Source organism: Arthrobacter sp. ov407, assembly GCF_900102895.1.
Lineage (GTDB): Bacteria > Actinomycetota > Actinomycetes > Actinomycetales > Micrococcaceae > Arthrobacter.
Genome location: NZ_FNGD01000015.1, coordinates 1 through 99,564 on the forward strand (window position 1 = coordinate 1; position 99,564 = coordinate 99,564).

Annotated in this window: 89 protein-coding genes and 1 pseudogene; 49 read left to right on the plus strand and 41 right to left on the minus strand. The window is 66.8% G+C overall.

Going from position 1 to position 99,564, the window contains the following annotated elements; genetic code table 11:
• The coding region (locus BLS42_RS17145; RefSeq protein WP_143019231.1) for an IS30 family transposase at positions 1-305 on the plus strand (305 nt) is incomplete at its 5' end.
• Positions 306-374: 69 nt separating this feature from the next.
• Here BLS42_RS17145 and BLS42_RS17150 read toward each other — a convergent pair.
• The 11 genes from BLS42_RS17150 to BLS42_RS17200 all read right to left on the minus strand — a co-directional run bounded on the left by BLS42_RS17150 (position 375) and on the right by BLS42_RS17200 (position 12,879).
• On the minus strand, positions 375-1,706 hold the full coding sequence (locus tag BLS42_RS17150) for a thymidine phosphorylase (protein WP_090583345.1): 1,332 nt from the start codon (positions 1,704-1,706) through the stop codon (positions 375-377).
• Positions 1,703-2,107, minus strand: coding sequence for a cytidine deaminase (locus tag BLS42_RS17155; RefSeq protein ID WP_090583346.1), 405 nt, complete (start codon positions 2,105-2,107; stop codon positions 1,703-1,705). Before BLS42_RS17155 ends, BLS42_RS17150 begins: the two co-directional genes overlap by 4 nt.
• A gap of 2 nt (positions 2,108-2,109) precedes the next feature.
• Complete coding sequence (locus BLS42_RS17160; protein WP_090583348.1) at positions 2,110-3,426, minus strand: ABC transporter permease; 1,317 nt, start codon at positions 3,424-3,426, stop codon at positions 2,110-2,112.
• On the minus strand, positions 3,423-4,823 hold the full coding sequence (locus BLS42_RS17165; protein ID WP_090583350.1) for an ABC transporter permease: 1,401 nt from the start codon (positions 4,821-4,823) through the stop codon (positions 3,423-3,425). The genes BLS42_RS17160 and BLS42_RS17165 overlap by 4 nt, the downstream gene beginning before the upstream one ends.
• Positions 4,816-6,507: an ABC transporter ATP-binding protein gene (locus BLS42_RS17170; protein WP_090583352.1), complete on the minus strand. Its 1,692-nt coding sequence runs from the start codon at positions 6,505-6,507 to the stop codon at positions 4,816-4,818. The genes BLS42_RS17165 and BLS42_RS17170 overlap by 8 nt, the downstream gene beginning before the upstream one ends.
• A 163-nt stretch (positions 6,508-6,670) precedes the next feature.
• Positions 6,671-7,738: a BMP family lipoprotein gene (locus BLS42_RS17175; RefSeq protein ID WP_090583493.1), complete on the minus strand. Its 1,068-nt coding sequence runs from the start codon at positions 7,736-7,738 to the stop codon at positions 6,671-6,673.
• Positions 7,739-8,123: 385 nt separating this feature from the next.
• The gene (locus BLS42_RS17180) at positions 8,124-9,155 is read right to left on the minus strand and encodes an NADP-dependent oxidoreductase (RefSeq protein WP_090583354.1); all 1,032 of its coding nucleotides are present in this window, start codon (positions 9,153-9,155) and stop codon (positions 8,124-8,126) included.
• Positions 9,152-9,583: an organic hydroperoxide resistance protein gene (locus BLS42_RS17185; RefSeq protein WP_090583356.1), complete on the minus strand. Its 432-nt coding sequence runs from the start codon at positions 9,581-9,583 to the stop codon at positions 9,152-9,154. The genes BLS42_RS17180 and BLS42_RS17185 overlap by 4 nt, the downstream gene beginning before the upstream one ends.
• 148 nt (positions 9,584-9,731) lie before the next feature.
• The gene (locus tag BLS42_RS17190; protein WP_090583358.1) at positions 9,732-10,196 is read right to left on the minus strand and encodes a MarR family winged helix-turn-helix transcriptional regulator; all 465 of its coding nucleotides are present in this window, start codon (positions 10,194-10,196) and stop codon (positions 9,732-9,734) included.
• Positions 10,197-10,448: 252 nt separating this feature from the next.
• Positions 10,449-11,648 carry an amidohydrolase gene (locus tag BLS42_RS17195; protein ID WP_090583360.1) on the minus strand — a complete coding sequence of 400 codons (1,200 nt, stop codon included), beginning with the start codon at positions 11,646-11,648 and terminating at the stop codon, positions 10,449-10,451.
• 97 nt (positions 11,649-11,745) lie between these two features.
• A complete protein-coding gene (locus tag BLS42_RS17200) occupies positions 11,746-12,879 on the minus strand; it encodes a mannose-1-phosphate guanylyltransferase (RefSeq protein ID WP_090583361.1) in 1,134 nt (377 codons plus the stop codon).
• Positions 12,880-13,146: 267 nt separating this feature from the next.
• Here BLS42_RS17200 and sdhC point away from each other — a divergent pair, with 267 nt between their 5' ends.
• The 5 genes from sdhC (at position 13,147) to BLS42_RS17225 (ending at position 17,583) form a co-directional block, all read left to right on the plus strand.
• Entirely contained in the window at positions 13,147-13,527 is a 381-nt protein-coding gene (gene sdhC / locus BLS42_RS17205; protein WP_090583363.1) for a succinate dehydrogenase, cytochrome b556 subunit, read from the plus strand.
• A gap of 3 nt (positions 13,528-13,530) precedes the next feature.
• Positions 13,531-13,995 (plus strand): succinate dehydrogenase hydrophobic membrane anchor subunit, encoded by a 465-nt coding sequence (locus BLS42_RS17210; RefSeq protein ID WP_090583365.1) that lies wholly within the window; start codon positions 13,531-13,533, stop codon positions 13,993-13,995.
• A 118-nt stretch (positions 13,996-14,113) separates the two neighbouring features.
• Entirely contained in the window at positions 14,114-15,913 is a 1,800-nt protein-coding gene (sdhA, locus tag BLS42_RS17215) for a succinate dehydrogenase flavoprotein subunit (protein ID WP_090583367.1), read from the plus strand.
• Position 15,914: 1 nt separating this feature from the next.
• Entirely contained in the window at positions 15,915-16,697 is a 783-nt protein-coding gene (locus BLS42_RS17220) for a succinate dehydrogenase iron-sulfur subunit (protein ID WP_018774751.1), read from the plus strand.
• 121 nt (positions 16,698-16,818) lie between these two features.
• Positions 16,819-17,583 carry an alpha/beta hydrolase family protein gene (locus BLS42_RS17225; protein ID WP_090583368.1) on the plus strand — a complete coding sequence of 255 codons (765 nt, stop codon included), beginning with the start codon at positions 16,819-16,821 and terminating at the stop codon, positions 17,581-17,583.
• On the opposite strand, the gene BLS42_RS17230 is transcribed toward BLS42_RS17225, so the two are convergent.
• The 11 genes from BLS42_RS17230 to glyA all read right to left on the minus strand — a co-directional run bounded on the left by BLS42_RS17230 (position 17,546) and on the right by glyA (position 27,354).
• Positions 17,546-18,712 (minus strand): YihY/virulence factor BrkB family protein, encoded by a 1,167-nt coding sequence (locus BLS42_RS17230; RefSeq protein WP_090583370.1) that lies wholly within the window; start codon positions 18,710-18,712, stop codon positions 17,546-17,548. The two genes, BLS42_RS17225 and BLS42_RS17230, sit on opposite strands and share 38 nt — an antisense overlap.
• On the minus strand, positions 18,657-19,268 hold the full coding sequence (locus tag BLS42_RS17235) for a 2'-5' RNA ligase family protein (RefSeq protein WP_090583372.1): 612 nt from the start codon (positions 19,266-19,268) through the stop codon (positions 18,657-18,659). Before BLS42_RS17235 ends, BLS42_RS17230 begins: the two co-directional genes overlap by 56 nt.
• 4 nt (positions 19,269-19,272) lie before the next feature.
• Positions 19,273-20,316: a tryptophan--tRNA ligase gene (trpS, locus tag BLS42_RS17240; protein WP_090583374.1), complete on the minus strand. Its 1,044-nt coding sequence runs from the start codon at positions 20,314-20,316 to the stop codon at positions 19,273-19,275.
• Between the two features lie 21 nt (positions 20,317-20,337).
• Positions 20,338-21,171 (minus strand): exodeoxyribonuclease III, encoded by an 834-nt coding sequence (locus BLS42_RS17245; RefSeq protein WP_090583495.1) that lies wholly within the window; start codon positions 21,169-21,171, stop codon positions 20,338-20,340.
• A 10-nt stretch (positions 21,172-21,181) separates the two neighbouring features.
• A complete protein-coding gene (locus tag BLS42_RS17250) occupies positions 21,182-21,751 on the minus strand; it encodes a hypothetical protein (RefSeq protein ID WP_090583376.1) in 570 nt (189 codons plus the stop codon).
• 108 nt (positions 21,752-21,859) lie between these two features.
• A complete protein-coding gene (locus BLS42_RS17255) occupies positions 21,860-22,216 on the minus strand; it encodes a VOC family protein (protein ID WP_090583378.1) in 357 nt (118 codons plus the stop codon).
• 26 nt (positions 22,217-22,242) lie between these two features.
• Complete coding sequence (locus tag BLS42_RS17260; protein ID WP_090583380.1) at positions 22,243-23,091, minus strand: ABC transporter permease; 849 nt, start codon at positions 23,089-23,091, stop codon at positions 22,243-22,245.
• Entirely contained in the window at positions 23,088-23,954 is an 867-nt protein-coding gene (locus BLS42_RS17265) for an ABC transporter permease (protein ID WP_090583382.1), read from the minus strand. The genes BLS42_RS17260 and BLS42_RS17265 overlap by 4 nt, the downstream gene beginning before the upstream one ends.
• Positions 23,955-23,982: 28 nt before the next feature.
• Positions 23,983-24,894 carry an ABC transporter ATP-binding protein gene (locus tag BLS42_RS17270; protein WP_090583498.1) on the minus strand — a complete coding sequence of 304 codons (912 nt, stop codon included), beginning with the start codon at positions 24,892-24,894 and terminating at the stop codon, positions 23,983-23,985.
• A 234-nt stretch (positions 24,895-25,128) separates the two neighbouring features.
• Positions 25,129-26,052, minus strand: coding sequence for a bifunctional methylenetetrahydrofolate dehydrogenase/methenyltetrahydrofolate cyclohydrolase (locus BLS42_RS17275; protein ID WP_090583384.1), 924 nt, complete (start codon positions 26,050-26,052; stop codon positions 25,129-25,131).
• A gap of 3 nt (positions 26,053-26,055) precedes the next feature.
• Positions 26,056-27,354 (minus strand): serine hydroxymethyltransferase, encoded by a 1,299-nt coding sequence (glyA, locus tag BLS42_RS17280; protein ID WP_090583385.1) that lies wholly within the window; start codon positions 27,352-27,354, stop codon positions 26,056-26,058.
• A gap of 313 nt (positions 27,355-27,667) precedes the next feature.
• Here glyA and purU point away from each other — a divergent pair, with 313 nt between their 5' ends.
• The 13 genes from purU to BLS42_RS17350 all read left to right on the plus strand — a co-directional run bounded on the left by purU (position 27,668) and on the right by BLS42_RS17350 (position 43,009).
• Positions 27,668-28,528 carry a formyltetrahydrofolate deformylase gene (gene purU, locus BLS42_RS17285; RefSeq protein ID WP_090583387.1) on the plus strand — a complete coding sequence of 287 codons (861 nt, stop codon included), beginning with the start codon at positions 27,668-27,670 and terminating at the stop codon, positions 28,526-28,528.
• Positions 28,529-28,549: 21 nt separating this feature from the next.
• A complete protein-coding gene (locus tag BLS42_RS17290; RefSeq protein WP_090583388.1) occupies positions 28,550-28,975 on the plus strand; it encodes a class I SAM-dependent methyltransferase in 426 nt (141 codons plus the stop codon).
• A gap of 68 nt (positions 28,976-29,043) precedes the next feature.
• A complete protein-coding gene (locus BLS42_RS17295) occupies positions 29,044-29,565 on the plus strand; it encodes a gamma carbonic anhydrase family protein (RefSeq protein WP_090583390.1) in 522 nt (173 codons plus the stop codon).
• 71 nt (positions 29,566-29,636) lie between these two features.
• Positions 29,637-30,827 carry an ROK family transcriptional regulator gene (locus tag BLS42_RS17300; RefSeq protein WP_090583392.1) on the plus strand — a complete coding sequence of 397 codons (1,191 nt, stop codon included), beginning with the start codon at positions 29,637-29,639 and terminating at the stop codon, positions 30,825-30,827.
• Between the two features lie 130 nt (positions 30,828-30,957).
• On the plus strand, positions 30,958-32,514 hold the full coding sequence (gene mmsA, locus BLS42_RS17305) for a multiple monosaccharide ABC transporter ATP-binding protein (RefSeq protein ID WP_090583394.1): 1,557 nt from the start codon (positions 30,958-30,960) through the stop codon (positions 32,512-32,514).
• A gap of 54 nt (positions 32,515-32,568) precedes the next feature.
• Positions 32,569-33,837, plus strand: a complete 1,269-nt coding sequence (mmsB, locus tag BLS42_RS17310) for a multiple monosaccharide ABC transporter permease (RefSeq protein WP_090583396.1) — start codon at positions 32,569-32,571, stop codon at positions 33,835-33,837.
• Between the two features lie 65 nt (positions 33,838-33,902).
• Positions 33,903-35,006: a substrate-binding domain-containing protein gene (locus tag BLS42_RS17315; protein ID WP_090583398.1), complete on the plus strand. Its 1,104-nt coding sequence runs from the start codon at positions 33,903-33,905 to the stop codon at positions 35,004-35,006.
• A gap of 251 nt (positions 35,007-35,257) precedes the next feature.
• Positions 35,258-36,691: an ABC transporter permease gene (locus BLS42_RS17320; RefSeq protein WP_090583399.1), complete on the plus strand. Its 1,434-nt coding sequence runs from the start codon at positions 35,258-35,260 to the stop codon at positions 36,689-36,691.
• Between the two features lie 2 nt (positions 36,692-36,693).
• The gene (locus tag BLS42_RS17325) at positions 36,694-37,401 is read left to right on the plus strand and encodes an ABC transporter ATP-binding protein (protein ID WP_090583401.1); all 708 of its coding nucleotides are present in this window, start codon (positions 36,694-36,696) and stop codon (positions 37,399-37,401) included.
• Between the two features lie 187 nt (positions 37,402-37,588).
• Positions 37,589-38,659: a Gfo/Idh/MocA family protein gene (locus tag BLS42_RS17330; protein ID WP_090583404.1), complete on the plus strand. Its 1,071-nt coding sequence runs from the start codon at positions 37,589-37,591 to the stop codon at positions 38,657-38,659.
• 1,867 nt (positions 38,660-40,526) lie between these two features.
• The gene (locus BLS42_RS17340; RefSeq protein ID WP_176803510.1) at positions 40,527-41,756 is read left to right on the plus strand and encodes a serine/threonine-protein kinase; all 1,230 of its coding nucleotides are present in this window, start codon (positions 40,527-40,529) and stop codon (positions 41,754-41,756) included.
• Entirely contained in the window at positions 41,753-42,289 is a 537-nt protein-coding gene (locus tag BLS42_RS20335; RefSeq protein ID WP_256336537.1) for a mucin-associated surface protein, read from the plus strand. The genes BLS42_RS17340 and BLS42_RS20335 overlap by 4 nt, the downstream gene beginning before the upstream one ends.
• 135 nt (positions 42,290-42,424) lie before the next feature.
• Positions 42,425-43,009, plus strand: a complete 585-nt coding sequence (locus tag BLS42_RS17350) for an SRPBCC family protein (RefSeq protein ID WP_090583502.1) — start codon at positions 42,425-42,427, stop codon at positions 43,007-43,009.
• 129 nt (positions 43,010-43,138) lie between these two features.
• On the opposite strand, the gene BLS42_RS17355 is transcribed toward BLS42_RS17350, so the two are convergent.
• Positions 43,139-45,361 (minus strand): NADP-dependent isocitrate dehydrogenase, encoded by a 2,223-nt coding sequence (locus BLS42_RS17355; protein WP_090583410.1) that lies wholly within the window; start codon positions 45,359-45,361, stop codon positions 43,139-43,141.
• Between the two features lie 243 nt (positions 45,362-45,604).
• Between BLS42_RS17355 and BLS42_RS17360 the strand changes: the two genes are divergently transcribed.
• On the plus strand, positions 45,605-46,603 hold the full coding sequence (locus BLS42_RS17360) for a trypsin-like serine peptidase (RefSeq protein WP_090583412.1): 999 nt from the start codon (positions 45,605-45,607) through the stop codon (positions 46,601-46,603).
• A 754-nt stretch (positions 46,604-47,357) separates the two neighbouring features.
• Here the strand turns inward: BLS42_RS17360 and purH are convergent.
• A complete protein-coding gene (gene purH, locus BLS42_RS17365; protein ID WP_090583414.1) occupies positions 47,358-49,055 on the minus strand; it encodes a bifunctional phosphoribosylaminoimidazolecarboxamide formyltransferase/IMP cyclohydrolase in 1,698 nt (565 codons plus the stop codon).
• A 150-nt stretch (positions 49,056-49,205) separates the two neighbouring features.
• Here purH and BLS42_RS17370 point away from each other — a divergent pair, with 150 nt between their 5' ends.
• The gene (locus BLS42_RS17370) at positions 49,206-50,558 is read left to right on the plus strand and encodes an MFS transporter (protein ID WP_090583416.1); all 1,353 of its coding nucleotides are present in this window, start codon (positions 49,206-49,208) and stop codon (positions 50,556-50,558) included.
• Positions 50,559-50,702: 144 nt separating this feature from the next.
• Here BLS42_RS17370 and BLS42_RS17375 read toward each other — a convergent pair whose 3' ends face one another.
• Entirely contained in the window at positions 50,703-51,692 is a 990-nt protein-coding gene (locus BLS42_RS17375; RefSeq protein WP_218122131.1) for a collagen-like domain-containing protein, read from the minus strand.
• A gap of 167 nt (positions 51,693-51,859) precedes the next feature.
• Positions 51,860-52,441: a phosphoribosylglycinamide formyltransferase gene (gene purN / locus BLS42_RS17380; protein ID WP_090583418.1), complete on the minus strand. Its 582-nt coding sequence runs from the start codon at positions 52,439-52,441 to the stop codon at positions 51,860-51,862.
• Positions 52,442-52,480: 39 nt separating this feature from the next.
• On the opposite strand from purN, the gene BLS42_RS17385 reads away from it, so the two are divergent.
• Positions 52,481-52,912 carry a hypothetical protein gene (locus BLS42_RS17385; protein ID WP_090583421.1) on the plus strand — a complete coding sequence of 144 codons (432 nt, stop codon included), beginning with the start codon at positions 52,481-52,483 and terminating at the stop codon, positions 52,910-52,912.
• Positions 52,913-52,933: 21 nt separating this feature from the next.
• On the opposite strand, the gene BLS42_RS17390 is transcribed toward BLS42_RS17385, so the two are convergent.
• Positions 52,934-54,253: a cell division protein PerM gene (locus BLS42_RS17390; protein ID WP_090583423.1), complete on the minus strand. Its 1,320-nt coding sequence runs from the start codon at positions 54,251-54,253 to the stop codon at positions 52,934-52,936.
• A gap of 218 nt (positions 54,254-54,471) precedes the next feature.
• On the opposite strand from BLS42_RS17390, the gene BLS42_RS17395 reads away from it, so the two are divergent.
• Positions 54,472-54,891 (plus strand): DUF4383 domain-containing protein, encoded by a 420-nt coding sequence (locus BLS42_RS17395; RefSeq protein WP_371129607.1) that lies wholly within the window; start codon positions 54,472-54,474, stop codon positions 54,889-54,891.
• A 273-nt stretch (positions 54,892-55,164) separates the two neighbouring features.
• Here the strand turns inward: BLS42_RS17395 and BLS42_RS17400 are convergent, their stop codons facing one another.
• Positions 55,165-55,620 carry a cytidine/deoxycytidylate deaminase family protein gene (locus BLS42_RS17400; protein ID WP_218122132.1) on the minus strand — a complete coding sequence of 152 codons (456 nt, stop codon included), beginning with the start codon at positions 55,618-55,620 and terminating at the stop codon, positions 55,165-55,167.
• 117 nt (positions 55,621-55,737) lie between these two features.
• Entirely contained in the window at positions 55,738-57,042 is a 1,305-nt protein-coding gene (locus tag BLS42_RS17405; protein ID WP_090583430.1) for an MFS transporter, read from the minus strand.
• Positions 57,043-57,619: 577 nt separating this feature from the next.
• Here BLS42_RS17405 and BLS42_RS17410 point away from each other — a divergent pair.
• From BLS42_RS17410 to BLS42_RS17490, 17 genes are all read left to right on the plus strand, one after another.
• Positions 57,620-58,228 (plus strand): helix-turn-helix domain-containing protein, encoded by a 609-nt coding sequence (locus BLS42_RS17410; protein ID WP_090583432.1) that lies wholly within the window; start codon positions 57,620-57,622, stop codon positions 58,226-58,228.
• A 225-nt stretch (positions 58,229-58,453) separates the two neighbouring features.
• Positions 58,454-59,836, plus strand: a complete 1,383-nt coding sequence (locus tag BLS42_RS17415; protein ID WP_218122133.1) for an FAD-dependent oxidoreductase — start codon at positions 58,454-58,456, stop codon at positions 59,834-59,836.
• Positions 59,833-61,101 carry a CaiB/BaiF CoA transferase family protein gene (locus tag BLS42_RS17420; protein WP_090583434.1) on the plus strand — a complete coding sequence of 423 codons (1,269 nt, stop codon included), beginning with the start codon at positions 59,833-59,835 and terminating at the stop codon, positions 61,099-61,101. Before BLS42_RS17415 ends, BLS42_RS17420 begins: the two co-directional genes overlap by 4 nt.
• Positions 61,098-61,928 (plus strand): enoyl-CoA hydratase-related protein, encoded by an 831-nt coding sequence (locus BLS42_RS17425; RefSeq protein ID WP_090583436.1) that lies wholly within the window; start codon positions 61,098-61,100, stop codon positions 61,926-61,928. The genes BLS42_RS17420 and BLS42_RS17425 overlap by 4 nt, the downstream gene beginning before the upstream one ends.
• Positions 61,929-62,069: 141 nt before the next feature.
• On the plus strand, positions 62,070-63,002 hold the full coding sequence (locus BLS42_RS17430; protein ID WP_090583438.1) for a dihydrodipicolinate synthase family protein: 933 nt from the start codon (positions 62,070-62,072) through the stop codon (positions 63,000-63,002).
• A complete protein-coding gene (locus tag BLS42_RS17435; protein WP_090583440.1) occupies positions 63,002-63,790 on the plus strand; it encodes an SDR family oxidoreductase in 789 nt (262 codons plus the stop codon). Before BLS42_RS17430 ends, BLS42_RS17435 begins: the two co-directional genes overlap by 1 nt.
• 56 nt (positions 63,791-63,846) lie before the next feature.
• The gene (locus BLS42_RS17440; RefSeq protein ID WP_256336538.1) at positions 63,847-65,346 is read left to right on the plus strand and encodes an aldehyde dehydrogenase family protein; all 1,500 of its coding nucleotides are present in this window, start codon (positions 63,847-63,849) and stop codon (positions 65,344-65,346) included.
• A 6-nt stretch (positions 65,347-65,352) separates the two neighbouring features.
• Complete coding sequence (gene fdxA / locus BLS42_RS17445; protein WP_090583443.1) at positions 65,353-65,682, plus strand: ferredoxin; 330 nt, start codon at positions 65,353-65,355, stop codon at positions 65,680-65,682.
• Positions 65,683-65,806: 124 nt separating this feature from the next.
• Entirely contained in the window at positions 65,807-67,018 is a 1,212-nt protein-coding gene (locus BLS42_RS17450; RefSeq protein ID WP_090583445.1) for a serine hydrolase domain-containing protein, read from the plus strand.
• Positions 67,019-67,110: 92 nt separating this feature from the next.
• A complete protein-coding gene (locus BLS42_RS17455) occupies positions 67,111-68,049 on the plus strand; it encodes an HNH endonuclease (protein ID WP_090583447.1) in 939 nt (312 codons plus the stop codon).
• Positions 68,050-68,307: 258 nt separating this feature from the next.
• On the plus strand, positions 68,308-69,744 hold the full coding sequence (locus BLS42_RS17460) for a flotillin family protein (RefSeq protein ID WP_090583449.1): 1,437 nt from the start codon (positions 68,308-68,310) through the stop codon (positions 69,742-69,744).
• A 66-nt stretch (positions 69,745-69,810) separates the two neighbouring features.
• Positions 69,811-70,050, plus strand: a complete 240-nt coding sequence (locus tag BLS42_RS17465; protein ID WP_090583451.1) for a hypothetical protein — start codon at positions 69,811-69,813, stop codon at positions 70,048-70,050.
• Between the two features lie 251 nt (positions 70,051-70,301).
• Positions 70,302-71,105, plus strand: coding sequence for a hypothetical protein (locus tag BLS42_RS17470; protein WP_090583452.1), 804 nt, complete (start codon positions 70,302-70,304; stop codon positions 71,103-71,105).
• Positions 71,106-71,122: 17 nt separating this feature from the next.
• A complete protein-coding gene (locus tag BLS42_RS17475; RefSeq protein WP_090583453.1) occupies positions 71,123-71,533 on the plus strand; it encodes a phage holin family protein in 411 nt (136 codons plus the stop codon).
• Positions 71,530-72,105, plus strand: coding sequence for a DUF3618 domain-containing protein (locus tag BLS42_RS17480; RefSeq protein ID WP_090583455.1), 576 nt, complete (start codon positions 71,530-71,532; stop codon positions 72,103-72,105). The genes BLS42_RS17475 and BLS42_RS17480 overlap by 4 nt, the downstream gene beginning before the upstream one ends.
• Positions 72,106-72,203: 98 nt before the next feature.
• A complete protein-coding gene (locus tag BLS42_RS17485) occupies positions 72,204-72,581 on the plus strand; it encodes a MarR family winged helix-turn-helix transcriptional regulator (RefSeq protein WP_090583457.1) in 378 nt (125 codons plus the stop codon).
• Entirely contained in the window at positions 72,578-72,814 is a 237-nt protein-coding gene (locus BLS42_RS17490; protein WP_371129608.1) for a zinc-ribbon domain-containing protein, read from the plus strand. The genes BLS42_RS17485 and BLS42_RS17490 overlap by 4 nt, the downstream gene beginning before the upstream one ends.
• Before the next feature lie 252 nt (positions 72,815-73,066).
• Here BLS42_RS17490 and rfaE2 read toward each other — a convergent pair whose 3' ends face one another.
• Entirely contained in the window at positions 73,067-74,614 is a 1,548-nt protein-coding gene (gene rfaE2 / locus BLS42_RS17495; RefSeq protein ID WP_256336540.1) for a PfkB family carbohydrate kinase, read from the minus strand.
• Between the two features lie 448 nt (positions 74,615-75,062).
• On the opposite strand from rfaE2, the gene BLS42_RS17500 reads away from it, so the two are divergent.
• Positions 75,063-76,208 (plus strand): glycosyltransferase family 9 protein, encoded by a 1,146-nt coding sequence (locus tag BLS42_RS17500; protein WP_090583459.1) that lies wholly within the window; start codon positions 75,063-75,065, stop codon positions 76,206-76,208.
• Here the strand turns inward: BLS42_RS17500 and BLS42_RS17505 are convergent.
• The 7 genes from BLS42_RS17505 to BLS42_RS17535 form a co-directional block, all read right to left on the minus strand.
• Positions 76,174-76,872: an SDR family oxidoreductase gene (locus BLS42_RS17505; protein WP_090583461.1), complete on the minus strand. Its 699-nt coding sequence runs from the start codon at positions 76,870-76,872 to the stop codon at positions 76,174-76,176. The two genes, BLS42_RS17500 and BLS42_RS17505, sit on opposite strands and share 35 nt — an antisense overlap.
• Before the next feature lie 66 nt (positions 76,873-76,938).
• Positions 76,939-78,339, minus strand: a complete 1,401-nt coding sequence (locus tag BLS42_RS17510) for a PfkB family carbohydrate kinase (protein WP_090583462.1) — start codon at positions 78,337-78,339, stop codon at positions 76,939-76,941.
• Positions 78,336-78,932: a D-sedoheptulose-7-phosphate isomerase gene (locus BLS42_RS17515; RefSeq protein ID WP_371129611.1), complete on the minus strand. Its 597-nt coding sequence runs from the start codon at positions 78,930-78,932 to the stop codon at positions 78,336-78,338. The genes BLS42_RS17510 and BLS42_RS17515 overlap by 4 nt, the downstream gene beginning before the upstream one ends.
• Before the next feature lie 113 nt (positions 78,933-79,045).
• The gene (locus BLS42_RS17520) at positions 79,046-80,302 is read right to left on the minus strand and encodes a glycosyltransferase (RefSeq protein ID WP_090583466.1); all 1,257 of its coding nucleotides are present in this window, start codon (positions 80,300-80,302) and stop codon (positions 79,046-79,048) included.
• Entirely contained in the window at positions 80,299-81,315 is a 1,017-nt protein-coding gene (locus BLS42_RS17525) for a glycosyltransferase (protein ID WP_090583468.1), read from the minus strand. The genes BLS42_RS17520 and BLS42_RS17525 overlap by 4 nt, the downstream gene beginning before the upstream one ends.
• Complete coding sequence (locus BLS42_RS17530) at positions 81,312-82,388, minus strand: glycosyltransferase family 9 protein (RefSeq protein ID WP_090583470.1); 1,077 nt, start codon at positions 82,386-82,388, stop codon at positions 81,312-81,314. The genes BLS42_RS17525 and BLS42_RS17530 overlap by 4 nt, the downstream gene beginning before the upstream one ends.
• On the minus strand, positions 82,385-82,939 hold the full coding sequence (locus tag BLS42_RS17535) for a D-glycero-alpha-D-manno-heptose-1,7-bisphosphate 7-phosphatase (RefSeq protein ID WP_090583472.1): 555 nt from the start codon (positions 82,937-82,939) through the stop codon (positions 82,385-82,387). The genes BLS42_RS17530 and BLS42_RS17535 overlap by 4 nt, the downstream gene beginning before the upstream one ends.
• Positions 82,940-83,022: 83 nt before the next feature.
• On the opposite strand from BLS42_RS17535, the gene BLS42_RS17540 reads away from it, so the two are divergent.
• On the plus strand, positions 83,023-83,988 hold the full coding sequence (locus tag BLS42_RS17540) for a glycosyltransferase family 9 protein (protein ID WP_090583475.1): 966 nt from the start codon (positions 83,023-83,025) through the stop codon (positions 83,986-83,988).
• Here BLS42_RS17540 and BLS42_RS17545 read toward each other — a convergent pair.
• Positions 83,946-84,770: a sigma-70 family RNA polymerase sigma factor gene (locus BLS42_RS17545; RefSeq protein WP_090583477.1), complete on the minus strand. Its 825-nt coding sequence runs from the start codon at positions 84,768-84,770 to the stop codon at positions 83,946-83,948. The two genes, BLS42_RS17540 and BLS42_RS17545, sit on opposite strands and share 43 nt — an antisense overlap.
• 339 nt (positions 84,771-85,109) lie before the next feature.
• Between BLS42_RS17545 and BLS42_RS17550 the strand changes: the two genes are divergently transcribed.
• From BLS42_RS17550 to BLS42_RS17575, 7 genes and pseudogenes are all read left to right on the plus strand, one after another.
• Positions 85,110-86,018 (plus strand): SRPBCC family protein, encoded by a 909-nt coding sequence (locus BLS42_RS17550; protein WP_090583479.1) that lies wholly within the window; start codon positions 85,110-85,112, stop codon positions 86,016-86,018.
• Between the two features lie 765 nt (positions 86,019-86,783).
• Positions 86,784-87,956: a glycosyltransferase family 4 protein gene (locus BLS42_RS17555; protein WP_090583481.1), complete on the plus strand. Its 1,173-nt coding sequence runs from the start codon at positions 86,784-86,786 to the stop codon at positions 87,954-87,956.
• 100 nt (positions 87,957-88,056) lie between these two features.
• A pseudogene (locus BLS42_RS20865) lies at positions 88,057-89,370 on the plus strand (diguanylate cyclase domain-containing protein); the annotation flags it as partial.
• Between the two features lie 67 nt (positions 89,371-89,437).
• Positions 89,438-90,358 (plus strand): putative bifunctional diguanylate cyclase/phosphodiesterase, encoded by a 921-nt coding sequence (locus tag BLS42_RS20870; RefSeq protein WP_371129609.1) that lies wholly within the window; start codon positions 89,438-89,440, stop codon positions 90,356-90,358.
• 138 nt (positions 90,359-90,496) lie between these two features.
• A complete protein-coding gene (locus BLS42_RS17565; RefSeq protein ID WP_371129610.1) occupies positions 90,497-92,599 on the plus strand; it encodes a putative bifunctional diguanylate cyclase/phosphodiesterase in 2,103 nt (700 codons plus the stop codon).
• 145 nt (positions 92,600-92,744) lie between these two features.
• The gene (locus BLS42_RS17570; protein ID WP_090583485.1) at positions 92,745-93,071 is read left to right on the plus strand and encodes a GYD domain-containing protein; all 327 of its coding nucleotides are present in this window, start codon (positions 92,745-92,747) and stop codon (positions 93,069-93,071) included.
• 206 nt (positions 93,072-93,277) lie between these two features.
• Complete coding sequence (locus BLS42_RS17575) at positions 93,278-95,107, plus strand: putative bifunctional diguanylate cyclase/phosphodiesterase (RefSeq protein WP_090583487.1); 1,830 nt, start codon at positions 93,278-93,280, stop codon at positions 95,105-95,107.
• 160 nt (positions 95,108-95,267) lie between these two features.
• Here BLS42_RS17575 and BLS42_RS17580 read toward each other — a convergent pair whose 3' ends face one another.
• The 3 genes from BLS42_RS17580 to BLS42_RS17590 form a co-directional block, all read right to left on the minus strand.
• The gene (locus BLS42_RS17580) at positions 95,268-96,116 is read right to left on the minus strand and encodes an SDR family NAD(P)-dependent oxidoreductase (protein WP_090583489.1); all 849 of its coding nucleotides are present in this window, start codon (positions 96,114-96,116) and stop codon (positions 95,268-95,270) included.
• 156 nt (positions 96,117-96,272) lie between these two features.
• On the minus strand, positions 96,273-97,778 hold the full coding sequence (locus BLS42_RS17585) for a CBM96 family carbohydrate-binding protein (RefSeq protein WP_090583491.1): 1,506 nt from the start codon (positions 97,776-97,778) through the stop codon (positions 96,273-96,275).
• A gap of 489 nt (positions 97,779-98,267) precedes the next feature.
• Positions 98,268-99,236, minus strand: a complete 969-nt coding sequence (locus BLS42_RS17590; RefSeq protein WP_176803507.1) for a GNAT family N-acetyltransferase — start codon at positions 99,234-99,236, stop codon at positions 98,268-98,270.
• Between the last annotated feature and the right edge of the window lie 328 nt (positions 99,237-99,564).

Consider the following 99,564-nt stretch of genomic DNA (forward strand, 5'->3'; position numbering starts at 1 on the left):
CGGATCACCTGCGCCGCTCGATCACCTGGGACCGCGGAACCGAACTCGCCGAGTATGACCGGATCCAGACCGCGCTCGACACCACGCTCTACTTCTGCGACCCGCACTCGCCCTGGCAGCGCGGGTCCAACGAGAACACCAACCGGCTCCTGAGGTTCTGGTTCGAGAAAGGCTCCGACCTCTCCGTCCACACCACGGAGGACCTCCGCCAGATCGCCGCGAAACTCAACCGCCGGCCCCGGCCCACCCTCAACCTGGAAACCCCGGCCAACCGGCTGAACCAGCTGCTGCAAGCGGCGGCTTAAACCCCGGCGTTGCTCCGACTCCTTGACTTTGCCGGGGGCTTGGGGACCAAAGGTGATAGGGCAACGGGCTTAGGCGATGCGGTCGATGATGAGCTTCTGGGCGGGTCGGGAGCCCTCGGGTGCGATCACGGCGGCGTCTTCGAGCGCTTCCTTGGCACGCTCGAACTTCTCCGGGGTGTCCGTCAGGAGGGTCATGAGCGGTTCGCCCGCCCTGACCGTGGCGCCCGGCTTGGCGTGCATCCGCACCCCAGCCCCGGCCTGGACCTGGTCCTCCTTGCGGGCGCGTCCAGCGCCGAGCCGCCAGGCTGCGACGCCGACGGCCATCGCGTCGAGCTCCACCAAAACGCCGTCGGCCGGGGCGTAGATGACCTCGGATTCCTTGGCGACCGGGAGCTTGGCGCGCGGGTCCCCACCCTGAGCCTGGATCATCCGGTTCCAGACATCCATGGCCCGGCCGTCCCGCAGCGCGGCGCGGGGATCGGCGTCGCGCACCCCGGCGCACGCCAGCATTTCCTCCGCGAGCCGGACGGTGAGTTCGACGACGTCGTCCGGGCCTCCCCCGGCGAGGACCTCCACGGATTCCTCGACCTCGATCGCGTTGCCCGCGGTGAGGCCCAGGGGCGTGTTCATGTTGGTGAGCAGGGCCACCGTGTTGACGCCGGCGTCCTTGCCCAGGGCCACCATGGTCTCGGCGAGTTCGCGGGCGCGGGCCTCGTCCTTCATGAACGCGCCGCTGCCCACCTTGACGTCGAGCACCAGCGAGCCGGTCCCTTCGGCGATCTTCTTGCTCATGATCGAGGACGCGATCAGCGGGATGGCCTCCACGGTCCCGGTGACGTCGCGGAGCGAGTAGAGCTTCTTGTCCGCCGGGGCCAGCCCCGCGCCGGCCGCGCAAATGACCGCACCGACGTCCTGGAGCTGGGCCATCATTTCGTCGTTGCTGAGGTCCGCACGCCAGCCCGGGATGGCCTCGAGCTTGTCCAGCGTGCCGCCGGTGTGGCCGAGGCCGCGGCCCGAGAGCTGCGGCACGGCCACGCCGAAGACCGCCACGAGGGGCGCCAGCGGCAGGGTGATCTTGTCCCCGACGCCGCCGGTGGAGTGCTTGTCCGACGTCGCCTTCACGCCGCCGTCGGGCCTGCGCAGGCTGGAGAAGTCCATCCGCTCGCCGGAGGCGATCATGGCCGCCGTCCAGCGGGAGATCTCGGCCCGGTCCATGCCGTTGAGCAGGATGGCCATGTTCAGGGCGGCCATCTGTTCGTCGGCGATGGCGCCGCGGGTGTAGGCGTCGATCGTCCAGTCGATCTGGGCCGGGCTGAGCACGCCCTTGTCCCGCTTGATGCGGATGATGTCGACGGCGTCGAACGCTTCGCTGTTGCTGGTGGTCTGGGTCGCGTGTGTCACCGGGGTTCCTCCAGGTGTTGGGGGCCAAAGGCATCGGGAAGGACCTGGTCCATGGTCTTGATTCCCTGCGTGGTCATGAGCTCCATATCCGGAGCCCGGAATTCGTAGAGCAGCTGGCGGCAGCGCCCGCACGGCATGAGGACGTTCCCGCCGGCGTCGACGCAGTAGAAGGCGCGGAGCCGTCCCCCGCCGGTCATCTGCAGGTTGCCCACCAGGGCGCACTCGGCGCACAGGGTCAGCCCGTAGCTGGCGTTCTCAACGTTGCAGCCGCTGACGATCCGCCCGTCCCCGGTGAGGGCCGCGGCCCCCACCGGAAACTTCGAATACGGCGCGTAGGCGTTCTTCATGGCGGTCACGGCCGCGGCTTCGAGCGCTGCCCAGTCGACGTTGATGCTGTCCATGCTCAGCCCTTGATGTACGGTATGCCGTCGGCGGCCGGCGGCCGGGAGCGGCCGACGAGCCCCGCCACGGCAAACACGGTCACGACGTACGGCAGCATGGCCATGAACTGGCTCGGCACGGGCGTGCCGATGATCGTCACGATGCTTTGCAGGTTGTCGGCGAAGCCGAACAACAGCGCGGCGAAGAACGCCCCGATCGGATTCCAGCGGCCCAGGATCATGGCGGCGAGGGCAATGAAGCCGCGGCCGCCGGAGATTTCCTTGGTGAAGCTGTCGATCGCCACAAGGGTGAAGAACGATCCGCCGATCCCGGCGACGGCGCCGCCGAGTGTGACGTTCCAGAACCGGGTCGCGTTGACCTTGATGCCCAGCGTGTCGGCCGCCTGCGGGTGCTCGCCCACGGCACGGACGCGCAGCCCCCACTTCGTCTTGAACAGCCCGATCCAGATCACAATCACGGCCACATACATCAGGTAGCCCACCACGGACTGCTTGAACAGGATGGGCCCGATCACCGGGATGCCGGACAGAACCGGGATATCGATGATGGGCAGCTCGCCGGGCGAGTTGTACTTCTCCGGGTCCGACTGCATCACGGTGCTGAACAGGAAGCCGGTGAGCCCGGACACCAGGACGTTGAGCACGACGCCGACGATGATCTGGTTGACCACGTACTTGATGGCGAACAGCGCCAGCACCATCGAGACAAGGGCGCCCGCCACGGCCGCCGCAAGCAGGCCTAGGTAGGGGTTGTGCGTCAGGCTGGCGACGAGCGCGGCCGTGAAGGCACCGCCCAGGAGTTGGCCTTCGATGGCGATGTTAACGACGCCGGCGCGTTCGCACAGCACACCTGAGAGGGAGCCGAAGACGATCGGCACGGCGAGCGTCACGGACCCGGCAATGAGGCCGGCCAGCGAAATGCTGGGGGTCCGGGCACCGCCCACCACCCAGATCAGGAAGGCGACCACGAACACAACTGTGAACACGGCCGGCAGCCAGCGCGGGGGCCTCTGGTTCTTTTTTGCCTTCAGGACCAAGGCGTAGCCGGCCAAGCCCAGCAGGATCAGAGAGAGCACGATCCCGGACAGGAAAGCGGGGACGTCGATCGCGGGGAGTTGGAAGAAATCTCCGCCGGACGAAACGCCGAACTTGGCGTTCACCTGCGGGCCCAGCAGGCCGAAGAAGATGAAGGCGACGGTGGCCAGCACCGCCAGCGTTACCGGCAGCTTCCAGGTTACGGGCTTCGCGGACTCCGCGGGCCTGCGGCTCTTGTCCGGCTGGGATTCCCCCTGGACGGGCGAGGTTGCTGTTGTGCTCATGCGGCACCTCCGGTGGTTGCGGCCTGCTTGGTTTTGCCGGCGGTCGCGGCCTTCTTCTTGCGCGGGTTGAGTCCGAAGATCGCCCGGACCAGGGGCGGCGCCGCGATGAAGAGCACAATGAGCGACTGGACCACGAGCACGATATCGATCGGAGTTCCGGTCTGGATCTGCATCTGGACAGCGCCTGCGCGGAAGGCTCCGAACAGCACGCCGGCGGCAAAGGTGCCCCACGGCGACGAACGTCCCAGCAGCGCCACGGTGATCGCGTCAAAGCCGTAGGTTGCCGCGACACCATCGGTCAGGACCTTTTCCGTGCCTGCCACCTGCGCCACGCCGGCCAGGCCGGCCAGGCCACCGGCAATGGTCATCACCAGGATCGTGGCCCGGGAGACGTTAATGCCGGCAGTCAGGGCTGCCTTGGGGTTGGCCCCGATGGCACGGAATTCGAAACCGAGCGTGGAGCGGTTAAGCAGCCACGAAACAAACACGGTGGCCGCGATGGCCAGCAGGAAGCCCAGGTGCAGCCGGTACTGGCTGCCGAAGAGCAGCGGGTACGCGGCGCTGGGGTCCAGGATCGGCGATATCGGCGTGTCCGCCCCCGGCCGCTGGAACAAGTCCGTGTCGAGCAGGTAGCGCAGGAAATAGAGGGCGATGTAGTTGAACATGATGGTCACGATGACCTCGTGGGCGCCCGTCCTGGCCTTGAGCACGCCGACGATGCCGCCCCAAACGGCGCCGCCGATGACGCCGGCCACGAGGACCAGCAGCAGGTGCAGCCCCATCGGCAGGTGCAGCGCGAAGCCGACCCACGAGGCGAGGATGCCGGCCATGATGATCTGGCCCTGTGCACCGATGTTGAAAAGCCCCGCGCGGAAGGCCAGTGCGACGCCGAGGCCCGCGGTGATCAGCGGGGTGGCGATGGTCAGCGTCTCCATGAGGGGGGCGAACTGTCCGGCCACTCCGGCCCCGCGGGGGTTGAAGACCGCGCCCTGGAAGAGGGCGACGTACGAGCTTGTGGCAGCGGACCAGACGGCGGTCAGGAAATCACTGGGCCGGGCAAAGAGGTAGCCCGCCGTGGTGCCGACAACTTTGTCCGTCATGGCGATGAGCAAGCCGCCCAGGATCAGTGCAAGCACCACCGCCAGGATGGTCACGATGCCATTGCCGGTGAAGATCATGCGCAGCACCGACTCCTCTTCCGGGGCGCCGGGAAGGGATCCGCTCTGGGTCGAGACCGGAACGGCCGATGGCTGGTGGGCACCGCCCGCGGTGTCCAGCGAGGTGACAAAGGCTTCATCGTCCTCGAGCGGCTCAGGCTCCACTGCGGTGGCTTGTGCTGCCGGAAGCCGGTCCGGGTCCGGTGCGGCCGCGGGCCGCGGCTCGGTGTTCTCACTCATGGTGGTCTCCTACGGCGCTGGAGCCGGGCTCCTGCGCGGACGGGGCGGCGGGCGTCTGGTTCGTTGCCGGCCTCGTTGCGGGGTCATTGGCCGGGGTGCCGGCCGGGTTTTCTGCCGGGGTGCCGGCCGGGTTTTCCGAGAGGGACGGTGCTGAGTGCTTGTCCGCCGCTTCGGCCTGGGCTTCGTCCGGGGACACCCCGGCCATCATCAGGCCCAGGACGTCGCGCCCGGTGCCGGCCGGGACGATTCCCACCAGCCGGCCCTTGTACAGCACGGCGATCCGGTCGGCGAGTTCAATCACCTCGTCCAGTTCGGTGGAGACGATCATGACGGGCGTGCCATGGTCCCGCTCCGCGACGATCCGCTTGTGCAGGAACTCGATGGAGCCCACGTCCACGCCGCGGGTGGGCTGGGAGGCGATGAAGAGCCTCAGCGGGCGGGAGAGTTCCCGCGCCATGACGACTTTCTGCTGGTTGCCGCCGGACAGTGTGCCGGCGGCGAGCATGCCGGACGGCGTGCGGACGTCGAATTCATCGATCCGGGTCTTGGCGTTCTCCAGGACCTTGGCCGGGCTCATGCTGATGCCCTTGGCGAACGGCGCCTGGTCGTAGCGGTCCAGGATCAGGTTCTCGGCAATCGAGAACGTGCCGATCAGCCCGTCGAGTGAACGGTCTTCCGGCACGAATCCGACGCCGGCGTTGAGGACGTCCTTGACGCTGCGGCCCAGCAGTTCTTCGCCGTCGAGGGCGATCGAGCCGTGGACCCTCTCCTGCAGACCGAGGATGGCCTCGGTCAGTTCGGTCTGGCCGTTGCCCTGGACGCCGGCGACGGCGAGGATCTCGCCGCGGGCGATCCCGAAGCTGATGCCGTCCACCACATGCTGGCCGCTGGGTGCGATGACGGTGAGGTCCTTGACCTCGAAGGTGGTCTCCTGCGGATTGGCGGGAGCCTTGTCCAGGGTCAGGCTCACGGCCCGGCCCACCATCATGGACGCCAGCTCGGTGGTGGAGGCGCCGGGATCGGCCGAGCCCACTACCTTGCCGCGCCGGATGACGGTGATGGTGTCCGAGACGGCTTTTACCTCGCGCAGCTTGTGGGAGATGAAGACGATGGAGGTGCCGTGACTCTTGAGCTGGCGCATGATGTCCAGCAGTTCGTCGGTGTCCTGCGGGGTCAGCACGGCTGTGGGCTCGTCGAGGATGAGCACCTTGGCGTCGCGGACCAGTGCCTTGATGATCTCGACGCGCTGCTGCACGCCCACGGGGAGGTCTTCGATCAGCGCGTCGGGGTCGACGTCGAAGCCGTACCGGTCCGAGATCTCCCGGATCTTCCGGCGCGTGTCCTCGAGGTCCAGGAATCCGCCGGTCTTGGTGGTCTCCGCTCCCAGTGCGACGTTTTCCGCGACGGTAAAGACGGGGACCAGCATGAAGTGCTGGTGCACCATACCGATTCCGGCGGCCATGGCGTCGCCGGGCCCGCGGAAGGTGACCGGTTTGTCATCGATCAGGATTTCGCCCTCGGTGGGCTCGTACAGTCCGTAGAGGACATTCATCAGCGTGGACTTGCCAGCGCCGTTCTCACCGAGCAGACAGTGAATCTGCCCGGGCTCAACAACCACATCGATGTGATCGTTGGCTACCAGGGAGCCGAAGCGTTTAGTAATGCCCTTGAGTTCAAGTTTCAAAACTCTGACCAATCTCGAGGTGTCCGGAAGACTTGGTCCGGACGGGTAGTGGGGGCTGCAGCACCAGCTTAGTGCCTGCGCTCTGACACGGGCGGGCCGCAACGAAAAGCGCCACAGCCCGTGCGGTGGTGACCGGACGGGCCGTGGCGCTTAGCGGAGGAAGTTAGGCCTTCGGGCTGGCTGCAGATTCAACCTTCAGCTTGCCGTCGGCGATGTCCTTCTTGATCTGGTCCAGCTCGGACTTCAGTTCGGCCGGAACCTGGGAATCCAAGTCGTGGAACGGAGCCAGCTGGACGCCGTCGTTCGCGAGCGTGCCAACGTACGGCTTGTTGGTGAACTGGCCGTCCTTGTCCTGCTTGACGACCGTCTCGACGGCCTCGCCCATCTGCTTCATGACGGAGGAGAGCATGATGTCCTTGTAATCCGGTGCCGTGAGGAAGCCGTCGGAGTCAACCCAGATGAGCTTGACGTCCTTGCCTGCTGCCTTGGCTTCCTGCAGGGCCGCGCCCGCACCCTTGCCGACCGGACCGGCGACGGGCATGACGATGTCGGCGCCCTGGTCCAGGAAGTTCTGGGTGAACTGCTTGCCCTTGTCCTGCTTTTCGAAGTCGCCGGTGAAGGAGCCGTCCTGCTTGGCCTTGTCCCAGCCAAGAACCTTGACGTTCTTGCCCTTCTTCTCGTTGTAGTACTTCACGCCGTCGGCGTAGCCGTCCATGAAGATGGTGACCGTGGGGATCTTGATGCCGCCGAAGGTGGCGACCGTTCCGGTCTTGGTGGTGCCCGCGGCCAGGTAGCCGGCCAGGAACGCGGCCTGGGCCGTGTCGTAGATGATCGGCTTGACGTTCGCGACCGGGGTTTCGTAACCGAAGTCGATGATGGCGAAGTGCTTGTCCGGGTTCGCGGTGGCCTGGGCCTTCGTGGCGTCGCCGAGCAGGAAGCCGACCGTGACGGTCAGGTTGCAGCCGGCGGCGACCATGGCGCGCAGGTTGGGCTCGAAGTCGTTGTTCGTCTTGGACTCGGCCTCGTTCATCTTAAGGCCCAGCTCCGACGTGACCTTCTTCAGGCCCTCGTAGGAAGACTGGTTGAACGACTGGTCGTCGAATCCACCCGAGTCGGACACGATGCAGCCCGTGTAGTTGCTGGCGGTGTTGGTGGCGGTGCTGGCCTCCGGGGCAGCCCCGCAGCCGGTCAGCAGGAGTGCAGCCGCGCCCGCGGTGGCGACGCCGGCCATTGATCCGCGCTTGAAGGTGGCACGCAGAGAGTTCTTCAATTTTCCTCCAGGAAGAAAGAGTAGGCGCTACGACGGGAGTTCAATGAGTGTCTGTCTGCGGAGTTCCGCTGATCTCTGTTGTCACTGATGGATTCGCAGCACTGCGCCGAGGCGCACTGATGGAAGCTACTTTAGTGGCCTGCGCCACGTACACGTAGCAGACTTCACAGCAATTGCACAGATTGTTGAGAACTTGTTACCTAGTGGTAGCCGGGCCCTCCTGCCAGGGAAGGCGCGCAGACGCCTCCGGCGCCGGTCCCCGCAGGAACTGGCGCCGGAGGCGTCTGCGTGTCTGATGGTGCCGGAGGCGCCTGTGTGTCTGGTGGTGCGCCGGCGCCGGCGCCGGTTAGAGACGGACCAGCATCTTGCCGGTGTTGGCGCCGTCGAGCAGGTCCATGAAGGCCTGCGGGGCGTTGTCCAGGCCGTCCACCACAGTCTCGTCGTAGCGGACCGTTCCGTCGGCGAGCCAGGCGGACATCGTTTCGACAAACTCGGCCATGTGCTGCCAGTAGCCGCCCACCAGGAAGCCCTTGAGCGTGAGCTGTTTGCCGATCGCCTGCATGAGGTTCCGCGGCGCGGGCGTGGGTTCGGTCGCGTTGTACTGGGCGATGGCCCCGCACATGGCCACCCTGCCGCCGACGGTGAGCGTGGACAACGCCGCTTCCAGGTGCTCGCCGCCGACGTTGTCGAAGTAAACGTCGATCCCGCGCTCACCCGCCGCCGCGGCGAGCTGTTCCGCAACCGGGCCGTCGTGATAGTTGAACGCGGCATCGAAGCCGAGTTCGAGCAGCCGTGCCACCTTTTCCGGCGAGCCGGCGCTGCCGATGACCAGGGACGCACCCATGGCCTTGGCGATCTGTCCCACGAGCGAGCCGACCGCGCCGGCGGCGCCAGAGACGAATACGGCGTCGCCGGGCTTGAATTCCGCGACCTTCAGCAGGCCCGCGTAGGCGGTCAGGCCGGTCATGCCGAGGGCACCGAGGAATGCTGATGCGGGGGCCAGATCGGTGCGCGCCAGGGTGGTGGCCGCCCCGTCGACGACGGCGTATTCACGCCAGCCGAGGCCGTGGACGACGGTATCGCCGACAGCGCGCCCTTCGGCGCGGGACGCGATGACTTCGCCGACGGCGCCGCCGTCGAGCGCCTTATCCAGCGCAAAGGGCGCGGAGTAGGACTTGACGTCGTTCATGCGGCCGCGCATGTACGGGTCCACCGAGATGTAGATGTTGCGGACCAGGACCTGGCCATCCTGCAGTTCGGGAAGCGGCGACTCGGCGACGCGGAAGTTCGCCGGGACGGGGCGGCCGTGGGGCCGGGACGCCAGCTGGATCTCGCGGGTGGTGGCGGGCAGGGTGAGGGTTTCGGTGTTGGCGCTCATGCGGCGACCTCCAGGATGGTGATGTCGACAGTGATGTTGCCGCGGGTGGCGTTGGAGTAGGGGCAGATCTGGTGGGCTTTGGCCACAAGCGCCTCGGCGGTCTGCCGGTCCACGGCGGGGAGGGCGATCTCGAGCTCTGCTGCCAGGCCGTATCCGGCACCGTCCTCGAGTGCGCCGAAGTGGATCTTGGCAGCGACAGCGGAGTCCGTCAGGTCGGCGCGCTCCTTGCGTCCGACCAGGCGCAGGGCGGAGTGGAAGCACGCGGCATAGCCGGCGGCAAAGAGCTGTTCGGGGTTGGTTCCCGCGCCGTCGCCGCCGAGTTCCACCGGGCTGGCGAGGGTGACGCTGAGCTTGCCGTCCTTGGTGATGGCGGTGCCGTCGCGGCCTTCGCCGGAGGCCAGGGCCTCGGCTGTGTAAAGGGTCTTCATGGGTTTCCGTTCTGTGGGCGGGAAGAAGGGGTTCAGTTGGAACTCGCCGGAAGCCTGCGGAGTCGCCGTAAACTTCCGGCGAGTTGGCACGCCTGCCGCGATTTCGACGTCGGCCTCGTGGGCCTGGGAAGGGGTGTAAGGGAAGGGCTTAGTGCGAGGCGTGGAGCGCGTTGGCCAGCCGGCCCAGGGTTTCGCGGAGCTGGTCCAGTTCAGCGGCGGTGAGCCCGGCGGCGTCCGCCAGGCGCTGCGGGATGCCGCTGGCCCTGACACTCAGGGCGGCGCCGGCGTCGGTGAGGAAGATCTCCACGCGGCGCTCGTCCTCGGCGGACCGGCGGCGCTGGACGAGGCCGAGCGCCTCGAGCCGCTTGAGCAGCGGCGACAGCGTGCCGGAGTCGAGTCCCAGCTCCTCCCCCAGTTCACGGACGCTGCGGGGCTCCGCTTCCCAGAGCACCAGCATGGCGAGGTACTGCGGGTAGGTCAGGCCGAGCTCCTCCAGCATGGGCCGGTAGACGGCCGTGGCGGCGCGCGAGGCCGAGTACATCGCGAAGCACACCTGCCGGTTCAGGCGGAGCGCTTCGGGACTGGCGGGTCGGGCCTCTTCTGGCGTGGTCATGCCTCCACGGTACCGCACATTTGGGTTGTGCACAATTCAATTGTGCGCAACTCAATTGTCCGTGCTGCAACCATGGCTCTGACCTGCAATGGGCCCACGCCGCAGGCACCCGCCGGATTTCCCCATGTTCGCCGGGTGCCGACGGCGTGTCGGCTCGCACCGCCGGTGCGTCCCGGCGTCGTGCCGGCAAAGGTGGGGAAACCCCGCGGGGCGACGGGCCGCGAAGGCCAGAGTCGCGGGTAGCTGCGGGAGCTACAGGTCTCGGATGGTGCGCAGGGCCGCCGCCGTGAGCACCTGGATGCCGAGGCCCAGCGCCCGCTCGTCAACGATGTAGTCGCCGCGATGAAGGTCGTACTCTTCCCCGCCGGGAGTCATGGTGCCGAGGCGCATCATGGCGCCGGGAGTGTCGGCCAGGAACCACGCGAAGTCTTCCCCGCCCATGGACTGCGGGGTCAGGACCACGGCGCCCTCGCCGATTTCGGCGCGGGCCGCGGCCTCAATCAGCGCGGTCTCGTGTTCAGAGTTGACCACCGGCGGGACGCCGCGGGTGTGTTCCAGATGGACGTCGACGCCGTAAGGCTCGGCGACTTGCCGGATGATGTCATCGAGCAGCTCACCGGCGTCGTGCCAGGCCTCGCGGTCCAGGCACCGCATGGTGCCGGCCAGGTAGCCGCTGCCGGGGATGGCGTTCGGGGCCGAGCCCGCGGAGATCTGGCCCCAGACCACCGACACGCCGCTGCGGACATCGACCCGGCGCGAGAGCACGGCGGGAACATTGACCGCGATCTGCGCCAGGGCGAAGACCAGTTCCTCGGTCAGGTGGGGGCGGGAGGTGTGGCCGCCACGGCCGGAGAGCTCAATCTTGATGGTGTCCGAGGCGGAGGTGATGGCCCCGATCCGGGTGCCGATCTTGCCGATCTCGATCCGGGGATCGCAGTGCAGCGCCAGGATCCGCGGCACGCCTTCCAGGACGCCCTGCTCGATGCAGGAGGTGGCGCCGCCGGGCATGGTTTCCTCGGCCGGCTGGAAGATGATCCGCACCGTCCCCCGCAGCGGGGACTGTTCATGCATCCGCTGCAGGACCAGCGCGATGCCGAGCATGGTGGTGGTGTGGACATCGTGGCCGCAGGCGTGGGTCACGCCGTGGTTCTTCGAGGCGAACTCAAGGCCCGTTTCCTCGATGATCGGCAGGGCGTCGATGTCCCCGCGCAGGGCGGTGGCGATGGGTCCGTGCCCGACGTCGACCGTCAGGCCCGTGCTCTCGAGGCGGCGGGGTTTGAGCCCGGCTTCCTCGAGCCGTTTCGCCAGCTTGTCGGTGGTGCGGAACTCCTTGAACGAAAGTTCCGGGTGCGCATGGAGGTCGCGGCGGAAAGCGATCAGCTCCGGCAGGAGGGGCTCCAGCCACGGCCCCACGAGAGTCGTGGGCTCAGCTTCAGTCGAGTAATTGCGCACGGAATAACTCTAGCGAGCGGACAATAAATAGCGGCATCGGGTACTCCGCGTTACGGATTGCTGGATATTGAACAACCCCTGGTCCGCTCCAATCCGCCTACAGGACGTCGGTGTCGCCCTTGGCCTTGATGGCATCCACGGCCTGCTTGACCCGCTGCGAGTGTTCCTTGGTGGTGACCAGCAGGGCGTCCGGAGTGTCAACGATCACCACGTCCTTGATGCCGATCAAAGCGATCACGCGCTTGGTATCGGAGACCACCACGCCGCTGGCGTTCTCGGTGAAAACGCGTGCGCCCTCGCCCAGTACCGTGACCTCGTCGACTTCCTTGGCGCTGTTGAGCCGGCCCACGGAGGCGAAGTCCCCGACGTCGTCCCAGAGGAACGTTCCGGGCACAACGGCGACGTCGCCGGCTGCGGCGGCGGGTTCGGCAACGGCGTAGTCAATGGCGATCTTGGGCAGTGTGGGCCACACCCGGGCCGTGACGGCGTCGCGCTCCGGGGTATCCCAGGCCTTGGCGATTTCCTGGAGTCCGGCGAAGAGCTCGGGCTGGTTGGCCTCGAGGTGCTTGAGCATCAGCGAGACCGGAGCCACGAACATGCCCGCGTTCCAGACATATTCCCCGCTGTCGACGTACTGCTGGGCCACTTCCTCGCTGGGCTTCTCTACAAACTCCACCACGGACTGCGCGCTGGGCGCGTCGGGGATGTTGAGGTTCGCACCGGAGCGGATGTAGCCGAATCCGGTGGAGGGATGGGTCGGCTTGATGCCGATGGTGACGATCTTCCCCGCGGCCGCGGTGTAGACGGCCTCACGGACTGCGTCCTGGAAGAGGTCGTCCGGGCTGATGACCTGGTCCGCGGCGAACGAGCCCATGATGGTGTCCGGGTCCCGCTCATGCAGGATGGCCGCGGCGAGGCCGATCGCCGCACCGGAATCTTTGGGTTCGCTTTCCAGGACAAGGTTGGAGTCCAGGACCTCAGGCAGCTGGCGGCAGACGGCTGCCTTGTGGGCGGCGCCGGTCACCACCAGCACGTGCCTGCCGGCGACAGGCTGGAGGCGGTCATAGGTCGCGCGCAGCAGGGTGCTGCCCGAACCGGTGAGGTCGTGAAGGAATTTCGGGGCTGCTGCCCGTGACAGAGGCCAGAGACGGGTCCCCACCCCGCCCGCCGGAATTACCGCAATAAAACGGTCCAGCGGTGAATCCTGGCTTGTCACTTTGTCTGTAGTCATCACCGCTACTTTAGCCGACGGCGGCCGAATCGGCCCCGATTGGGCCGGGATCGAGGGCTTCCGGCCCCCTTAACAACGGCCAAATGTGGCGTTCGTCTCAAAATCAACGCAAAACCGCGCCGGGGCCTGTCAACAAGGGGTTCCTAAATTGAATAAGCTGTGAGCGAAGCCTAGATTTAGGCTTGAGCTTACGAGTGCTCTCGCAGCAGGCGTTCCCCCCGCGTGGATCCCATGCCAGCGCCGCTGTGTTGCAGGGAGGTTTATTCAGTGCCGACAAAACCAGCTGGCACCTTGTACCGCGGCCGTGAAGGCATGTGGTCTTGGGTTGGACACCGCATTACCGGTGTAGTGATTTTCTTCTTCTTGTTGGTCCACGTGCTGGACACCTCATTGGTGCGTGTGTCCCCCGAGGCCTACACCGCAGTGATTGGTACCTACAAGAACCCCCTCATGGCCCTGGGTGAAACGGGCCTTGTCGCGGCGATCGTGTTCCACGCCTTCAACGGCCTGCGGATCATCGCCGTCGACTTCTGGAAGAAGGGTGCCAAGTACCAGCGTCAGATGCTCTGGACGGTTCTGGGCCTCTGGGTCGTCGTCATGGTCGGCTTCTCCATCCGCCACCTGTCCCTCGCCTTTGGAGGTCACTAAGCCATGACTGCAACGATTCAGAGTCCACGTAGTGGAAAGATCCAGCCCAAGTACCGCCGCAACGGCGGTTCCAAGGGCAACTTCGAGATGCTCGCCTGGCTCTTCATGCGCCTCTCCGGCGTCGTGCTGGTGGTGCTGATCTTCGGCCACCTGACCGTCAACCTGCTGGTCGGCGAGGGCATCCACGCGATCAACTTCGGCTTTGTGGCCGGCAAGTGGGCCGACCCGTTCTGGCAGTTCTGGGACCTGGCCATGCTGTGGCTCGCCATGCTGCACGGCACCAACGGCGTCCGCACGATCATCAATGACTACGCCGAGAAAAACGCCACGCGTCTCTGGCTGAAGATTGTGCTCTACGCGGCCACCACGGTCATCATCGTCCTGGGCACCCTGGTCATCTTCACGTTCAATCCCTGCCCCGTGGCCAACGGCGTCCAGCTTCCCGGCGGCTTCTGCCCCGCGCCTTAGGGGCGACACGGCAACTGATCTTCGCCTGCCGAGCGCAGGCGCAGATTGCACGAGACTTCACCGGGCAGGCACGGCCGCCGGTGGGTTATAGCGAATTTTGAGAGAAAGAGCGTCTGGTATGCAGGTCCATAAGTACGACGTCGTGATCGTCGGTGCCGGTGGCGCCGGGATGCGCGCGGCGATCGAATCAGGTCAGCGCGCCCGAACAGCAGTATTGACCAAGCTCTACCCCACCCGGTCCCACACCGGCGCGGCGCAGGGCGGCATGTGTGCAGCCCTGGCCAACGTCGAGGAAGACAACTGGGAGTGGCACACCTTCGACACCATCAAGGGCGGCGACTACCTGGTTGACCAGGACGCTGCCGAGGTCATGGCCAAGGAAGCGATCGACGCCGTCCTGGACCTGGAAAAGATGGGCCTGCCGTTCAACCGCACGCCCGAGGGCCGCATTGACCAGCGCCGTTTCGGTGGCCACACCCGCGACCACGGCAAGGCACCGGTCCGCCGCGCCTGCTACGCCGCCGACCGCACCGGCCACATGATCCTGCAGACCCTGTACCAGAACTGCGTCAAGCACAACGTCGAGTTCTACAACGAGTACTACGTCCTGGACCTGCTGACCGTCGAAGAGGACGCTGTCCGCGAGGACGGCACGCCGTACAAGCAGAAGCGCGTCGCCGGCGTCGTGTCCTATGACCTCGCCTCCGGCGAGCTGCACGTGTTCCAGGCCAAGTCCGTGGTGTTCGCCTCCGGTGGCGCCGGCAAGGTCTTCAAGACCACCTCCAACGCCCACACCCTGACCGGTGACGGCATGGGCATCGCGTTCCGCCGGGGCATCCCGCTGGAGGACATGGAGTTCTTCCAGTTCCACCCGACAGGCCTGGCCGGCCTGGGCATCCTGCTCTCCGAGGCCGCCCGCGGCGAAGGCGCCATTTTGCGCAACTCCGAGGGTGAACGCTTCATGGAGCGCTACGCGCCCACCATCAAGGACCTCGCCCCGCGTGACATTGTGGCCCGCTCCATGGCCAACGAAGTCCGTGAAGGACGCGGCTGCGGCCCGAACAAGGACTACGTCCTCCTGGACCTGACGCACCTTGAGCCCGCGCACATCGATGCCAAGCTGCCGGACATCACCGAGTTCGCCCGCACCTACCTGGGTGTGGAGCCGTACACGGAGCCGGTTCCGGTGTTCCCGACGGCGCACTACGCCATGGGCGGCATCCCCACGAACATCACCGCCGAGGTCCTCCAGGACAACGACACGGTGGTCCCGGGCCTCTACGCCGCCGGCGAGGTCGCCTGCGTCTCCGTCCACGGCTCCAACCGCCTGGGCACCAACTCGCTGCTGGACATCAACGTGTTCGGCAAGCGCGCCGGCATCGCCGCAGCCGAATACGCCAAGACCGCAGACTTCGTGGAGCTCCCCGTTGACCCTGAGGCCTACACGCTGAACCTGCTGGACCACGTCCGCACTTCTGACGGCACCGAGAAGGTCGCTGCGATCCGCAAGGAACTGCAGGACACCATGGACGCCAACATGCAGGTGTTCCGCACCGCCGACACGCTGAACCAGGTCCTGAAGGACATCGCGTCCTTCGAGGAGCGGTACCAGCGCATCAGCGTCCAGGACAAGGGCAAGCGCTTCAACCTGGACCTGCTCGAGGCCGTGGAACTGGGCTTCCTGCTGGAACTCGCCAAGGTCATGACCGTGGCGGCCCTGCACCGCGAGGAATCCCGCGGCGGCCACTTCCGCGAGGACTTCCCCGAGCGCGACGACGAAAAATTCATGAAGCACTCCATGGCGTACAAGGATGAGCACGCCCCGGCGGATGGTTCCGCCGAGTCGATTGCCGGCATCCGGCTTGCCACCAAACCGGTGGTCTTTACGCGCTACGAGCCGATGGTGAGGAAGTACTAAGATGAGCGCTGAACTCGCTGAGCCAGCATCCAAGATCGAACTGCCCGCCGGCGTCGGCGGCGGCGGGGAGATCCCGTCCTTCGACGTCACGCTGCGCGTGCGCCGCTACAACCCCGAGGTCTCCGAGGACGCCACGTGGGATGACTTCAAGGTCACCATGTACGGCACCGACCGTGTCCTGGACGCCCTGCACAAGATCAAGTGGGAGATGGACGGCAGCGTCTCCTTCCGCCGCTCCTGCGCCCACGGCGTCTGCGGCTCCGATGCCATGCGCATCAACGGCCGCAACCGTCTCGCCTGCAAGACCCTGCTGAAGGACCTGGACACGTCCAAGCCCATCACGGTCGAGCCGATCAAGGGCCTGCCGGTGGAGAAGGACCTGATCGTGGACATGGAGCCGTTCTTCCAGTCCTTCCGCGAAGTCATGCCCTTCCTGATCAACCGCGGCCACGAGCCCACCAAGGAACGCCTGCAGTCCGCCGAGGACCGCGAGCGGTTCGACGACACCACCAAGTGCATCCTGTGCGCCGCGTGCACCTCGTCTTGCCCGGTGTTCTGGACCGACGGCCAGTACTTCGGCCCGGCCGCGATCGTCAACGCGCACCGCTTCATCTTCGATTCCCGCGATGACGCCGGCGACATGCGCCTGGAGATCCTCAACGACAAGGAAGGCGTGTGGCGCTGCCGCACCACCTTCAACTGCACCGAAGCATGCCCCCGCGGCATTCAAGTCACGCAGGCAATCGCCGAGGTCAAGCAGGCCATCCTCTCCCGCAAGATCTAACGACCGGTTCCACCGGCCGCATTAGCTCCCTTTTTCATCATCAGGAGCTGCCGACGACGGCGCCTCTCACCTCACGGGTGGGGGCGCCGTCGTCGTTCCCCCTCAAACGAAAGGGGACACCGTGTCCCGCTCCGAAAAAGTATCGTTCCAAGGCTCCACCGGCGAACTGCTCTCCGGCATCGTCGACCTCCCCGAGGGTCCCGTAAAGGGCTGGGGGGTGTTCTCCCATGGCTTCACGCTGGGGAAGGACAGCCCTTCGGCGTCGCGCATGTGCAAGGCCCTGGCGGACAACGGGGTGGGCATGCTCCGCTTCGATAACCTGGGCCTGGGCGAGTCCGCCGGAATGTGGTCCGAGGGGTCCTTCAGCCACAAGGTGGCCGACACCGTGAAGGCCGCCGAATTCATGCGTGAGTCCGGCCGGCCGGTCTCGCTGCTCGTGGGCCACTCCTTCGGTGGGGCCGCCGTCCTGGCGGCCGCGCGGGAGATCCCGGAGCTCGACGCCGTGGCCACGGTGGGGGCACCCTTCTCCCCCAAGCATGTGGCCCACGTGTTCGATGCGGCCCTTGACCGGATCCTCAGCGAGGGGAGCGCGGAGGTGGATCTCGGCGGCAAACGGGTGGAAATCCGGCGGCACTTCGTCGAGGACCTCGAACACGCGGACCTCACGGACTGCATTAAGGGCCTGCACAAGCCGCTCATGGTGCTGCACTCCCCCACCGACAACACGGTGGGGATCGAAAACGCCAGCACCATCTTCCAGACCGCACGCCACCCCCGCAGCTTCGTCTCGTTGGAGGGCAGCGACCACCTCCTGACGGGCAAGGGCCAGGCGGCCCGTGCCGCGAAGATTATTTCGGCGTGGGCCGACCAGTACCTCGACGCCTGAACGCGGCGGACAGCGACCTCCGGCGGCCCCGGGGCTCCACCGGCGTTTTGCCTGGCTGGACGCGCCGGGCGCCCCAACCGGTGGTCGCGGTGGCGGGCCCGGTCCCGAGGTCTTCCTCCCGGATCGCCACCCACGCGGCGCAGATCACGTAAACCTGGCTGACCAGGTTGAACCAGATCAGCAGGCCGATGATAATGGCGAAGGGCGCCAGAATGGGGTTTTTGCCCGCGCTGGCCAGCAGCTGGGTGCTGAAGATCTGCAGAATCGTGGTGCCCACCGCGGCGAGGATGGTCCCCTCCAGCAGAGAGCGCCGGGCCGGCTTCAGCCCCGCAGCCACCCGGTACATGATCATGGCGGTGCCCCAGCCGAGCAGCAGCGGCACGAGGATAGTGACGGAGGTCGTCAGCGGCCCGGCCACTATCGGATCGAGGCCCAGCTGCTCGGTCACCCATCCGGCGGCCGTGCCGAAGATCAGCGAGGCTGCGGAGCTGACCACCAGGGCCACCCCCATCAATAGCAGCGTGCCGACGTCCTTGAGGATCTGCAGGATCGGATTCATCACTAGCGGCCCGAGCTGCATCATGCTCCGCGTGCCGTCGCGGATGCCGCTGATCCAGCCCAGGGACGTGAACACCGTCACCAGGGCGGCGATCCCGGCAGCCCAGCCGAGGCTGATGGGGTTCAGCAGTTCATAGGGATCAACCAGCCCCTCGCTGCCGTCGACCTGCAGCAGGCCCGGCGCGGCGGCGGCCACACTATTGATGACCTGGTCCAGCAGGGCCGGACGGTCGCTGAGGACCAGGCCGGCCAGGGACAAGCCGGTGGCCAACAGGCCTGTGATGGAGAAAAACATCCGGAACCCGATGCCCGCACTCAACAGCGGGCCGCGCTGGCGGAGGTAGTGCGAGTATGCGCGCACGGGCAGCAGCATGTTGAACCGAGCCAGGAACCACAGCATCATCGCCGTCAGCGACGCAACCGTCCCGCCGCCGGAGCGTCGGACCCTGCCCCACTCGACCCTCTTGCGGATGACTTCCAGTTTCAGCCCGGCCAGATCGGTGGGAAGCGGCGGCTCATCGGGCGTCTGCGGTGCCGTCCGGGCCTCTGTCGTGGTCAGGTTTGGTCCCAAAGTCAAGCTCTTCCCGTAGCTGCCAGATGCCGTTGTCGTCGTGCTCGTAGAGTCCCATGCTAGCCACAGGGAACGTGGCCCTGTAGTCCTTGAGGACCGTTTCGGCTTCGTCGAGGCTTTCCGGGGCGACATCGTGGGCCACGGTGACGTGCGGATGGTAGCCGAACGGCAGTTCCCGCTCCAGCGGGCCGGACTGCAGCTGGCGGTGCAGGTTTACGCAGTGTCCGAAGCCGTCCTCGACGTTCAGGAAGACCACCGGGGACACGGGCCGGAAAGACCCGGTCCCGGCGATGGTTACCGTGAAAGGCTCCTGCCTGCGTGCGACGTCCCGTACATGGCGTTGGGTCGCGTCCCAGTCCTGCGTCATGGTGGTGGTGACCAGCGTGATGTGGGCCGGGACGACGGCGGCCATGGGATCCCCGAACGATGCCCGCCAGCGCTGGAGCTCCTCGGCGATGTCCGCCGGGAACCTCAGGATCACACCGACGCTGATGCCTTCGCTGCGCTGTCCGTTCGACGTGGCGGCTTTCGCGGTGACTTTGCTGACGGAGGACATTGACCTAGCGGACTCCGGCCAAGCTGAGGGACGGCAAGAAGCCCATCCGCTCGTAGACCCGGGCAAGCGTGACTGAGGCAATCTCGCGGGCACGCTCCGCCCCTTGGGCCAGGAGCCGGTCCAGCTCTGCCGGATCGGCCATCAGCTCGTTGGTGCGGTTCCGCAGCGGCGTGAGGAATTCGACCATCACCTCGGCCAGATCCGTCTTCAGGTGCCCGTACATTTTGCCCTGGTACTCGGCTTCCAGCTCTGCCACGGGCTTGCCGGTCAGCGTCGAATAGATGGTCAGCAGGTTGGAGACGCCGGGCTTGGCTTCAGAGTCGAAGCGGATCTCCGTTCCGGCATCGGTCACGGCGGATTTGATGCGCTTGGCCGCGAGCTTGGGGTCTTCGAGCAACTGGATGGAGCCGTTGGGCGACTCGCCCGTCTTGGACATCTTGACCGCAGGATTCTGGAGGTCGTAAATTTTGGCGCTGGCTTTGAGGATGGTCGCCTCGGGCACCGTGAAGGTCTCCCCGTAGCGCGTGTTGAAGCGCTGCGCCAGGTTGCGCGTCAGCTCCAGGTGCTGGCGCTGGTCCTCGCCCACTGGCACCAGGTCGGTCTGGTACAGCAGGATGTCGGCGGCCATGAGCGTCGGATACGCGAAGAGGCCCAGCGTCGCGGCCTCCGCGCCGGACTTCTGGGACTTGTCCTTGAATTGCGTCATGCGGGATGCCTCGCCGAATCCCGTGATGCAGTTCAGGGCCCAGGCCAGCTGTGCGTGTTCGGGAACATGAGACTGCACGAAGAAGATGGACTTGTCGGGATCGATCCCGGCCGCGATGTACTGAGCCGCTACGACACGGGTCCGGTTGGCCAACTCGGACGGCTCAAAGTCGACGGTAATGGCGTGGAGGTCCGGGATGAAGAACACTGCGTCGTATTCGGACTGCATGTCCACCCAGTTGCGCACGGCACCGATGTAGTTGCCCAGGTGCAGGGAATCCGCGGTGGGCTTGGCGCCGGAGAGAATGCGCTTCTTGGCGGTAGCAACGGTTGAGCTAGTCATGTTGATAAAAACCTTCGGACTTTAGAGCTGGTAGTCCACTACCAGCGGGGCATGGTCGGAGAAGCGTGTGTCCCAGGACGCTGCCCGGTCAACAACGGCTGACACTGCGGCAGCAGCGAGAGCGGGCGTGGCCATGTGGTAATCGATGCGCCAGCCGGTGTCGTTGTCGAAGGCCTGGCCCCGTTGCGACCACCAAGTGTAGGGGCCGTCGACGCTACCCGCCAGGCCCCTGTGAACATCCTTCCAACCGATTTCTTCGCCGAAGAAGCGGTCAAAATAAGCCCTCTCCTCCGGCAGGAAGCCGGCACGTTTGACGTTGCCCTTCCAGTTCCTGATGTCCAGCTCCGTGTGGCCGACGTTGAGGTCGCCCACCACCAGCGCGTGGTCACTGTGTTTGGCGAGTTCGGGCAGCCTGGTGCTCATGACGTCGAGGAAGCGGAACTTGTCGTCCTGCTTGGGCGTGCCGACCTCGCCCGAGTGCACGTAGGCGCTCACGACGGTCAGCTGGGAGGCCTGCCCTTCCGCATCCCGCACGATGTAGTCCGCCTCGACCCAGCGTCCGGCTGTGGCAAAGAAGTCATCGCCGATGCCCACCCGGGTGGCGAGGGGCTCTTCGCGGGAGGCGATGGCAACGCCGGCCCGGCCCTTGGCCTCGGCTTCGGCGTGGAGGATGTACCAGCCCTCGCCGAGCAGTTGCTGGACGATCGCGTCGGGAGCGCGGACCTCCTGGAGGCACAGGATGTCCACCTCGCGCGGCTCAAGCCACTCCGCCATGCCGTTCTTGTAGGCGGCACGTAGGCCGTTGACGTTGACTGACGCGATGCGAAGGTGGTCCTTCTTCAATGCCGAGCTCACCCGATCCACTCTAGTCGATGATGGTTCCGCTTACGGGTGCGTCGTCGCCGCCCGAGGATTTCATCATGTCCCGCGCGTTGGTGGCGGTGATTTCGATGGTCTCCAGGGCACGGCTGATCGTGTCGCGGTCCGCCGCCTCGCCCTTGGCGCGCTCCTGCTCGATGACGCGGACCTGGACCTGGACGATCTTGAAGGAGTGGTCGAGTTTCATGTCGCGGACGCCGTCCGATCCGCGGCTTTCGCTGACCACGCGGGTGCCGCCGTGGTCAGCGCTGCCCGCCGCAGGGGGCCGCCCGGCCGCGGCGTTGAAGGCGTTCTGGGCCTCGTTCAGCCTGGCCCCGGCCTTCTTGGCGGCCTTCTGGATGCTGAACACCACGAAGGAGGCCAGCGCCAGCCAGAAGCCGGCGATGATCGCCACGATCCAGCCCACGACGTCGTTCTGGTTGGCCGCGAAGATCACGGCCACCACGAACGCGATGATGAAGACCAGCAGCCCCGGCCCGCTGATGCGGAACATAGAGAACCGGCCCCTGGCCGTGGGGTCGTTGGACGTGGACGCGGAGCTACCCAGAGATTGCATGAGCCCATTATCGCAAACGGGGCCGGCCGCCCGCTGCGCTTCCACCCCGGGCGAACGCTGCCCCCAGCCCTGGCTCAGGCCAGAACCATGCAGCCTAGGTCAGGCACTCTATGTGAGAACAAGGCAGAACGGGTGGCCGCTGGGGTCCGTGTAGACCCGGAAGGACTTGCCGCCGCCCGTCTGGCGCGTGGCGCCCAGCCGGAGGACTTCCGCCTCTCCGGCGTCGAGGTCACCGACTTTCACGTCCACGTGCATCTGCTGGGGATGCTCGGGCTCCGGCCACTGAGGCCGGACCAGGCTGTCCACGCGCTGGAAGGCTACGGCGGGACGGTCGGCGGCGTCGCCGATCGAAATCCAGTCCGCGTCTTCCTGCACCCGGATCATGCCCAGCAGCTCCTGGTAGAAGGCGGCCAGGGTGTCCGGATCCTCGCAGTCGATCACGAGTGCCTGCCATTTTCCGATCATGGGGGTCTCCTTTTTTCGAAGGACTGCTATTTGAGGAACAGCTTGCGCAGGCGGCTCGTGGTGAGCAGGACGCCGAGGGCAATCATGATCAGGTAGTAGCCGACATGCACGGCGGTGGCCGGGGTGAACACGCCCACGCTGATCTGGCGCAGCAGTTCCACGCCGTGCCACAGCGGCATGGCCTGGATGAACCACTGGATGGACTGCGGATAGACGCTGAGCGGGTAGAACGTGGCGCTGAAGAGGAACATCGGCAGCATCACGAAGTTGATCCAGTCCATCTGCTGGAAGGTCTTCATGAAGCTCGTGATCCCCATGCCGAAGCTCGCGAAGCCGAAGGCAATGAGCACCGAGGCCGGGATCATCAGGATGGCCCATGGCGTGGTGATGAGGCCCATCACGCCCATCACGGCGGTGAAGCCTGTGGCGTACATAGCCCCGCGCAGCAGGGCCAGGAAGATTTCGCCCATGGCGACATCCAGCGGCCCCAGCGAGGTGTAGAGCATGCCCTGGTACAGCTTGGCGAAATTCATCTTGAAGAAGACATTCCAGGTGGAGTCATAGACGGCGCCGTTCATGGCGGACACCGCCAGCAGTGCCGGCGCGATGTACGCGGCATAGCTGATCTCCTGCCCGCCCGGGCCCTGGACGGAACCGACAATTGCGCCCAGGCCCACGCCCATGGAGATCAGGTACAGGACGGGTTCGAAGAACCCGGAGACCATGACCATCCAGTTGCTGCTCTTGGTGGCCATGAGCCCGCGGGCGACGACGGCGCGGACATTGCGGGAGTAGATGGGTCCGAAGCGCCTGCGGCGTGCGGCATCCGTGACACTGTGGTCCCCTGCGTTGAAACTTCCGGTCAGCACGCTCATGAGGCCATCCTTTTGGCGAACTGGCGTTTGGTCAGGACCCAGCCGGCCGCCGCCAGGCCCAGTAGGAAGAAGACGTGGACGATGGTGAGCCACGGTTCTTCCTCGTACCCGTAGGCGACCACACGGCCAAGTTCCGTTCCGTGCCAGATCGGTGAGATCCAGCCGATCCAGCGGACGCTGAGCGGGAGCGTGTCCAGCGGGAAAAACGTGCCGGAGAACAGGAACAGCGGCATGACGATGAACCGCATGACCATGGCGAACTGGCCCCGGTCTTCCTTGATGGTGGCCGCGTAGGCCATGAGCGGCAGGCCGAAGGACAGGCCGGCGAGCGTGGCGATGAGGATCGATACCCAGCCCCAGGCGCCGGGCGAGGCCCCGAACAGCGCAACCACGGCAAAGTAGATGGCCGACTGCAGCAGGAAGCGGACGGTGACGGCTATGATCTGGCCGCCGGCGATCTGTTCCGGGGTCAGCGGCGAGGCGTGCGGGCCGTAGTAGACGCGCCGCCATTTGAAGCCGTCCATCACGGGAAATGTGAACTCGTTGGCGGCCGTCATGACGGCCGACGAGATCAGCAGGGCCGGCGCGATGAACGTCAGGTAGCTGACCCCGCCGAACTCGCCGGCGCCGTTGGCCTCGACCAGCGTGGCCAGGCCAACGCCCATCGCGAACAGGTAGGCCACCGGCTGGCCCACGCCGTACATGACGATGGTCCAGCCGTAGCCCTTCATGACACGGAGGACCTGCTCGGCGTAGAAGAAGGCGCCCCAGCGGCGGGCGCGGGCGGCCGAGACTTCCGGCGAGTGCGCGCGCAGGGCCGGCGCCGCCGTCGTCGTACCCGCCGCCTGAATTGGTTTAGTCAACTCTGCTTTCTTAGTCAGCTCTGCTTTCCTAGTCAACGAGGCTCCTGCCGGTCAGGCGCAGGAAGACGTCTTCCAGCGAGGAGCGGCGGACCAGCGATGTGACGGGCCGCAGGCCCCGGGCGGTGACCTGCTCCAGGGCGGCCTCGCCGTCGTGGGCGTAGATGAGCACCCGGTCCGGCAGCGTCTCAAGGCGTTCGCCGATGCCTTCGAGCTCCGCGCCGATGCTCGCATTGCGCTCCGAGCCGAAGCGCAGTTCAAGGACCTCGCGAGTGGAGTATTCGCGGATCAGGCTGGCCGGGGATCCTTCGGCCATGATCTTGCCCTTGTCCACCACGATCAGGCGGTCGCACAGCTGCTCGGCCTCGTCCATGTAGTGCGTCGTGAGGATCAGGGTGACGCCCTGTTCCTTGAGCCGGAACAGCCGGTCCCAGAGGATGTGCCGCGCCTGCGGGTCCAGTCCCGTCGTCGGCTCGTCCAGCAGCAGTATCCGGGGCTCGTTAATGAGCGAGCGGGCGATCGTCAGGCGGCGCTTCATGCCGCCGGACAGGGCGTCCACTTTGGACTTGGCCTTGTCGGTGAGCTGGGCGAATTCGAGCAGCTCGTCGGCCTTCGGTTTGAGGTAGCTCATGGGCAGGCCGAAGTAGCGGCCGTAGACCAGCAGGTTGTCCCGGACTTTCAGTTCCTCGTCCAGGTTGTCCTGCTGCGGGACAACGCCCAAGTGCGCGCGGACTTCCGGCCCGTGCTGTTCGGGGTCCAGGCCCATGATGTGCAGGCTGCCGGAGGTGCGCTGCGAGACCCCGCCGATCATCTTCATCGTGGTGGACTTGCCGGCGCCGTTGGGGCCCAGCAGTCCGAAGGCTTCCCCGGCGGGGACGCGGAAGGAGATGCTGTCGACGGCGGTGACATCGCCGTAGCGTTTGGTGAGGTTCTCGGCGGTGATGACGTACTGCGGAGTGGCGTCGGAGTGGTTGGTTACGCGTGATTCTTTGGAGGCAAGTTCGGACACCCGCACTACGGTAGTGGATCCCCGCAAACTATGAAAGAGTCTTTTCGTAAAAACTCCTGACGTATCCGTTCCGTTATGCCCGCAGGCGGTGCAACGTGCGGGATCCCGCGGTGGTTGGGCCTGCAGATACTAGGCTCAACCACCGCGCGGGACACTTTATTCGGCTCCTTAGGCGCGTCCGGAGTCGCTTTCCTCCGCCGCGTGGCGTTCCGCGGTTTCCACCACGTTGGCGAGCAACATGGCGCGGGTCATGGGGCCCACTCCCCCGGGGTTCGGCGAGAGCCACGCGGCGACGTCGGCCGCAGCGGGCTCAACGTCTCCGGTGACGACGGCCCTGCCGTTGCCGTCGTCGACCCGGCTGACGCCGACGTCAAGCACGATCGCGCCGGGTTTGAGGTCCGCGGCTTTGATCATGTGCGGTTGCCCGGCGGCGGCGATCACGACGTCGGCCTGCCGCAGTTCCGCCGGCAGGTCCACCGTTCCGGTGTGGGCCAGGATGACCGTGGCATTGACGTCCTTGCGGGTCAGCAGCAGTCCCACCGGGCGGCCGATGGTGACGCCGCGGCCCACCACGAGGACGCGTTTGCCGTTGAGGTCGATTCCGTGCCGGGTCAGCAGCTCCACGCAGCCCTTGGGCGTGCACGGCAGCGGGGACTTCATGGGTCCGCTGACGTTGGCCACGAGGCGGCCCAGGTTCATCGGGTGCAGGCCGTCGGCGTCCTTCTCGGGATCCATGGCCTCCAGGATGACGTCCTGGTCGATGTGCTTGGGCAGGGGCAGTTGGACGATGTAGCCGGTGCACTCCGGGTTCTCGTTGAGCTCGCGGACCACGGCCAGGAGTTCGTCCTGGCTGGTCTCTGCCGGCAGGTCGCGGCGGATGGACGTGATGCCCACCTCGGCGCAGTCCTTGTGCTTGCCGCCGACGTACCAGGTGCTGCCGGGATCGGAGCCCACCAGGATGGTGCCCAGTCCGGGGATGACGCCCTTGGCCTTGAGTGCGGCCACGCGCCCGGTCAGCTCGGCCTTGATGGCGGCGGCGGTAGCAGTCCCGTCAAGGATCTGTGCTGTTCTTGCAGTCTTAGTGGAAGTCATGGCCTACCACTGCTCGTGCTGCGGGTACAGCGGGAAGTCGGCGGCGAGCTTGTCCACGCGGGCTTGCAGGGCATCGATCTCGGTGGCAGCGCCGGACTTCAGCGCCGTGGCGATGATGTCCGCGACCTCGGTGAACTCCTCGGCGCCGAAGCCGCGGGTAGCCAGGGCCGGGGTGCCGATGCGCAAACCGGAGGTGACCATCGGCGGGCGGGGGTCGAACGGCACGGCGTTGCGGTTGACGGTGATGCCCACCGAGTGCAGGAGGTCTTCCGCCTGCTGGCCGTCCAGCTGGGAGTTGCGCAGGTCCACCAGGACCAGGTGCACGTCGGTGCCGCCGGTCAGGACCGAGACGCCTGCGCCCGCGACGTCGGCCTGGCCGAGGCGCTCGGCGATGATCTTGGCACCTTCGAGCACGCGTTCCTGGCGCTCCTTGAATTCCTCGGTGCCGGCGATCTTGAAGGCCACGGCCTTCGCAGCGATCACATGCATGAGCGGGCCGCCCTGCTGGCCGGGGAACACCGCGGAATTGAGCTTCTTGGCCCATTCCTGCTTGGCCAGGATCACGCCGGAGCGCGGGCCGGACAGCGTCTTGTGCACCGTGGAGGTGACGACGTCGGAGTACGGGACCGGGCTCGGGTGCAGTCCGGCGGCGACGAGCCCGGCGAAGTGCGCCATATCGGTCCAGAGCAGGGCGCCGACCTCGTCGGCAATCGAGCGGAAGGCGGCGAAATCGAGGTGCCGCGGGTAGGCGGACCAGCCGGCGATGATCACCCGGGGCTTTTCGGCGATGGCCTGCTCGCGCAGCTTGTCCATGTCGATCCGGAAATTGTCTTCCTCGACCTGGTAGGCGGCCACGTTGTAGAGCTTGCCGGAGAAGTTCAGCTTCATGCCGTGGGTGAGGTGTCCGCCGTGGGCCAGGGAGAGGCCCAGGATCTTCTCGCCGGGGGTGATCATGGCCGCGAGCGCGGCGGCGTTGGCCTGCGCGCCGGAGTGCGGCTGCACGTTGGCGTATTCGGCGCCGAAGAGTTCCTTGACACGGTCGATGGCGAGCTGCTCGGCGACGTCGACGTACTCACAGCCTCCGTAGTAGCGGCGTCCCGGGTAGCCCTCGGCATACTTGTTGGTCAGGACGGAACCCTGCGCTTCCATCACGGCGCGCGGGGCGAAGTTCTCCGAAGCGATCATTTCCAGGGTGCCGCGCTGGCGGCCGAGTTCCTGGGCAAGTACGGCGGCGATTTCCGGATCGAGTTCGGCCAGCGGCTGGTTGCTCACGGCGGCTGAGGTGGCGGTAGTAGTAGTCACGAGGAACTCCTGGTAGGCAACGGGTACGGCTATTGGTCAGGCTACCGGCTGGCCCGTTGCACCGCCCTTTGATTACGGGCCCCTTGACAGCGGGCCGCGACAGCGGCGGTTGACACCCCGCGCGGGCGCCAGCAACGGTACGGCAGCGATGATGCTGCCGACCGGTAAGACATGACCCTCGGCCCAGGCGTACGATCCGTGGTCTTCGTGAGTGCCGCTCCCTGATGGTTAGCCATCCAACGCCAGTTGCGACGGGTTAACACTACCAAAACCCTTTCAAAACTGCCCTTGAAGCGCAGGTAGGCTGGTCTTCGTGACTGACCAGAACCTGACTGCCTCCTACATCCTGACCCTGTCCTGCCCTGACCGGCCCGGCATCGTGCACGCCGTCGCCGGTGCCCTGCTGGTGGCGGGCTGCAATATTACGGACTCCCAGCAGTACGGCAGCCAGGGAACGGGCACGTTCTTCATGCGGGTGGAGGCGACGACGGCGGCATCCCAGGCGGAGCTGCAGGCGGCGCTGGAGCCAGTGGCGCAGGCCTTCGGGATGCAGTGGAGCCTCAACCCGGCCGGCCGGAAGGTCCGCACCCTGCTGATGGCCAGTACCTCGGCCCACTGCCTGAACGACCTATTGTTCCTGCAGCGTTCCGGCACCCTGCCGATCGAGATTCCAGCCATCGTGTCCAACCACCGCGACCTTGAGGGTTTGGCGGAGTTCTACGGCATCCCGTTCCACCACATCCCCGTCACCCCGGACACCAAGGTCCAGGCCGAGGACAGCCTCCGGGTTCTGATGAAGGAGCACGACATCGAGCTCACCGTCCTGGCCCGGTATATGCAGATCATCTCTGACGAGCTTTGCACCGAGCTCACGGGCAAGGCCATCAACATCCACCACTCGTTCCTGCCCTCCTTCAAGGGTGCCAAGCCCTATCACCAGGCGCATGCCCGCGGCGTGAAGCTCATCGGCGCCACGGCGCACTACGTCACGGCCGCCCTGGATGAGGGGCCCATCATCGAGCAGGAAGTCATCCGGGTGGACCACCGGCGCACCGCGGAACAGTTCGTCCAGATGGGCCGTGACGTGGAGGGCCGCACCCTCGCCCAGGCCGTGCAGTGGCATGCCGAGCACCGTGTCCTGCTCGACGGCAACCGGACGGTTGTCTTTAACTGAAACCAGTTCTTGACTAGAGCTATGGAATTCGACCGGATGGACCGGCTCGAATCGTTCGTGGCGCTGCTGAAGAACGAGGGCCGGCACGCAGTGCTGGGGCTGGATTGCGGCCCCGGCGCCGACGGGCTGCATTTTGTCCAGTCCGGCATCCATTTCACCGGCGTCGACCGGTCCGAGGAGAACATCCACATCGCCCGGGCGCACGGGCTGGAGGCCTCCGTGGCGGGCCCGGTATCGCTGCCGTTCGCCGACGCCGCGTTTTCCTCGGTGTGGGCGGTGGACGCCTTGGCGGGCCTTCCCCCGGAGGAATGGGACGACGTCGTCCGCGAACTTGGGCGGGTGGCGGAACCCGGCGCGCCGATCGCCGTCGTACTCCCTGTCCCCGACCCGCGTAGCGAGGGTTACAGCCGCGGTGCGGGCTTCACGGTCCTCCGCTCCCCCGCCTGACCCAGACCCCCGTGCTTGGGTTCAGGGAAGGGGCGGCCCGCAGGAGGCTGGTGTCCTAGGCTGGTGGCATGGCTCCCCTCTACGCATTCGCCGGCACGACTCCGGCCGTCCATGACTCCGCCTTCATCGCGCCCACGGCGTCGGTGATCGGCAACGCCACCCTGGCCGAGAACTCCAGCGCCTTCTACGGCGTCAGCGTCCGCGCCGACACCGCCGCCATCACCGTCGGCGCCGGCAGCAACCTGCAGGACAACGTGGTGCTGCACGCCGACCCCGGCTTCCCCTGCACCGTCGGCGCGCGGGTCAGCGTCGGCCACAGCGCCGTGGTCCACGGCTGCACCGTCGAGGACGACTGCCTGATCGGCATGAGCGCCACCATCCTCAACGGGGCCGTGATCGGCGCCGGATCCCTCATCGCCGCCGGTGCCGTGGTGCTGGAGGGCACCGTCATCCCGCCCCGCTCGCTCGTCGCCGGAGTTCCGGCCAAAGTCCGGCGCGAGCTCAGCGACGAGGAGTTCGCGGGCGTCCAGCACAACGCCGCCCACTACCAGGAACTGGCACGCGCGCACCGCGAACTTCACAGCGCCTGAGGAACCGACACGGCCGTTACCGTTGCGTTAACTTCTTGACTACAAGCCGCGAATGCGTCACGCTTCATAGCATGCCCTCACCAACGCGCTCAACGAGGAGCCGAACCAAGAACCCCGGATCGCAGTCCGCCCTCCGGCATCTGAACCAGCAGCGGATCATCGAATGCCTCCTCGCGGGCCCTTCCACGCAGGCGGAACTGGCCCGCCAGACAGGCCTCTCCACGGCCACCGTCTCCAACATCGTCAAGATCATGCAGGACGCCGGACTGGCCTCCACTGAACCCATCACCAGCTCCGGGCGGCGCGCCCTGAACGTCCGGCTCAACAGCAACGGAGCCGTCGCCGTCGGGATCGACTTCGGCCGGCGCCACCTGCGCGTCGTGCTGGCCTCGCTCAGCTACCACGTGATCGCCGAAGAGTCAGTCCTGCTGCCCCTGGGCCACCACGCCGAGGAGGGCATCCAGGCCGCCGTCGGCGTGCTGGACCGGCTGCTCGCGGACAGCGGCGTGGAGCGCAGCGCCCTGGTCGGTGCCGGCGTCGGAATTCCCGGCCCCATCGACCGCCGCACCGGCACCGTGGCGCAGGGCGCGATCCTGCCCGAATGGGTGGGCATCAATATCCTGAGACGCCTCGAAGAAGCGCTGGAACTGCCTGTATTCGTGGACAATGACGCCAACCTGGGCGCCCTCTCCGAGGTCACGTGGGGGCCGCACAGCGGCATCAGCAACCTGATGTTCCTCAAGATCGGCTCGGGCATCGGTGCGGGACTGATCCTCAACGGCGTTCCCTACTACGGCAACGTCGGCATCACCGGCGAAATCGGCCATGCCACAATCCACGAGCACGGGCTGATCTGCCGCTGCGGGAACCGCGGCTGCCTGGAAACCATCGCCTCCACCACCACCATGATCGAGCTCCTGAGCCGCGGCGAGGACCGGCCGCTCACACCCGGGGACATCGTGCGCAAGGCCCTCGAACGGGACCCCGCCACGCTCCGCGTGGTGGACGACGCCGGCCTCGCCGTCGGACGCGCCCTGGGCAACGTGGCGAACCTGATCAACCCCGAAGTGATCGTGGTCGGCGGCCCGCTGGCAGGGCTCGGCGACCTCCTGTTGGACCCGATTCGGCGCGGCCTGATCCGCCACGCGGTGCCGGTCATCGGCGAGACAACCACCCTCACGATGTCGTCCCTGGGCGACCGGGCAGAGGCCCTCGGGGCCACCGCTCTGGTCTTCCAGCACGCCGGAATCCGGCGTAACTAACCATTTTGTTATCCGCCCGTTGCGTTAAAGACTTGACGACAAGGGCGTGATCCAGTTTACTTTTGCATCAGACGGCCCTGCGGTTTGCAGGGGCGGACAACGAAGTCATGCATTGGAGGCGTAAGGGCAGATGACGTCCCTCAACACGCACAGTGATCCGCTAATCCTCGAGATGCGCTCCATCACCAAGGAATTCCCAGGCGTTAAAGCTTTGGCCGATGTGAGCCTGCGGGTGAAGGCCGGCGAGATCCACGCCATCTGCGGTGAGAACGGCGCCGGGAAATCGACCCTGATGAAGGTGCTCTCGGGTGTGTACCCCTTCGGCACCTACACCGGCGACATCGTGTATCAGAACGAGGTCCAGGAGTTCAAGGACATCCGGGCCAGCGAGCACGCCGGGATCGTGATCATCCACCAGGAACTCGCGCTCATCCCCGAACTGTCGATCATGGAGAACATCTTCCTCGGCAACGAGCCCACCAAGCGCGGCGTGATCGACTGGGCCGAGGCCCGGCTGCGGTCCACCGAACTGCTGGCCCGGGTGGGGCTGCGCGAGGACCCGGACACCCCGATCAAGGAGATTGGCGTCGGCAAGCAACAGCTCGTCGAGATCGCCAAGGCCCTGAACAAGTCGGTGAAGCTCCTGATCCTGGACGAGCCCACGGCGGCGCTGAACGAGTCCGATTCCCAGCACCTACTGGACCTCATGCTGGGCCTGAAGGGCCGCGGCATCACCTCGATCATCATTTCCCACAAGCTCAACGAGATCGAGCAGATCGCGGATGAGATCACGATCATCCGCGACGGCAAGTCGATCGAGACCCTGAACATCAAGGCCGACGGCGTCGACGAGGACCGCATCATCAAGGGCATGGTGGGCCGGACGCTGGAATCCCGGTTCCCGGACCACGAGCCGAAGATCGGCGAGGTCCTCTTCGAGGTGAAGAACTGGAACGTCGGGCACCCGCAGATCCAGGACCGCCTGGTCTGCAAGAACTCCAGCTTCTTCGTCCGCCGGGGCGAGATCGTCGGGTTCGCGGGCCTGATGGGGGCCGGACGCACCGAGCTGGCCCGGTCCGTGTTCGGGCGCTCCTACGGCCGCTTCATCTCGGGCCATGTCTACAAAGACGGCAAGGAGCTGCAGCTCAAAAGCGTCCGTCAGGCGATCGACGCCGGGCTGGGCTACGTCACGGAGGACCGCAAGTCCCTGGGGCTGAACCTTCTCGACGACATCAAGGCCACCACGGTCTCGGCCAACCTGCGCAAGATCAGCAAGAACTTCGTGGTGGACGAGAACAAGGAATACGCCGTCGCGGAGGAATATCGGAAGGTGCTGCGGACCAAGACGCCCTCCGTGGAGGAAGGCGTCGCGAAGCTCTCCGGCGGCAACCAGCAGAAGGTCGTGCTGGCGAAGTGGATGTTCACCGACCCGGACGTGCTGATCCTGGACGAACCCACCCGCGGGATCGACGTTGGGGCCAAGTACGAGATCTACGGCATCATCCAGAAGCTGGCCAACGAGGGCAAGGCCGTGATCGTCATTTCCTCGGAGCTGCCCGAGCTGCTGGGCCTCTCGGACCGCATCTACACGATCTTCGAGGGCGCCATCACCGGCGTCCTGGACAAAGACCAAGCCAGCCAGGAAAGCCTCATGAAACTCATGACGTCCGCCCGCAAATCCGCCTGACCCTTTGGGACCAACCAGAACAATCCGAACACCCCGGACACAAGGACTGAAACAATGAACGCGCTCAAGAAGCTCTTTGGCGGCAATACCCGCCAATTCGGCATGATCTTCGCCCTGGTTGCGTTGATCTTGTTCTTCGAGATTTTTACGGAGGGCCGCACGCTCACGTCGGGCAACGTCATCAACCTCTTCAACGGCAACTCCTACATCCTGATCCTCGCCATCGGCATGGTTCTGGTCATCATCGCCGGGCACATCGACCTCTCCGTCGGTTCCGTCGCCGCCTTCGTGGGCGTCTGCGTGTCCCTCTTCATCCGCGACTGGGGACTGCCCTGGTACATCGGCGTCCTGATGGGGCTGGGGCTGGGCGTCCTAATCGGAGCCTGGCAGGGATTCTGGGTGGCCTACGTCGGCATTCCAGCGTTCATCGTGACGCTGGCCGGCATGCTGATCTTCCGCGGCGCCAACCAGTTGGTCGGCAAGTCGAACACCATCCCGGTCCCCACGGATTTCCAGTACATCGGCTCCGGCTACCTGCCCGAGTTTGGACCGAATACCGGCTACAACAACCCCACCATGCTGATTGGCCTGCTCGGCGTCGCGTTCGTGATCTTCAGCGAGATCCGCTCCCGCCGCAACGCCAAGAAGCTCGGCGCTGAGGTCCCCGAAGCGTGGGTCATGGTCCTCAAACTGGTGCTGATCTCCGGCGCCATCCTCTATGCGACCTACCTCTTCGCCACCGGCCGGCCGGGCACCTCCTTCCCCGTGCCGGGCCTGATCCTGGCCGTCCTGGTCCTTGTGTACGGCTTCATCTCCTCCAAGACCGTCATCGGCCGCCACATCTACGCCGTCGGCGGCAACCGGCACGCCGCCGAGCTCTCCGGTGTCCAGTCCAAGAAGATCAACTTCCTGGTCATGATGAACATGTCCTTCATGGCCGGCCTCGCCGGCATGATCTTCGTCGGCCGCTCCACCGCCTCGGGCCCGTTCGACGGCGTCGGCTGGGAACTGGACGCCATCGCCGCCGTGTTCATTGGCGGCGCCGCGGTCACCGGCGGCGTGGGCACCGTGATCGGCTCGATCATCGGTGGCCTGGTCATGGCCGTCCTGAACAACGGCCTGCAGTTGCTCGGCGTCGGCGCCGACCTCACCCAGATCATCAAGGGCCTGGTGCTCCTGATCGCCGTCGCGTTCGACGTCTACAACAAGACCCAGGGCAAGAGGTCCGTCGTCGGGATGCTGATGAAGAACTTCAGCCGCAGTAACGAGATCAAGGCCGACGAGACCACCCAAACCACAGACGTCATCTCCAAGGGTGCCTGAGCGGCTCCCCTGGTCCACGATTCCCCGATTTCTCCGCACACCATCAAAAGAAAGTGAACCAAGCAATGCGAATGATTGGTAAAGCAGGAAAGGCAGCAGCGATCGCTGCTATTGCGGCACTGGCGCTGACGGCCTGCGGCCGTTCCGACACCGGGACTACCGGCGGTTCGAGCTCCGGAGGCGAAGCATTCCCGAAGGGCTCCTCGATCGGCGTCGCGCTGCCCCAGAAGACCTCGGAAAACTGGGTCCTCGCGGAGCAGCTGTTCAACGACGGCCTCACCAAGGCCGGCTACAAGCCGGATGTGCAGTTCGCCAATGGCGGCGTTTCGGATCAGCAGAACCAGATTAGTGCCATGATCACCAAGGGGGACAAGCTCATCATCGTCGGTGCCATCGACGGTGCGCAGCTGGGCACTCAGCTGAAGCAGGCCAAGGACGCCGGCGCCACGATCATCGCCTACGACCGTCTGCTCCTGAACACCCCGGACGTGGACTACTACGTGGCCTACGACAACTTCAAGGTCGGTGAACTCCAGGGCCAGGCGCTGCTGGACGGCATGAAGGGCAAGAAGCCGGCAGGCCCATACAACATCGAGCTCTTCGCAGGTTCCCCTGACGACGCCAACGCGAAGGTCTTCTTCGACGGCGCCATGAGCGTGCTGAAGCCGAAGATCGACGACGGCACCCTGAAGGTCCTCTCGGGCCAGAAGAGCTTCGAACAGGCCGTTACCCAGGGCTGGAAGGCAGAGAACGCCCAGAAGCGCATGGACACCCTGCTCGCCGGAACCTACGGCAGCGCCCCGCTTGACGGCGTGCTGTCCCCGAACGACACCCTGGCCCGCGCGATCCTCACCTCTGTCAAGGCCGCCGGCAAGCCGATCCCGATTGTCACGGGCCAGGACTCCGAGGTTGAGTCGGTCAAGTCCATCATGGCGGGCGAGCAGTACTCCACCATCAACAAGGACACCAATGCGCTCGTTGACCACTCGATCACCATGGTCAACGACGTCCAGGCAGGCAAGAAGCCGGAGATCAACGACGACAAGTCCTACAACAACGGAAACAAGGTTGTTCCCGCGTACCTGCTGAAGCCGGTCATCGTGACCAAGGACAACGTCCACACGGCCTACGTCAACGATCCGGTACTCGGACCGATCACCAAGCAGTAGTACCCGTCTAGGCACGCGACAGTCGCGCGCCACGCAAGAGCCCCGGCTCCCCCGCAAGGGAGGGCCGGGGCTTTTGCGTGGGCTGTGACGGCTTGGCTCTCACTTTGGCGGTGGCGCTGGCGGTGACCCTACTTGTGGCGAGCCGCCTCACAGCGGAGACATAGCTTCACAGCGAGGTTCGCACAGCGGCCCGTACCACTGTGGGGACCAGCGCCGGACATCGGGTCCGGCAAAAGATACCTAGGAGTACCGTGAGCGTTCTTGCCCGGAGTGTAGGCAACGCCTTTCGAAACAAGGTCAGGACCGCCGCTGTGGTGGCCGTGCTGGCCGTAGCCATCGGGCTTGCCCTGGCCATGCTCGTGGCCAACCAGGCCGTCACCGGCAAGGTTGCGGAACTTAACGCCTCGGTGGGCACCGTACTGACTGTGAACCCGGCCGGCGGCCAGGGTTTCGAAGGCGGCGGCGAGCCGCTAACCTCGGCACAGGCGGCCACAGCGGCGGCCGTCCCCAACGTCAGCAGCGTGGTCGGCACCAAGGCACTGCGCCTGCGCAACGCCGCTGAAATTGCGGCCGGGGCTGCGTCCGGACGGACAGGCCAGGGCGGCCCCGGCGGGCAGTCGGCCACCTCCGTCACCACGAGCCTTAAGGCCGCCGTCGACGCCGGCACGCTCGGCAACCGTAACCAGGCCGCCTCTGGCACCTCCGGGACCGGCACCACCGGCAGCACAACTGCAGCCGCGCCGGCGTTCTCGCTGCCCATCACCGCAACGGGCATCGGCGCCGAGGTGGACTCCACCGGCAAGGGCCTGCAGTTGACGCAGGGCACCGGCCTGGGCAACTACACCGCCGCGTCCACCGGTGCCCTGCTGGGCACCACGCTGGCCGAGAAGAACGGCCTCAACGTCGGCTCGAAGTTCACCATCCAGGACCAGACCTTCACAGTCAAGGGTCTGTTCGACGCCGGCACCGCCTTCGGCAACAACGCCCTCTACGTGACGCTGCCGACCGCCCAGACCCTCGCCGCGCTGCCGGGCGAACTCTCCACCATGATCGTCACGGTCAACAGCATGGAAAACGTCGACGCCGCCAAGGCTGCCCTGCAGGCGGCGCTCGGCTCCGGCAAGGCCGACGTCACCCAGGGCCAGCGGAACCTTCAGACCGCCGTCAGCTCGCTGGACAGCGTCAAGAATATTTCCTTCATCGCCTTTGTCGCGGCGCTTGGCACCGCCGGCCTGATCATCCTCCTGATCATGGTCATGCTGGTCCGCGAACGCCGCCGCGAGATCGGCGTACTGAAGGCCATCGGCGCCCCAAACCGCACCATCGGCCTGCAGTTTGTGCTGGAGGCCCTGGTACTGGTGGCCCTGGGCAGCGTGGTGGGCGCCGCCGTCGCCTCCTTTGCCAGCGGCGGCATCGCGAGCGCCCTCATCAGCTCAAGCAGCTCGACGACGGCGACCGGCCAGCGCGGCGGCACTGGCGGCTTTCCGGGCGGCGGCTTCCCCGGCGGTCAGGGCGGCCCGCTCGGCGGGGCCAGCCAGCTTCTGACCTCCGTGACGGCGAGCGCCTCCCCCGGCGTCATTGCCGCGGGCATCGCCGCGGTCTTCGGCGTGGCCATCATCGGTGCCCTCGTCCCGGCCCTGCTCACCGCACGCATCCGTCCCATCGAAGTCCTCCGAGGAGAATAGCCATGATCGAAGTCAAGAACCTGGTCCGCACGTTCAAGTCCGGCGACCGGAACATCAAGCCGGTCAACGACGTCAGCTTCGAGCTCGAACAGGGCACGCTGGCTTCGATCGTTGGCAAGAGCGGCAGCGGCAAGAGCACCCTGCTCTCCTTGCTCGGTGCGCTGGACAAGCCCACCAGCGGCGATGTGGTGGTCAACGGCGTGAGCCTGGCCAGTATGCCGGACGGGAAGCTGACCAAGTACCGGCGCCGGGACATCGGATTCGTGTTCCAGCAGTTCGCCCTGATCCCGAATCTCTCGGCCGTGGACAACGTGATGCTGCCGATGGAGTTCGCCGGCGTGCGCAAGGCCGCCCGGGCAGAGCGGGCCCGGCAACTGCTCGAGCAGGTCCAGCTCGATCCGGACAAGCACGTGCGGCGCATCAACCGGCTCTCCGGCGGCGAGCAGCAGCGGGTGGCGATTGCGCGGGCGTTGGCGAACGAACCCAAGCTGATCCTGGCCGATGAACCCACCGGCAACCTGGACGAGCAGACGGGGGAACACATCATCGAGCTGCTCAGCACGCTCAGCCGGGACCACAACACCACCATCCTCGTGGTCACCCACGACCGCGCCCTGGCCAACAAGACGGACCGGCGCTTCCGGCTCCAGCAGGGCCGGCTCACGGAGGAGCCGGCCCGGAACCGGGCGACGGCGGCCGTAACCGGCTGAGGTCCGGCCGGCGCCGCGGCGCCGTGCTCCGGCGTCGGGGCGGCGGCGTGGGGGCTGCGGCGTTGGGGCGGCGGGCGGGCCTTGGGGGCCCGCCCGCAGCTCCGGCGTCGAACCCCGCGCCTGCCAAACCTCCCGCGTGCCGGGGCCGTCAACACCGCGGCCCGCCCGCGGGTGAGAGGATGGCACCATGTCTGACCTCATCGCGAAGCCGTGGCTGTTCAGCCAGCCGGACCAGGATCCCCGCACAGCCACCGGCGCCAGGCTGCGCTGGGGAATCATCGCCACCGGCGGGATCGCCGCTGCAGTCACTCGCGACCTTGAACTCCTGGCGGATGCGGAACTGTACGCCGTCAGCTCCCGCACCCAGGCGGCGGCCGACGCGTTCGCGGCCGACTACGGCTTTGCCCGCGCCTACGGTGACCGGGACGGCATGAGCGGTTATGCCCGTCTGCTCGCCGACGACGGCGTCGACGTCGTCTACGTCGCCACGCCACACGCGCACCACCACGAGATCGCCCTTGCCGCCCTCAATGCCGGCAAGCATGTGCTGTGCGAGAAGGCCCTCACCGTCAATGCCCGGGAAGCCGCCGAGCTGATTGCAGCGGCCCGGGCAAACGGCCTGTTTCTGATGGAGGCGTTGTGGAGCCGGTTCCTGCCCAGCATGCAGCGGGCGTTTGAGATCGCTGCCTCGGGCGAAATCGGCGCGGTCAAATGGGTGGGCGCCGATCTCGGTTTCCCGGCGCCGTATTCACCTGCCTCCCGGCTCTGGGCGCCCAAGGACGGCGGCGGCGCCCTGCTGGACCTGACGGTCTACCCGCTGCTCTGGGCGCTTGGCACCCTGGGGTTCCCGCAGACTGTCAGCGCCACCGGCTGGCTCAATGACGACGGCGTGGACGCCCAGAACGCCTTGACGCTCGGCTACCACCACGGCGCGCAGGCCCAGCTGACCTCCTCGCTGCTGGCGCACGGGCCCCGCACAGCCACCGTCGCCGGCAGCAAGGGCTTCCTCCAGACGTCGGGCTCCATCAACAATCCCAAGGAACTGCTGGTCAGGATCGGCTTCGACGATCCCCGGACCGAGCAGTTCGCGGTGGTCGGGCGGGGCTACACCTACGAACTGCGCGAGGTCACGCGGTGCATCCAGCACGGACTCACCGAGAGCCCGGTCATGCCGCTGGAGGACTCCCTGAACACCATGCGGCTCTTCGACGGTGTGCGCGCGCAACTCGGGGTGACCTACCCGAACGACGCCCACTGACCACGTCCCGCGGGCACCGGACCCGGCGCATTCCGAGGGTCTCGGTATGCCTACAGTTTCGGCTTCGCTCTGGACTCCCCCGCTAGGGCCGACTTACCCTGTAGGCAATCGTCCAGTCTTCCGGGAGCGGGGGTGCGCGCATGGATCCAGCAGCAGCGTCCTCCCGCGCGGGCCGCACCCTGCGCCGCGTACGCCCCATGCGCCCCTTGCGCCACGTGCTTTTGGCCGCCGTCGCCGGTGCCGCATGGCTGACCCTCTCCGCCACCGCCGCACAGGCGGATGACGCGTGCACATTCTCCGGGACGGCCGACGACGCCGGCGAGAGAGCGGCGGCCGCCGACTGCACGGACGCCGACGACCTCCCTTCTCCCTCCCACGACGGCCTGGTCTCCGTGGACATCGCTCCGGCCCCGGCGGGCACCTGGTCCGCCGGGGCCGTTCCCGGCCCGAGACCAGATGTCGCTGACGTTGCTCCCGCCGACGCTGACGAGCCCGCGCAGGCGGACACGGACCTCGCGGCTACGGGGCCCGAGGCACCCGACCCGACTCCGGCGGCAGTAGACCCGGCGATCCCTGGCCCGGCTGTCACCCCTCCCGTGGTGGACCCCGGCCCGCCCGGTGTGGATCCTGTCGTCCCGGACCCCGGCGTTGTCCCACCGGTTGTGGTTCCACCGGTCGTGGACCCACCGGTTGTTGTCCCACCGGTCGTTGACCCACCGGTCGTTGTCCCACCGGTTGTTGACCCACCGGTCGTTGTTCCTCCGGTTGTTGACCCACCGGTTGTTGTTCCTCCGGTCGTCGTTCCTCCGGTTGTTGACCCCGCGGCTCCGGATCCCGTCATTGTTCCGCCGGTTGTAGACGCCACGCCTCCGGTTCCCGATCCGGCCGGCACTCCCACCGCGGGTACCGCAAAAGCAGGCACCGCCAAAGCAACTGCACAGCAACAGCCGGCGCCCACTTCCACTGGTCCCGATGCGGCCCGTCCCCTCGAGACCTGCCGTTTCCCGGTTGCCCTGGTTTCCTATGCCCCCTTGCTGATGGGTGAACCTCGTGCGGCGGCGGCATCTGTCGTATCTGGCGCCGCCCCTCGGGCCGAAGCCCCTGCCGGGGCTGGTGAGCTGCCGGTTCCGCGCGGCAACCCAAGTCCGAACCCGTGGCACGGCGGCACGGGCTTGCCCGTGCCAGAGGCACTCCCGCCTGCGCCCGGCTCGGGGTCCGGCAACGGGAACTCCGCCAACGGGCCTGCCGGAACGGCTGCGTGGATGCCCGGCCTGTTCTCCTACCCACCCACAATCGGGGCCGACCCCATCGGCGGTCCGCTCCAGCACGAGTACGCAGCCGTTTGCGCTGATCCCGGTTCTTCTCCTGACTAGTCGGGCCGTCTCTGCCTCCACAGAGCACGGCCCGTCGGGCTGCTTTGGCCGCCCGTTAACAGTCACCCAGGAGAATCCCCATGGACCCGACCGTCCACCGCCGAGTTTCCGGCACCCCAATTACCGCCGGCCCGACCCCGTCAGCGCCGCCACCGTCCATGCTGCCGGAGCGCTCCGGTCAGCAGCCGCGCCCCGGGTGCAGACCCCGCCCGCCGTAACGCATGCCAACGCTCCCGTCGACGTCCTGTAACCGCCGGAGCGAGGTCGTTGGGTCCGCTGGGGGACCCAACGGCATACTCTGGCTCCGGCGGAAGGGCGCCTGCGGATGAGCGACCGGCCAGGCAACGCGTTTCAAATGCCGGGACCGGCGCGTCTGCCGCACTGAACTGATCTCGCACTGAACAGATCTGCCGCACCGAACAGAAGAAAAATACTAATTACCCTTATCATTCTTTAGGAGCGCCGCCGGTGCGCACACGGAAAGGTATGGGGAGATTGTGGACAGTTCGCCCAACAGCGTCGCGGCGGAGCCCTTGGGCGGCCGCTATCAGCTGGGGGAAGTGATTGGCCGGGGCGGCATGGCGTCGGTCTACACTGCCAAGGACCTGAACCTTGGCCGGGACGTTGCCCTGAAACTCTTCGCACCTCAATCGGCCGATCCTGACGAGCTTCGCCGCCAGGAAGCGGAGATCCAGCTGCTGGCGACCCTGAACCACCCAAGCCTGGTGACGCTTTTCGATGCCGGGACGGACACCCGGATTCCCGACGAGCCCCGGCCCTTCCTGACCATGGAGCTCGTGGACGGCCAGGATCTGCGGACCCGGATCCGCCACAGCCCCATGCCGCTGGACGAGTTGGCCGTGGTCGGCGCCGGGATCGCCGACGCCCTCGCCTATGTTCATGGACTCGGCATCGTCCATCGGGACATCAAGCCCGCCAATATCCTCTTGGTGCCGGTCCGGCCGGGTGAGCCGCTTCGGCCCAAGCTCACAGACTTCGGCATCGCCCGAATCATCGACGGGACCCGGCTTACAGCCACGGGAACCATGGTGGGAACCGCCGCCTATCTCAGTCCGGAACAGGCCCGCGGCGCCGATCTCGGACCGGCGAGTGACATTTACTCTTTGGGCCTGGTCCTGCTCGAATGCCTCAAGGGCGAAGTGGAATACCCGGGCAGCGCCGTCGAATCCGCCGTGGCACGCCTGCACCGGGCGCCCGTCATTCCAGACGCCGTGCCCGACGAGTGGGCCCGTCTTATCCAGGCCATGACAGTCCTCGACCCGTTGGACCGCCCCTCGGCCGCCGAACTCGAGGCAGCCTTCCGGACTGCCCTCGTTTCCCCCGGGTCCCTGCCGGGGCCCGTCAAAGCGGACCCCACCCGGGTACTCCCAGCCCCGCCGGCAAGGCGGCCCCGCCGGCCCCGGCCCGAAGCCGCTGGGGCAGCGGCAGCGGGGACACGCCCCCTGAACTGGCTGGACCCGGATGCTCTGCCGCCCCGGCCGCGCCGCCGTCCCTCGCATTCGCGCGGAGTCGACTGGTTCCTCCGGGCCCGGCTCCGCACCCGCGTGGCCCTGCTGCTCGCCGCGCTGGCAGTCCTTGCAGGCGGGGCAACGATCGCGGTCACCCTGTCTGCCCCCACGGCACCCGACGTCGTCCCCTACCCCACCGTCACGGGGCAACTCGGCGATCATCTGAAGGATCTGCAGAAGGGCGTGGAACCATGAGCCGTTCGCGAACAGGCGGGCAGGACCGCAGCGGTTCGGGGTACCGGATGCCCGCAGCTCTCCTCGCGGGAGTGCTGGTGGCCGGGGCACTGGCCGGCTGCGGCTCCCCTGCCCCCGAGCTGGGCCATAGCGCGGCTAGGCAACTGCAAACCCAAGTCCTGGCTGTCAGCCAGGCTGTAGCCGCCAACGACCCCGCCGGTTCCCTGAAGCACCTAGACGAGCTGCTGATCCGCCTGGATGCCGCCGCCGCGAGCGGCGAGGTGTCTTTCAGACGCCACCAGAGCATCAAGGCATCGATTGACGCCGTCCGGGCGGATCTTGTCGCGCAGCAGGCGGCGGAGGCAGCCCGAAAGGCGGCGGAAACAGCATCGACTAAACAAGCTGCCACGGCTCAGGCGGCCGCCCAGGCAGCGGCTGCCGCCCGGGCCGCCCCGGCCGCCCCGGCCGCCGTCGCCCCGGCGCCGGCTCCTGCTCCAGCTCCTGCTCCTGCTCCGGCTGGCAAGGGCAAGTCGAAGGGGAAGGGCAAGGGCTGAGGCGCCGCGTGCCGTCGCCATCGTCAGGCTGCTTACCATTTCGGCAGAAGCCCGCTAGCGTGGAGGAACGGCTTTATGCCGGTCAACGACAAGAACCGCGGACTGCTGTCCGCCAATCGAAGGAGTGACGCCTGCATGGCAACTGTTCAGGAATCCATCGAAGTCAACGTTCCGCTAAGCCAGGCCTACAACCAGTGGACGCAATTCGAGGAATTTCCGCTCTTCATGAGCGGCGTGGAATCGGTTAGTCAGCTGGACGACACCACTGTCCATTTCAAGACCAGCATCGGTGGCGTCCGGCGTGAGTACGACGCGCGGATCACCACGCAGGAACCGGACCAGCGGGTGTCGTGGGAAAGCCTTGATGAACCACGGAACACCGGCACCGTCTGGTTCGAGGACCTCGGCGAGGCCAAAACGAAGGTTAACGTCGAGCTGACCTGGGAGCCGGACTCGGCTGCGGAAAAGATCGGCGCGGCCATCGGCCTTGATTCCCGTCAGGTTGCTGCCGACCTGAAGAAATTCAAGCAGTTTATCGAAGAGCGCGGCGCCGAGACGGGCGGATGGCGCGGACGCGTGGACGGAATCGCGCCGGGCGCCACCACCGCCGTGCCGCTCCAGGAGGAAGTGGGCTACGGCGCGGAGCCTGCCTTCCAGCGCGTGGACGCCGATCCGGACCTTGCCCCCGAACCGCCCTTCGGCCAAGACCAGCAGCGCTGACAGGGCGATCACACTGACCCGGCCGGTTTGCGCCTTTGGACTGGCAGCACAACGCCCCGCCTCCCTTACGGGAGACGGGGCGTTTTGCGTGGCGACCTGCTGAGCGCTGCCGGAGCGCTGCAGCGGGGACTACTTGGTCAGCGTCGCCAGCACTTCGCTGAACTTCGCCGAGGGGCGCATGACCGCTGAGGCCTTGGCCTCGTCCGGCCGGTAGTACCCGCCGATGTCCACCGGGGAGCCCTGCACGGCCAGGAGTTCGCCGGTGATGGTGTCCTCGTTGGAGTTCAGTGCGTCGGAAACGGCGGCGAAGGCTGCGGCGAGCTCGGCGTCGTCGTTTTGGCGGGCCAGTTCCTGGGCCCAGAACTTGGCCAGGTAGAAGTGGCTGCCACGGTTGTCCAGCTCGCCGGCCTTACGCTTCGGGGACTTGTCCTCCAGCAGGAACGTGCCGGTGGCGCGGTCCAGGGTGTCGGCCAGAACCTGGGCGCGGGCGTTGCCGGTGCTGGTGGCGAGGTGTTCGAAGCTGACGGCCAGCGCGAGGAATTCGCCCAGGCTGTCCCAGCGCAAGTGGTTTTCCTTGAGCAGCTGCTGGACGTGCTTCGGGGCGGATCCGCCGGCGCCGGTCTCGAAGAGGCCGCCACCGTTGATCAGCGGCACCACGGAGAGCATCTTGGCGCTGGTGCCCAGTTCCAGGATCGGGAAGAGGTCGGTGAGGTAGTCGCGGAGCACGTTGCCGGTCACCGAGATCGTGTCCTCGCCCTTGCGGAGGCGTTCGACCGTGAAGGCGGTGGCCTCGTCCGGGGACATGATGGCGATCTCCAGGCCCTCGGTGTCGTGGTCCTTGAGGTATTCCTCCACCTTGGCGATCATCCGGGCGTCGTGTGCGCGGCCCTTGTCCAGCCAGAAGACGGCGGGCGTGGCGGAGGCGCGGGCACGGGTGACGGCAAGCTTGACCCAGTCACGGATCGGCACGTCCTTGGTCTGGCAGGCGCGCCAGATGTCGCCCGGGGCGACCTGGTGCTCGATCAGCACGGTGCCGGCGTCGTCGACGATCTGGACGGTGCCCGCTGACTGGATCTCGAACGTCTTGTCGTGGCTGCCGTATTCCTCCGCTGCCTGGGCCATGAGGCCGACGTTCGGGACGGTGCCCATGGTGGTGGGATCGAAGGCGCCGTGGGCGCGGCAGTCGTCAATGACAACCTGGTAGATGCCGGCGTAGCTGCTGTCCGGGAGGACGGCGAGAGTGTCGGCTTCCTGGCCGTCGCGGCCCCACATGTGGCCCGAGCTGCGGATCATGGCCGGCATCGAGGCGTCGACGATCACGTCGGAGGGCACGTGCAGGTTGGTGATGCCCTTGTCGGAGTCGACCATGGCGAGTTCGGGGCCGTCGTTGAGGCCCTTTTCGATGGCTGCCTGAACGTCGCCGCGGATCTCCTCCGGGAGGTCCTCAAGGCCGTTGAGGATGGAGGCCAGGCCGTTGTTGGGGCTCAGGCCGGCGGCGGCGATCTGCTCGCCGTAGGTGGCAAAGAGGTCAGCGAAGTAGGCCTTGACGACGTGGCCGAAGATGATGGGGTCAGAAACCTTCATCATGGTGGCCTTCAGGTGGGCGGAGAACAGCACGCCCTCCTCCTTGGCCCGGGCAACCTGGGCTGCGAGGAACGCATCCAGGGCCGCGGCGCGCATCACGGTGCCGTCGATGACCTCGCCGGCCAGGACCGGGAAGGCACGCTTGAGGACCTTGACCGTGCCGTCTTCCTTGACGAGCTGGATCTTGATGTTGGTGTCCGCGTCGATCACCACTGACTTCTCGTTCGACCGGAAGTCGTCGGCCTCCATGTGGGCCACGTTGGTCTTGGACTCCGGAGTCCACGCGCCCATGCTGTGCGGGTTCTGGCGGGCGTAGTTCTTGACCGAGAGCGGGGCACGGCGGTCCGAGTTGCCTTCGCGCAGGACCGGGTTCACGGCGGAGCCCTTGATCTTGTCGTAGCGGGACCGGATGTCCGTTTCCTCATCCGAGGAGGGGTTGTCCGGGTAGTCCGGCAGCGCGTAGCCGTGGCCCTGGAGTTCGGCGACTGCGGCCTTCAGCTGGGGCACGGAGGCGCTGATGTTGGGCAGCTTGATGATGTTGGCTTCGGGCGTCTTGGCAAGGGCACCAAGCTCGGCCAGGGCGTCGCTGACGCGCTGCTCTTCGGTGAGGTAGTCGCCGAACGCGGCGATGATGCGGCCGGCCAGCGAGATGTCGCGGGTCTCCACTTCCACACCGGCCGTCGAGGCGAACGCCTCAATGATCGGCAAGAACGAATAGGTAGCCAGCATCGGCGCTTCGTCGGTGTGGGTATAGATAATCTTTGCCATTGCTCGGGCGTCTCCCTGAAGGTCTGGGTATTTCCGGAATCTTGTGTTATCTCAACACCCCTAACTTACCCGAGGTGCCCCCGTTGGCGCCTACCGGCGTCGTGCGCGGACAGATGAGTGACACCCAATACGACATAACAAGAATTGACAAGATGCTTTACAGGTTAGTCAACTTGCCGTAGTTTCGTTCCATCCAGCGGCCGCCCCCAGCGGCCGACCCGCATTTCCACCGGTTAGGACACCATGAGAACACCCAAGACTCTGGCCACCAGCCTGCTGACCCTGTCGGCCGCCGCTCTGCTGGCCCTGAGTGCCGCGGGGGCGGCCACCGCCACCCCCGCACCGGCCAAGGCACCGGATTTCGCCTCCGATGTCGCAAGCCACACCGTCACCGAAACCGGGACGGCCGCTTACTGGACCCCGGAACGCATGCGCAACGCGGTCCCCGGCGACGTCCTGGCCGACAAGGCCATGAAGCGCAATAAGTCCTCGAAGCCCGCGGCGGCACTGCTGGAGGGTGCCGCCCCGAGCACGATCGAGGCGGCGGCTCCGAAGCTGCAATCCCAGTCGCTCCAGACCAAGGCCAATGCGAGCGAGACCCCCGTCCCGCACATCGGCAAGGTCTTCTTCACCCTCGGCGGGACCAACTACGTCTGCTCCGGCAACTCGGTCTCCTCCACCAACAAGAGCACCGTCACCACGGCGGGGCACTGCGTGAATGAGGGCCCGGGCGCCTTCGCCACCAAGTTCACGTTCGTCCCGGCGTACCTCAACGGCGCGGCCCCCTACGGCATGTGGACGGCCAAGGCCCTCTACGCCCCCACCCAGTGGAGCTCCTCGGGCGACATGACCTACGACACCGGCTTCGCCGTCATGTCCACGCTCAACGGCCAGTACCTGACCGACGTCGTCGGCGGCTCCGGGCTGCAGTTCAACGCCGCCCGCGGCCTGAGCTACAAGTCATTCGGCTACCCCGCCGCGTCACCGTTCAACGGCGAATCCCTCAAGAGCTGCTCCGGCACCGCCGCCAACGATCCCTACAACCCGCAGTTCAACACCCAGGGGATCTCCTGCAACATGACCGGCGGTTCCTCGGGCGGTCCCTGGTTCATCGGCACCAGCGCTTCCGGCTACCAGAACTCCATCAACAGCTATGGCTACGGCACCAAGTCCACCAAGATGTACGGCCCGTACTGGGGAACAGTCATCCAGCAGGCCTACACCACCGCGGCCGCTTCCTAGCCTGAGGGCACGGGCCCCGTTCACGCGGGGCCCGTGCCCGGGGCTTGTGCACCCGGGTGCGTGGATGCCCCGGGGCGTGGATGCCCTGCCTTGTTACCCCAAGCGCGGGCACTACAGCTTTGAAACCCGGCACTGTTTGTCCAGATCTTCATTACCCAAGCTTTGTTTCTCACAGCCTTGTTTACCCCCAGCCTTGTTTTCCCAGCCTTGTTACCCCAACCTTGTTTACCCCCAGCCTTGTTTCCCCAGCCTTGTTACCCCAGCGCGGGGTCACTTGCGGCCCCTCTTCAGCAGCGGGGAGGACGCGGTGGCCCCGCGCTGGCATGAGCATCTCCCCCGGCCTGGACCTGCCAGGATTTGAGCTCACGGGACATGCCCTCCCCGCACCTCAAGGCCTGGACATATCCCCCATATGCCCACTCCTTGCCCCGAACAATGAGCATGTGCCGAGGCAAGAATGAGCATGGCCCCGGTCTGGTCCCCGACGTTGCGCAAAGCATGAGCATGTCCCACGGGCCGGCCCTGCCAACGTCCGAGCTCACGGGACATGCCCACCCCATACCCCGAGGCCTGGACATATCCCCCATATGCCCACTCCTTGCCGCCAACAATGAGCATGTCCCGCGGAAAGAATGAGCATGTCCCGCGGACCCGGCGCCAGCCCACTCTTTGGCACAAAAAATGGACATGTCCTCCGGATAAAGGAGGGCATGTCCATTCTTTGTGCGCTCTTTGCGCGGCTTGGTGGAGCAGCCTAGTGGAAGAAGTGGCGGGCTCCCGTGAAGTACATGGTGATGCCGGCGGCGTTGGCCGCGGCGATGACTTCCTCGTCCCGGACGGAGCCGCCGGGCTGGACCACGGCGCGGACGCCGGCATCAACCAGGATCTGCAGTCCGTCGGCGAACGGGAAGAACGCGTCCGAGGCTGCCACCGCGCCGCGGGCACGCTCGGGTGCTTCGCTGGCGTCGGTGCCGGCCGCGCCGCCAGGGGCATCGGCCCCAACAGCACTGTCGGACTCCACGGTGACGCCGAGGGTGTTGGCGCGCTCGACCGCGAGCTTGCAGGAATCGAGCCGGTTGACCTGGCCCATGCCGATGCCGACGGCGGCACCGTTGTCCGCGAGCAGGATGGCGTTGGACTTGGCTGCACGGCAGGCGGTCCAGGCGAATGCGAGGTCGGCCAGGGTGGCGGCGTCGGCGGCGTCGCCCGCGGCAAGGGTCCAGTTCGCGGGGGTGTCGCCGTCGGCGTCGACCTTGTCCGTGGCCTGGACCAGCATGCCGCCGGAGACCTGGCGGAATTCGGTCGGGTAGCGGCCGTATCCGTCGGGGAGGGCCAGGAGGCGGATGTTCTTCTTCTTGGACAGGATCTCCACGGCCTCCTCGTCAAAGCCCGGCGCGATGACGACCTCCGTGAAGATGCCGGCGACAGTGCGTGCCATGCCGGCAGTGACCGTGCGGTTCGCGGCGATGACGCCGCCGAACGCGGACACGGGATCGCAGGCGTGGGCCTTGGCGTGGGCGTCGGCGATGGGGTCGGCCGCGGACGCGGACCCCACGGCCACGCCGCAGGGGTTGGCGTGCTTGATGATGGCGACGGCGGGCTCGGCGAAGTCGAACGCGGCGCGCAGGGCGGCGTCGGCGTCGACGAAGTTGTTGTAGCTCATGGCCTTGCCGTGCAGCTGGTCGGCCTGCGCGATGCCGGCCGGGGCGGCGTGGTCCACGTACAGTGCGGCCTGCTGGTGCGGGTTTTCTCCGTACCGGAGCACCTCGGAGCGTTCCAGGGCCAGGCCGGCGTAGGCGGGCCAGTCGATCACGCCGTCGCCGTCCTCGTCGCGGAACTGGCTGGCGGTCCAGGTGGCCACGGCGGTGTCGTAGGCCGCGGTGTGGGCGAACGCCTTGGCGGCGAGCCGGCGCCGGGTCTGCAGGTCAAAGCCGCCCGAGGCGGCCGCCTCCACCACGGCGCCGTACGACGACGGGTCCACCACGATGGCGACGGCGGCGTGGTTCTTCGCGGCGGAGCGCACCATCGCGGGGCCGCCGATGTCGATCTGTTCGACGACGTCGTCCGGCGCGGCACCGGACTTCACGGTCTCCACGAAGGGGTAGAGGTTGACGACGACGAGGTCGAACGGCTCGATCTCCATGTCCGCAAGCGTCTGCATGTGGGCCGGGACGCGGCGGTCCGCGAGGATGCCGCCGTGCACGCGCGGGTGCAGGGTCTTGACCCGGCCGTCCAGCATTTCCGGGGAGCCGGTGACTTCCTCGACTTCCTGCACGGGGATGCCCGCGGCGGCGATCTTCTTGGCCGTGGAGCCCGTGGAGACGATCTTGACGCCGGCGGCGTGCAGGCCTCGAGCGAGCTCCTCCAGACCGGTCTTGTCGTAGACCGAAATCAGTGCCCGGCGGATGGGAACTCGGTCGATGGATACACGGTCAAGCTGCGTGAAGCTCACAAAAGTCTCCGTCTTATATCGCGGCGGGGCCGCGGGTGGTGGGGATGCGGCCAGTTTATCGCGTCCCGTCGCCGGGCCGTCTCGCGCGCCGGAGTGTGAAGCAGACACCGGCCGCGCCCGGGCCACGTAGAGTTTTCACAGGAGGCCAAGATGAACACGTACACCACTGTGCCCAGCGGCGAACAGGTGGTCCAGGATCTGCCATGGCGGTGGAAGGTCCAAGGTCGGATCTTCCTGATCGGCGGACTGGGCTTCATGTTCGATGCCTGGGACGTTACCCTCAACGGCATCCTCATTCCGTTGCTGTCCAAGCAGTGGTCACTGAGCCCGGGCGATGCCGCCTGGATCGGCACGGCCAACCTGATTGGCATGGCCCTGGGCGCCTTTGTCTGGGGCACCATTGCGGACACCATCGGCCGCAAGAAGGCCTTCACCGCGACTCTGCTGATCTTTTCCATCTTCACGGTGCTCGGCGCCTTCTCCCCCGATTTCATGTGGTTCGTCCTGTTCCGGTTCCTGGCCGGGTTCGGCCTGGGCGGCTGCATCCCGGTGGACTATGCGCTGGTGGGCGAGTTCACTCCCCGCAGACAGCGCGGCCGGGTGCTTACCGCGATGGATGGCTGGTGGCCGATCGGCGCGGCCCTCTGCGGATTTGTCTCCGCCGGGCTCGTCGCGGCCTTCGCGGACTGGCGGCTGACCATGCTGATCATGGTGCTCCCGGCGCTGCTGGTGTTCTGGATCCGCCGCAGCGTGCCGGAATCCCCGCTGTTCCTGATCCGCAAGGGCCGCCGCGAGGAAGCCGCGAAGGTGATCGACAGCCTGGTCCAGGCCACCGGCGCCGAGGCCCGGGTCTACAGCCTGCCCGAACCGCAGGATGCCCCCCGCCTCTCGGCAGGCAGCGCGTGGACGCAATTGCGCGCACTGTGGCAGTTCAACTGGAAGATCACGACGGCGGCGTGGGCCCTCTTCTTCAGCATCTTGCTGGTCTACTACCTGTCGCTGACGTGGATGCCGCGGATCCTGATCGGCGCCGGCTTCGAGGAATACAAGGCCTTCCTGACCACGGCGTCGATGGCCGCCGTCGGGCTCCTCGGCGTGGTCGTGGCCGCGCTGCTGGTGGAGCGGGTGGGCCGGAAGTGGATCCTCGCGATCACCGGTCCGCTGTCCGCGCTGACGCTGGTGATTGTGGCGATCGTGGTGGACATCCCCACCGCCGCCGTGTTCTGGCTGCTGGTGTTCGGCTTTGTGGTGCAGGTGGCCATCCCGGTGCTCTACGCCTACGTTTCCGAGTTGTACCCCACAGAGCTGCGCGGCTCCGGCTTTGGCTGGGCCTCGACATTCTCCCGGCTGGGTGCCGGGTTCGGTCCGCTGATCTTCGCGGCCTTCCTGTGGCCGGAGCTAGGGCTGGCGACATCGTTCGCGCTGGCCGGCGGCCTGGTACTGATCTCGGTGCTGTGGATGGCGTTCTTCGCCCCCGAAACCAAGCAGCGCCGGCTCGAATAACGCACCCACTACCGATGCGCTATCACCTCGGGTGGTTCTGAGCGCTGAGAGCCACCCCAAGTGATAGCGCATCGGGGAAATGACGACGGCGCCCCTCACCTTCGAGTCGTGAGGGGCGCCGTCGTCTGTGGTTCGATCACCCTGCTACTGGATGCAGGTCACCGAAACCGAAAGAACGTTCGCCTTCAGCTGGGTGACGGACCAGCCGGTGGGCTGACCCGATCCGCCCACGACCGGCTGGCTGGCCACGACCTGGTTGCCGTTGCTGCTGTTGATCGAGAAGCCGCCGCCGGTGGCGACGTTGCCGGCCGGGCAGCTGGCGACGACAGTGAGCGTTGAGCCGCTGGCAGACGCGACACTCACACTGGTAGACGCCGCGGCACCGGTTGCGCCTGTTGCACCCTTCGCGCCTGCCGGGCCGACCGGTCCGATGGCACCCATGGGGCCGACAGCGCCGGTTGCACCGGTTGCACCCGTCTCGCCCTGAAGGCCTGCCTGCCCGGCAACACCGGTGGCACCGGTGTCGCCCTTGCCACCGGTATCGCCCTTCTCGCCCTGGACGCCTTGGGCGCCCGTCTCGCCTGTAGCACCTACGGCACCCGTTTCACCTGTGGCCCCCGTGGCACCGGTATCGCCCTTCTCGCCCTGGGCACCCGTTTCACCTGTGGCTCCGGTCGCACCGGTTTCGCCCGTGGCACCGGTCTCACCGGTGGCGCCAGTTTCACCGGTGTCGCCGGTTTCACCCTGAACGCCCTGCGCGCCGGTATCGCCGGTGTCCCCCTTGTCACCTTTCTCGCCCTGGAGGCCCTGGATGCCGATGGCGCCGGTCTCGCCCACGAGGCCCTGGATTCCGCGCGGACCGGCGATACCCTGGATCCCCTGCGAGCCGGTCACGCCCTGAACCCCCTGCATGTTCCAGGAGACAGCGGTTTCCTTCTTCAAGTCGCACGACTGGCCGGCGGCAAGGACGCGAAGCTGTCCGCCGTTGTTGATGTTGTAGCAACCGTTGATTTCGCCAGTGCCGGACGCCGTCGAAGCGGCGTAAGCAGCGGAAACGGCGCCCGTTCCGAGAACGAGCGCCGCAGTCAGACACAGGACTTTTGGACTTGTTTTGGCAATGCTGAATCGAGACACGTAGAACCCCCGGAGATGCAATGAATGAATGAGACTGCGTCAGACTATTGCCCATTCCGCTACCTGCACCGGCCCGGAAATACCTGTCTTTGGCCCGGCAGTACCTGACTTTCGGGCCGAGTACTCGCTTTTGCGGGCCCGACTACGTGGTTTGGCCGGAAAAGCGGCTACGCGCCGGCGGGGGTGCGGGCTGCGGCCAGGGATGCCAGGGTGGAGACCAGGAGCCGGCGTTCCACGACCTTGATGCGCTCGTGCAGGGATTCCTCGGTCTCGCCGTCCCCGATGGCCACGGCTTCCTGCGCGATGATGGGGCCAGTGTCCACCCCGGCGTCGGCCCAGTGCACCGTGCAGCCGGTGACCTTCACACCGTAGGCCAGCGCGTCGCGGACGCCGTGGGCGCCGGGGAAGGACGGCAGCAGGGCCGGGTGCGTGTTGAGGTATTTGCCGCCAAACGCGTCGATGAAGTCCGCGCTGACAATCCGCATGAAGCCTGAGGACACCACCACATCCGGGGCGAAGCCGGCGACAGCCTCGGTCAGGGCCGCATTCCAGGCCGCCCGGTCAGGGTACGCCTTGAAGTCCACCACGAACGTGGGAATCCCGGCGGCGGCGGAGCGTTCCACCCCGAAAGTCCCCGGCCGGTCCGCGCCGACGGCGGCGATCTCGACGTCGAGCGCGCCGGACTTAACGGCGTCGATAACTGCCTGGAGGTTGGAGCCGGTGCCGGAAACGAGGACAACTATGCGCATGGTCCTAGCTTATGGGGCCGCTCGCGTAGGCTGGAAAACATGAATTCCCCCACGGACTCCGGCGGCGGCGAGCCGGGCCGGCATCCGCGCGACCAGACTTCCAAAGAATCCCCGCCGCTGACCCACACCCTGTTCCGGCTGTTCATCGTCGCGGTCCTGGGCTCGTTCTTCGTCTTCCAGCTCGACGTGAGCTACCTGTGGCTGACGGCCCTGCTCACGGCGGCCGGAGTTGCGCTGGGCATCGTGGTGCTGATCCGGGCCGTGAAGTACAAGGATTCGCGGCTGGTCCTGTTCGGCACGATTTCCGGACTGGTGGTCTCGGCGGTGATGCTGCTGGTGATTCTGGCCTCGACGCTGTTCTTCAATCAGATCCGCGACTACCAGCAGTGCGTCCGCCACGCCCTGACCCAGCAGGCAACTTCGGAATGCAGGACGCAGCTGCAGAACTCCATGCCTACTCAACTGCGCTAGCGGCATGCCCACGCAGTTGCGCTAGCGGCTGTTGACCGTCTCGAGGTCTGCCTCACGCAGCTTCTGCTGGCGTTCCAGCCAGGGTCCGGCCGCGTAGCCGATCACGACGCCGATCCCCACCTCCGCGGCCACGAATAGTGCCATGCGGAGCGGATCGGGCCCGATCTCCGTGAGCCTGCCGATGCCGGCCGAACCGCGGGCCAGCCATGCGAGCCCCGCCGCGAGCAGGCCGGCCACGGAGCCGATCACCGCGCCCAGCACCAGGGTGGAGGCCGCGGCGGTGAACCAGCGGGCCCGGATCTTGATGGACAGCCATTCGTCGAAGTGGTTTTCGCCTTCGCGCAGGAACCACCAGCCGGCCAGCGCCCCGGCCAGCGCCGGCACCACCAGCGCCACGAAGCCGAAGTCGAGCGAGCCAGACGGCAGCGCGGCGAACACCGGAATGGACGGCAGCGGCCCGACGGCGGTCCCGAGCGGTCCGGCCAGTGAGCCGACGCCCAGGGCGAACCCCGAGCCGCAGATCCACGCCAGGGCAAACACGACGAGGTTGGGCAGGAAGCCCAGCTGCACGATGGTCAGGACACCGCCGCCCATGGCACCGGCGTCGAGCCCTTCATAGACGGCCACCACGAGGTTCCAGTGGATGAAGAGGTCGACGGCGAGCAGCGCCGCCGACATCGCCAGGCTCGCCATCAGTGCCACCGATCCGGCCTTGATGGCCGAGCCCAGGTAGGACCCTGCCCAGCGGGAGTGCTGACTGGTGCGGGACAGCCAGGCCACGGCGTCGACGCCGATCAGCCGGCTCCACGACCCGGCCTCGCGGCGCGCGCCGACTACCATGCCGAGCCCGAACGGGATGAGTGGGATAAACGCGGCGGCCCAGAGGCTGATGCCGACGTCGGCCGTGCGGCAGACGAAGCCCGTGGCGATCCCGAACCCCGCGTACACCAGCCAGGACCCGAGCAGCGCCTGCCAGAGCTGGTCCGTATAGGAGGCGCGGGCGAGGCGCCGCCCGGCGCGCCAGGCGAGCAGGAACGGGATGAGGGCGAGCCCCAGCGGGATGAGCGAAAGCGTGCCGGATTCCGGTGGCGCGGCGGACCCGGCACCGGTGGTGTCCAGCAGCAGGGGCACGCCGTGGATCAGCAGCCAGGCCTGGCCGGCCAGGCCTGCCAGGACGTCGAATCCGCCGTGCTGGAATCCGGCCGTGGCCCAGACCGTGACGATCGGCGCCACCACCACGAGGGCGGAGATGATGGCGGCCTGGGCGGACTCGAGGCCACCCTGCAGCCACAGGGGCATGGGAAGGCCACGTTGTCCGGTCTGATCAGCGCGCAGTTTCATCGAGATCCATGGTGCCACGCGCCCGGCATCAGGCCGGTTTCCGACAGGCACAACGCCCGGATCCGCGGAATTCGCCCTCCCGGGCCGCCGAGCTTTTTCCATACCCGGGTCGTAAAATTGTAAATGTCCGCAATCAGTGGTTGGAGGCAGAAATGACTACCGCATCTCCTCATGCGCATGGCGTTCATTTTGGTCGGACAGATGTACAGAACGTTGGCATGGGTGTAGGTATCGTCCTTTTGGTCGTGGGCGTCCTGGGGTTCATCCCGGGCATCACCACGAACTACAGCGAACTGAGGTTCTTCGGGCCTGATTCCAAGGCCATGTTCCTCGGCCTGTTCCAAGTCTCGATGTTGCTCAACATCGTTCAGCTCGCGATCGGCGCCGTCGGCCTGACCATGTCCCGGACCGCCTTGGGCGCCCGGAACTTCCTCATGGGCTCCGGCTTGCTGTACATCGTCCTTAGCATTTACGGGTTTATCGTCGGCGTGGATTCGGCGGCCAACTTCCTGTCGCTGAACACCATGGACAATTGGGCCTTCATGGTGATGGGCATTGCCATGGCTGGCGCAGGCTGGCTGATGTCGAGGCATATTGAAGAAGGTGTGGAGACCCGGTCATCAACCCCCGGGACATAGGGAGCCGCGAATGAGTAACGTTTCATAGAATCGAAAAAATTCGTACTACCTGCTGGTGCAGTGGCTTAGCGGAAACGCGGCGGCTGCACCAGCTTTCCGTGTGCCGGCGTTTGTGGCGGCGCGTCAGGCGCGACGGCGACACAGCGTCCGACGGCGGCGCTCGTCAGGCGCGGCGGCGGAACGGCACGCAAGAAGGCCGGGACTCTGGCGGTCCCGGCCTTCCGTGATGCTGCTAAGCGTGGCGGCAATCAGTTTGCCGCCGTTGCCGACGTGCTAGGCGGTGCTGTCCCCCACCTGGGGCGGAAGGGTGTCCCACTCGGTTTCCGCGGCCCGCATCCAGGGAAATGGCAGCAGTTCCCTGATCCGGACCTTTCCCACCTCGCCCTCGGCATCGACCAGCACAGACGTCTCGGTCCCATAAGAACGCAGCAGTTCCCGGCAGAGGCCACAGGGATTCGTGACCTGGGGTTGTCCCTGTCCGTCCATGCTGACGGCCACCACGGAGTGGATTGATGCCTCCTGCGCCATGCGGGCATTGGCGAGGGCGCTGGATTCGGCGCACACATTGATGCGCTTGGCGCCAATGTGCAGTCCGAGGTAGATAGCCCCCGACTCGCCGCGCATGGCCGCGGCCACCCGGTGGTTCTCGCTGTGATGGGCGGTCAGCAACAGCCCACGGGCTGCCGCGTAAAGCTCCACGTCTGACACGTCGAGATCAAAGGAGATCACGTTTGCCTCCACGTCTCTTCCGTCCGAGCGACTGGCGTCCATGTGGGTTCCCACTTTCCGTTCTAGCTGTCCTGTGTCCTACTGGCAGTTCTTACCGGCAGGTTCTTCCGGCAGTTCCTACCTGCCGATGAAGATGCCGTTCTTCTTCCGTGCCAGCAGATAGAACACGATGCTGAGCGCCGACAGGACAGCCACGTACACGGGGAAGATCCAGGACGCGTTCATCGACTGAAGCCAGACCAGGAGGTAGGAGGCCGTGCCGCCGAAGAGCGCGACGCCCAGGCCGTAGCCGAGGGCAGTTCCGGCGCCGCGGCAACCCTTTGGCATGAGCGAGCTGGTGACCACGTTGTACAGGGTCATGTTCAGGACCAGCACAACAGAACCGCCAAGGAGGACGGCAGCGAAGCCGGCGATGCCGGGCTTGACGTACATCAGCATCAGGAAGACCGACGGTATGGCCAGCGCGCGGGTGATCAGGAACCACTTGGACATCGACTTGCCGTCAGCGACCTTGCTGATGATGAGGCTTCCGACGACCAACACGACGCCCAGGACGGTGGTGAGTGCGAAGACAGCGGTCGCGTCTTCCTTGAAGCCGGTGCGGGCAGCAGTCGGGAGGCCGGTGTTCCAGGCGTAGTTGTACGCCTGCGCAGCTCCGACGACGAACGTAATGGCCAGCACGCTGAGCCAGTGCTTGCGCACGCCGCCCCAGACCTTTTTCGCGGAGTTGTCCGCCAGCTCCTCGGGCTTCATGGTTTCCGGAAGGGTCCGGCGAAGGTAGACCACGACGAAGCCGAAGGCTGCGCCGACGACGAACGGCACACGCCAGCCCCAGTCGGCCATGACGGCTCCGCCGAGCATCAGGGACGACAAGTAGCTGACAAGCGAGGCGAGCAGGATACCTGCGTTGACGTAGAAGGAGATGATGCCGGCGACAAAGCCCTCGCGTCCCTCGGGGACGAGTTCGACGGCGTGGGCGGTGGAGAGCGGCGCCTCAACGCCGGTAGAGATGCCCTGGATGATGCGGCAGACCAGCAGGATGACGCCGGCGGCGGCACCGATCTGGTCGTACGTGGGGCACAGGGCAATGATCAGCGTGGTGCCGGCCATCATCATGATGGACCACAGCATTACGCGGCGTCGCCCGATCCTGTCGGCCAGGGTACCGAGCATGATTCCGCCCAGCGGACGGAACGCGAAGCCGACGGCAAAGACTGCCAGCGCGCTCAGCGTTGCGGCAACGGGGTCCTGCGACGGGAAAAACTTGGGTCCGATGAAGGCCGACAGCAGGCCAAAGACCATCCAGTCGTACCACTCCAGAGTGTTCCCGAGTCCGAGGCCGAGCAGTCCCCGGCGGACTTCCGGAGATAGCCGGGACTTGCGGCCAATCTCCAGGTCAGTCTTGACGACAGTGTCAGTCATGATTCCTTTTTCCTTCCCCAGCACTTTCGGGGTGCGTGAGGTACGGATTACCGGAGGGCACCCCTGTTGGGGCCGCCGGTAATCGAAACTATCGTTTGGCTTGGTCCGCGGGGGCGGAACCGGCTCACCACATGGGAGGCGAGTTAGCCCAGATAGCTACGCATGCCTCTTCGTAGCGCTTGAATGCAAACGGGCCATCCAGCTCGGCAACAAGGAACATGCCCTTCGTTAACCGGCAAAAATCGTGTTCTGCGGATGGCTGGCAGATGTCACGGCAGCAATACCTGGGAAACGAACGTGAACGCGGGTTGGATGCACCTTCCGCCAGAAGGCCGTGCGCCCAAACCTGTTCGAAGCTTTCTTCCCAAAGTGCTGCAGCTCACACAACTATATTGAAGATCTTCACAGAGTCAACGGTTTCCGAGAAAGTCCCGTCCCGCCACAGCAGGCCGGGCGACAAAGCCGCAGGTCAGGCGCAAATCCGGGCGGCAGAAGTAAAAATATCTACTAAAACCTTGATTCGCTAAAAGTTTTCACTATAGTTATGTGTGTTAGCTCACCAAGAGAGAGTCGGAGCATGACCAACGAGATCGTCACTGGACACTCCCCCGCCGCCACGAGCGTCCTTCTTGCCACCGTAGGCAACAAGGTCCGCAACATGCGTAAGGACAAAGGAATGACCCTTGCGAAGCTCTCGGAAGTCACTGGCCTCAGCCCGGCGATCGTAAGCCAGATCGAACGCGGCCTGGCCAATCCGTCTTTCACCACTTTGGCGCAGCTGGCACACGGCCTGGACATCCCTGTGGGGAAGTTCTTCCTCGGACAGGAGGAAACCAGGTCCCCCGTGGTCCGCAAGGCCGAGCGGCGAAACCTCAAGGGTGTCACCAAGAAGTCCGTGGGTGAGGCGGTCTATGAACTGCTCACCCCGGACCTCAACGGTGCGCTGGAGGCCCAATGGATCGTGAGTCCGCCAGGCCACGACACCAGCGCCACTCCTTTCCGGCACAGCGGCGAGGAGTTCGGCATCGTTATCTCCGGCCGGAAGGACGTCTTCCTGGACGGCGAGTGCTACACCCTGGAAGAAGGCGATTCGATCACCTTCTCCTCGGACACGCCCCACTGGTACAAGAACAGCTACGAAGAGGTATGCGTAGCGATCTGGGTTAACGCACCTCACGCGTGGTGATCGGCCGGCTCTAGCCGCCGTCGCCATCTCCGGTTCCGACACCCACGGTGTCCGCCGGAACATTTTCCACACCATGCAGCAAGGTCCGCGACGGGCCGCGCTGCGTCATACCCTCTGCCGGGTGGAATTCGCGGTCAACGTCGCCGCGAGCTCCTCCTGAACACCGTCTTCTACATCACCGGCCACCGTTCCGACGGCACCCCTGCCGGAAAAGTAAGGATCCCCATGAACCCGTCCACAGCCATGTCGTCGCTGGAACTCAGCACCACCACGGCGGACCTCACCGCTCCCGTCATCTCCCGCTCCGACGTCCTGGTGGTGGGCGGTGGCCCCGCCGGCGTGGCCGCCGCCGTCACCGCGGCCCGCTCCGGCGCCTCCGTCACGCTGCTGGAACGCTATTCCTCCCTCGGCGGCCTCGCCTCCGGCGGCATGGTCCTGGTGCTCGATGACATGATCAACGGCCAGGAAATCACCGTCACGGGCATCGTCTCCGAGTACGTCGAGCGCCTGCAGAAGCTGGGCCTCGCGATCGTCCCGCCGGCCGATGACCGGAAGACCTCCGAGGAACTGTGGAACAAGTGGGGCCGCTACGGCACCTTCGACTTCCACTCCCACACCACCCCCAAGCCGGTCTGCTACGCCGCCGCCTTCGACCCGGACGGCTGGAAGCGGGTCTCCAACGACCTCGTCCGCGAGGCCGGCGTCAACCTCCGCCTGCATTCCTGGTTCTCCCGCCCGATCGTGGACAACGGCGTGATGAAGGGCGTCATCTGCGAGACCAAGTCCGGCCCGCAGGCCTTCATGGCGGACATCGTCATCGACACAACCGGCGACATCGACGTCGCCTCCCGCGCCGGCGCCAGCTACGTCAAGGACAGCTACCTCACCACGCTCGTCTTCCGCCTCGGCAACGTCGACACCAACGCCGCGGAGGCCTTCGAACAGGCCAACCCGAAGGAAGCCCGCGCCATCAACCGCAAGATCAAGCGCCTCCTCGGCGGGGCCTGGGAACTGTGGTGGCTCAAGACCCCCATCGACGGCGTCGTCTGGTGCAACGCGCCCCACATGACCGGCTTCGACGGCGTGGACCCGGCGGACATGACCGCCGCCGAGTTCGCCGCCCGGGACCGCATCACCGAGGCCGTGGACTACGTCCGCGCCAACCTGCCCGGCTTCGAGAACTGCTACATGCTCGACGTCGCGTCCCAGATGGGCGTCCGCCAGACCCGCCTGCTCGAAGGCGAGTACGTCATGACCAAGGACGACGTCACCTCCCGCCGGCACTTCGCCGACACCGTGGCCCGCGGCCGCGACTACTACTACCCGTACCGCTCGCTGCTGCCCAAGGAAGTGGACCAGCTGCTCGTCGCGGGCCGCCACTATTCCGCCACCCCCGAGGCGCAGAAGATGTCCCGCGAGATCCCGCCCTGCATGGCCATGGGCCAGGCCGTCGGCGTCGCCGCCGCGCTGGCGATCCAGACCGGCACCCTCGTCCGCGACGTCTCCGCGCTGGACATCCAGCAGGGCATGCGCCGGCACGGCGCGGACCCGGGCGACGTCCCGTCGTCGAACGCCACCCTTGACGTGGACGCGGTGGTGGGGGCATGAGCACCGTCATCGACGAACTCTTCCGCGAAGGTAGCTCCACAGCAGAAGGCACGACGGCGGCCGCCGCACCTGAAATTACCGGCACCCCGCTCCCGCTCGACGGCATCAAGATCGTGGACTTCACCCAGGTGTTCATGGGCCCGTCCTGCACCCAGCTGCTGGGCGACTACGGCGCGGACGTCATCAAGGTGGAACGCCCGGGCGCCGGGGACATCTCCCGCAACTCGTTCCCGGACAAGGACGGCCAGGACAACCCGATCTTCCTGTCCATCAACCGGAACAAGCGCAGCATCTCCGTGGACACTCGCACCGACGAGGGCAAGGACGTGCTCCGCCGGCTGCTGGCCGACGCGGACGTCGTGGTCAGCAACTTCCGCTCCGGCGTGATGGAGCGGATGGGCTTCGGCTACGAGGAGCTCAAGGAGCAGAACCCGGGCATCATCTGGGCCTCCGGCACGGGCTTCGGCCCCGTCGGCCCCTACTCGCACAAGGGTGGCCAGGACGCGATCGCGCAGGCCTACTCCGGCGTGATGTGGCGGCGCGAGTCGGACGACATGAAGCCGTCCATCTACCCCACCACGCTGTGCGACTACATCACCGGCATGCACCTCATGCAGGGCATCCTGCTGGCGCTGCGCACCCGCGAGTCCGCAGGCGTCGGGCAGAAGGTGGAGGTGACCATGTACGACTCCATGCTGCACCTGCAGATGCAGGAGGCGTGCATGCAGCTCAACCGCGGCTACGAGGTCAACTGGGGCGCCATGCCGCTCAGCGGCGTCTTTGAAACCACCGACGGCGCCGTCTGCATGGTGGGCGGCTTCACCCCGGACCCGCTGGCCCGGATCTCCGCGGCGCTGGGACTGGACGAGGACCTTACGCTCCGGCCCGAGTTTGCGAACCTGGAGCAGCAGTTCAAGCACAAGCCGGCGCTGCAGGCGATCTTCCGCGAGCGCATCGCCACCAACACCACCGAGTACTGGACCACCCAGCTGGAGGACCAGGGGCTGCTCAACGCCCCGGTGCACACCCTGGAGCAGACCCTGGCCGACGCGCAGACCCACGCGAACGGCATGATCGTGGAAGCCGAACACCCCGGCGTCGGCACCGTGAAAATGCTCAACGCGCCCATCCGGCTCTCCGCCACCCCGCCCACCATCCGCCGCATTGCGCCGCGCCTCGGCGAGCACAACGTGGAGGTGCTGCTGGAGAACGGCTTCGACGCCGAGACCATTGCACGCCTGCAGCAGCTGGGGGTCCTCCGGTGACCGCCGTTTCAGCAGCTGAAAAGACAACCTCAGCTCCCAACACGGTTGACCAGGTCACCCTGACCATCGAGAACCACGTCGCCACGGTGGTGATCGACCGCCAGCACGTCCTCAACGCCGTCGACGGCACCGCCCAGGCCCGGCTCAACGAGATCTGGGACCAGCTCGAAGCCGATCCCGACATCCGGGCCGTGATCATCACGGGCGCCGGCACCCGGGCGTTCTGCGTGGGTGCGGACATGTCCGCCTCCGCCGTGGACAAGACCGGGCTCGAATACTGGGCGGGCCTGGACCCGAACGGCTTCGGCGGCCTGAGCCTGCGCACCACGCTGGACATCCCGGTGATCGCCCGGGTCAACGGCTACGCGCTCGGCGGCGGCATGGAGATCGTGCTCGGTGCCGACATCGTGATCGCCGCGGACACGGCCCGCTTCGGGCTGACGGAACCGCGCGTCGGGCGTTTGGCGCTCGACGGCGGCATCCACCAGCTGGTGCGCCGCGTCCCCTATACCCAAGCGATGGGCATGCTCCTGACCGGGCGGAAGGCCGAGGCCGCGGAAATGCAGTCCATGGGCCTGGTCAACGAGGTGGTCCCGGCTGACGAGCTCGACGCCGCGGTGCAGCGCTGGGTGGACCAGATCCTCGCCTGCGCCCCCACCTCCGTCCGGGCCGTGAAGCAGATGGTCACGCAGACCGCGCACTTGACCGCCACCGAGGCCCGCGGGCTCCGGCTCCCGGCCCTCATGGCGGCGCTGGACAGCGAGGACTCCGCCGAGGGCGTCCGCGCCTTCCAGGAGAAGCGCCCGCCGGTCTGGCCCGGACATTAGAGAGACAGCCGCTAGCGGTTCCGCCGCCTGATATGCAGGCGGCCCAATTTCAGTCGTCAGAAGAGTTCAGCCGACACAAGAGTTCAGCCAGCAGAAGATTCAGCCGCTCGAAGAACAACAAGAGCTTAGAAGGAGAAACCAATGCGGGAGTCACTGACACCCGGCGTGTGGGGCGTCGTCGCCACACCGTTCCAGGGCAGCGCCCTGGATGTCGACACGGACAGCCTGGCCGGACTCGTGGGCTACTACGAGTCGATCGGCGCCACCGGGCTCACGGTCCTGGGCGTGTTCGGCGAGGCCGCGGCCCTGACGGCAGCCGAGCGCAACCTGGTCCTGGAAGTGGTCATGGAGGAAACGCGCCTGCCCCTCGTGGTGGGAGTGACTTCCCTCTACACCGGCACGGCCGTCGATGAGATCCGTTCCATCCAGGCCGCCACCGGGGACCGGCTGGCTGCCGTGATGGTCCAGGCCAACTCCGCCAACCCCAGCGTGGTCATCACGCACCTGAACGCCATTCACCACTCCACCGGCGCCAAGGTGGTGCTCCAGGACTACCCCCTGGCCAGCGGCGTCAGCATCAGCACCGAGGCAGTCATTTCCGTGGTGCAGGCCTGCAGCTTCGTCACCGCGGTCAAGGCCGAGGCCCCGCCTACGTCCGTGGCGATCGGACACCTGACCGCAGCCCTCGACGTCTCCGTGTTCGGCGGACTCGGCGGCCAGGGACTGCTGGACGAGCTCATGGCCGGCGCCGCCGGGGCGATGACCGGTTTCTCCTACCCGGAGGCACTCATCGCCTGCGTGCGGGCATGGCAGAAGGACGGCTACGCGGCCGCCCGCGATGCCCTGCTGCCGTACCTGCCGCTGATCAACTTCGAGCAGCAGGCGAAGATCGCGCTGGCGATCCGCAAGGAATGCCTGCACCAGCGCGGACTGATTGCCGACGCCGGCGTCCGGGCCCCCGCCGCGGCCTTCCCGGAGGTGCTCCGGACCGGGTTGCGCACGCATCTGGCCGAGGCTGCCGAAGCCCTAGGCCCGAACCCTGCCATCGCCCTCACCACGGCGGGGAGGAACTAATGGACCTCGGAATCAGCGGGAAGACCGCCTTCGTGGCCGCCTCCACCGGCGGGCTCGGCCTTGCCGTCGCCCGGGCCCTCGCGGCCGAAGGCGTACGGGTTGCCATCACCGGCCGGCGCCAGGTCCGCGCGAAAGAGATCGTTGCCGAGCTGACCGACGCCTACGGGCCGGGCGCCGTCGCCATCGAAGCCGACCTGAGCACCGCCGACGGCGTGGCCGCCGCCGTCGAACAGGCTGTGGCGGAACTCGGACCCATCGACATCCTGGTCCTCAACGGTCCCGGACCGAAGCCCGGCGCAGCCGCCACACTCGGCGCCGACGACATCGCCGCGGCGTTCGAACAACTGGTCAAACCGCACCACGCCCTGGTCTCGCACATCCTGCCGGGCATGCGGGAACGGCGCTGGGGACGGATCCTGGCCGTCGGTTCCAGCGGCGTCGTGGCGCCGCTGCCCAACCTGGCCGTATCCAACACCGGCCGCGCGGCGCTGGCCGGCTACCTCAAGACCCTCGCCGCCGAGGTGGCCCTGGACGCCGTCACGGTCAACATGCTCCTTCCCGGACGCATCGCCACGGACCGGGTCGCGGAACTGGACCAGGCCGCCGCCAAGCGGCGCGGCACCACCCCCGAGGAAATCCACCTCGAATCCCGCAAGACCATCCCCGCCCGCCGCTACGGCGAGCCCGAGGAATTCGGCGCCGCCGCGGCGTTCCTCTGCAGCGCCCCGGCCTCCTACATCACCGGCGTGGCACTGCGCTGCGACGGCGGCCTCATTCGCGGGCTCTAACCGCGGGCTCTGAACACTCAGCACACACCCTGCTCCGACTCCCCCGAAGGAACACCATGACTTCCACCGCATCAACCGCCACCAAGACTGCCACCGAGACCGCCACCGAGAACACCGGACGGGACCTCATAACCGCCCGGCACCTCATCAACGGCGAATGGCTCGGCGGGGCGGACACCGAGCGGATGAACCCGGCCCGCCCGGGCGAGCTCGCCGCCCTCTCCCCCAGCGGCACCGCGGCCGACGTCGATGCCGCCGTCACGGCCGCCACCGCCGCGCAGCCGGCCTGGGCGGCCCTGCCCGCCCCGTCCCGCGGCGCCATCCTGATGGCCGCTGGCAACCTGCTCCTGGACCGCCAGACCTCGATCGCCGAGGACCTCGTCCGGGAAGAGGGCAAGACCCTCGCCGAGGCCAAGGGCGAGGTCAAGCGCGCCTCCGACGTGCTGCGCTTCTTCGGGTCCCTCGGCTGGGCCGCCACCGGCGAGGTACTGCCCAGCGGCCTGCCGGACACCACCATCACCACCCGCCGCGAGCCGCTCGGCGTCGTCGGGCTCATCACGCCGTGGAACTTCCCCATCGCCATCCCGGCCTGGAAGGCCGCCCCGGCGCTGATCAGCGGCAACGCCGTGGTCATCAAGCCGGCCGAGCTCACCCCGCTCTCCGCCACGCACCTGGCCCGCGCCCTGCAGGACGCCGGACTGCCCGCCGGTGTGTTCAACGTGGTCCACGGCAAGGGCCGCGTGGTGGGCGACGCCCTGGCCCGCGATCCCCGCATCGCCGGGATGTCGTTCACCGGCTCCACCAAGGTGGGGCTCGGACTGCAGGAGATCCTGAACGCCCGCCGCGCCCGCGTCCAGCTGGAAATGGGCGGCAAGAACGGCGTGCTGGTCCTGGACGACGCCGATCCCCGTAAAGCCGCCCAGGTGGTGGCGGCCGGCGCGTTCGGCCTCACCGGCCAGGCCTGCACCGCCACGTCCCGCGTCTACGTCACGCCGGGCATCCGGGCTGCCTTCCTGACGGCCCTCACCGAGGAAGCCGCGCAGTACACCGCCGGCGACGGGCTCGAGGGCGCAAAGATGGGCGCCATTGTGAGCAGCCAGCAGTTCGAACAGGACCAGGCCGCGGTGCGCACCGCCGTCGAACGCGGCGCCACGCTGCTGCACGGTGCCTACGACGGCGGCACGGACACCGGTTTCCTCTTCCCGGCCGCCATCCTCACGGACCTGCCGTTCGACGACGCCGCCGTGACCGAAGAAATTTTCGGTCCTGTGGTGGCCGTCCTCGAGGTCCCGGACTACGAGGCCGGGCTCGCCGCGATCAACGATTCCCGGTACGGCCTCACCGCTGGCATCTGCACCGACTCCCTGGCGTTCTCCACGGACTTCGCCGCCCGCGCCCAGGCCGGGGTCATCAAGGTCAACCGTCCGACGGCGGGGCTGGACCTGAACGTGCCGTTCGGCGGCGTCAAGGACTCCTCCACCAACACGTTCCGCGAGCAGGGGAAGTCCGCGCTGGACTTCTTCACGTGGGGCAAGACCGTTTACACGGGCGTGTAGCCTGCCATGACGTACGTGATCGCCCAGCCCTGTGTGGATGTGAAGGACAAGGCCTGCATCGACGAATGCCCGGTGGACTGCATCTATGAGGGTGAACGCTCGCTCTACATCCACCCGTCCGAGTGCGTGGACTGCGGCGCCTGCGATCCCGTATGCCCGGTGGAGGCGATCTACTACTCGGACGATGTCCCGGACGAGTGGGCCGATTACGTGCGTGCCAACGTGGAGTTCTTCGAGGAGCTGGGGTCGCCGCAAGGCGCCTCAGCCCTCGGAAACCTGCACCGCGACCACCCCGTGGTGGCGGATGCGCCCGCAACGGCCGGCGCCGTCGGCTGAGCCCGTGACTTATGGCTCTAGTCGCCTGCCATCTGCCTGAGGAGCATCACAAGAGTCAGGACTGTGCCCGGCCAGGGGCATCCTCCTACGCCGACCACAAACCCGACCTGCAAGAAGGACCATCATGTCGGTGGCCTGGACTCGAGCATCGTTCCGCCGGCTCACGGCAGCGATCGTCGCCGTCGTGCTCGCGGCCGCGACGGGCGGGTGCACTCCCGGGCACGAGCCGCCGGTGCAGCCCGTGTCGCCCGGTTCCGGCTACCGGGCCATGCTAGAAGATTTCAGCAAAAGATTGCTTGACGACGGCGCCCCGGCCGTCCTCATCCAGATCCGTGTGGGCGGGGACGAGTGGTCCGCGGCCTACGGTGTTCGAAACCTGGCCAGCCATTTCCATGCCGAGATAACGGACCCTGTGCACGTGGGCGGCATCACCAAATCCATGGTGGCGGTCTGCGTGCTCAAACTGGCCGAGGAAGGCCGGCTGGAGCTGGACGCGCCGGTCAGCACCTACCTCCCGGAGTTTAACAAGGTAACGCACCCGCCGGGACCTGTCACCGTCCGCCAACTGCTGCAGCACCGCTCCGGGATGCCGTCCGTCGACGGGCCGCTGTACGATCCCGCCACCGTGCGGCAGGCCCTGACTACCAAGGTGAGCCTGGCGGACCTGCTGGCCATGGCGGGGCGGATATCGTGGCAGGCCAAACTGGCCCAGGGATTTGAGTACTCCAACTCGAACTACATTGCCTTGGCGCTGATCGTCGAGCACCTGACCGGCCGGCGGATCGGCGAGGTGATCAGCACCGACATCATCAAGCCGCTTGGCCTGAGCGAAACTTCGATGACCGCGGCCGGGCCTCCGCCGACGTCCATGGTCCACGGCTACATCGCGCTGGACCGCAAACAACTCGACGTCACCTACCCGGCCGCGCAGATCGACAACGCCGCCGGCGGCATGGTGTCCTCCGTGACGGACGTGAATACGTTCTACCGCGCATTGCTGCAGAACCGGCTGCTCAAGCCGGAGACGATCACGCAAATGGAGAGCCCGCTCTACGCCAGGTACGGGCTCGGCGTGGTCCGCTGGAACGACCTCTGCACGAACAACTTCTACTACGGCCATCCCGGCGACGTGCCCGGCTACGGCACCATCACCATGACCAGCGCGGACGGAACCCGGCAGCTGACCATGGCCGTGGCCTACCCGCCGGAACCGCTCCAGCCCGGGGACACCCACATCCTTCACCAAATGGAATCCGTCGCCGAGGACACCCTCAACGCCACCTGCCAGACCGGGCCGACAGGGCCTCTCAACAACGCCGCCGGAAGTCTGGGCTAACGCCGCGGCTGCCGCTTTGAGAATCAGGCGTGACAATTACGAGTGACAATCACAAGTGACAATCGGGCAAAAGTCACTGCGACAATGGGCAGATGACAGCCATCATCCTCGTCTGGAACCCGGACGAATGGAACGATTGGACCTACCCGGCAGTACTGGAGGAGGTCGCCGAAACCGGCCGGTTCCTGGCCAGCTGGGAGGTCGGCACGGGGCTTGGCACCGGGCTCGGCAGGGAGGCCGGCACAGAGGCCGATGACGCCAGCAGCCTGGCGGACGCCGCCGTCTCCGGAGCGGACGCGTGGCTCGTGCTCCAGGGCCGCCACGGGCGCGGCCTGATCGGCCACGCCGTCATCGTCTCGGAGCGGCCCGCGCCCCGTCTTCAAGCACCCGACGCCGCGAACGCCGCACCGGCCGGTTCCCGGCTCTACGTCCGCGTGGCCTTTGACGCCCTCCTGCCCGCCGGGGACCAGATCCCGGCCGCGGCCCTCCAGGAAACCGTGCCCGGCCTCGACTGGGATGGGCTGAACGGACCCGCACTGGCCGTCGAGCCGTCAGTCGAGCCCCTGCTCCGCGGACTCTGGCGGGAGTTTGGCCCGCCGTCGGGGGCCGACCCCACCCAGCCCGTGCCCGGCACCGTCCCTGCGGCGGCGGTCAGCCGGGTCGAGGTGAACCGGTATGAGCACAGTCCTGACGCGAGGCGGGCCTGCATCGCCCATCACGGGACCAGCTGCGCCGTGTGCGGGTTCTCCTTTGAAATCGCCTACGGGGACATCGGCAAGGATTTCGTTCCGGTGCATCACCTGGTCCCGGTGTCACAACTGGGCAGCGACTACGAACTGGATCCCGTCACGGACCTCGTGCCGCTCTGCGCCAACTGCCATGCCATGGCGCACCTCGGGGTGACGACGCCGCGCACGGTCGCGGAGCTGCGCCGGGCCATGGCCTCCGCCGGGTACCTGACCGGGCAGGCATTGACCCAGAAAGAGCTCCAGGCCCAGCAGGACGCCCGGCGGATCCTCAAACAGCAGTAACGCTCCACGCTCACACGCTCTTCCACGCTTTCACTTCGGGCAGCCGCCCCAACAGGGGCTTTAGGCACCGGCGGGACTTGGGCATATGCCCGGACACCGTCGAATTGCTGGACTTACCGGCATGAAGCACCACAGACTGTGTACAACGGCTGGCTGGGCGGCGCCGCAATTCCTGCCGTCAGGCCGGCCGGGGACTTCCAGCAGCATCGTTTGGGGCTTTGCTTAATACCTTTTCCACCGCCGTGAAGGGACCTGGTTATGCCGGACTTGTCATTTTTGTACACGCTCATTTCGATCATCCTGGGGGCGGTCGCCGTCGTCGGCGTCATCTGGGTGGCAACAAAACTGATGTGGAAGGTGGCGGAACCGAACGAGGCCCTCATCATCTCCGGGTTGACGCGCGGCACGCTGGAAACCCGGGAGGGGATGGACTTCAAGATCGTCACGGGTAAGGGGGCCCTGGTGTTGCCCGGCCTCCAGACTGTGCGGCCGTTGTCCCTGACGCTGAATGAGACCGAACTTAAGGTCTCCTGCGTGACCTCCCAGGGCATCCAGGTGATTGTCGACGGCGTGGTCATCTACAAGATCGGCGATGCCCCGCCGTTCATTGCCAACGCCGCACGGCGGTTCCTGGGCCAGCAGCCCAAGATGGAAAGCCAGGTGTACAACGTCTTCGAAGGCCACCTGCGCTCGATCATCGGCAGCATGACGGTCGAGGAAATCATCCGCGAGCGCGACAAGCTGGCCTCCCAGGTCCGCAGCGCCAGCGGCGTCGAAATGGAGAAGCTGGGCCTGGTGGTCGATTCGCTGCAGATCAAGGACCTGCAGGACCCCACCGGCTACATCCAGAACATTGCCAAGCCGCACATCGCCATGGTCAAGATGGAGGCCCGCATCGCGGAGGCCACCCGGAATCGCGAGGCGGCGGAAAAGGAAGCGGAGGCTGAGGCCATGATTGCCGACGCACAGAGTGTGTCTGCGATCCGGCAGTCCGTGGCGCAGGCCAATGCCGAGCGTGCCAAGGCGAACGCGGCTCAGGCCGGGCCGCTGGCCGATGCCTCGGCGCGTCAGCAGGTGGTGGTCCAGGAAACCGAGGTGGCCAAGCTCGAGGCCGACCGGGAGGAGCAGAAGCTCCAGACCACCGTCCGCAAGCCCGCCGACGCGAGGGCCTACGCCAAGCGCACCGACGCCGAGGGCCAGAAATCCGCCGACATCAGCGCCGCAGAGGCGTTGGCCCGGCGCACCGAGCTCGAGGCCCAGGCCAATGCGCGCCGGACCGAGCTGCAGGCCCAGGCGAACGCGACGGCGGCAGCGGCAGCAGCCGGGGCCACCAAGGTTACCGGCGAGGCCGAGGCGGCCGCCACGAAGGCGCGCGGCGATGCCGCCGCCTCCGCCATCAAGGCCAAGGCACTGGCCGAGGCGGAGGGCATCAAGGCGCGTGCCGAGGCGCTCGCAACCAACCAGGACGCCGTCATCTCCCAGCAGCTCGCCGAGAACATGCCGGCGATCGTGGCGGCGGCGGCCGAGCCGTTTGCGCACGTCGGCCAGATGACCGTCCTCAACGGCGGCGAAGGGGTCAACCAGATGATCGGCGGGATAATGGCACAGGTGGGCAACTACCTCCCGGCGCTCTCCGGCGCGCTCAAGAACAGCCGGGAGGCCGCCAAACGGGACACCAAGGCGCCGGGGGCGTAGTGCCCGCCATGCACGCGGAAGCGCAGAGATTCTGATGCACGGGGGTCTAGATGTACGGGGATTCTGATGCACAAGGATGTTGACCGGAGCCTGACCGGAAAGATCGGGCGCGTCACGGGACGGATCGGCCCGGGCACCATCGGCGAGGTCATGCTGCCCGTCCGCGGCGGCACCAGCGCGTTCCATGCGCACCCGTTCGACAAGAGCAGCGTCTTCGCCGTCGGCGAGCAGGTCCTGGTCATCTATTTTGAGCCGCCGCAGACCGTGTTTGTGGACGAACTTCCGGATGTCCTCAAAGCCGACTGACCGCAACGAACGGCTCCGGGCACGTTGGTCGCGCCATCCGGCGGCTGTCACGGTGAGGATGAGCTCCGGGTTTTCGAACAGGACCGGGTCGTATCCCCCGGTCGCTTCGAGCGCATCGCCCCGCGAGAGTGCCCGCCCGCTGGAGCAGTCTGCACCTACTGAGAAAGGGCCTTCTGTCGAATGCTAATCATGCTTACTATTGTTGTGTGTGCTGGTTCATCAGCAGCAGCTAACCCGTAAGGAAGAGAGCAATGATGACCGAGAACCCATGGCCGCAGACATCCGATTCGTACCCCGCGGAACCATACGACACGACCGGGTCGGCGGCGGCTGCCGCCACGACGCAGGGTGCTGCCTCAGGCAAGACCGAGGCTGCCAAGGACGAGGCAGCGAACGTCGCCGGCGAAGCCGCGGGCGCGGCCCAGCACGTTACGGAGACGGCCAAGACAGAGGTGGCCAACGTCGCCTCGGAGGTGAAGACCAGCGCCCGGGGTCTCTTGGAGCAGGCGAGGTCCGACCTCTCCAGTCAGGCGGGAGCACAGCAGCAGAAGGCGGCCGGAGGGATCCGGGCGATCTCCGAAGAGCTTCGCAGCATGGCCGAGGCGCCGGAGCAGCAAAGCGTTGCATCGGACCTGATCCGTCAGGCCGCGGACCGCTCCGCGTCGGTCGCCTCATGGCTGGAAAACAGGGACCCTGGCTCGCTGGTGGACGAAGTTAAGTCCTTTGCCCGGCAGCGCCCGGCAGCCTTCCTGCTTCTCGCGGCGGGCGCCGGCGTCATCGCCGGACGTCTGGGCCGAAGCCTCCAGGCCGGGGTCCCGGGCACGACCTCGACAATAGGACCGGGCGTTGCCCCTCAGCCCGTGCGGCCCCCGGCACCGGACAGCATGATGACGCCGGCCGTTGGCGAGCCCATCTACCGGGAGCCCGCACCCGTCGTCGGCGAATCCATAGATGGAGAGCCCGCGCGGCCCGGCTTCTCCGGTCCGGGCACGGCTGGTCTCCCACTGCGCGACCCTGATGATCCGTATGTCGATGGCGAAGGGCGGCCGCTGTGAGCAGCGAGATACCGGAGATGCCTCCCACGGCGCAAGCTAAGGCGGACGCTAATTCCTTGGGCGACCTGCTGGGCGATGTCACCCGTGACCTCTCCACGCTGATGCACCAGGAAGTTGAACTCGCGAAGGTCGAGGCCAAACAATCCGTTGCGCGGGCAGCCAGAGGCGGCGGCATGCTTGCCGGGGCCGGAGTTGCCGGGCACTTCGTCCTCCTCTTCCTCTCGATCGCCCTCTGGTACGGCATCGGCATGGAGTGGACCGGCTTTGTCTGGTCCGCGGTCATTGTCGCCCTCCTGTGGGGCGTCGTCGCGGCCATCCTCGCCGCCAGGGGCCGCAAGGAACTCAAAACGGTCGAGGGCATGCCCCAGACCGCCGAAACACTCCAGGAAATCCCACCCACCCTGAAACCGAATGAGGACCACCGATGAGTGAAAACCCTGACGCCATCCGCGCAGACATCGAAGCAACCCGCGCCCGCCTTGGCACTGACGTGGACGCCGTCGCCGACAAAGTGACCCCGTCCAATATCGTCCACCGGCAGACCGACAAGGTCAAAGACGCCGCCACAGGTGTCAAGGACAAAATCATGGGTACAGCCGACGAGGCCACCGGCAGCGTCGGAGCGACGATTGCTGATGCCGGCTCCGCCGTCGGCGACGCACCCCACAAGGTAGCGGTCAAGACGCAGGGGAACCCCCTCGCTGCCGGTCTGATTGCCTTCGGTGCGGGCCTGCTCGTCTCCTCTCTGATTCCGCCGAGCGCCAAAGAACGCGAAGCAGCCGAGGCCCTCAAGAGCGCCGCGGAGCCGGTCACCACCCAGCTGACGGAAGCCGCTCAAGACGTCGCCCAAGGCTTGCAGGAACCCGCCCAGGAAGCCATGGAAAACGTCAAGACCACTGCTGCCGACGCCGTGGAGAACGTCAAGGAGGAAGGACAGGCCGCCGTTTCCGACGTCAAGGACAGTGCCGCGGACGCCAAAGACCGCGTCCAAAACGCGTGAGCCGCCCGGCCGAGCCGGAGCCCGGCGGCGTAGCACGCCGCCGGGGACCGGTCCGCCCGGCGGAACAAGACGACTGGGCTACGCACCGACTCCTCAGCATGGCGGCGCGTCTGGACAAACGGCAGATCGACCGCAGCCTCACACCTCTGGGCCTGACCCAAGGGGCGCTCGACGCGCTGGCGTCAGTCGCGGACCACGAACCAGTTACTGTCTCCGACCTGGCCCCGCTGCTCTGCGTGAGTCAACAGAGCTTGGGTAGAGTCATCCATCGGCTTCAGGGCCTCGGCTTCCTGACCAGAGAACGCGGTGACGACCGCCGCAACGCCGAGGTCCGGCTCACCCAACGCGGGCGCAGCGTCCTCGAGTCGGCCGAAGGCCTCGTGGACGGACTGCCGCCAACAGGAACAGGGTCCGAGGGGGCGCTGCACCGCCAACTGGAAAACTTCATTGGTGAACTCAAAAAGTATGAACGGTGATCACTGTGTTACTGCTTTTCGGCCTCAAGTCCGTCCTGCGCGACCTGCCCGGACGTGCGGCAACGTGCCAGTACTGCCACCGGCTGGTTCACCATCGCCTCCAGGAACACGCCACCAAATTCACACTGTTCCTCGTTCCGCTCTTCACCACGTCCAAGACCTACCGCATCACTTGCTCAAGCTGCGGGCAAACCTCGGCAATCAAGTCCCGCAATAAGGTCCTGGTCCGGTGAGGAATGGACGATCCCCCTCCAGGGAAGCGGCCCCGACCAGAACCTCTCGGGGTGGCTCCTGACGCCGAGCTCAGAGATGCTTCACGCAGCTCCCCCTCACGCTTATCCGGCCCCTTCGCCTAGTAGACTTGTGTCGGCTCTCCAGTCCCCCCAGCGTGGAGAGCCGGCAGCCTCCGCGCTTGAGTCCTGGACTCGCGCGGAGGCTTTCCTCACCGGGACCGGCGTCATCGCCGTAGTAACAGGGCCCTGTGCTCACGGTGATTCGGCGGGGACAGCGCCCTCGCCGTGGCGGATGCGCTTCACGACGGCTGTAGTGGACACATCGGCCACGTAGTCCAGAATTGCCACCGTTCCCCCGTACCGTTCCACGGCTTGGGATTCAATGAGCATCTCCGGAGAGTAGTCACCGCCCTTGGCGTAGATCTCCGGGCGGAGCTCCTCGATGAGTGGCACCGGGGTGGGCGTGTCGAACACGGTGACATAGTCCACGCAGCTCAGTGCGGCGACCACGGCGGCCCGGTCCGCGACGGTGTTTATCGGCCGGTCCTGGCCTTTCAACGCTCGGACGGAATCATCGCTGTTTAATGCCACCACCAGAATGTCCCCCAGCTGCTTGGCTTGGTTGAGATACCGGGTGTGGCCGCGGTGCAGGACATCGAAGCAGCCGTTGGTGAGCACAATCCTCTGCCCGGCGGCCCGGTGGCGGCTGATCTGCCGGGTGAGTTCCCCGGCATCGAGTGCAGTGTCGGCGAAGCTGGCCAGGTGGCGGCAGAGATCCTCGGTGCTGCACACCGACGTACCCGCCCGGCGGACCACAATGTCCGCTGCCGCCTGGGCGAGGTCCACGCTCGTCGTCAGGGGCAATGAGGCGGCCCGGGCCAGGGTCAGCGCAGCCACGAAGGTATCCCCGGCCCCGGAAGCCTGCTTCTCCGCGACGGGCTTGGCCCATGTTCGGTGGACGTCACCAGACGCCGGCAGCAGGATTGAACCTTCACGGTCCAGTGTCACCACCACGGCAGCTGCCCCGGTTGCGTCGAGCAGCTCTTGGCGGTGGCCGACGACGACGGCGGGACGCCCGGCGCTTGCCGAGAACTTGAGGCCAAGCAGTTCGGCGGCCTCCGGTGCATTCGGCGTGGCCAGGTCCGGACTAAGAGCGGCCCAGGGCCGGGGATCGTGGGCATCGACGACCGTCAGCAAGGACGCCGGGCGCCCTGCGAGCGCTGCGAGGAGGGTGCTTTTCACCTGCCCGCCAAGGAACCCGGCACCATAGTCGCAGATCACGACGGCGTCCTGGTTCCGGAGAACGTCGGGCAAGGACATTGCCGAGGCGGTGAGGGCCGCCACCGGGATCCCAGCTGCGACCTCATCGAAGCGCAGCAGCAACTGGCCGCCGCTGCTGATCCGCGTCTTCGTGGTGGTGGTCAGGCCCGGGACCCGGCCGACGTGTGCGGTGTCCACTCCGGCCGCCTCCAGTTGTCGCAGCAGTTCCGCACCTGCCCCGTCGCAACCCACGACGCCGACGAGGCGCACCTGGGCCCCGAGCGCGGCCAGGTTCACTGCGGTGTTCGCGGCGCCCCCCGGGGCGAAACTGCGCTGGCCTATGTCGACCACCGGGGCCGGCGCTTCTCGGCAGAGCCTTTCGATCGTGCCACTCCACCAGCCGTCCAGCATTGCGTCTCCGATGACGGTGACCGCTGGGCCGATCGCGGACAGCCGTCTGGGAAGCCACTCTTCCAAGCCACGCTGCTCCGCCAGGTTCCCGCCGTCGGGGGTGTTCTGCCCGTCCGGGGGCGTGGTCACGGTTGCCGACTTCCACCGGGGGCGCGTCCCATCACTGCGTGCTCCTTCACGTGGCCCACGGGCGGAACTACCTGGAGACTGCCCACGGGTTCCGCCGTTTGTGGAACGCGGATGGCGATCAGCTCCTTGGATCTGTTGCGTGCGGGGTGGACAGTCGCAGACACGAGTCTCCTTCCGTAGCTCTTGGGGAGGTCCCGAGCGGCTGCCGGAATGCTCACGGGCTTTTCACGGACCCTCCTATGACCCATCACTTACCCCGGTGGGGGCAGGTTTACACCCCTCGCTTGCGGCGGAAGTGTTCCCGGCGCCCGGCGGATAATCGACGGCGGGCGGGGTAGCCAACGGCCCCGGAGGGGAACTATGGTGGCCGCACGGTCGGCCGACAGGCCGCCAGACCGGCGGCTCACCGTGAGGACACCGGGCCAAGGTACGGACACGGGAGGACCTGATGGCGGAATTCGGCCCGGGAGAATCCGGAAACGCTGACGTGGTCGGGTGGGGTGTCGGACCGGTGTTGGAGAAGTTCGATCGTGTCAGACGGATCGCGGTGCTGCGCGGGGGTGGGCTGGGCGACCTCCTGTTTGCACTGCCTGCCGTCGCTGCTCTCCGGGCCGCCTACCCTGATGCCTCGATCACAGTCCTGGGAACCCCCGTCCACCAGGAACTGGTGGGCAGCACCGCGGGCCCGGGCTACGACGTCCGCATCCTGCCGTTCGCGGAGGGCGTCCGGCCGGGCCGGGAAGTCCCCGAAGCCCTGGAGGCCTTTTTCGCCCAGATGAGACAGGCACGTCTCGACCTCGCTGTGCAGCTGCACGGCGGGGGGCGCTTCTCCAATCCCTTCCTCCTGCGCCTGGACGCCCGGCATTCCGTGGGCGCCCGGACCCCAGATGCTGCCCGGCTGGAGCGGAACCTGCCCTATGCCTACTACCAGCACGAACCGCTCCGTGCCCTTGAAGTTGCCGGACTTGCCGGTGCTCCCCCGGTCGGGCTGGAGGCTCGACTCCGGCCCTTGGGCCGCTACACCGCAGGGCTGGGACCTCTCTTGCGGGGCGAGTCCTCCGTCGTGGTGATCCACCCCGGTGCGACGGACCCGCGTCGCCGCTGGCCGGCGCAAAACTTTGGCGAGGTGGCGGCGGCCTGCGCGGCGGACGGTTCGCGCGTGCTCGTAGTAGGCACCCGGGACGACGAAGACCTGGCCACGGCAGTAGTGGAGGCTGCATCCTCGGCACGGGTCACCTCGCTGGCCGGTGAGCTGGCGCTCGGAGGGCTGGCGGCGTTACTGGCCGCCGCGTCGGTCCTGGTGGGCAACGACAGCGGTCCGCGGCACCTGGCACAGGCGCTGGGTACTCCGACAGTGGGCCTTTACTGGGCCGGGAACGTCATCAACGCGGGCCCGCTCGGCCGTAGCCGGCACCGGGTACACGTGTCTTGGCTGACGCACTGCCCCGAGTGCGGTGCTGACGTCACCCAGGTCGGCTGGACGGCCCCGCGTTGCCCGCATGAGAGCACGCTCGTGGCAGGCATCAGCGTGGAAGCCGTCTATCAGGACGCGCGGATGTTTACGGCCAGGAGCCCTCTTCCGCGGGGCAGATAAGCAACTCGCGGACAACACATGCCGGGGGCTGGGAGAGCACGAAGAGGACAGCCTGGGCCACATTGGCGGGGTCGTTGAGTTTGGAATCATCCTGCGGCCTGTACTGCTCGGGCCGGCCGTCGAAGAACTTGGTCTTCATCCCCCCTGGAATCAGCGTGGTAACACCGATTTCTCCGCCAGTTTCCGCCGCCAGGGCGTGACTGAACCCCACCACACCGAACTTTGAGGCGCAGTACGCGGATGCCTCCGGCAGTGCCCTCTTTCCGAGGGTCGAGGCTACCGTGACCACCCGTCCATGTGATGCCTTCAGATAGGGCAGCGCCGCCCGGACCACGGACACCGTGCCCAGGAGATTGACGAAGATGACCTGTTCCCAGTCGTCGGCCGGGACTTCCTCCAGCTTTCCGCAGCGGTCAATGCCGGCGGCGGTGACCACTGCGTCCAGGCCACCCAGGGATTCGGCGGCCTGGGTGACCGCCTCACTGACGGCTGTCCGGTTCGCGACGTCCACCTCGATAGCCTTCGCCGCCGACACGGTCCGGATGTCGCGGTCCAGCACTATGGGCGTTCCGCCGGCCTGCAGCACTGCGTCGACAACGGCGGCACCGAGTCCGGAGGCGCCTCCGGTGACCAGCACCCTGCCGGTTTGCATCTCGTAGGTCATGATGTTCCTTTCGCTTTGCTGCCGGTCGTGGGGCGCGCCGGCCTGGGTTGGGAGGTGGGAGGCGGGTCAGCCGACGCGGGCCAAGGCATCGGCGAGGTGAGTCGTGGAGCGCGCCGGATGGTACGGGACCGTGAGGCAGCGGCCGCCCCAGCTCTCCACCAAAGGTGTTTCGGGCAATTCCCGGACGTCGTAGTCCCCTCCCTTCACCCAGATGTCGGGACGCAGCATGTTCAGGCATTTTTCCGGGGTGTCTTCGTCGAAGACGAGGACGGCGTCGACGCACCCAAGGGCCAGCAACAGTTCCACCCGGTCCAGCTGATTGATGATGGGACGGGACGCCCCCTTGAGGCGCCGGACGGACGCATCGGAATTCAGGCACACGATCAAGCAATCGCCAAGGTCCCTGGCGGCGGCGAGGGACCGTGCGTGGCCGGCATGGAGCAGATCGAAGCAACCTCCGGTCGCCACCACGGTTCCGCCGGCGCGTCGCACCCGGCGGGCCAGGGCCGCCGCGTCGCTGCCGGAACCGCCGCCCCTCCGGCCGGTGCTGTGTCCGGAATGGGGCACCGGCAGGGGTGGGCCCTTCAGCGTCTCCACGCCGCCGCCGGCCAGGAACGACGCCGCGTCACGGACGGCAACGGGGGACGATTCCGTCAGGTCATGGCCTGCCGCCAGCTGGGCGGCGAGGCTGGCGGCGAGCCTGTCGCCGGCACCGCAGGGATCGGCCACGACGGTCTTCGGCGCCGCAATGTGGAGCGCGGCCGAAGCGGAATCGCGGACCAGGGTCGCCCCGTGCTCGCCCTGGGTCACGAGCACGGCGTTGCTATGCCAGAGACTCATCAGTGTCCGGGCCAGCTCTCCTGGGTCGTCGGCAGATGGTGCAGCTGTGGACATGACCGCAGCAGCGGCGCGGGCTTCGGACCAATTGGGCGTCACGACGTCGACGCCCGCGACTGGCATTGCGCCGGCCGGATGCGGATCCCAGATGATGGGAACGCGACCTGCTAGTCGGGTCAGCGCCGCGCGAAGGGACGGGTTGGCCGTCAGGCCTCGGCCGTAATCGGCCACCACAATGGCGGCCGCGCCCTCCAGTGCCTGCAGCATTGCCGGCGTCACGGCGGGGACCGGAGGGCGCTGGCAGCCTTCATCGAACCGGACAAGCGGGTGGCCGCCGGCGCGGACCCTGGTTTTGACCGGGGTGGGGGCGCCCGATGGGCCAGCGACAACCGTGACGCCGGCCAGTTGCCCTTCAAGCCGAGTGGAGGCCTCGTCCGTTCCGAGTACCGTCACCAGAATTACGTGGTGCCCCTCCCCGGCGAGCATTGTGGCGACCAGACCTGCGCCACCCGCACGTTGGCGGGCGCCGGATACGTCAACCACCGGCACCGGTGCATCCGGGCACAGCCTCGTGGCCACCCCGTCAACGTCAACGTCCAGCAGGACATCGCCGACGACAACGATGTTCATGACCCGGCCCCGGGCGGGGTTTCCAGTGGACCATGCCGCAGGATCTCGGCGTCGAAGGCGCGGCAGATGGCATGCAACGCAATCAGATGGCACTCCTGGGCACTGGCCGCGGGACTATCGATCGTTACGGCTTCATCACAGTTCAGGGCCAGAGGGTTCGGGCCGGGGCCGGTCAGCGCCCAGGTGGTGACGCCCAGCCCTGATGCGGCCTCCACCGCCCGGAGCAGGTTCGCGCTCCTCCCGCTGGTGGACAGCAGCATCAGGACGTCCCCGGCGCGGGCGTGCGCCCGCACCTGACGGGCGAAAAGCTCCTCGAACCCGTAGTCGTTGGCGATAGCGGTCACGGCCGAGGTCTCGGCATGAAGCGAGATTGCCGAGAACGGCATCCGTTCGCCGTCGAACCGTCCCACCAGCTCCGCCGTCAGATGCTGGGCCTCTGCGGCAGACCCCCCGTTGCCGGCAGCGAGCAGCCTGGCTCCCCGCGCCAGCCGGCGCGCCAGTTCCTCCCCCCATGCCGCCAACAGGGACGACTGGCTCCGCAGCGACTCGAGCGCCGGGAGGACGTTGTCCAGGTGCGATCGGACGGCTGCCACCGACCCGGGCCGGGCGAAGGGAGAACCCGCACGGCCAGCATTCTTCTCATTCACACCCTGTTCGCGCAGCAGCAGAAGGGGACGATCTGCCGCGCCCAGGGACCACTCCGCGGTCACAGCGCCGCTCCTTCAACAGGGTCCAGCCGCCGGGGATCAGCGCAGGCGGCCAGGGTACGCAGATATGCCCTTTCGGTTTCGGCGGCCACACGGTCCCAGGAATAGCGGGCCCGCGCGCGCTCCTGGCCGGCTAGCCCCAGTTTGCGGCGCAGCCCGGCGTCACCCAGCAAGGTAGCGAGGGCTGCGGAGAGGGCCACCGGGTCCTTCGGAGGCACGTGCAGTCCGGTGCCGTGATCCACCACGGTGTCCCGCAGTCCGCCGACGGCTGCGGCCACCACCGGAACGCCGCACGCCATTGCCTCCAGCGGCACGATCCCGAAGGGTTCGTACCAGGGGGTGCACACCACGGCGTCGGCGCTGCGGAAGATGCCGGGCATGGCGCCGCGCGGCACCTGCCCGCGGAACGTGACCTGGTCCCGGACTCCGAGTTCCGTGGCGACATCGGACAGCCGGCGTGCTTCGTCGTCATCCCCGAGGGCGGCAGCGTCACCGCCACCGACTATGAGGAGTTCGACGTCGGCGAAACCTGCTTCCCGAAGCAGGGGCAAGGCCCTAATGACCAAATCGACGCCTTTCCGTGGAACCAGCCGCCCCACGGAGAGGATACGGTGGGCGCTGCTGCGGGGCTCGGCGGCCGCGTCGCCGGCGAACAGCTGAACATCCACGCCGCACGGCGCGACAGAGATTCTGGCGGTGTCGATCCCCATGGCACTGAGTTCGAATACCTCGTCGGAGCAGGTGGCAATAATGCGGTCCACCGAGCGTGCCACAGACGGCTCAAGCCACTGCCTTTCGAGCGGGCTGGTGTCCTGTGCTCCCTGATGCCGGCGTTTGACAGGGCCCAGCGCGTGGAAAGTCTGGACTACCGGGACGTGGACGCCGATCGACCCGCGCCGTGCCGCGTCGAGCGCGGCCAGCCCGGACATCCAGAAATGCCCGTGGACGACGTCCGGTGGGTGTCTGCCCCAGTCTCGGGAAATACCGTCCGCCAACTGGCCCATGAACGGTAGAAGTTCGTCTTTGGGCAGACGGCGAGCGGGCCCGGCGTCGACGTGGACGACCTCCAGATCCGGCAGGATCCGGACCCGCCCGGGCAGATCGGCCGAGTCCCGTCGGGTGTACACCGTGATTTGGTGCCCGCGTCGGGCCAGGGACTCGGACAGCGCGGCCACATGGACGTTTTGGCCGCCGGCATCGACCCCGCCGAGTGCTGCCAGCGGACTGGCGTGTTCCGAAACCATGGAGATTTTCACTGGCCCTTCCCTTCGTGCGTTGAAATCAGAATCCGCCCCGTCCGGAAGCGCGGCGAAGTAAGGTCGTCGAGCAGCTCGTTCCAGGCGCGGAGGAAGGTCTCAAGGCCGAAGCGTTCCAGCACCGCCTCCCGGGCCACGCCTCCCCGCCGCCGGGCCTCCGCGGGGTCCCGGACAAGCTGGCCGGCGGCGCGCACGAGGTCGTCGACATTCGTGGAGATTGCTCCGGCCTCGGGTGGAACGGCGCGTGCCGCTTCGGTGGTGCCCAGCACCACGACCGGCATCCCGAGGTGCATTGCCTCCAGGAGTGCCAGGCCCAGGGAGGTCCACCGTACCGGGTGGAGATAGACCCTGCAGCGAGCGAGTTCGCGGTGCAGGGATGCGGTTCGCAGGTCTCCGCAGACCGTCAATTTCGTCGCCGGCAGCCCGGTAGCCTCCGGCAGCCCTGCTCCGCCCATGCCGAAGACCCGGAGGGGCGCCGCAGCGGCGAAACGGCCCAGCAGGTCAGTGCCCGTGACCCGGCCCCGCCGGACGGGCTCGTTGACCACGGCGGCGAGCTCCGGGACCTCACCGCTGTAGAGGTGCCCCGGATCCGGGATGCCGTGTTCGATGACGATCGTCGGGGCCGAGCCGTTGTCCCAGAACAGCTGATTGAAGTAGGTGACGTGGACCAGCGGGATGACGTGTTGGTCTGCGAACGGATGCACCGAGTAGGGCACGTCGCCCTTGGGGGTGTTGTGCTCCAGAAATACAGCGGGGAGGTCCTTGCCAGGGATCCGGCCCAGTGCGCGTCCCACTTCCGTCAGCTCCTCCGGCCGTTGCAGGATGACAGCGTCCACGCTGCCGGGATCGAGTGCTTCGAGGGCAACTTCCCGGACTGATTCGGGCCAGTCCCGGCCTCCACGGCCCAGCCCCCACGCCCCGCGCTCGGGAAGCACCGGCAGGAGATACTCATGGGGACCGCGGACGAAGGCATCCGTCCAGCCCCCGTGGACATGCCAGAACAGGACTCTCATGGGTGCCGCACCCTTCGCCGCGTGGACAATGATGACACTCCGCCAAGTAGCCGTTCCACGGCTTCCACGAGCTGCTCAGGCGCAACCGAGGCCAGGCAGGGATGGCCGGGGACCGGGCACTCGGTGGCACGGCTCAACTTGCACGGCGCGTCCTGGTCGCCCAGGATCTCAAGCGGGACGCCGTACGGTGCCCAGCGGATGGCAGGAACGACCGGAGAGAACAGGCACGCTACCGGCGTGCCGAGCGCGGCTGCCAGATGCGCCGGGCCCGTGTTGCCCGTGACCAGCACGCTGGCCCGGGCAAGGACGCCGGCCAGGGTCTTCAGGTCGGTCCGGCCGCCCAAATCCACCGCGGAAGGCCCCGCGACCGTGGCGGTGAGCTTCGTTTCAGCGGGGCCGCCGGTCACCACCACCCGGTACCCGGCGCCCTCGAGTAGTTCCGCCGCCGCCGCATGGTGCAGCGCTGGCCAGGCGCGGGCGGGCGCCGAGGCCCCGGGATGGACCACGATGTAGGGTTCCTCCCCCACCAGGTCCCTCACGTCCGGATACCCTTCAACGCGGAGCCTGCCGTCGTCCCCGGCAGGGAGGGTGAAGCCGGCCGCCCGTGCGATCCCGAGGCCCCGTTCCGATTCCGGCTGGTCCTCAGGAAAGTCCTCGCCAGGCCGCAGGCGGACGTCCAGGAGGCTGCCCGCATAGTCTGTGGACGCACCGGTAATGCGGCCGACGCCGGCAAGCCGCAGCAGGAGTGCCAGGGGCAGCGGTGACTGGTGGAAGGACGTCAGGATGACCGCTTCCGAGATCCGCGAATCAGCGACGAACGCTGTCAACGCGTCCACCTGACCCTTTTCCACCCGCGGTGCTGGCTTCGCGATCCAGGGACAACTCCAGCTATAGATTTCGGACACGCCCGGGAGGAGCGATGCAGCCGGTTCCCCCTGTGGCCCGCACAGCACGACGACGTCGTTGGGGTCACCCCCGTCAGGCCGGCCGCCATGGGCAACAGCGCGGATGGCCGGACCTGCCAGCAGGACGTCGCCGACGCTGTCCAGCCGGGCTACCAGGACCCGAGTCATGGCTCCGACTTCCCGGCTGCCGCCTTCAGAAGTAGATCCACAGCAGCTGCCAGGTCCGCCGCCACTTCAACCGCCGCTTCCACTTCTGCCGCACGGGTTACCGGGGTGGGTACCAGAATGCCGCGCGCACCCGAGGCTCGCGCCGCTTCCATGTCACTTCCGATGTCGCCGATAAGCGCGGTCTCTGCCGGAGAAACCCCCAAACTTCTGCAGGCTTTCAGGACCATGCCCGGCGCCGGCTTCCGGCACGGGCAGCGGTCCGCTGGAATGTGCGGACAGATGACCCAGAGGTCGAAGGGGCCCAACAGCTGATCGATCCGGCCGTTGACGGCGTCCACCTCAGCAGCGGTGAGAATCCCCCGGCCTATCCCCGACTGGTTGCTCAGCACCCCTATCGGAATTCCGCGGCTCCTCAGCCGCTGCAGCGACTCACGGGAATGGGGCATTGGCCGCACCCGGGCCGGATCCGCGTTGTACGGCACGTCATAGATCAGCGTTCCGTCCCGGTCAAAGAGGACGGCCCGCGGTTGCGGCGTGCCGGAACTTCCCATACCCACCCCGTTCCCCGTTCGGACCCGGGCTAAACGCGCCCCTTCCGCGCTCGGGGCTACACTCCTCGAAAAGGAGATAACCGATGCTTGGAAATGACGCCGCTGGCCTCTCGGTGTCCGGGCGTGACGGCAGGCCGCTGCTGCTGGTGTTGCGTGCGCTCCAGCTGGGCGATCTGCTCGTTGCGGTGCCCGCGTTGCACGCGTTGCGGCGCGCCTTTCCGGATCATCTCCTTGTCTACGCGGCGCCGGCCTGGCTTCGGGACGCCGTCTGCCTTGTTGGCGGCTATGACCTCCTGCCGGTCCCGGGCCTGTCAGAACCGTTAGCAGTGGAACGGGGCACTGTGGATATTGCGGTGAACCTGCACGGCCGGGGTCCGGAAAGCCAGTTACGGATTGAGGCAGTCGGCGCCCGGCAAGTGATCTCGCATGCCTCGAACAATTCGGACGGTCCCGGGTGGGTCGAGGACATTCACGAGCGTCGGCGCTGGACACGGCTCCTCCAATGGCACGGCATCGCCGCGGATCCCGACGACGTCCGGTTGAAACCACCCCCCGTCCGCACACAGTGGCCAGATGCGACAGCCGTCCATGCGGGCGCAGCCTTCGCCAGCAGGCTCTGGCCGGAGAGCCGGTTCGCTGAAGTGGCTGAGCGTCTGGCGCAATCCGGGCACCGTGTCGTCGTTACCGGCAGCGCTGCTGAACGGGCGCGCGCCCTGGCCGTGGCCGCACAGGCCGGCCTCCCGACGGAAGCTGTACTTGCCGGCAGGCTCTCCCTTGGCGAATTTATTGCCCTCATGGCGGACGCCCGGCTGGTGGTCTCGGGCGACACCGGGGCGGCCCATCTGGCTGCGGCCTACCGCCGCCCTTCCGTGGTGCTCTTCGGACCGGCCCGACTCGAGCGCTGGGGCCCTCCACCGGGGCCGCACATAGTTTTGACCAAGGCGGGACTGCGCCGGGGCGACGCGTTTGCCGGGGACCCGGATCCGGCCCTGCTGGGTGTCCGGGCTCAAGAGGTCTTGGACGCCGTCCGAGCTCTGGGATTGCTCTGAGAGTCGGCGCCGGCGAGCAGTTGCTGCAGTCGCACCAACACCTTGGACAGCCGGCGGGAGATCTGCATCTGTGAAACGCCGAAGCGCCTGCCAAGTTCGGTCTGACTTTCTTCACAGAAATAGCGGCGGTACAGCAGTTCCCGGTCCTGCTCGGACAACTCGCCGATAGCCTGGTTAAGGCACAGGAGTTCCTCCAGTCGTTCCAGTGGCAACTCCCGTGTGGACAGCGCATCCGCCAGGTGTGGGCCGCCACCATGATCGTCAACGACGTCGAGGGAATCCGGCCGCATGCTCGATGCCGCGGCCAACGCCTCGCGGACGGTGGAGCCGGAGACTCCCAGGTGCTCCGCCAGCTGACCGGGAGTCGGCCGATGTCCTAGGGTCTGGGTCAGCTCCGGTTCGGACCGCAGAATCTCCGTTCGCAGGTCTTGGATCCTCCGCGGTGGCCTGACGACCCAGCAACGATCGCGCAGATAGCGCTTAAGCTCGCCCGTCACCGTAGGAGCAGCGTAGGCTGCGAAGCTTGCTCCCCTGGACTGGTCAAAACCCCGCGCGGCTTTGACCAGTCCCAGATAGGCAACCTGGTTCAGATCCTCGCGTTCCCGGCCCGGCCCCGTGAACCGAAAGGCCAAGGCTTCCGCCAGCTCCAGATGGTCAAGGACCAGCTGGGCCTCAAAGGCCTCCCGGATTTTACCTGTGGGAGCCCGCCCCGTCGCGGTGGACTGCCCGGACTCGGCCGGGACATGGGGCGTCCATGATGGCGGGCGCTGGAGTTCTGCCATAGTCGTTCGTTCCTCTGAACCCGAGTCGTTCAAAAGCCTGCGGCAAGACCTAGCAGTAGAAAACCATAAGCTTGCTTATTAAACAATGGCTGGTGAGATCGCCGCCGATCCAAGCCGCTCATGGCGGTAAACACAGGTATTCGGACGGGTAATCCGCACCCCGGGGAAGTGTCTGGCAGACAGCGGGAACGTGCGGCATCGGGCTCGCAGTCCGATTTGTATCCGGAGGACGGGCGCGAATGCCCTCTGGCCTCGGTGCATCCCAAAAGTTATAGTAAGCATACTGATGATTGATTCTCTCTTCTCGTCAGTTCCCCAAATCCCATCGAAGGAGACACCGTGAGCACCAAGGTTGAAAAGCGAGTTCTGGTCAACGTTCCCGTGAGCGTGGCCTACAACCAGTGGACCCAGTTCGAGGAATTTCCCCACTTTATGGGCGGGGTGAAGAGCGTCAAACAACTCAGTGACGACCGGCTCGAGTGGGTTGCAGAAATCGGCGGGGTGCGCAGGCAATGGCAGGCCCGAATCCTCGAACAGACACCGGACCGGAAGGTCGCATGGGCTGCCACAGAGGGCGCAACCAACGCCGGGTCCGTAACGTTCGAAGACCTCGGCGGCGGGCAGACATCCGTACAGCTGTCCCTGGAATATGAGCCCGAAGGGATGGTGGAAAAGGTCGGCGACAAGCTGAACATCGTAGAGAGGCAAGCCGAGAGTGACCTAAACCGGTTCAAGGCCTTCATTGAAGACGAGGGCTACGCGACCGGGGCCTGGCGCGGTTCCGTCAGCGAAGGTGCATCCGTTGGCACGCCAGGCGTTGATGAGGCAGCTGGGTCACGGGGGGACAGCGGCAAAGCCGGGGTCTCGGGCAAGCTTATTGCCGGAGTCGGGCTAGCCGCCGCGGCCGCGGCGGGCGTCGCGGCAGCGGCAGGCAACAAGGCGTCCGGCGGAGACGCGCCGGCTCAGGCCACGCCATACCGGGAGGCGGGAGCCGTTCCGCCCACCGGGACCGCGGGCAGCGTGTTCCCCGGTGAGGGCGTACACCCGAGCGCGGTTCCTGCGTCCGAGCAGACTGTTGGCCGGTCCGAAGCAAAGCCCTTCGACCAGACCAATGGCCTCATTGATACCGAAGGAGATTCGGACGGGACGGCCCTGAGCGACACCGCCAGCGGCGCCGACCGGCAGGCACGAAACGAACCCGGACGGGGCCCAGTTCCACCCACCGGAGGAAGCCTCGGACAGCACTGACCACCCCCCCCCCCCCCCCCCCCCCCCCCCCCCCCCCCCCCCCCCCCCCCCCCCCCCCCCCCCCCCCCCCCCCCCTCGCAGGACGGGGCGCCCCGTTTACCGGACCGGCCGGCACGGAATGGGGCGCCCCGGCTCTCCGGGCCATTCCGGCACGGAATGGGGCGCCCCGGCTCTCACGACGCCGACGCTGCCCATCGTCTCCTCATCCACCGCCCTTCATGAACAAGGGCTCCCAGATATCAGGAAGGATCGTTAGCTCCATGAAGACGGGCATAGCTCCCAAGCGGTGCCAACACCGTCAACCACGCCGCTACGCCGAGCTTTTGAAATGACGCAACGCATCCGGCTACGCGGAGGTTTTCCATGAGTCAACACGGCCTCTGGACGCTGGGAGGCGACCGGCGTATTCTGAAGTTCCGTAGCCTCTGGAGGTATTTCTGATGGAAGGCAATATGCGTGCGCGTAGCGGTCCGGTTTCCGGCATCCGCGCCCGCTTCCCGGTCGGCAACTGGCCCGATCCGCTATAGCTCGTCTTTCGTCATGCCGTCCGGCACCGCTGCTTCGTCGGGTTTGCGCCGTGAACGCATGGCCGCAATAGGCAACGCCCTCTTGACGATTCCCGACAGTTTCCGGCTCTCTCCCCGCCCTTTTTGGGGCCGCCACTTTGCCGTTTCCGCCTGAGCGCGCCCACCTGTTAACCCACTCTTCCCCTGCCGGCCACGCCCGCTCCCCCGCGCCGCAAGCCGCCGCCCGCACCGTGGAGGAGTGAGGATCGCAATCGTCGCCGAATCATTCCTGCCGCTCATGAACGGGGTCACCCACTCCATCCTGCGCGTGCTGGAGCATCTGCAGGAGCGCGGGGATGAGGTGCTCGTGATCGCGCCGTCCACCCAGGACACGGACGTCCCGGACGAGGTCTACGGCGCCCACGTCCACCGGCTTCCCTCGGTCCCGCTGGCCGGCTACGCGAACGTGCGCGTGGCGATGGGCGGTGTGTATCGGGTCAAGCGAATCCTTGCCGACTACGCGCCCGACGTCGTTCACCTCGCGTCCCCGTTCGTGCTCGGCTGGCGGGCAGCGCAGGCAGCCCACCAACTCGGCATCCCCACGGTCGCCATCTACCAGACCGAGGTCCCCAGCTACGCGGGGCGCTACGGCGTCCCCTTCCTGGAGAACTGGGCCTGGAACCGGGTGGATCAGATCCACATGCTGGCCTCGCGCACCCTGGTCCCCTCCACCTTCGCGCTGAACCAGCTCCGCGGCCGCGGCATTCCGCGCGTGGACATGTGGCGGCGCGGCGTGGACACGCAGCGGTTCAACCCCGCGAAGCGCGACGCCGGCTGGCGGGCTTCCGTGGCGCCCGGCGGCGAGCGCCTCATCGGCTACGTCGGCCGGCTGGCGGCCGAGAAGCAGGTGGAGGATCTGGCGGTGCTGGCGGATGTTCCCGGGACCCGGCTGGTGATCGTCGGCGATGGGCCCCAGCGGCCGGCCCTAGAAGCGGCCCTGCCGCAGGCGATCTTCACCGGTTTCCTCGGCGGCGACGACCTCGCCCGGGCCGTGGCGTCCTTCGATCTCTTCGTCCATCCCGGCGAGTTCGAGACCTTTTGCCAGACCATCCAGGAGGCCATGGCGTCTGGCGTGCCGGTGGTGGCCACTGGCCGTGGCGGACCGCTGGACCTTGTGGAGAATTCGCGGACCGGCTGGCTGTACGAACCCGGCGACCTCGCCGCGCTCCGTGCCCGGGTGATGGACCTGATGGGCGACGACGCCAAGCGCCGCGCGTTCGCCACGGCGGCGCACACCTCGGTCCAGGGGCGGACGTGGTCCGTCCTCGGGGCCGAACTCGTCGGCCATTACAAGGCCGTGATCCGGGAGCCCGCGACCGGCCGCTCCCCCCTCGTTGCCCTATCACGTATGGCTGCTAAACCCGGGCCATAAGCACCATAGGTGATAGGGCAACGGGGGTGTTTGTTCCTCCCCTGCAGGCCTGGACCCGCCCCGCCCACGTGTTGACGCTCAAGGGAGCCTCGGCACGCCTATGATTTCCGATGGGAGGGTTCTAAATGGTTGGTTGGTCTCAGATTCAAAAGGCGGTAGCCGGGTGACGGCGTCGTCGTACCCGGAGGAAGGCCCCGGCGCAGCCCTAAAGGAAGGCTTGAATGCAGTCCCTGGCTACGGCGACCTGGTGGAATCCAGCCCCGACGCCCTGCTGGTGGTGGCCGAGGACGGGACCATCAGGATGGTCAACGCCGCCGCGGAGCGCATGTTCGGGTACGACCGCGGCGAGCTCGTGGGCTCCGACCACCGAATGCTCCTCGCCGAGGGGTTCCGGAACGGGCTCCAGCGGCTGTTCTTCAACCTCCGCCGCGACGCCCACGCCCACACCGACGACGACGGCGCTGCCGCCGAAACTGACACCGACACCGCTCCCGTGGAGGCCTACGGGGTGCGGCGGGACGGCACGGAATTCCAGGCCGAGGTGGCCGGATCTATTTTCGTCACCGGTACAGGCACCGGGGACGGCACCGGTAATGGTACTGCCAGCATGATCGCCGCGATCCGGGACACCTCGCACCGGCCGGAGAACGATGACAGCCTCCGCGAGGCCATGTCGCTGCTGAGCGCGACGCTCGAATCCACTGCCGACGGCATCCTCGTGGTCAGCAGCGAGGGCGAGATCGCCGGGGTCAACAATCAGTTCCTCACCATGTGGGGCATCCCGCGGGAAATGCTGGCCACCGGGGACGATGAGGCCGTCATGGGCTTCGTCCTGGACCAGTTGCGGGATCCCGCCCAGTTCGTCGAGAAGGTCGAGGCCCTCTACGCCGATCCCGCGGCGGAAAGCCAGGACATCCTGGAATTCCACGACGGCCGGACATTTGACCGCTATTCGCGCCCGCAGAAAGTCGCGGACCAGGTGGTCGGACGCGTGTGGAGCTTCCGCGACGTGACCGCGGCCAGGGTTGCCCAGGACCGGATCACCCGGGCCATGGCAGACCTCGCCGCGCAGTCCGCCCAGCTCAAGGCGCTGGCGTTCAGCGATGGATTGACCGGGCTGTCCAACCGCCAACTATTCAACGACAGCCTCGCTAGCGCCCTCGCCGGCCCGCCCGGCACCGCCGTGGACGTCCTGCTCCTGGACCTGGACGACTTCAAGGAAGTCAACGACATCCTGGGCCACCACGCCGGGGACCAGATGCTCATTGAGGTCGGCCGGCGGCTGCGCACATGCGTCCGGCCGAGCGACGTCGTGGCCCGACTGGGCGGCGACGAGTTCGTGGTGCTCCTGCTTGACTCGCTGGAGCCCGAGTCGGTCGCTGCCCGGATCGTCGACTCGCTGCGCGTCCCGGTGTGGATCGACGGCACCATGTTGCGGCCCAGCCTCAGCCTGGGGCTCGCCTCAATCGGGGAGGCCGCCCGTGGACGCCTCCGAACTCCTGCGCCGTGCCGACGTCGCGATGTATGCCGCCAAGACCGCCGGGAAGAACCGGTACATGCGCTTCCAGCCGGAGATGATGAAGGCTCTGGTGGACCGCAACGACCTCGAAGCAGGCCTGCGGCTCGCCGTGGACAGCGGACAGATCGCCGTCCACTACCAGCCGATCGTCTGCGCCGGCAGCGGGACAGTGACCAAAGTCGAGGCCCTGGCACGCTGGATCCGCGACGGCGCGCTGGTTCCGCCCAGTCAGTTCATTCCGGCGGCGGAACGCAGCGGCCTCATTGTCGAGATCGGCACCGAAGTGCTGTTGCGCGGTTGCACCGAGCTCAAGCCCTGGCTGGAAGAGGACTCCTCCCGGTCCCTGGCCGTGAACGTCTCCGGCGTCCAGCTGCAGCACGGGGACTTCGCCGAGCTGGTCCTGGCCGTGACGGAATCCTGCGGCGTGGACCCGCGCCAGCTGGTCCTGGAGGTCACGGAGAGCGTCTTTTTCGAGGACGACTGCCACATAATCCAGCAGCTCATGAGCCTGCGCACGGCCGGCGTCCGCGTGGCGCTGGATGACTTCGGCACCGGTTTTTCCTCCCTGGGACGCCTGCAGGACCTGCCCGTGGACACGCTGAAGATCGACCGGTCGTTCGTTTCCATGATCAACACCGGCACGGAACAGCTGCCCATCTTGAACGCCATGATCGGCATGGCCCACGGACTGGGCCTCACCGTCACGGCAGAGGGCGTGGAAACGGCCGCCCAGGCCGACTACCTGATGAATCTGGACTGCGATTCCCTGCAGGGATTCCTGTTTTCCAATCCCCAGCCAGAGGCCGCGCTCCAGCCTGCGCTGGACCGGGCGGCCCGGGCCATCGCCGCGCTGCGGGGCGATCGCGTGCCCGGCAACCTGTGACCCGCAAAGTTCCGTGGCCGATGTGCTGGACACAGGGCCGAAGGACCCTATGATTCAGGGAAACGTATTGATCCGGGCACCTCGGCCGGGAACATCATCGCTGAAATGAACTTCCGTCGCTTGGGGGCCGGTATCGTCGTGGGAACTGGATTTGGTGAAGACCTGCTGGAGCAGGGTCCTGATGCGTTTCTGCTGCTGACCGCGGACGGGACCATCGCCTTCGTGAATTCGGCCGCGGAACGGCTGTTCGGCTACCCCCGCGAGAAACTCCTGGGCGTTCAGCACACGATCCTTCTCTCGGAGGAAGCCAGCGGCGGTTTCCTGCGGGTCTTCGGCCGGCTGGGCCGCAAGAGCCCGGCCCGAAGCCGGCCGTTCGCCGCCGTCGGACGGCGCCGGGACGGCTCGGAACTCGCCATGGAGATCACGTGCTCGCTGGTGAGTGTCGACGCCGGCACGGCCATGGCGGTAGCCGTCCGCGACGCCGAGCACCGCAACGACTGCGATTCCGGCCGGCGGCTGGCCGTCTCGCTTCTGGACGCCACGCTGGAATCGACGTCCGACGGAATCGTCATGGTCTCCAGCGAGGGCCAAATCACCGGGATCAACGACCAGTACCTGAAGCTGTGGGGCATGCCCCCGGAGCTGATCGCGGCCGAGGACCCCAATGCGCTGGTGCGGTTCATCGCGGACCAGCTGGTTGATCCCGACTACTTCCGGCAGAAGGTTGCAGCGCTCTACGCGGACAGCCTGATGAAGAGCCACGACATCCTGGAGTTCACCGACGGCCGTACCGTGGAGCTCTACTCGCGCCCGCAAAAAGTGGCGGACGCGATCGTGGGACGGATCTGGAACTTCCGAGACATCACCTCACGGCGGCGAGCCCAGGACCAGGCCCGCCGCGCCATGGACGAACTGGCCGAACAGGCGGGCAAGCTCAAGGAACTGGCGTTCCAGGATCCGCTCACGGGACTGGCCAACCGGATGCTCTTCAATGAACGGGCCGCCGCGGCCCTGCTCACCCCGGAACCGGTGCACGTGCTGCTCCTGGACCTGGACGACTTCAAGGAAGTCAACGACGTCCTGGGCCACCAAGCCGGCGATGAGATGCTGGTCGAGATCTCCCGGCGGCTCCAGAACTGCGTCGGTCCGCACGGCACCGTCGCCCGGCTGGGCGGGGACGAGTTCGTGGTCCTGCTGGTCGGCTGCCGGGACGCCGACACCGTGGCCCAGCGTGTGGTCAGCACCCTGAACGCCCCGGTCTCCATCGAGGGAACCCTCATGCGGCCGGGCCTGAGCCTGGGCGTGGCATCGCGCGACGCCGGGACGGAGACGTCATCGGAACTGCTGCGGCAGGCGGACCTGGCCATGTATGCGGCCAAGGAGGCCGGGAAGAACTGCTATGTGCACTTCCAGCCCGAGATGCTGGCCGCCCTGCTCGAGCGCACCCAGCTCACGGCCGGTCTCCGGCGTGCGGTGGAGCTGGGGCAGATCATGGTCCACTACCAGCCCGTCATCTCCAGTGACCGGCTCGAGGTGGTGCAGTTTGAGGCCCTGGCCCGCTGGGAATGGGACGGCGAGCTGATCCCGCCGGACGATTTCATTGAGACCGCGGAACGCAGCGGCCTGATCCGGGAGATCGGGGCCGAGGTGCTCAGGCGCAGCTGCACCGAGCTCGCCCCGTGGCTCTCGGAGGACCCGTTCCGGAGCCTGGCCGTCAACGTCTCCGGCGTGCAGCTGCAGCACCGGGACTTCGCCGAGCGCGTCCTGGACATTGCGGCGTGGAGCGGCGTGGACCCGCGCCAGCTGGTCCTGGAAGTGACCGAGAGCGTGTTCTTCGATGCCCACTCGCACGTCATCGGCCAGCTCGAGACCCTGCGCGAGGCCGGCATCCGGGTGGCCCTGGACGACTTCGGGACCGGCTATTCCTCGTTGGGCCGCCTGCAGGACCTGCCGGTGGACGTGGTGAAGATCGACAAGTCCTTCGTGTCCATGCTGCAGACCGGCGTCGAAAAGCTCCCCATCCTGACCTCCATGATCCACATGGCCAAAAGCCTGGGACTGAAGGTCACGGCCGAGGGCATCGAGACGCCGGCGCAGGCACGCTACCTTATGGACCACGGCTGCGATGCCCTGCAGGGCTTCCTCTTCTCCCGCCCGGAACCCGGGGCGGCCCGGCAGCGGGCCGTCGGGAACTCGGCGGCGGCCATCGCCGACCTCGAGGGCGTGCCGCTGCCCGGGTAGGTCGGCTGGCCGTGGACGTCTCCGGGGCTGGACTCCGGGCCGACATTTCAGCTGCTCAACGTAGATGTGGCTCATTGCCGGTCTGGCAGCAGACTGCCATTCTTGGTGAATCCGCACATCCGACAGCGATCGAAAGGAAGAGACGATGCCGCTCTATCTGTCGAAGTTCAGCTACACACCGGAGACTTGGGCGAGGCTGATGAGCAACCCCGAGGACCGCGGAAAGGCCGCCCAGGCATACATCGAATCGGTCGGAGGAAAACTCCATGGATTCTGGTACGCATTCGGCGCCCACGACGGCTATAACTTATGGGAGGCTCCGGACAACGTGTCCATGGCCGCGGTTGCATTGGCGATCAGCGGAGGAGGCGCCCTGAGCTCTTTCGAAACGACAGTGCTCTTGACCGTCGACGAAACGATGGAAGCCCTGCGGAAAGCCGAACAGATTAAGTACCGGCCTCCAGGCACCTGACGTCCCGGCGAACTTCCACTGGCAGGTGGCGGGCTGCGTGCCGGGGTAGGCCGTCGCGGCCGGCGCGTTCGACACATTTGGTTGCGGCATGACGCCCATCACGTTCGGGGCGCCAGCACCGCATATGATTCAGTCAGCGCAGTGCGCCTTGCTCCCCGTAAGGTGCCCGCAATTCGTATTCATCGCCTGGGGGGCTGTTAGACATCGTGGAAGCCGGTTTCGCACAACAACTGCTGGAGTACAGCCCGGACGCGCTCTTGCTGGTCGGCCCGGACGGATCCATTTCTTTCCTCAACCCGGCTGCGGAGCGGCTCTTCGGCTACGCCCGGACGCAGCTTCTGGGTGCCGACCACAGCATGCTTTTGGCCGAGGCCTCGCGGGAGGAATTCCACGGCGTCCTGGCCGGCCTGGGCAACGCCGCTAACCCCCGCAAGCCGTTCGCAGGCTCGGGCCGCAGGGCCGACGGCACCGAACTCCCGGTCGAAATCACCTGCTCCCTTGTCCCCGCCCCGGCAGGAGCGGCCGACGCCGGAACGTCCGTGGCCCTCTCGATCCGCGGTACCGCCGGAGGAAACTCGGGATCGAACACAGGATCGAACACCGCCGCCTCAGGCCACCTCAGTGCCGGCAGCGCCGGCCGTAACCTCAGCGGCGACTTTCTCCGCCGTCGTACTCCTCTTTCTGGAGGCCTTGCGGCGGCTGCCGCTCCCGCGGCATTCGCCGAGCACGACGACGAACTCAAGGCTGGGTCCCTCCGCGACCCGCTGACCGCGCTGCCCAACGGCCCCCTCTTCAACGAGCGGCTCGCCGCGGCCCTGCGCCGCCCGGATCCGGTGGACATCCTCCTGCTGAACCTCGACGACTTCAGGCACCTCAACGACGTGCTGGGACGCTCGGCGGCCGATGAGCTGCTGGTGGAGTTGGCCAGCAGGCTGCGCAACTGCGTCCGCCCGCATGACACCGTGGCCCGGCTCGGCGGGGACGAGTTCGCGGTGCTGCTGACCGAGTGCCTCAACGCGGACGCGGTGGCCAAACGGATCGCCGAGGCCCTCTATGCGCCCCTGCGCGTGGGCGGCTCCATGGTCCGGTCCGGCGTCAGCATGGGCCTGGCATCCAAGTCGGGGCAGACGCTGGACGGGGCGGAACTGCTGCGGCAGGCCGACGCCGCCATGACCGCGGCGAAGGCTGCCGGGAAGAACACCTGGCTGCGGTTCCGGCCGGAGATGCTGAGCACTGCGGCGCACAAGGCCGACGGCGATTCCGGTCTCCGGCGCGCCGTCGAGCTGGGCCAGATTTCGGTGCACTACCAGCCCGTGGTGTCGCCGGGCATCGGTTCGGTGGTGCAGTTCGAGGCGTTCGCCCGGTGGGAGCGGCACGGCCGGCTGGTGCCGCCCAACCAGTTCCTGCCCGTGGCGGAGCAGAGCGGCCTGATCCGCGAGATCGGCGACGAAGTCTTGCGCCGCGCCTGCGCCGAGATCCGGCCGTGGCTGGCCGGCGACCCCGCGTACAGCGTCGCCGTGAACGTCTCGGGCTTGCAGTTCCAGCACCGGGATTTCGCCACGGACGTGCTTGCGATTGCCGCGTCCACGGGCGTTGACCCGCGCCAACTCACGCTTGAGCTGACGGAGAGCGTGTTCTTCGACGCTTCCTCGGACGTGCTGGGCCAGCTGCGCCAGCTGCGCGGGGCCGGTGTCCGGATTGCCATGGACGACTTCGGCACCGGATATTCCACACTCGGCCGGCTCCGGGAGCTGCCCCTGGACAACGTCAAGGTCGACCGCTCCTTCGTGGCCATGATCAAGACCGGCCAGGAGCAGCTCCCGTTCTTCGCCACCATGATCAGCGCCGCGCATGCCGTCGGCCTGAAGGTCACGGCGGAAGGCATCGAGACCCCCGCGCAGGCCAAGTACCTGATGGACCGCGGCTGCGACTCGCTGCAGGGCTACCTGTTCGCCAAGCCGGCCGCGGCCAGCCAGCTGGCCGGGACCATGGAGAGCGCCCTGAACGCCCTAGACAAGGTCGACGCCGCGCGATGACCCTGCTTGCGCCCTGTTGTCGGGCGTCGCCGCGTAGGAGCCCGTTGACGCCGCCATTGGACGCAAACGGCCGCTAAGCATCATGGCTTAGCGGCCGTTCGTGGCAATTCGTTGGATGGTCCGAGCCTGCCGGTGAGGCTGGTGAGGCTCTGCCCGTGCTTTATTGCCGGCGGTCCACCTTGTCGAGGTCCTGGGCCACCATCGCCTCGCTGCGCTGCCACAGGGCCTTGGCCAGGCCGGCGTCGTAGGCCTGCTTGTTGGCCTTGGAGAGCGTCCGTTTGGCGTAGTAGCCGCCGGAGATCCAGTCGTGGCCCGGGGTGGCGTTGGCGAGCCACACAAGGGTGTCCGCGCCCTGGTCGGGGGTCAGCATGAAGCGCTTGAGGAACGACTTGTAGGCCAGGCGCATGGGGCTCGTGGAGTCGGCCGCGAAGTTGGTGGCCACGCCGCCGGGGTGGAACGCCGCCGTCGAGATCCCCTCGGTGTTGTAGCGGTTGTGGAGTTCGGTGGTGAAGAGGATGTTGGCGAGCTTGGCGTTGCCGTAGGCGCGGTTGGTGGAGTAGCTGCGGGCCGCGTCGAGGTCGTCGATGTCCAGCTTGCCGAAGAGCGAATTCGCGACGCTCGAGGTGTTGATGATTGTGGCCTTGCTGGCAACGAGGACGTCGATCAGCTCGGTGGTGAGCAGGAACGGGGCCAGGTGGTTGACCTGGAAGGTTGTCTCGTGGCCGTCCACGGTCAGCTCGCGGGGGCCCATGATGCCGCCGGCGTTGTTCGTCAGGACGTCGATCTGCGGGTACTTTTCCTTTAGCTGCGCGGCCAGGGTGCGCACCTGGGCAAGATCGGCGAAGTCACTGACAAAGAAGTCGGCGCCGATTTCGTTCGCGATCGCCTCGGTCTTCTGCGCGGAACGCCCGACGACGACCACGCGCTCCCCCTGCCGGGCGAAGGTCCGCGCGGCGGACGCGCCGATGCCGTCGCTGGCTCCGGTGATGACGATAGTGCGCTCGGGCATTGAGGTGTCCTTAGAACGAAGCGTTGGGCTGATCTTTTGGAATCCAGCTCTTTTTGGAATCCAGCCCGACGAATTCTAACGAGCCCAACCGGAAGAACGTTCCGGACGAGCCGGTGCTTTCCCGTGAATCCGCTGGGAAAGCACCGGCTCCAGCGCCTAGATGCGCAGCGGCGACCGGAAACTCAGGGCCGTGCTGGCGTTCTGCAATTTCGGGCCGATGGCCAGCATCTCCTCGGTGGTTCGCAACAGGGAGTAGTGGCTGTAGCTGCCCTGGATAACGGTGCCCGGGACCACGGATGGAGCCACCACGAAGTTCGGTACCGGAGTATCTTCGTCAAAAGTTACAAATATCGCCGTTCGTCCCGCCCGGTAGCTTTGGCTGTTCAAGATGACCGGCAGCCATCGCGAAAGCCAGGTGTCGCCCGTGGCGACGCTGCAGTCATGCATGTCATTGCAGACATTCGGCACGACCATGGAAAAATTCGGCAGAGTGTTGTTGGCCAGGTCGCTCGCCAGCTGTCCCGCGCTCACGTTGCCGAGCGGCACATTGTTGATCGCGCACGCCGCCCTGTCCCCCGGCCCTTGGTAGTAGATTTCCGGGTTGTGCCGCTCTGCGTACAGGCCGGACGCGCTCAGCCGGCAATTCGACGGCATGTCCTCCATGTAGCTCTTATAGGACTGGCCGGACGTCCGCACCTGCCGGAAGATGTTGTCGGCAGTAATGGGCGGCATGCCGCTCGGGTTGGAATCAGAAGTGACGCCCTGCGTGCTGCCCGAGGTCATGGCCAGATAGCTCGGCAACGAGGGCAAGCCCGTGCCTGCGTCACTCCAGGTGGAAACCGAGGCGCACTGGTTCGCCTTCGTTGTCATGTACGGCGCACTGGCGTTCCCGATGACCTGTGAATAGGTCTTGTTCTCAAAAAGCACCCACATGACGTGGTCGTATTTCGCCGGCGGCACGGTCGCCGTTCCGCACGGGTTGGCGCCAGGAGGTGGAGGCGGCGGCGGGGGCGGCGGCGGAGGGGGCGGCGGCGTCGTGTTCGTGGTGACAGTCAATAATGGCCGTTGTGAGGCGACTGAAGTCTCCTTGGAGCTGTAAATGACGCCGTCGGAGGACGTGTTGCTGATGCGGAACGAATACGTCCCGTCACCCTTAATCGCACCGAAGAGATCAAACTCCACAAAGGTGTTATCGGCAACAGCGCCGTGCGAAGCCACAATCGGCGTTTCCGCAACGGGCGCGTTGTTGAATGTGATCGTGTTTTCACTCCAGGAGTTGTTGAGGACCCGTCGGAATTGGCCGCCCGAGTTGGATGGATCCGTAGCGAATAGCCGGAGCTTGGCGCCGGTCACGGTGCTGCCCGCAGTGCCGGAGACCATGAACTTGAGGAAGATCATTTCGACCGGCGAGTTGTCAGCCTTTAGGCCTGTTGCCGTCCGGAAGTTAATCGTGGGACTGTCACGCTTCACGACGGCATCAGCCGTCGTAGAAAACGTCAGGGTGGCGGCTTCTGCGGGGCCGGCAATAAGGGAAAGTGTGGCGGCCACAAGAAAAAAGACCGACGCCAGAGAAATCCATCGGTGCCCCAAGAAGAAGCGGCTAAACCGATGACCTTTAGTACTGTTCTTGCCCAGGGCGAAACCAGGATCTGCGCGCATCATGGGACTCCTAATAGGTCCGGTCGACGCACCCTGCGCCCCGGCGGCTGGTAGGAATCCAAACCCTAGCCGGTCAAATAGAGCCCCACAATGCACATGTCTAAAATAGCTGGCCGATTAAAGGTATTCCCAAGGTTTCCATTGGTTAAAGGAATTCTCAAGGTTTCCATCGGTTAAAGGTATTCCCAAGGTTTCCTTCGGTCCTACGCATTGCCAGAACTGCTCGCCTGATTCATCAGCGATTTGTGCGTTAAATGCGGGAGGACCCCCAACGTGGTTGGGGGTCCTCGACCTGAATGGTGTTCCGGCGGTGACCTACTCTCCAATTACTCCCCGGTGCATTACGTGTCCGTCCAGTCTTTGCCGTGCGCCCCGGCCAAAGGGCAACGATCGTGATTGCCACGAATGACACGAGCGTCGCCGCATCGAGGATCTTCAGGCGACGCGCCTTGGCGCAGGTATCGCAAGAATGATGGCAGCGGGACGGGGATGTCAGCGCCAGTCGTCGATCACGTAGGCGTCGGGGTGGCTGTAGCCGGGCTCGTTGGGCCGGTGCATGGTCACGCCCTGCAACCCGGTGCGGAAACCGCGGGCGACCATGCGCTGATAGGCATCCGGGCGGCCCAGGTTCATCCCGGCCTCGAGCTGACCCAGTCCGCGCTCGGCAGCCAGGTGCTCGCAGGCATCCAGTAGTCGTTCGAATCTGTCAGCGGCCTGCGGACCGGGGCGTACGGCGCCGAACTTGACGAAGCACACATCCGCGCCGGCCTCCGAGCCCGGTCCGCAGTGACACACGGCCAGCCCGTCGAGTCCCGACTCGCCCGGCAGCAGCACGGTGTCGCCGAGCCCCTGCGCGTCCGTCGCCACAATCTCGCGTGCCAGGTCCAGACCCTCGTACACGGCATCGGTCAGGGCGCGACAGGCGCTGAGGTAGTCGGGCCGCTCTGCGGCGGAGAGTTCAGCATACGTCACCCGGCCGGGCACCGCGCCACGGTCCCCGACCGGCTTGCGCATGACGGCGGTCAGGAATCGGGGCCAGAAGCCGTACCGGCGGTAGAGCTCAAGGTGTTTCGGACTATGCGAGAAGGTGAACAGGCCGAGGTGGTTGTTCCCCCAGGTCTCGAAGCAGCCCATGATCGGTTCCATCAGGCTTTTGCCGACGCCGTGGTCCCACAGGTCCGGACGCACGGTCAGCGGTCCGAAGAACCCGACGCTGCCCCAGTTGGCCGCGAAGTTCGATCCGGCGAGATCGCCGTCGACCGTCGCGGCAAAGGCGGCGTGCGGATCGGCGGCAAAGCGAGTGTGGACGTAGTCGGCGGTCCCGAACGGATCGGGTATCCCGAGAAACGTCCCGAACGCCACCCTGCAGATCTCGTCAGCTCGATCGAGGTCCGTCTCGCGCAGCGGGCGGACTGTCACCGGGCCCCCGACGCTGTTTGGCCCGGTTTCCTGTGCGGTCATGAGACTCTCCCTCCACGACGTCTTCCTGCATCCACCACCAGACGCAACCCCATCCCGGAACGAGTCCGGCACCCCTGGCGGTAGTGTCCCGTGGGGTGGTGTCAATCGTTGTGAGGGTTGCTGTGTGGTGGTGTGCATTATGGCGTGAGTCCGGTGGTCTCGTCTAGAACCCGCGCTTACCCTAACCATGCCCACCTGGGAAGGGCGCCTTAAATGCGGGAGGACCCCCAACGTGGTTGGGGGTCCTCGACCGTAATGATGTTCCGGCGGTGACCTACTCTCCCACACCCTCCCGGGTGCAGTACCATCGGCGCTGTGGGTCTTAGCT

Excerpts from the sequence above, each read along its gene's own strand:
- BLS42_RS17300 (WP_090583392.1), top strand. The coding sequence starts at position 29,637 with ATGCCCTCACCAACGCGCTCAACGAGGAGCCGAACCAAGAACCCCGGA.
- BLS42_RS17465 (WP_090583451.1), top strand. The coding sequence starts at position 69,811 with ATGCACAAGGATGTTGACCGGAGCCTGACCGGAAAGATCGGGCGCGTC.
- BLS42_RS17545 (WP_090583477.1), bottom strand. The coding sequence starts at position 84,770 with ATGGCAGAACTCCAGCGCCCGCCATCATGGACGCCCCATGTCCCGGCC.
- BLS42_RS17585 (WP_090583491.1), bottom strand. The coding sequence starts at position 97,778 with ATGATGCGCGCAGATCCTGGTTTCGCCCTGGGCAAGAACAGTACTAAA.
- BLS42_RS17435 (WP_090583440.1), top strand. The coding sequence starts at position 63,002 with ATGGACCTCGGAATCAGCGGGAAGACCGCCTTCGTGGCCGCCTCCACC.
- BLS42_RS17500 (WP_090583459.1), top strand. The coding sequence starts at position 75,063 with ATGGCGGAATTCGGCCCGGGAGAATCCGGAAACGCTGACGTGGTCGGG.
- BLS42_RS17275 (WP_090583384.1), bottom strand. The coding sequence starts at position 26,052 with ATGACTTCCACTAAGACTGCAAGAACAGCACAGATCCTTGACGGGACT.
- BLS42_RS17290 (WP_090583388.1), top strand. The coding sequence starts at position 28,550 with ATGGAATTCGACCGGATGGACCGGCTCGAATCGTTCGTGGCGCTGCTG.
- BLS42_RS20335 (WP_256336537.1), top strand. The coding sequence starts at position 41,753 with ATGAGCCGTTCGCGAACAGGCGGGCAGGACCGCAGCGGTTCGGGGTAC.
- mmsB (WP_090583396.1), top strand. The coding sequence starts at position 32,569 with ATGAACGCGCTCAAGAAGCTCTTTGGCGGCAATACCCGCCAATTCGGC.
- BLS42_RS17260 (WP_090583380.1), bottom strand. The coding sequence starts at position 23,091 with ATGAGCGTGCTGACCGGAAGTTTCAACGCAGGGGACCACAGTGTCACG.
- BLS42_RS17410 (WP_090583432.1), top strand. The coding sequence starts at position 57,620 with ATGACCAACGAGATCGTCACTGGACACTCCCCCGCCGCCACGAGCGTC.
- BLS42_RS17485 (WP_090583457.1), top strand. The coding sequence starts at position 72,204 with ATGGCGGCGCGTCTGGACAAACGGCAGATCGACCGCAGCCTCACACCT.
- BLS42_RS17475 (WP_090583453.1), top strand. The coding sequence starts at position 71,123 with ATGCCTCCCACGGCGCAAGCTAAGGCGGACGCTAATTCCTTGGGCGAC.
- BLS42_RS17385 (WP_090583421.1), top strand. The coding sequence starts at position 52,481 with ATGAATTCCCCCACGGACTCCGGCGGCGGCGAGCCGGGCCGGCATCCG.
- BLS42_RS17160 (WP_090583348.1), bottom strand. The coding sequence starts at position 3,426 with ATGAGCACAACAGCAACCTCGCCCGTCCAGGGGGAATCCCAGCCGGAC.
- BLS42_RS17405 (WP_090583430.1), bottom strand. The coding sequence starts at position 57,042 with ATGACTGACACTGTCGTCAAGACTGACCTGGAGATTGGCCGCAAGTCC.
- BLS42_RS17220 (WP_018774751.1), top strand. The coding sequence starts at position 15,915 with ATGAGCGCTGAACTCGCTGAGCCAGCATCCAAGATCGAACTGCCCGCC.
- BLS42_RS17210 (WP_090583365.1), top strand. The coding sequence starts at position 13,531 with ATGACTGCAACGATTCAGAGTCCACGTAGTGGAAAGATCCAGCCCAAG.
- BLS42_RS17395 (WP_371129607.1), top strand. The coding sequence starts at position 54,472 with ATGGGTGTAGGTATCGTCCTTTTGGTCGTGGGCGTCCTGGGGTTCATC.
- BLS42_RS17185 (WP_090583356.1), bottom strand. The coding sequence starts at position 9,583 with ATGAAGACCCTTTACACAGCCGAGGCCCTGGCCTCCGGCGAAGGCCGC.
- BLS42_RS17540 (WP_090583475.1), top strand. The coding sequence starts at position 83,023 with ATGCTTGGAAATGACGCCGCTGGCCTCTCGGTGTCCGGGCGTGACGGC.
- trpS (WP_090583374.1), bottom strand. The coding sequence starts at position 20,316 with ATGACTAGCTCAACCGTTGCTACCGCCAAGAAGCGCATTCTCTCCGGC.
- BLS42_RS17175 (WP_090583493.1), bottom strand. The coding sequence starts at position 7,738 with ATGGCCGGCGTCGCCACCGCGGGCGCGGCTGCACTCCTGCTGACCGGC.
- BLS42_RS17530 (WP_090583470.1), bottom strand. The coding sequence starts at position 82,388 with ATGACTCGGGTCCTGGTAGCCCGGCTGGACAGCGTCGGCGACGTCCTG.
- BLS42_RS17440 (WP_256336538.1), top strand. The coding sequence starts at position 63,847 with ATGACTTCCACCGCATCAACCGCCACCAAGACTGCCACCGAGACCGCC.
- BLS42_RS17505 (WP_090583461.1), bottom strand. The coding sequence starts at position 76,872 with ATGACCTACGAGATGCAAACCGGCAGGGTGCTGGTCACCGGAGGCGCC.
- BLS42_RS17430 (WP_090583438.1), top strand. The coding sequence starts at position 62,070 with ATGCGGGAGTCACTGACACCCGGCGTGTGGGGCGTCGTCGCCACACCG.
- fdxA (WP_090583443.1), top strand. The coding sequence starts at position 65,353 with ATGACGTACGTGATCGCCCAGCCCTGTGTGGATGTGAAGGACAAGGCC.
- BLS42_RS17420 (WP_090583434.1), top strand. The coding sequence starts at position 59,833 with ATGAGCACCGTCATCGACGAACTCTTCCGCGAAGGTAGCTCCACAGCA.
- BLS42_RS17570 (WP_090583485.1), top strand. The coding sequence starts at position 92,745 with ATGCCGCTCTATCTGTCGAAGTTCAGCTACACACCGGAGACTTGGGCG.
- BLS42_RS17450 (WP_090583445.1), top strand. The coding sequence starts at position 65,807 with ATGTCGGTGGCCTGGACTCGAGCATCGTTCCGCCGGCTCACGGCAGCG.
- BLS42_RS17355 (WP_090583410.1), bottom strand. The coding sequence starts at position 45,361 with ATGGCAAAGATTATCTATACCCACACCGACGAAGCGCCGATGCTGGCT.
- mmsA (WP_090583394.1), top strand. The coding sequence starts at position 30,958 with ATGACGTCCCTCAACACGCACAGTGATCCGCTAATCCTCGAGATGCGC.
- BLS42_RS17535 (WP_090583472.1), bottom strand. The coding sequence starts at position 82,939 with ATGGGAAGTTCCGGCACGCCGCAACCGCGGGCCGTCCTCTTTGACCGG.
- BLS42_RS17190 (WP_090583358.1), bottom strand. The coding sequence starts at position 10,196 with ATGACCACGCCAGAAGAGGCCCGACCCGCCAGTCCCGAAGCGCTCCGC.
- BLS42_RS17415 (WP_218122133.1), top strand. The coding sequence starts at position 58,454 with ATGAACCCGTCCACAGCCATGTCGTCGCTGGAACTCAGCACCACCACG.
- BLS42_RS17455 (WP_090583447.1), top strand. The coding sequence starts at position 67,111 with ATGACAGCCATCATCCTCGTCTGGAACCCGGACGAATGGAACGATTGG.
- BLS42_RS17155 (WP_090583346.1), bottom strand. The coding sequence starts at position 2,107 with ATGGACAGCATCAACGTCGACTGGGCAGCGCTCGAAGCCGCGGCCGTG.
- sdhA (WP_090583367.1), top strand. The coding sequence starts at position 14,114 with ATGCAGGTCCATAAGTACGACGTCGTGATCGTCGGTGCCGGTGGCGCC.
- BLS42_RS17460 (WP_090583449.1), top strand. The coding sequence starts at position 68,308 with ATGCCGGACTTGTCATTTTTGTACACGCTCATTTCGATCATCCTGGGG.
- BLS42_RS17480 (WP_090583455.1), top strand. The coding sequence starts at position 71,530 with ATGAGTGAAAACCCTGACGCCATCCGCGCAGACATCGAAGCAACCCGC.
- BLS42_RS17325 (WP_090583401.1), top strand. The coding sequence starts at position 36,694 with ATGATCGAAGTCAAGAACCTGGTCCGCACGTTCAAGTCCGGCGACCGG.
- BLS42_RS17470 (WP_090583452.1), top strand. The coding sequence starts at position 70,302 with ATGATGACCGAGAACCCATGGCCGCAGACATCCGATTCGTACCCCGCG.
- BLS42_RS17360 (WP_090583412.1), top strand. The coding sequence starts at position 45,605 with ATGAGAACACCCAAGACTCTGGCCACCAGCCTGCTGACCCTGTCGGCC.
- BLS42_RS17235 (WP_090583372.1), bottom strand. The coding sequence starts at position 19,268 with ATGTCCTCCGTCAGCAAAGTCACCGCGAAAGCCGCCACGTCGAACGGA.
- BLS42_RS17370 (WP_090583416.1), top strand. The coding sequence starts at position 49,206 with ATGAACACGTACACCACTGTGCCCAGCGGCGAACAGGTGGTCCAGGAT.
- purN (WP_090583418.1), bottom strand. The coding sequence starts at position 52,441 with ATGCGCATAGTTGTCCTCGTTTCCGGCACCGGCTCCAACCTCCAGGCA.
- BLS42_RS17180 (WP_090583354.1), bottom strand. The coding sequence starts at position 9,155 with ATGAGCGCCAACACCGAAACCCTCACCCTGCCCGCCACCACCCGCGAG.
- BLS42_RS17200 (WP_090583361.1), bottom strand. The coding sequence starts at position 12,879 with ATGACTACAGACAAAGTGACAAGCCAGGATTCACCGCTGGACCGTTTT.
- BLS42_RS17255 (WP_090583378.1), bottom strand. The coding sequence starts at position 22,216 with ATGATCGGAAAATGGCAGGCACTCGTGATCGACTGCGAGGATCCGGAC.
- BLS42_RS17390 (WP_090583423.1), bottom strand. The coding sequence starts at position 54,253 with ATGAAACTGCGCGCTGATCAGACCGGACAACGTGGCCTTCCCATGCCC.
- BLS42_RS17525 (WP_090583468.1), bottom strand. The coding sequence starts at position 81,315 with ATGAGAGTCCTGTTCTGGCATGTCCACGGGGGCTGGACGGATGCCTTC.
- BLS42_RS17315 (WP_090583398.1), top strand. The coding sequence starts at position 33,903 with ATGCGAATGATTGGTAAAGCAGGAAAGGCAGCAGCGATCGCTGCTATT.
- BLS42_RS17350 (WP_090583502.1), top strand. The coding sequence starts at position 42,425 with ATGGCAACTGTTCAGGAATCCATCGAAGTCAACGTTCCGCTAAGCCAG.
- BLS42_RS17510 (WP_090583462.1), bottom strand. The coding sequence starts at position 78,339 with ATGAACATCGTTGTCGTCGGCGATGTCCTGCTGGACGTTGACGTTGAC.
- BLS42_RS17165 (WP_090583350.1), bottom strand. The coding sequence starts at position 4,823 with ATGAGTGAGAACACCGAGCCGCGGCCCGCGGCCGCACCGGACCCGGAC.
- BLS42_RS17590 (WP_176803507.1), bottom strand. The coding sequence starts at position 99,236 with ATGACCGCACAGGAAACCGGGCCAAACAGCGTCGGGGGCCCGGTGACA.
- BLS42_RS17250 (WP_090583376.1), bottom strand. The coding sequence starts at position 21,751 with ATGCAATCTCTGGGTAGCTCCGCGTCCACGTCCAACGACCCCACGGCC.
- BLS42_RS17295 (WP_090583390.1), top strand. The coding sequence starts at position 29,044 with ATGGCTCCCCTCTACGCATTCGCCGGCACGACTCCGGCCGTCCATGAC.
- BLS42_RS17580 (WP_090583489.1), bottom strand. The coding sequence starts at position 96,116 with ATGCCCGAGCGCACTATCGTCATCACCGGAGCCAGCGACGGCATCGGC.
- BLS42_RS17330 (WP_090583404.1), top strand. The coding sequence starts at position 37,589 with ATGTCTGACCTCATCGCGAAGCCGTGGCTGTTCAGCCAGCCGGACCAG.